The sequence below is a fragment of the Cytobacillus firmus genome (genome assembly GCF_023657595.1).
Lineage (GTDB): Bacteria > Bacillota > Bacilli > Bacillales > Cytobacillaceae > Cytobacillus > Cytobacillus firmus_B.
This window is the reverse complement of record NZ_CP098323.1, coordinates 2587374-2702716: the sequence shown is the minus strand read 5'-3', so window position 1 is coordinate 2702716 and position 115343 is coordinate 2587374. Positions and strand designations below refer to the sequence as shown.

The 115343-nt window shown below is 42.1% G+C and carries 120 protein-coding genes (2 of these 120 cut by a window edge); 90 read left to right on the top strand and 30 right to left on the bottom strand.

Annotated elements, in window-relative coordinates:
• On the bottom strand, window positions 1-965 hold the 5' portion of the coding sequence (locus NAF01_RS13705) for an amidase (RefSeq protein WP_250800480.1). 592 nt of this gene lie to the left of the window's left edge; only the first 965 of its 1557 coding nucleotides appear in the window; the start codon lies at window positions 963-965; its stop codon lies off the left edge, out of view.
• A gap of 274 nt (window positions 966-1239) precedes the next feature.
• Here NAF01_RS13705 and rpsN point away from each other — a divergent pair, with 274 nt between their 5' ends.
• Genes rpsN through rpmG form a run of 5 tightly spaced genes read left to right on the top strand, consistent with a single transcriptional unit; the run spans window position 1240 to window position 3574 of the window.
• On the top strand, window positions 1240-1509 hold the full coding sequence (gene rpsN / locus NAF01_RS13700; RefSeq protein WP_197215892.1) for a 30S ribosomal protein S14: 270 nt from the start codon (window positions 1240-1242) through the stop codon (window positions 1507-1509).
• Between the two features lie 20 nt (window positions 1510-1529).
• The gene (locus NAF01_RS13695) at window positions 1530-1781 is read left to right on the top strand and encodes a type B 50S ribosomal protein L31 (protein WP_197249709.1); all 252 of its coding nucleotides are present in this window, start codon (window positions 1530-1532) and stop codon (window positions 1779-1781) included.
• A 30-nt stretch (window positions 1782-1811) separates the two neighbouring features.
• Entirely contained in the window at window positions 1812-2177 is a 366-nt protein-coding gene (locus NAF01_RS13690) for a hypothetical protein (RefSeq protein ID WP_250800479.1), read from the top strand.
• A 56-nt stretch (window positions 2178-2233) separates the two neighbouring features.
• Window positions 2234-3400 carry an FAD/NAD(P)-binding protein gene (locus NAF01_RS13685; RefSeq protein ID WP_250800477.1) on the top strand — a complete coding sequence of 389 codons (1167 nt, stop codon included), beginning with the start codon at window positions 2234-2236 and terminating at the stop codon, window positions 3398-3400.
• 24 nt (window positions 3401-3424) lie between these two features.
• Window positions 3425-3574, top strand: coding sequence for a 50S ribosomal protein L33 (gene rpmG / locus NAF01_RS13680; protein WP_048011555.1), 150 nt, complete (start codon window positions 3425-3427; stop codon window positions 3572-3574).
• Between the two features lie 144 nt (window positions 3575-3718).
• Here the strand turns inward: rpmG and NAF01_RS13675 are convergent, their stop codons facing one another.
• Entirely contained in the window at window positions 3719-5722 is a 2004-nt protein-coding gene (locus NAF01_RS13675; protein ID WP_197249710.1) for a sigma 54-interacting transcriptional regulator, read from the bottom strand.
• Between the two features lie 157 nt (window positions 5723-5879).
• Between NAF01_RS13675 and yfcC the strand changes: the two genes are divergently transcribed.
• From yfcC to NAF01_RS13625, 10 genes are all read left to right on the top strand, one after another.
• Window positions 5880-7382, top strand: coding sequence for a putative basic amino acid antiporter YfcC (gene yfcC / locus NAF01_RS13670; protein ID WP_197215870.1), 1503 nt, complete (start codon window positions 5880-5882; stop codon window positions 7380-7382).
• A gap of 36 nt (window positions 7383-7418) precedes the next feature.
• The gene (gene iadA / locus NAF01_RS13665; RefSeq protein WP_250800476.1) at window positions 7419-8594 is read left to right on the top strand and encodes a beta-aspartyl-peptidase; all 1176 of its coding nucleotides are present in this window, start codon (window positions 7419-7421) and stop codon (window positions 8592-8594) included.
• A 149-nt stretch (window positions 8595-8743) separates the two neighbouring features.
• A complete protein-coding gene (locus NAF01_RS13660; protein ID WP_250800474.1) occupies window positions 8744-10270 on the top strand; it encodes a spore germination protein in 1527 nt (508 codons plus the stop codon).
• 36 nt (window positions 10271-10306) lie between these two features.
• Complete coding sequence (locus tag NAF01_RS13655) at window positions 10307-11395, top strand: GerAB/ArcD/ProY family transporter (protein WP_250800473.1); 1089 nt, start codon at window positions 10307-10309, stop codon at window positions 11393-11395.
• On the top strand, window positions 11392-12471 hold the full coding sequence (locus NAF01_RS13650; RefSeq protein ID WP_250800471.1) for a Ger(x)C family spore germination protein: 1080 nt from the start codon (window positions 11392-11394) through the stop codon (window positions 12469-12471). Before NAF01_RS13655 ends, NAF01_RS13650 begins: the two co-directional genes overlap by 4 nt.
• Window positions 12472-12645: 174 nt before the next feature.
• Window positions 12646-13509 (top strand): MurR/RpiR family transcriptional regulator, encoded by an 864-nt coding sequence (locus tag NAF01_RS13645; RefSeq protein ID WP_250800469.1) that lies wholly within the window; start codon window positions 12646-12648, stop codon window positions 13507-13509.
• A complete protein-coding gene (locus NAF01_RS13640; protein WP_250800468.1) occupies window positions 13506-14633 on the top strand; it encodes a M20 peptidase aminoacylase family protein in 1128 nt (375 codons plus the stop codon). Before NAF01_RS13645 ends, NAF01_RS13640 begins: the two co-directional genes overlap by 4 nt.
• A gap of 2 nt (window positions 14634-14635) precedes the next feature.
• Window positions 14636-15454 (top strand): GNAT family N-acetyltransferase, encoded by an 819-nt coding sequence (locus tag NAF01_RS13635; RefSeq protein ID WP_222501318.1) that lies wholly within the window; start codon window positions 14636-14638, stop codon window positions 15452-15454.
• Window positions 15455-15475: 21 nt separating this feature from the next.
• A complete protein-coding gene (gene menC / locus NAF01_RS13630) occupies window positions 15476-16642 on the top strand; it encodes an o-succinylbenzoate synthase (protein ID WP_250800467.1) in 1167 nt (388 codons plus the stop codon).
• Between the two features lie 92 nt (window positions 16643-16734).
• The gene (locus NAF01_RS13625) at window positions 16735-17820 is read left to right on the top strand and encodes a YkvI family membrane protein (protein ID WP_222501316.1); all 1086 of its coding nucleotides are present in this window, start codon (window positions 16735-16737) and stop codon (window positions 17818-17820) included.
• Window positions 17821-17902: 82 nt separating this feature from the next.
• On the opposite strand, the gene NAF01_RS13620 is transcribed toward NAF01_RS13625, so the two are convergent.
• Window positions 17903-18403 carry a hypothetical protein gene (locus tag NAF01_RS13620; RefSeq protein ID WP_222501314.1) on the bottom strand — a complete coding sequence of 167 codons (501 nt, stop codon included), beginning with the start codon at window positions 18401-18403 and terminating at the stop codon, window positions 17903-17905.
• A gap of 104 nt (window positions 18404-18507) precedes the next feature.
• On the bottom strand, window positions 18508-19848 hold the full coding sequence (locus NAF01_RS13615; protein ID WP_222501312.1) for an aminotransferase-like domain-containing protein: 1341 nt from the start codon (window positions 19846-19848) through the stop codon (window positions 18508-18510).
• A gap of 144 nt (window positions 19849-19992) precedes the next feature.
• Here NAF01_RS13615 and blaOXA point away from each other — a divergent pair, with 144 nt between their 5' ends.
• Complete coding sequence (gene blaOXA / locus NAF01_RS13610; RefSeq protein WP_250800466.1) at window positions 19993-20787, top strand: class D beta-lactamase; 795 nt, start codon at window positions 19993-19995, stop codon at window positions 20785-20787.
• A 45-nt stretch (window positions 20788-20832) separates the two neighbouring features.
• Here blaOXA and NAF01_RS13605 read toward each other — a convergent pair whose 3' ends face one another.
• Complete coding sequence (locus tag NAF01_RS13605) at window positions 20833-21294, bottom strand: hypothetical protein (RefSeq protein WP_250800465.1); 462 nt, start codon at window positions 21292-21294, stop codon at window positions 20833-20835.
• Between the two features lie 107 nt (window positions 21295-21401).
• Here NAF01_RS13605 and NAF01_RS13600 point away from each other — a divergent pair, with 107 nt between their 5' ends.
• A complete protein-coding gene (locus NAF01_RS13600; protein ID WP_222501305.1) occupies window positions 21402-21812 on the top strand; it encodes a RidA family protein in 411 nt (136 codons plus the stop codon).
• 57 nt (window positions 21813-21869) lie between these two features.
• Here the strand turns inward: NAF01_RS13600 and NAF01_RS13595 are convergent, their stop codons facing one another.
• Both NAF01_RS13595 and NAF01_RS25075 read right to left on the bottom strand, forming a co-directional pair.
• The gene (locus NAF01_RS13595; RefSeq protein ID WP_250800464.1) at window positions 21870-23336 is read right to left on the bottom strand and encodes an Msr family ABC-F type ribosomal protection protein; all 1467 of its coding nucleotides are present in this window, start codon (window positions 23334-23336) and stop codon (window positions 21870-21872) included.
• Between the two features lie 587 nt (window positions 23337-23923).
• Entirely contained in the window at window positions 23924-23968 is a 45-nt protein-coding gene (locus NAF01_RS25075) for an erythromycin resistance leader peptide (RefSeq protein WP_142301762.1), read from the bottom strand.
• A gap of 132 nt (window positions 23969-24100) precedes the next feature.
• Here NAF01_RS25075 and NAF01_RS13590 point away from each other — a divergent pair, with 132 nt between their 5' ends.
• The gene (locus NAF01_RS13590) at window positions 24101-24595 is read left to right on the top strand and encodes a YoqH family protein (protein WP_222501301.1); all 495 of its coding nucleotides are present in this window, start codon (window positions 24101-24103) and stop codon (window positions 24593-24595) included.
• 70 nt (window positions 24596-24665) lie between these two features.
• Window positions 24666-25517 carry a GNAT family N-acetyltransferase gene (locus tag NAF01_RS13585; protein WP_250800463.1) on the top strand — a complete coding sequence of 284 codons (852 nt, stop codon included), beginning with the start codon at window positions 24666-24668 and terminating at the stop codon, window positions 25515-25517.
• A gap of 232 nt (window positions 25518-25749) precedes the next feature.
• Here the strand turns inward: NAF01_RS13585 and NAF01_RS13580 are convergent, their stop codons facing one another.
• Complete coding sequence (locus tag NAF01_RS13580) at window positions 25750-26619, bottom strand: EamA family transporter (protein WP_222501297.1); 870 nt, start codon at window positions 26617-26619, stop codon at window positions 25750-25752.
• Between the two features lie 131 nt (window positions 26620-26750).
• On the opposite strand from NAF01_RS13580, the gene NAF01_RS13575 reads away from it, so the two are divergent.
• Window positions 26751-26978 (top strand): hypothetical protein, encoded by a 228-nt coding sequence (locus tag NAF01_RS13575; protein WP_048011572.1) that lies wholly within the window; start codon window positions 26751-26753, stop codon window positions 26976-26978.
• Window positions 26979-27043: 65 nt separating this feature from the next.
• On the opposite strand, the gene NAF01_RS13570 is transcribed toward NAF01_RS13575, so the two are convergent.
• Both NAF01_RS13570 and NAF01_RS13565 read right to left on the bottom strand, forming a co-directional pair.
• Window positions 27044-27415, bottom strand: a complete 372-nt coding sequence (locus tag NAF01_RS13570; RefSeq protein WP_222501296.1) for a VOC family protein — start codon at window positions 27413-27415, stop codon at window positions 27044-27046.
• 109 nt (window positions 27416-27524) lie between these two features.
• Window positions 27525-27818, bottom strand: coding sequence for a phospholipase A2 family protein (locus NAF01_RS13565; RefSeq protein ID WP_222501295.1), 294 nt, complete (start codon window positions 27816-27818; stop codon window positions 27525-27527).
• A gap of 233 nt (window positions 27819-28051) precedes the next feature.
• On the opposite strand from NAF01_RS13565, the gene NAF01_RS13560 reads away from it, so the two are divergent.
• The 3 genes from NAF01_RS13560 (at window position 28052) to NAF01_RS13550 (ending at window position 30213) form a co-directional block, all read left to right on the top strand.
• The gene (locus NAF01_RS13560; RefSeq protein ID WP_197087772.1) at window positions 28052-28276 is read left to right on the top strand and encodes a hypothetical protein; all 225 of its coding nucleotides are present in this window, start codon (window positions 28052-28054) and stop codon (window positions 28274-28276) included.
• A gap of 95 nt (window positions 28277-28371) precedes the next feature.
• The gene (locus NAF01_RS13555; protein ID WP_222501293.1) at window positions 28372-28752 is read left to right on the top strand and encodes a VOC family protein; all 381 of its coding nucleotides are present in this window, start codon (window positions 28372-28374) and stop codon (window positions 28750-28752) included.
• Window positions 28753-29097: 345 nt separating this feature from the next.
• Window positions 29098-30213, top strand: coding sequence for a cysteine desulfurase family protein (locus NAF01_RS13550; protein ID WP_222501291.1), 1116 nt, complete (start codon window positions 29098-29100; stop codon window positions 30211-30213).
• 13 nt (window positions 30214-30226) lie between these two features.
• Here the strand turns inward: NAF01_RS13550 and NAF01_RS13545 are convergent, their stop codons facing one another.
• Complete coding sequence (locus tag NAF01_RS13545; RefSeq protein WP_250800462.1) at window positions 30227-30754, bottom strand: hypothetical protein; 528 nt, start codon at window positions 30752-30754, stop codon at window positions 30227-30229.
• A 143-nt stretch (window positions 30755-30897) separates the two neighbouring features.
• Between NAF01_RS13545 and NAF01_RS13540 the strand changes: the two genes are divergently transcribed.
• From NAF01_RS13540 to NAF01_RS13430, 23 genes are all read left to right on the top strand, one after another.
• Window positions 30898-31905, top strand: a complete 1008-nt coding sequence (locus NAF01_RS13540; protein ID WP_250800461.1) for a DUF3231 family protein — start codon at window positions 30898-30900, stop codon at window positions 31903-31905.
• A gap of 1081 nt (window positions 31906-32986) precedes the next feature.
• Complete coding sequence (locus tag NAF01_RS13535) at window positions 32987-33640, top strand: DsbA family oxidoreductase (protein WP_284709511.1); 654 nt, start codon at window positions 32987-32989, stop codon at window positions 33638-33640.
• A gap of 138 nt (window positions 33641-33778) precedes the next feature.
• Window positions 33779-34687 carry a cupin domain-containing protein gene (locus NAF01_RS13530; protein ID WP_048011581.1) on the top strand — a complete coding sequence of 303 codons (909 nt, stop codon included), beginning with the start codon at window positions 33779-33781 and terminating at the stop codon, window positions 34685-34687.
• A 118-nt stretch (window positions 34688-34805) separates the two neighbouring features.
• Window positions 34806-35939, top strand: a complete 1134-nt coding sequence (locus NAF01_RS13525; RefSeq protein ID WP_222501285.1) for a GerAB/ArcD/ProY family transporter — start codon at window positions 34806-34808, stop codon at window positions 35937-35939.
• Window positions 35899-37359 (top strand): spore germination protein, encoded by a 1461-nt coding sequence (locus NAF01_RS13520; RefSeq protein ID WP_222501283.1) that lies wholly within the window; start codon window positions 35899-35901, stop codon window positions 37357-37359. Before NAF01_RS13525 ends, NAF01_RS13520 begins: the two co-directional genes overlap by 41 nt.
• Entirely contained in the window at window positions 37359-38501 is a 1143-nt protein-coding gene (locus NAF01_RS13515) for a Ger(x)C family spore germination protein (RefSeq protein WP_250800459.1), read from the top strand. The genes NAF01_RS13520 and NAF01_RS13515 overlap by 1 nt, the downstream gene beginning before the upstream one ends.
• 116 nt (window positions 38502-38617) lie before the next feature.
• The gene (locus NAF01_RS13510) at window positions 38618-39061 is read left to right on the top strand and encodes a DUF2243 domain-containing protein (RefSeq protein ID WP_222501280.1); all 444 of its coding nucleotides are present in this window, start codon (window positions 38618-38620) and stop codon (window positions 39059-39061) included.
• On the top strand, window positions 39058-39513 hold the full coding sequence (locus NAF01_RS13505; protein WP_248347628.1) for a hypothetical protein: 456 nt from the start codon (window positions 39058-39060) through the stop codon (window positions 39511-39513). The genes NAF01_RS13510 and NAF01_RS13505 overlap by 4 nt, the downstream gene beginning before the upstream one ends.
• A gap of 149 nt (window positions 39514-39662) precedes the next feature.
• Complete coding sequence (locus tag NAF01_RS13500; protein ID WP_250800457.1) at window positions 39663-41576, top strand: PTS mannitol transporter subunit IICBA; 1914 nt, start codon at window positions 39663-39665, stop codon at window positions 41574-41576.
• Window positions 41577-41666: 90 nt separating this feature from the next.
• The gene (locus NAF01_RS13495; RefSeq protein WP_250800456.1) at window positions 41667-43748 is read left to right on the top strand and encodes a BglG family transcription antiterminator; all 2082 of its coding nucleotides are present in this window, start codon (window positions 41667-41669) and stop codon (window positions 43746-43748) included.
• A gap of 12 nt (window positions 43749-43760) precedes the next feature.
• The gene (locus NAF01_RS13490) at window positions 43761-44897 is read left to right on the top strand and encodes a mannitol-1-phosphate 5-dehydrogenase (protein ID WP_248347624.1); all 1137 of its coding nucleotides are present in this window, start codon (window positions 43761-43763) and stop codon (window positions 44895-44897) included.
• Between the two features lie 183 nt (window positions 44898-45080).
• Entirely contained in the window at window positions 45081-45839 is a 759-nt protein-coding gene (locus tag NAF01_RS13485; RefSeq protein WP_250800454.1) for an alpha/beta hydrolase, read from the top strand.
• 475 nt (window positions 45840-46314) lie between these two features.
• Entirely contained in the window at window positions 46315-47034 is a 720-nt protein-coding gene (locus NAF01_RS13480; protein ID WP_250800452.1) for a GntR family transcriptional regulator, read from the top strand.
• Between the two features lie 197 nt (window positions 47035-47231).
• Complete coding sequence (locus tag NAF01_RS13475) at window positions 47232-48323, top strand: ABC transporter substrate-binding protein (RefSeq protein ID WP_250800451.1); 1092 nt, start codon at window positions 47232-47234, stop codon at window positions 48321-48323.
• 16 nt (window positions 48324-48339) lie between these two features.
• Window positions 48340-49416 (top strand): ABC transporter ATP-binding protein, encoded by a 1077-nt coding sequence (locus NAF01_RS13470; protein WP_250800449.1) that lies wholly within the window; start codon window positions 48340-48342, stop codon window positions 49414-49416.
• A gap of 5 nt (window positions 49417-49421) precedes the next feature.
• A complete protein-coding gene (locus NAF01_RS13465) occupies window positions 49422-50339 on the top strand; it encodes an ABC transporter permease (protein ID WP_250800448.1) in 918 nt (305 codons plus the stop codon).
• Window positions 50336-51136, top strand: coding sequence for an ABC transporter permease (locus tag NAF01_RS13460; protein WP_135147720.1), 801 nt, complete (start codon window positions 50336-50338; stop codon window positions 51134-51136). The genes NAF01_RS13465 and NAF01_RS13460 overlap by 4 nt, the downstream gene beginning before the upstream one ends.
• Window positions 51137-51151: 15 nt before the next feature.
• Window positions 51152-51475, top strand: coding sequence for a (2Fe-2S)-binding protein (locus NAF01_RS13455; RefSeq protein WP_250800446.1), 324 nt, complete (start codon window positions 51152-51154; stop codon window positions 51473-51475).
• Window positions 51465-52544 carry an NAD(P)/FAD-dependent oxidoreductase gene (locus tag NAF01_RS13450; protein WP_250800444.1) on the top strand — a complete coding sequence of 360 codons (1080 nt, stop codon included), beginning with the start codon at window positions 51465-51467 and terminating at the stop codon, window positions 52542-52544. The genes NAF01_RS13455 and NAF01_RS13450 overlap by 11 nt, the downstream gene beginning before the upstream one ends.
• A gap of 29 nt (window positions 52545-52573) precedes the next feature.
• Window positions 52574-52903 (top strand): (2Fe-2S)-binding protein, encoded by a 330-nt coding sequence (locus NAF01_RS13445; protein ID WP_048009195.1) that lies wholly within the window; start codon window positions 52574-52576, stop codon window positions 52901-52903.
• On the top strand, window positions 52904-53992 hold the full coding sequence (locus tag NAF01_RS13440) for an NAD(P)/FAD-dependent oxidoreductase (protein WP_250800443.1): 1089 nt from the start codon (window positions 52904-52906) through the stop codon (window positions 53990-53992).
• A 71-nt stretch (window positions 53993-54063) separates the two neighbouring features.
• A complete protein-coding gene (locus NAF01_RS13435; RefSeq protein ID WP_250800441.1) occupies window positions 54064-54396 on the top strand; it encodes a DUF1904 family protein in 333 nt (110 codons plus the stop codon).
• A 17-nt stretch (window positions 54397-54413) separates the two neighbouring features.
• Window positions 54414-55541, top strand: coding sequence for an NAD(P)/FAD-dependent oxidoreductase (locus tag NAF01_RS13430; protein WP_250800440.1), 1128 nt, complete (start codon window positions 54414-54416; stop codon window positions 55539-55541).
• A 58-nt stretch (window positions 55542-55599) separates the two neighbouring features.
• Here NAF01_RS13430 and NAF01_RS13425 read toward each other — a convergent pair whose 3' ends face one another.
• From NAF01_RS13425 to NAF01_RS13405, 5 genes are all read right to left on the bottom strand, one after another.
• Window positions 55600-55737, bottom strand: a complete 138-nt coding sequence (locus tag NAF01_RS13425; RefSeq protein WP_113884848.1) for a YvrJ family protein — start codon at window positions 55735-55737, stop codon at window positions 55600-55602.
• 67 nt (window positions 55738-55804) lie between these two features.
• Complete coding sequence (locus tag NAF01_RS13420; RefSeq protein WP_250800438.1) at window positions 55805-56023, bottom strand: DUF2922 domain-containing protein; 219 nt, start codon at window positions 56021-56023, stop codon at window positions 55805-55807.
• A gap of 42 nt (window positions 56024-56065) precedes the next feature.
• A complete protein-coding gene (locus NAF01_RS13415) occupies window positions 56066-56284 on the bottom strand; it encodes a DUF1659 domain-containing protein (RefSeq protein ID WP_048009201.1) in 219 nt (72 codons plus the stop codon).
• Between the two features lie 62 nt (window positions 56285-56346).
• Window positions 56347-56835 (bottom strand): sigma-70 family RNA polymerase sigma factor, encoded by a 489-nt coding sequence (locus NAF01_RS13410; RefSeq protein WP_197215766.1) that lies wholly within the window; start codon window positions 56833-56835, stop codon window positions 56347-56349.
• A 185-nt stretch (window positions 56836-57020) separates the two neighbouring features.
• The gene (locus NAF01_RS13405; RefSeq protein ID WP_250800437.1) at window positions 57021-57827 is read right to left on the bottom strand and encodes a hypothetical protein; all 807 of its coding nucleotides are present in this window, start codon (window positions 57825-57827) and stop codon (window positions 57021-57023) included.
• A gap of 503 nt (window positions 57828-58330) precedes the next feature.
• Between NAF01_RS13405 and NAF01_RS13400 the strand changes: the two genes are divergently transcribed.
• The 5 genes from NAF01_RS13400 to NAF01_RS13380 all read left to right on the top strand — a co-directional run bounded on the left by NAF01_RS13400 (window position 58331) and on the right by NAF01_RS13380 (window position 63278).
• Window positions 58331-58726, top strand: coding sequence for a hypothetical protein (locus tag NAF01_RS13400; protein WP_250800435.1), 396 nt, complete (start codon window positions 58331-58333; stop codon window positions 58724-58726).
• 700 nt (window positions 58727-59426) lie between these two features.
• Window positions 59427-61667 (top strand): ATP-binding cassette domain-containing protein, encoded by a 2241-nt coding sequence (locus NAF01_RS13395; RefSeq protein WP_250800433.1) that lies wholly within the window; start codon window positions 59427-59429, stop codon window positions 61665-61667.
• 74 nt (window positions 61668-61741) lie between these two features.
• Window positions 61742-62500 carry a GNAT family N-acetyltransferase gene (locus tag NAF01_RS13390; protein WP_250800431.1) on the top strand — a complete coding sequence of 253 codons (759 nt, stop codon included), beginning with the start codon at window positions 61742-61744 and terminating at the stop codon, window positions 62498-62500.
• Window positions 62497-62844, top strand: coding sequence for a DUF3221 domain-containing protein (locus tag NAF01_RS13385; RefSeq protein WP_248347599.1), 348 nt, complete (start codon window positions 62497-62499; stop codon window positions 62842-62844). Before NAF01_RS13390 ends, NAF01_RS13385 begins: the two co-directional genes overlap by 4 nt.
• Window positions 62845-62876: 32 nt before the next feature.
• On the top strand, window positions 62877-63278 hold the full coding sequence (locus NAF01_RS13380; RefSeq protein ID WP_250800430.1) for a hypothetical protein: 402 nt from the start codon (window positions 62877-62879) through the stop codon (window positions 63276-63278).
• 89 nt (window positions 63279-63367) lie between these two features.
• Here the strand turns inward: NAF01_RS13380 and NAF01_RS13375 are convergent, their stop codons facing one another.
• Window positions 63368-64549 (bottom strand): ROK family transcriptional regulator, encoded by a 1182-nt coding sequence (locus NAF01_RS13375; protein ID WP_250800428.1) that lies wholly within the window; start codon window positions 64547-64549, stop codon window positions 63368-63370.
• Between the two features lie 188 nt (window positions 64550-64737).
• Here NAF01_RS13375 and xylA point away from each other — a divergent pair, with 188 nt between their 5' ends.
• From xylA to xylE, 4 genes are all read left to right on the top strand, one after another.
• Window positions 64738-66069, top strand: coding sequence for a xylose isomerase (gene xylA / locus NAF01_RS13370; RefSeq protein ID WP_250800426.1), 1332 nt, complete (start codon window positions 64738-64740; stop codon window positions 66067-66069).
• 100 nt (window positions 66070-66169) lie between these two features.
• Window positions 66170-67672 (top strand): xylulokinase, encoded by a 1503-nt coding sequence (gene xylB / locus NAF01_RS13365; RefSeq protein WP_222501896.1) that lies wholly within the window; start codon window positions 66170-66172, stop codon window positions 67670-67672.
• Window positions 67673-67693: 21 nt separating this feature from the next.
• Window positions 67694-68728 (top strand): aldose epimerase family protein, encoded by a 1035-nt coding sequence (locus NAF01_RS13360; RefSeq protein WP_222501898.1) that lies wholly within the window; start codon window positions 67694-67696, stop codon window positions 68726-68728.
• An 87-nt stretch (window positions 68729-68815) separates the two neighbouring features.
• The gene (gene xylE / locus NAF01_RS13355; RefSeq protein WP_163139852.1) at window positions 68816-70216 is read left to right on the top strand and encodes a D-xylose transporter XylE; all 1401 of its coding nucleotides are present in this window, start codon (window positions 68816-68818) and stop codon (window positions 70214-70216) included.
• Between the two features lie 114 nt (window positions 70217-70330).
• Here xylE and NAF01_RS13350 read toward each other — a convergent pair whose 3' ends face one another.
• Entirely contained in the window at window positions 70331-70705 is a 375-nt protein-coding gene (locus NAF01_RS13350) for a metal-dependent transcriptional regulator (RefSeq protein ID WP_250800424.1), read from the bottom strand.
• A 131-nt stretch (window positions 70706-70836) separates the two neighbouring features.
• Between NAF01_RS13350 and NAF01_RS13345 the strand changes: the two genes are divergently transcribed.
• Window positions 70837-71562 (top strand): ZIP family metal transporter, encoded by a 726-nt coding sequence (locus tag NAF01_RS13345; protein ID WP_250800423.1) that lies wholly within the window; start codon window positions 70837-70839, stop codon window positions 71560-71562.
• Window positions 71563-71664: 102 nt separating this feature from the next.
• On the opposite strand, the gene NAF01_RS13340 is transcribed toward NAF01_RS13345, so the two are convergent.
• From NAF01_RS13340 to NAF01_RS13330, 3 genes are read right to left on the bottom strand one after another with little or no spacing between them, the layout of a single operon-like run.
• Window positions 71665-72603 carry a metal ABC transporter substrate-binding protein gene (locus tag NAF01_RS13340; RefSeq protein WP_250800421.1) on the bottom strand — a complete coding sequence of 313 codons (939 nt, stop codon included), beginning with the start codon at window positions 72601-72603 and terminating at the stop codon, window positions 71665-71667.
• Window positions 72604-72637: 34 nt separating this feature from the next.
• Window positions 72638-73495 carry a metal ABC transporter permease gene (locus tag NAF01_RS13335; protein WP_163139850.1) on the bottom strand — a complete coding sequence of 286 codons (858 nt, stop codon included), beginning with the start codon at window positions 73493-73495 and terminating at the stop codon, window positions 72638-72640.
• On the bottom strand, window positions 73495-74241 hold the full coding sequence (locus NAF01_RS13330) for a metal ABC transporter ATP-binding protein (protein WP_135148215.1): 747 nt from the start codon (window positions 74239-74241) through the stop codon (window positions 73495-73497). Before NAF01_RS13330 ends, NAF01_RS13335 begins: the two co-directional genes overlap by 1 nt.
• Window positions 74242-74582: 341 nt before the next feature.
• On the opposite strand from NAF01_RS13330, the gene NAF01_RS13325 reads away from it, so the two are divergent.
• The 4 genes from NAF01_RS13325 (at window position 74583) to NAF01_RS13310 (ending at window position 79169) form a co-directional block, all read left to right on the top strand.
• Complete coding sequence (locus NAF01_RS13325) at window positions 74583-75161, top strand: glycerol-3-phosphate acyltransferase (protein ID WP_250800419.1); 579 nt, start codon at window positions 74583-74585, stop codon at window positions 75159-75161.
• 3 nt (window positions 75162-75164) lie between these two features.
• Window positions 75165-76775 carry an aminotransferase class V-fold PLP-dependent enzyme gene (locus NAF01_RS13320; RefSeq protein ID WP_250800418.1) on the top strand — a complete coding sequence of 537 codons (1611 nt, stop codon included), beginning with the start codon at window positions 75165-75167 and terminating at the stop codon, window positions 76773-76775.
• Window positions 76762-78591 (top strand): LTA synthase family protein, encoded by a 1830-nt coding sequence (locus NAF01_RS13315; RefSeq protein ID WP_250800417.1) that lies wholly within the window; start codon window positions 76762-76764, stop codon window positions 78589-78591. The genes NAF01_RS13320 and NAF01_RS13315 overlap by 14 nt, the downstream gene beginning before the upstream one ends.
• Window positions 78592-78980: 389 nt before the next feature.
• Window positions 78981-79169: a hypothetical protein gene (locus tag NAF01_RS13310; protein ID WP_048009257.1), complete on the top strand. Its 189-nt coding sequence runs from the start codon at window positions 78981-78983 to the stop codon at window positions 79167-79169.
• A gap of 261 nt (window positions 79170-79430) precedes the next feature.
• On the opposite strand, the gene NAF01_RS13305 is transcribed toward NAF01_RS13310, so the two are convergent.
• The gene (locus NAF01_RS13305) at window positions 79431-79904 is read right to left on the bottom strand and encodes a DinB family protein (protein ID WP_197249767.1); all 474 of its coding nucleotides are present in this window, start codon (window positions 79902-79904) and stop codon (window positions 79431-79433) included.
• A gap of 204 nt (window positions 79905-80108) precedes the next feature.
• Here NAF01_RS13305 and NAF01_RS13300 point away from each other — a divergent pair, with 204 nt between their 5' ends.
• Window positions 80109-80717 carry a hypothetical protein gene (locus NAF01_RS13300; protein WP_250800415.1) on the top strand — a complete coding sequence of 203 codons (609 nt, stop codon included), beginning with the start codon at window positions 80109-80111 and terminating at the stop codon, window positions 80715-80717.
• Here NAF01_RS13300 and NAF01_RS13295 read toward each other — a convergent pair.
• Window positions 80700-81605 (bottom strand): AraC family transcriptional regulator, encoded by a 906-nt coding sequence (locus tag NAF01_RS13295; protein WP_250800413.1) that lies wholly within the window; start codon window positions 81603-81605, stop codon window positions 80700-80702. The genes NAF01_RS13300 and NAF01_RS13295 overlap by 18 nt on opposite strands.
• Before the next feature lie 104 nt (window positions 81606-81709).
• Here NAF01_RS13295 and NAF01_RS13290 point away from each other — a divergent pair, with 104 nt between their 5' ends.
• Window positions 81710-82663 (top strand): DMT family transporter, encoded by a 954-nt coding sequence (locus NAF01_RS13290; protein WP_226618091.1) that lies wholly within the window; start codon window positions 81710-81712, stop codon window positions 82661-82663.
• A gap of 320 nt (window positions 82664-82983) precedes the next feature.
• On the top strand, window positions 82984-83985 hold the full coding sequence (locus NAF01_RS13285; RefSeq protein WP_197215686.1) for an LLM class flavin-dependent oxidoreductase: 1002 nt from the start codon (window positions 82984-82986) through the stop codon (window positions 83983-83985).
• Window positions 83986-84098: 113 nt separating this feature from the next.
• Here the strand turns inward: NAF01_RS13285 and NAF01_RS13280 are convergent, their stop codons facing one another.
• Complete coding sequence (locus NAF01_RS13280) at window positions 84099-84824, bottom strand: hypothetical protein (protein WP_226618092.1); 726 nt, start codon at window positions 84822-84824, stop codon at window positions 84099-84101.
• A 258-nt stretch (window positions 84825-85082) separates the two neighbouring features.
• Between NAF01_RS13280 and NAF01_RS13275 the strand changes: the two genes are divergently transcribed.
• Window positions 85083-85964: a LysM peptidoglycan-binding domain-containing protein gene (locus NAF01_RS13275; protein ID WP_413227228.1), complete on the top strand. Its 882-nt coding sequence runs from the start codon at window positions 85083-85085 to the stop codon at window positions 85962-85964.
• A gap of 34 nt (window positions 85965-85998) precedes the next feature.
• Here NAF01_RS13275 and NAF01_RS13270 read toward each other — a convergent pair whose 3' ends face one another.
• On the bottom strand, window positions 85999-86223 hold the full coding sequence (locus NAF01_RS13270; protein ID WP_197215677.1) for a hypothetical protein: 225 nt from the start codon (window positions 86221-86223) through the stop codon (window positions 85999-86001).
• A 183-nt stretch (window positions 86224-86406) separates the two neighbouring features.
• Here NAF01_RS13270 and NAF01_RS13265 point away from each other — a divergent pair, with 183 nt between their 5' ends.
• From NAF01_RS13265 to NAF01_RS13245, 5 genes are all read left to right on the top strand, one after another.
• Entirely contained in the window at window positions 86407-86832 is a 426-nt protein-coding gene (locus NAF01_RS13265) for a VOC family protein (RefSeq protein WP_226618094.1), read from the top strand.
• A 45-nt stretch (window positions 86833-86877) separates the two neighbouring features.
• The gene (locus NAF01_RS13260; RefSeq protein WP_197206730.1) at window positions 86878-87297 is read left to right on the top strand and encodes a hypothetical protein; all 420 of its coding nucleotides are present in this window, start codon (window positions 86878-86880) and stop codon (window positions 87295-87297) included.
• A gap of 111 nt (window positions 87298-87408) precedes the next feature.
• Window positions 87409-87954, top strand: coding sequence for a GNAT family N-acetyltransferase (locus NAF01_RS13255; protein ID WP_226618095.1), 546 nt, complete (start codon window positions 87409-87411; stop codon window positions 87952-87954).
• Between the two features lie 202 nt (window positions 87955-88156).
• Window positions 88157-88798 carry a DUF6944 family repetitive protein gene (locus NAF01_RS13250; protein ID WP_250800411.1) on the top strand — a complete coding sequence of 214 codons (642 nt, stop codon included), beginning with the start codon at window positions 88157-88159 and terminating at the stop codon, window positions 88796-88798.
• A 12-nt stretch (window positions 88799-88810) separates the two neighbouring features.
• Entirely contained in the window at window positions 88811-89386 is a 576-nt protein-coding gene (locus NAF01_RS13245; protein WP_250800410.1) for a DUF6944 family repetitive protein, read from the top strand.
• 177 nt (window positions 89387-89563) lie between these two features.
• On the opposite strand, the gene NAF01_RS13240 is transcribed toward NAF01_RS13245, so the two are convergent.
• Genes NAF01_RS13240 through NAF01_RS13230 form a run of 3 tightly spaced genes read right to left on the bottom strand, consistent with a single transcriptional unit; the run spans window position 89564 to window position 92704 of the window.
• Complete coding sequence (locus NAF01_RS13240) at window positions 89564-90658, bottom strand: acetyl-CoA C-acyltransferase (protein WP_250802455.1); 1095 nt, start codon at window positions 90656-90658, stop codon at window positions 89564-89566.
• Entirely contained in the window at window positions 90654-92102 is a 1449-nt protein-coding gene (locus NAF01_RS13235) for an AMP-binding protein (RefSeq protein ID WP_434964684.1), read from the bottom strand. Before NAF01_RS13235 ends, NAF01_RS13240 begins: the two co-directional genes overlap by 5 nt.
• Before the next feature lie 38 nt (window positions 92103-92140).
• Window positions 92141-92704, bottom strand: a complete 564-nt coding sequence (locus NAF01_RS13230) for a biotin transporter BioY (RefSeq protein WP_197215664.1) — start codon at window positions 92702-92704, stop codon at window positions 92141-92143.
• A 235-nt stretch (window positions 92705-92939) separates the two neighbouring features.
• Between NAF01_RS13230 and NAF01_RS13225 the strand changes: the two genes are divergently transcribed.
• The 19 genes from NAF01_RS13225 to NAF01_RS13135 all read left to right on the top strand — a co-directional run bounded on the left by NAF01_RS13225 (window position 92940) and on the right by NAF01_RS13135 (window position 111517).
• Window positions 92940-93080 carry a hypothetical protein gene (locus NAF01_RS13225; RefSeq protein ID WP_197087628.1) on the top strand — a complete coding sequence of 47 codons (141 nt, stop codon included), beginning with the start codon at window positions 92940-92942 and terminating at the stop codon, window positions 93078-93080.
• Between the two features lie 217 nt (window positions 93081-93297).
• A complete protein-coding gene (locus NAF01_RS13220; protein ID WP_048009272.1) occupies window positions 93298-94116 on the top strand; it encodes an alpha/beta fold hydrolase in 819 nt (272 codons plus the stop codon).
• A gap of 76 nt (window positions 94117-94192) precedes the next feature.
• Complete coding sequence (locus tag NAF01_RS13215; RefSeq protein ID WP_197249776.1) at window positions 94193-94975, top strand: IclR family transcriptional regulator; 783 nt, start codon at window positions 94193-94195, stop codon at window positions 94973-94975.
• 291 nt (window positions 94976-95266) lie between these two features.
• The gene (locus NAF01_RS13210) at window positions 95267-96544 is read left to right on the top strand and encodes an MFS transporter (RefSeq protein WP_197215660.1); all 1278 of its coding nucleotides are present in this window, start codon (window positions 95267-95269) and stop codon (window positions 96542-96544) included.
• 146 nt (window positions 96545-96690) lie between these two features.
• Window positions 96691-97227 carry a cupin domain-containing protein gene (locus tag NAF01_RS13205; protein ID WP_035329812.1) on the top strand — a complete coding sequence of 179 codons (537 nt, stop codon included), beginning with the start codon at window positions 96691-96693 and terminating at the stop codon, window positions 97225-97227.
• 148 nt (window positions 97228-97375) lie between these two features.
• Complete coding sequence (locus tag NAF01_RS13200; protein ID WP_197249777.1) at window positions 97376-98290, top strand: VOC family protein; 915 nt, start codon at window positions 97376-97378, stop codon at window positions 98288-98290.
• Window positions 98291-98313: 23 nt separating this feature from the next.
• Entirely contained in the window at window positions 98314-99105 is a 792-nt protein-coding gene (locus NAF01_RS13195; RefSeq protein WP_197249778.1) for an SDR family oxidoreductase, read from the top strand.
• 26 nt (window positions 99106-99131) lie between these two features.
• A complete protein-coding gene (locus NAF01_RS13190; RefSeq protein ID WP_250800406.1) occupies window positions 99132-100853 on the top strand; it encodes a thiamine pyrophosphate-binding protein in 1722 nt (573 codons plus the stop codon).
• 14 nt (window positions 100854-100867) lie between these two features.
• Window positions 100868-102313 (top strand): aldehyde dehydrogenase family protein, encoded by a 1446-nt coding sequence (locus NAF01_RS13185; RefSeq protein ID WP_250800405.1) that lies wholly within the window; start codon window positions 100868-100870, stop codon window positions 102311-102313.
• Between the two features lie 12 nt (window positions 102314-102325).
• Window positions 102326-103108 carry an aspartate dehydrogenase gene (gene nadX / locus NAF01_RS13180; protein ID WP_248347568.1) on the top strand — a complete coding sequence of 261 codons (783 nt, stop codon included), beginning with the start codon at window positions 102326-102328 and terminating at the stop codon, window positions 103106-103108.
• A gap of 86 nt (window positions 103109-103194) precedes the next feature.
• A complete protein-coding gene (locus NAF01_RS13175; protein WP_197249782.1) occupies window positions 103195-104502 on the top strand; it encodes an aromatic ring-hydroxylating dioxygenase subunit alpha in 1308 nt (435 codons plus the stop codon).
• 38 nt (window positions 104503-104540) lie between these two features.
• The gene (locus NAF01_RS13170) at window positions 104541-105050 is read left to right on the top strand and encodes an aromatic-ring-hydroxylating dioxygenase subunit beta (protein WP_048009279.1); all 510 of its coding nucleotides are present in this window, start codon (window positions 104541-104543) and stop codon (window positions 105048-105050) included.
• Between the two features lie 15 nt (window positions 105051-105065).
• Window positions 105066-105851, top strand: coding sequence for an SDR family NAD(P)-dependent oxidoreductase (locus NAF01_RS13165; protein WP_250800404.1), 786 nt, complete (start codon window positions 105066-105068; stop codon window positions 105849-105851).
• Window positions 105852-105881: 30 nt separating this feature from the next.
• Window positions 105882-106844: a VOC family protein gene (locus tag NAF01_RS13160; protein ID WP_250800403.1), complete on the top strand. Its 963-nt coding sequence runs from the start codon at window positions 105882-105884 to the stop codon at window positions 106842-106844.
• Window positions 106845-106950: 106 nt separating this feature from the next.
• The gene (locus NAF01_RS13155; RefSeq protein WP_197249784.1) at window positions 106951-107277 is read left to right on the top strand and encodes a hypothetical protein; all 327 of its coding nucleotides are present in this window, start codon (window positions 106951-106953) and stop codon (window positions 107275-107277) included.
• Window positions 107274-107834 carry a hypothetical protein gene (locus NAF01_RS13150; RefSeq protein ID WP_197249785.1) on the top strand — a complete coding sequence of 187 codons (561 nt, stop codon included), beginning with the start codon at window positions 107274-107276 and terminating at the stop codon, window positions 107832-107834. The genes NAF01_RS13155 and NAF01_RS13150 overlap by 4 nt, the downstream gene beginning before the upstream one ends.
• A 108-nt stretch (window positions 107835-107942) precedes the next feature.
• Window positions 107943-108707, top strand: a complete 765-nt coding sequence (locus NAF01_RS13145; RefSeq protein ID WP_250800402.1) for an alpha/beta hydrolase — start codon at window positions 107943-107945, stop codon at window positions 108705-108707.
• Between the two features lie 122 nt (window positions 108708-108829).
• Complete coding sequence (locus NAF01_RS13140; protein ID WP_250800401.1) at window positions 108830-110446, top strand: ABC1 kinase family protein; 1617 nt, start codon at window positions 108830-108832, stop codon at window positions 110444-110446.
• A 108-nt stretch (window positions 110447-110554) separates the two neighbouring features.
• Entirely contained in the window at window positions 110555-111517 is a 963-nt protein-coding gene (locus tag NAF01_RS13135; RefSeq protein ID WP_222500611.1) for a bile acid:sodium symporter family protein, read from the top strand.
• Between the two features lie 250 nt (window positions 111518-111767).
• On the opposite strand, the gene NAF01_RS13130 is transcribed toward NAF01_RS13135, so the two are convergent.
• A complete protein-coding gene (locus NAF01_RS13130) occupies window positions 111768-112109 on the bottom strand; it encodes a hypothetical protein (protein WP_222500610.1) in 342 nt (113 codons plus the stop codon).
• 297 nt (window positions 112110-112406) lie between these two features.
• Between NAF01_RS13130 and NAF01_RS13125 the strand changes: the two genes are divergently transcribed.
• On the top strand, window positions 112407-112862 hold the full coding sequence (locus NAF01_RS13125) for a S1 domain-containing RNA-binding protein (RefSeq protein ID WP_035329831.1): 456 nt from the start codon (window positions 112407-112409) through the stop codon (window positions 112860-112862).
• A 106-nt stretch (window positions 112863-112968) separates the two neighbouring features.
• On the opposite strand, the gene NAF01_RS13120 is transcribed toward NAF01_RS13125, so the two are convergent.
• Window positions 112969-114642 (bottom strand): ribonuclease J, encoded by a 1674-nt coding sequence (locus NAF01_RS13120; protein ID WP_250800399.1) that lies wholly within the window; start codon window positions 114640-114642, stop codon window positions 112969-112971.
• 620 nt (window positions 114643-115262) lie between these two features.
• Here NAF01_RS13120 and proB point away from each other — a divergent pair.
• Window positions 115263-115343 carry the beginning of a glutamate 5-kinase gene (proB, locus tag NAF01_RS13115; protein ID WP_222500607.1) on the top strand. The gene runs 1050 nt beyond the window's last position, so the window shows 81 of its 1131 coding nt (coding positions 1-81); its start codon is at window positions 115263-115265; the stop codon falls past the right edge of the window.

Sequence of the window (115343 nt, the reverse complement as noted above, 5' to 3'; positions counted from 1 at the left end):
ACTTTATTGACTTCAGGATCATTCCCAAACAGGTCGCGAATAACGCCTATCCGAGCTTTCTTTAATCCATTTTTCTTAAGATAATGAGTATAGGTTTTTGGAACTTTTCCGATACTGGCTTCAGTAACTGGATCTGCCGGGTCATAGCCTGCAATTGCATCGAGCACGACAGCCACATCTTCAACCGTACGTCCTAGCGGTCCGCCGACATCCTGTGATAGTGCAAGTGGAATGATTCCATCGCGGCTGGCAAGTCCCATAGTAGGGCGAAGTCCAACCAGGTTATTAAAGGACGAAGGTATTCGGATGGACCCGCCAGTGTCTGTCCCTAATCCGACAGTTGCAAAGTTGGAAGCAACCGCAGCTGCTGTACCACCGCTTGAACCACCTGGGTATCTTGTTAAATCATATGGATTATAGGTTTGTCCGCCAAGAGAACTAATTGTTTGGAATCCGAAAGCAAATTCATGCAGGTTCGCTTTCCCTAAGATGATTGCACCTTGATCTCTTAATCTTTTTGTTTGATATGCATCCTTTAGAGGGATGGAACCTTCAAGTGACAGGGATCCTGCAGTAGTTTGCATATCGTATGTATCATAGTTGTCTTTTAATATAACCGGAATTCCATGCAAGGGACCTCGAACTTTGCCCGCTTTGCGCTCTTTATCAAGTTTTTTCGCTTCTTCTAATACATTTTCGTCAACTGTAATGATTGAGTTAATGCTGTCATCGTACTCCTCAATTTGATTGAGATAGAACTGAACCAATTCCTCAGAGGTTAATCCCTCCTTCTGCATCGCATGCTGTAATTCAAATATCGTCGCTTCCTCTATCTCAACAGATAAAACTCTTTCAGCGACGGGACTCGCTGAATTAGAAACAGCACCTGCTGGAGCTGCGTACAGACCCAAAGCCATTACTAGAGCAGTGAAGAAAACTATAAACTTGTTATGCGACTTTTCCATATGAAACTCCTTTCATTTTTCGGAATAATTAGAATATACCAATCTATAAATATACTGTATATAAGAGGAAGGTCATAGAATATTAGGTTATATAGGGAGTTTTAACTAATTAGAAGGATTCGTTTTATTCCATTTGAACACGCTGTATAAATTCAGGTGCCAGTCTTTTTTTGTCCAGACACGGGTGTTGCATAAATAAATTATTTATGATTTAATAACGTTATCAAGAATAAATCGTAATTATTACGGTTTACACAATAAAGGGGTGAATGCATTGGCAAAAAAATCAAAAGTGGCGAAGGAGATTAAAAGGCAGAAGCTAGTCTTAAAATATGCTGAATTACGAAGGGAACTCAAGGAGAAGGGTGACTATGATGCGTTAAGGAAGCTTCCAAGGGACTCATCACCGACACGCCTGAAAAATCGCTGCCAGGTAACTGGAAGACCTCGGGGATATCTCCGCAAATTTAAAATGTCCCGAATCGCATTCAGGGAATTTGCTCATAAAGGACAGGTTCCGGGAGTTAAGAAATCAAGCTGGTAAAAAAATTGGAGGTAATGAGAATGAAGGAAAGTATTCATCCGGATTATCATAAAGTGGTATTCATGGATAGTAACAGCGGCTTTAAATTTTTGACAGGATCAACAAAAACAGCAAGTGAAACAATACAGTGGGAAGATGGAAACACCTACCCATTGATCAAGGTGGAAGTAAGCTCAGATACTCACCCGTTTTACACCGGAGTTCAGAAATTTACTGATCGCGGCGGGCGTACAGAACGATTTATGAAGAGATACAACATGAAAGAAAAGTAAGGTAGCCATGAGTCAAGTGAGGTGAAAGAGATGAATTCGCATTTGATGGAAATTATTTCAAGAGAAATCGTAAAATCACTTCCTCCAAAGCAAAAGGAGATTTATGAATTTGTCGTTGGGCTTGAAGATGAATTGGCTCAGGAGGCTTCGACATCTGAAGAATTTATGGCTCTTCTCGTGAAGCATTCACCTCATAGGCAGGCCGCAACTCATTTTAACCTTTCATTTGGCAAGCTCATGATGACCATGCACGAAATTGAAGACATGATAACCAGTCAGCTTGAGGAGAAATTAAGAAATGTAACATGGGTCGAATTAACTGACAGTGTCCGAGCAAAAAAGAAGAGGAATAAAGTCAAATACTTTTATTTTTCGCTAAACGGAAGTCAATTGTAAAAAAATTTTACTCGTTAAATCGTAATGATTTCGTATTAATGAAGCGGGAGGCTCATATGGTCTATGATTGGATCGTAGTAGGAGGCGGCATTCAAGGGACTGCCATTGCAGCCTTCTTAGTTAAGAATAATAAGGTATCACCAGGTAAGCTGCGTATTATAGACCCGCATAAAATGCCATTAGTTCAGTGGACTAAAAATACAGAAAAGATTGGCATGAAATTTCTTCGCTCTCCATTTGTCCATCATCTCGATGTCGATCCGTTTAGCTTAAGGAATTTTGCAGCGAATCACCAATGGAAAAAAAGTGAGTTCTATGGGATGTATAAAAGGCCTTCGCTTGAGATTTTTAATGAGCATAGTCAATCACTTTTCCAGGATCTCGGGCTGGGGGAGAGCTGGCATCAGGGATTTGTAACCGGCATCGACAGGGAAAACGAGGATTGGATTATAAGCGTAGACGAAGGAGATCGTCTAAAATCCAAAAATGTCGTTCTGGCGTTAAGCATAAACGATCAGCTATATTTCCCCGAATGGGCAGATTCTATTATGAATGAGCAGAATCTGCTGTTTCACATTTTTGATGAAGCTGCCGATTTTTCTGCATTGCAGCCTCCAATTTCCGTTGTTGGAGGAGGCATTACAGCCGCGCATACTGCCATTAAGCTTTCAGCGCTTTATCCTGGTCAAGTCACTTTAATAAAAAGACATCCGTTTAGAGTGTGTGATTTTGACAGTGATCCGGGCTGGCTGGGACCCAAGTATCAAAAAAACTATCAGCGAATCCAGGATTACTCAGAGCGAAGGGAAGTCATCAAGAAGGCAAGAAACCGGGGATCACTGCCGTCTGAATTATTTCATAAGCTTCGAAAGCTTGAAAATGACAAAAAGCTGAAGATTACAGATGGGGAAATCACCACCGTGAAGGAGAGCGAAAACAAGGAGCTGATCCTTTCAGTGGACACGAAGGAAGTCAAAGCGCATTCGATTGTTTTGGCGACCGGGTTCAGACCATCCAGACCTGGCGGAAGCTGGCTGGAGAGTGCCATTGAAAAGTTTGCTCTGCCGTGTGCGAAGTGCGGATACCCGATCGTCAGCCAATCACTGGAATGGTGTCCGCACTTATATGTCATGGGTCCGTTAGCAGAACTGGAGATTGGGCCAATTGCCCGAAATATCTCCGGTGCGCGCCAGGCGGCAGAAAGAATCGTCAGAAGTGTTTAAAAAAATTACAGGAGGCGTTTAAAAATGAGAGTTAACATCACACTTGCTTGTACAGAAACCGGGGACAGAAATTATATTACCACCAAAAACAAACGGAACAACCCTGATAGGATTGAATTAATGAAGTATTCACCACGTTTAAAAAAACGTACTTTGCACCGTGAGACTAAGTAAAATAATTTGATCATTCTTCAGCAGAGCTGGTGCGGAAATAAGGCTGGTTTGGAGTGAAATGACAAAGCAGCCATCCTTATTTACAGAGATTGAGCACAATCATACCGGATTGTGCTCAATCTTTTTTATATATCCTATTTATCTTTAAACCAGAGTTTCCAGTCCCTTCTCTGTAATATGTGTACCGGATCTCCCCTTGCGGATCATGACATAGCCCAGCTGCTCTAACTCCTTGAGTCTGAGTCTTACCTGCTGTTCAGTGAGGGGCGAATTTGTTTTCCGGGTTAGAGATGACAGTTTTTTTCTGCTTGCTGGCATTCCGCTTTTATTTAGTTCGTCAATGCATTTCAGTAAGAAATGATGCTCGTTTTTTAAGTTTGAGAGGGTCCCCGGAATCAAAGGAGCATTTGCCGGAGATAGGTCTGCAGGCAAATCTGAAGCTGTCAGCTCATTGTGCTCCGAAACCGCCAGCATGTACTGAACGACATTCTTTAATTCTCTTATATTTCCTTTCCAGTCCATCTTTGATAGCAGCAATAAGGTTTCCTCTGTTATGGAAGCAGAAGGTTTGTGGCTCTGCCTTATAAACGCCCGAATTAAGATCGGAATATCTATTTTTCGCTGCCTTAGAGAAGGGAGGGAAAGTGACAGGACCTTTAAACGGTGGTACAAGTCTTCCCGAAACTTTCCAGCTTCTATCATTTCCTTCAGATTCCGATTGGTTGCGGCAATAATCCTAACATTAATTGGAATAATTTTATTGCCGCCAATTCTGCGGATTTCCCATTCTTCGAGAACTCGCAATAGCCTGGCCTGCAGTTTCATGCTGATATCCCCAATCTCATCCAAAAATAAAGTCCCTTGGTCAGCCTGCTCAAACAGTCCTTTTTTTCCGCCTTTTCGTGCCCCGGTGAACGCGCCATCCTCATATCCGAATAATTCACTTTCAAGCAATTCTTCAGGAAGAGCGTTGCAGTTAATCCCTAAAAAAGGTGCATTTCTCCTGCTCGATTCCGAATGGATGGCTCCGGCGAACAATTCTTTTCCTGTGCCGCTTTCTCCCTGAATTAAGATAGGCAGGTCGGATAATGAAAGTTTCTTGGCAATCCGAATGGTTTCCTGAAGGATCTGGCTCTCACCCAAAATGCTCTGGAATGTATATTTAGATACAAAACCCTTTTTCTGAAGCTCCAGGTTTACTCTTCTTTCCATTTCGATCGTTTCATCCATATTTTTGAATGTGGCAACAATCGTGTTATCATTTTTCATTGGAAAGCGGTGCACCAGCAAGTTTGTTTGTCTGACCGTAAAAGCTTCCTGATCACCAGATTCATCATTTAATAGAAATTCCAGCAGTTCGCTGTTTCTGAATACCTGGCCGATTCTTTTCTTAAACGCATATTCAGGTGAAATTCCTATCATTCTCTCAAGCTCTTTGTTGAAAACTGAAATCGAACCGGATCTGTCAAATGCCAAGATCCCATCATTTACTCCATCCACGACCCTTTTTAAATATTGATTGAGTTTATCGGCTTCCTGTTTCAAGGATGATAGTTTCTTGCTCAGTTCAATTATTTTTCCGGTGTACTTATCTGTGATATTTATTCTGAGGGCTTCCGGCAGTTCAAAATAATCTATAATAGCCATAATCGTGTGGATATCAATAAGCCGTACACCGAGATTGATTTTCGTCGGGATAGAAGAAGGGATTAGATCCATTTCTCCAGGAGTAACGGCAATCTCAATTGAATCTGGAACTTCTCCGCCTGGTGAATAGGGAATATATCGGAGATGGCTGATTCCAAGTCTGTCAAGTGTTTCGATAGAATCCATGGTGCTCTGTGGAAAGTCATTTACAAAAAGGACATTTGTGTCCTTGGGTATTTCAAAAAGGTAATCGATATATTGATAATTTACGGTTCTGTGTGCTGTAATCACTTCACAGGAAGGAGCAATAACATGCTTTACTTCATCATGAATTAGGTAAGAAGAATACACGATTAAGGCATCTTCGATTAATGGGGGCAGATATTCTTCCGACGCAAAGCTTTTTATCCGGATATACTTTCCGAGCATTCCTTTTAGCTGTTCTGTGAGCGCTTTACATGTCTCCCTTGTTCCGGCAAGCAGCACTAATTCATTTTTCATGGTAAGCTCCTTTAATGGTTGATTAATGGTTCTTATTATACCAATTAAATCACCCATTAATAAACCAGTTTCTATTTTTTATCCTTTTATTCAGAATTTTCAACTTGGCACACAAATTGCATTAAGTATTACATCTAGAAATGAAGGGGGAAATAGAATGAAAGAAAAAAACAGAGCCTGGAAGGTGCCGCACACGTTTGTCATTGTTTTCTTTGTGGTCCTTCTGGCAGCCTTGGTTACGTATTTGGTTCCCGTTGGCCAATTCCAGACGGAAGAAGTAACTTATACGCAAAACGGGGAAGAGTCCACCAAGACAGTATTGGTTCCCGACAGCTTTGAAATCGTGAAAGATGAAGAAGGTAATCCTGTCCGACAGGGGACAAGCCTATTTGAGTCTGGGGGAGAAGCCGGGTTTTTAAATTATGTTTTTGAAGGACTCGTATCAGGAGATAAATGGGGATCCGCAGTTGGAGTTGTAGCATTTATATTGATCATTGGCGGAGCATTCGGAATTATAATGAAGACCCGTGCGATTGAAGAAGGCATTTTAAGTGTAATTGACAAGACAAAAGGCAGAGAAATCTTAATCATTCCGATTATGTTTTTCCTATTCTCGCTTGGAGGAGCCGTTTTTGGGATGGGAGAGGAAGCCATTGCGTTTGCGATGATCCTTGTGCCTCTTATGGTTGCACTTGGCTATGATGCGATCACAGGTGTGATGATCACCTATGTGGCAACGCAAATTGGGTTTGCAACTTCCTGGATGAACCCTTTCAGTGTGGCTATTGCACAGGGAGTTTCGGGAGTTCCTGTTCTGTCAGGCGCTCCGTTCCGCATAGGCATGTGGGCTGTTTTCACATTAATTGGAATTATTTATACATGGAAATACGCTTCGGGAATTAAGAAAGATCCGTTGAAATCAGTGAGCTATGAATCAGACAGCTATTTCAGGAAAGAAATGAAAACAGGGGAGCTGAAGGTCCGATTTACTCTTGGACACGGTCTTGTTCTGTTAACCATAGCAGCCGGAATTGCCTGGATTGTATGGGGTGTTGTAGAGCATGCTTACTATATCCCGGAAATTGCCTCGCAATTTTTTACGATCGGATTGGCAGCGGGACTTATTGCTGTTTTCTTTAAGCTTAATAATATGAAGGTAGACGATATTGCTGAAGGATTCATTGAAGGGGCTAAAGATCTTTTGCCGGCAGCATTGGTTGTAGGCATGGCAAAAGGAATTGTGATCATATTAGGCGGAGACAGCCCGGATGCGCCATCTGTATTAAATACAATGCTATTTGGAGCTGGCCAGGTAATAGGAGATTTCCCTGCAGCCCTGTCAGCGTGGTTTATGTATCTTTTCCAATCTGTCTTTAATTTCTTTGTTGTATCTGGATCAGGACAGGCAGCCCTTACAATGCCGCTGATGGCCCCGCTGGCTGATATTGCCGGTGTATCCAGGCAGGTTGCCGTGCTTGCTTTCCAGCTTGGAGATGGTTTAACAAATATTTTTGTTCCAACATCTGCAGCCCTTATGGGTGCTCTTGGAGCAGCAAGGCTCGACTGGGGAACATGGGCAAAATTCATCATCAAATTTTTGCTGCTCCTCATGGGAGTTTCATCACTATTCGTGATTGGCGCAGTATTAATCGGTTTTTAACCAGACATTATATGTTAGACAGAAAGGGGTTTATCCTTGTTAACTCTTATAAAAAACGCAGATATTTATTCTCCGCATTTACTTGGGAAAAAGGATATCTTACTCGTTCATAATAAAATAGGCTATATCCGCGATTCCATTGAACTGCCGGAGCTTTCATTTGCGGATATTGAAGTCATTAATGCCGAAGGAAAAATGGCCGTTCCGGGATTTATCGATTCACATGTTCATATCATCGGAGGCGGCGGTGAGGGGAGCTATAAAACCCGGACACCGGAAATACAGCTGACAGATGCTACACTGTCTGGCATCACTACGCTGGTGGGTGTCATTGGTACAGACGGAACAACACGGACGATGGCTAGTCTTATTGCTAAAGCGCGGGCACTTGAGGAAGAAGGAATCACCTGTTATGTCCAGACGGGTTCTTATCAGGTGCCGGTAAAAACGCTGACTGGAAAAATTGAAGATGATCTCATTCTGATTGACAAGATTATCGGTGTCGGAGAGATTGCGATTGCAGACCACCGTTCTTCCCAGCCGACAGTTGAAGAAATGGCCAAAATTGCTTCAGCTGCACGTGTGGGTGGAATGCTTTCCGGTAAAGCGGGAATCGTAAATGTCCATGTAGGTGATAGTTATGATCATTTAAGGCTCTTGGAGGATATTGCGGAGAATACCGATATACCAATCAAACAATTCTACCCGACACATATTAACCGAAATCCGCATTTATTTGAAGCTGGCATACGTTATGCCAAAAATGGCGGCTATGTCGACTTCACGACAAGCTCGATTCCAAAGTTTTTCGAAGAGGGGGAAGTAAAGTGCAGCAAGGCCCTCAGAATCATGCTGGACGAAGGGGTTCCTGCAGGCCAAATTACGTTTACTTCAGACGGACAGGCCAGCCTGCCTGATTTCAATGAGCAGGGAGAACTAATTGGACTGCAAATTGGCAAGGTTTCCACACTTTTTTCCGAAGTGCGGGATGCGATCCTTCAAGAAGGGGTCTCCATGGAAAATGCACTGTCTGTCATTACCAAAAATCCAGCTTCTATCCTTAAGCTTCACCAAAAAGGAAGGATAGAGGAAGGGAAAGATGCAGACTTAGTGCTTTTGAATAAAGAAACATTGGCAATTGAAACGGTTTTTTCCCTGGGAAAAAAAATGGTTGAAGACGGTAAGGCTGTTGTGAAAGGAACTTTTGAATAACGCCCATAAATAATTAAAATATATAAGATGATAGTATTGTTTTTCGCAGCATCAAAAGCAGATAATTATCTAACATATTGCAAAAGAATAAATAAAACCCCCCGGCACATACTAAAACTACGATTTGTTAAGTTTTGGAGGAGTGTCCGGTGGGTTTTTTTAAATCTAAATTAAAAAGGTTTAATAGGGACAACAAACAAAAGAAGAATGGAAATACTGAGCATGAATTAAGGATTGATGAACTCCTTCATCGCTGTAAAGAATCTGCGGATTTTGTTTCCTACAGATATTCAGAATCCAGCCCATTTTATATACATTATTACCAGACTATTGTAGACATTAACATCCTGCATCAATATGTATTGCCTTATATCAAAGAAAATGAGAGCAAATCCCTGTTTGATCTTCAGCAGGCTATTCCCATTGATAATACTGAAATTATAGATAATGTTCATGAAATAAGGGATAAACTGCTGACAGGCTGTGTTGTCATAGAAGTAAAAGGTTCACTGCAAGAGGCTCTGGTCATTTCTGCCGTTTCGCTTGAGAAGAGGCCCGTCAGCATGCCGGAAGTCGAGTACAGTGTTGTGGGGCCAAAGGAAGCTTTCGTCGAATCGATTGATGCTAACATCAATCTGGTCAGGAAAAGGCTGCCTATTCCAGATCTTATCGTGGAAGAAGTAAAAATAGGCAGTCTGACGAAAACAAGAGTGGCTGTTCTTTATATTGAAGGAATTACGGACAAAGAAAACGTAAATACCATTCTGCAGCGGCTGAATGAGATTCAATTTGATCAAATCGTGGACAGCTCTTTTATTAACCAGATCATTTCCGATAACCACAATTCTCCCTTTCCTCATTTAATTGACACGGAAAGGCCTGATAGGGTAGCGAGTGTGCTCTCGGAAGGGAAAATAACGATCATTGTAGATGGCTCACCTCATGCCCTTACCGGTCCTACAACTCTCGTAGAGTTTTTTTCAGCTTTTGAGGATTACTTTTTATCATGGCATATTGCCTCCATTTTTCGGCTTGTCCGCTTGTTCGCCGTATTCTTTTCCGTGTTGTCGACTTCACTTTATGTAGCCGTGCTCACATATCATTACGAAATGATTCCGGAAAACCTGCTTAACCCGCTTATTGCTTCAAGGAGCGGGATCCCGTTCCCGCCGATACTGGAAGCGATTATTTTGGAACTGACCATTGAGCTATTGCGTGAGGCTGGAGCAAGGCTGCCAACCAAAATCGGTCAGACGATAGGTATCGTAGGCGGTATTGTTATCGGGACTGCGGCAGTACAGGCCGGGCTGACCAGTAATGTGCTGCTGATCATCGTAGCGCTTGCGGCCCTGGCATCTTTTACAACACCTGTCTATCAAATGGGCAATACGATCCGTTTAATCCGTTTTCCTTTTTTAATCACTGCACAGTTGTGGGGACTTCTGGGAGTTACCTTTTGTTTTTCATACATTTTGAGTCATTTGCTTAAAATGACTTCTCTGGGACGCCCATATTTGGCACCCGTCTATCCTTTACGGCTGGATGACTTAAGAGATTCCCTCTTCCGCCTCCCGTTTTTCATGCAAACAAAGCGGCCTTTGCAGGTTAGATCACCTGTACGAACTCGTTTTCGGCCCAAAAAGCACGAGAAATCGAAAAGAGACATAGAAGATTAATTGGAGTGAATATGTTCCGATAAAGGAGGCTAGCTGATGTTTCCATTGCCTAAAGAGGATAAAAAGGTATCTCCCTATTTTGTATTTTATTTAATACATGCGATGCAAATAGGTGTAGGGATTCTGGGATTTGAAAGAATTATTGTCCAGTCGGCCGGCTATAGCGCCTGGATTGCAATCTTAACATCCGGCGCCTCCATTATCGGATTGGTATGGGTTTCCTATCGAATTTTGAATAAGGGAAATAACGACATCGTGGCCATCCACGCTGAAATTATGGGGAAATGGATTGGCGGTTTTTTCAGCTTTATATTCTTGTTATACTTCTTTGCTTTTGCGCTGGTTGTACTTAGATCCTATGTGGAAGTGCTCCAGGTTTGGGTATTTCCCGAAGTCTCAGAATGGATATTCATACTGATTATCATATTTTTAGCCTATTCCTATGTCACAGGAGGTTTTCGGGTTGTAACAGGGGTAAGCTATTTAGGGGTTTTATACGGCTTGCCGCTATTGCTGGTTAAATTTTATCCTTTACAGTATGCTGATTATGGTAATCTGCTGCCAATCTTGAATGCTTCTCCCGCAGAATTATTTAAGGCTTCCAAAGAGATGACTCTTAATTTTCTCGGGTTCGAGACGCTTTTTATGTTTTATCCTTTTATAAAAGATGGGCCGAAATCCGAAAAGTGGGCTTATTTCGGGGTGCTTTTCAGCATATTTATATATCTGCTCACTGCTTTTGTTACCTTTGTCTACTTTAACCAGGAACAGTTGAAAGGCACCATTTGGGCTACACTCACACTTTGGAAAATCGTGGACTTAATCATTGTGGAAAGGTTCGAGTACATAGGAATTTCCGTATGGTTTTTTGCCATTCTTCCGAATATTTGCATCGGCCTCTGGTGTGCAAGCAGGGGAATGAATCGTCTGTTTCCCGTCTCTCAGAGAAGTGCCTTGAGGATTTTTTGCCTATTGCTGTTTTTCATCAGCATTCTATTAACAGATAGACAGCAAATTGATTTGCTTCAGAAAGCTGTCTCCCAAATCGGGTTATATACCATCTATTTCTACTTACCATGCTTGCTGGTCTTACAATATATCATCATGAAGGTGAAAAAAGCATGAATGTTAAAAACTATTTATGCTGTTCCTTGATTCCAATCCTTCTGGCAGGCTGTACTCCAAGTCCAAAGGTATTGGAGGATATCCAATTGGTGCAGACCTTTGGCTATGATTATGTCAATGGTGAGGAATTTGAAGGAACAGCAGGCTCCTCCAATATACCTCCAGGTGAACAATCATTGCCTGTAAATGAGGTTTTTTCTGCAACAGGGAAGACCAGTAAACGGATCAGGCAAAAGATTCAGGCTGAAGCTGCAAGGCCCATAGTTGTTGGCAGGGTGGGTCTGGTCATCTTCAATCAGGAACTTGCAGAGCATGGCATTGAAAATCAAATAGACAGTCTGCAGAGAAACCCCAGCATTGGCCGGAAATTGCTGCTGGTTGTATCAAAAGAGAAGGCGAAAGACATCATTGATGCTAATTACTCGCAAAGTGATTCTGTATCGCAGTATTTAATTGATGTGGTTGAACAGAATCTTGAGCAGACTATTCCTGATGTAAATTTACACCGTTTTCTTGTTCACTATTACAGCAAAGATGCCGACCCTTTTTTACCTTTAATTGAGAAACAGGGAAAGCATTTGAAAGTAAGCGGACTGGGAATTTTTAAAGATGATAAGCTTGTTGATACAATCAGCTTTGGTGACGCCTATATCTTTAAAATACTTTATGAAAAATTTCGGCGGGGACAATTTGAAGTGGAGCTTAGCGGCGGAGAAGATGTAAGTCTCGAAAACCTTTCATCAAAACCTAAAATACAGGTGGACAAGAGAAATGGGAAATATACAGCTGCATTTAAGGTGAAAGTAAACGGCAGAGCGATGGAAGGGGTTGATTTAGATCTTACAGACAAGAAAACGATTGAGAGAATTGAAAGTGCAGTGGAAAAAGAAATAATTGAGAGAGCAGAGAAAATGGTCAAGAGGTTCCAGGAATTGAACACAGATCCCCTTCGGATCGGAGAAAAGGCCAGGCAGCGCTCCGATTTTAATCGTAAGGAATGGAAAGAGCAGTATAGTCAAATGGAAATTAAGATTGAAGCAGATGTGAATGCTGTTCAATCAGGGATAATAGAGTAATCCTGTAAAGGATAGGTAAAAGTGGCATCCGATATGGGTGTCATTTTTACTTATAAAATTTTCAGAATTATTGTTGTTTTCCGAAGAAATATATGATAGTTTAATTAAAACGAAGCACAGACTTCAAAAAACAAAAGAATACAGCATAAACTTCATATTTTAAGGTGATCCTAAATGATATTAAAAGAAACCATAGAAAAAGAGTTTAATAACCTCTCCAAAGGCCAGCAGAAGGCAGCGAAGTATTTGCTCGACCATCCGAAGGATTTTGCCGTAAAGTCTGCGGGTGAGATCGGCAAAAGAATCGGGGTCAGTGAAACGACCGTCATCCGTTTCTGTTATTCGATTCAGCTTTCCGGCTATTCTGAGCTTCAGAAGATGGTAAGGGAACAGCTTTTGAAAGCGAATAGCACACTGGGGCAGTATTTTACGAGTAAGGTGGAACTGGCCGAAAAGCCGGAGTTCCTGGCAACTGTGATGGAGAAGGATTGTCTGCATATACGGGAAACGATGCAGAATATCAGTCAGGATGATTTCGATGCTTTGGTTGACCGGCTGATCGAATCGAAAAATATATATATTACAGGACTTCGGTCTTCTTTCTCCGCAGCAAGCTGGCTTTCTTTTACCCTTGGAGTAGTAAGGGGAAATGCGAAGCTGATCCGGCCGGATACGGATGATCTGCTTTTGACGGTCACAGAAATGGATAAAGATGCGACGTTCATTGCCATTTCATTCGACCGTTATATGAAGGATACGATCAAATTGGCGGAATTGGCGAAAAAGCAGGGAGCATTTGTGATTGGCATAACTGATTCAGCGATCGCGCCTATTAAAGAGCATGCCGATTTGCTTTTTCAAATCCATTCATCGGAAAAATCGACGATTGATGCAGCACCCGCATTATTTTCCTTTCTGAATGCGGTGATTGCAGGGGTGTCCATTCAAGATCGTGACCGATTTGAAGCAAGGAAAGAACAATATGAAAAGCTGGAAAGTGAGCATTTTTTTATACAGCCGGGAGGGAAGTTAGATTGAAGGAAATGATTGAAGAGCTTAAACCCGCGTTAGAGATGGTATTTACGCATTTGCACGAACATCCGGAAGTGAGCTGGAGGGAATATAAAACCACCGAGTACCTGCAGAAATTTCTTGAATGCCGGGGATTCCGGGTTCAGCTGTTTGGGGATTGCACCGGTTTAGTTGTTGAAGTGGGGGAAGGGAGTCCGTGTGTCGCTCTGAGAGCCGATATGGACGCTCTTTGGCAGGAAGTGGACGGCAAGTTTCAGGCGAATCATTCCTGCGGCCATGATGCCCATATGACAATGGGAGTAGGTGCGATTTTGCTGCTGCAAAAGGCGGGATTCCCCAAGAAAGGCAAGCTGAAATTCATCCTCCAGCCTGCTGAAGAAAAGGGCACCGGCGCTCTCAAAATGATTGAGCATGGCGTGCTGGATGACGTTGATTACCTGTACGGTGTACACCTTAGGCCCATCCAGGAAATAATAGACGGGGAAGCATCGGCAGCGATTTACCATGGTGCTGCAAGATTTTTGACCGGGGAAATTATCGGGGAAGACGCCCATGGCGCCCGCCCGCATCTTGGTCAGAATGCCATCGAGATTGGCGCTTCTTTCATTCATGAAATCAAAAATATTCATTTGGATCCCATGGTCCCCCATACGGCTAAGATGACCAAGTTTCATGCCGGCAGTGACTCAGGCAATATCATACCGGGAAAAGCTTCCTTCAGTTTAGACCTGCGAGCTCAAACAAATGAAGTGATAAACGCACTGTCTGAAAAAATGGAAACGATCACGGAGTATTTATCCAAGCTCTACGGAGTCAAAATTACACTCGAGACGAAAGCGAATGTGGCAGCAGCCCAGGTAGATGAAGAAGCGCAGCATTTTCTGGAGAAGGCCATAATTGATGTACTGGGAGCCGGCCAATTACGGGAGCCAATTGTGACTTCAGGCGGGGAAGACTTTCATTTTTATACCCTCAAAAAGCCGAATATTAAGGCCGCAATGCTAGGATTGGGCTGTGATTTACAGCCTGGGCTTCATCATCCGGACATGACGTTTAATCGGGAAGCCATTTACTCAGGAGTGGAAATATTGGCCAGGGCGGTAATGGCCACTTTGGAGAAGGAGGAGTGAAGATGGCTGCTGTGACAATTGATTTGCGGGTATTAAAGACAGCATCCGATATGAGGCTCATTCAAAAACTGGAGGAGACAATCTGGAACATGGCTCCCCTGCCGGTTCATCAAACCATCACGGCTGCCCAGAATGGCGGGCTTCTCCTCGGGGCATTTATAGAAGAAGACCTGGTGGGATTCAGCTACGGATTTCCCGGTTTCAGCAAGGGAAAAGGGTATATGTGCTCCCATATGCTCGGCATTCACCCCGACCACCAGGATAAGGGGCTTGGCGCATTATTAAAGCAGAAGCAAAAGGAACTGGCAGCTGAGATGGGATATGATCTGATCACCTGGACGTTTGATCCGCTTGAAAGCCGGAATGCCTATTTAAATCTTAATAAACTGAATGCGGTTTGCTCCACATATGTGGAAAATTGCTATGGAGATATGGATGATAATTTGAATCATGGACTGCCGACAGACCGGCTAAAGGTGGAATGGTGGATTACCAGTCCACATGCCGGTGATCCGCTCAGGATTGAAACAGCGTCTGCCAAGAATCCGTTTGACTGGGGAATATCAGAGGACAACTTTCCTGTTTTATTAAATACGGAATGGGATGCTTCTGGAGGACCTGTACTTGTTCCGATTCCGGCAAACTTTCAAGCTATTAAAAATCAAAATTTCGAGCTTGCGATGGACTGGCGCTTCAAAACCAGAGGGATTTTTCAGGCGTTATTTTCAAAAGGATATGCCATGGCAGGTTTTGTAAAAGGTACAGAAGGCCCGGTACATTACTATGCATTAGTTCAAAGAAACGAGCTTAAGCTCAACTAACATGAAAAGGCGGGAATGAATATGAAAGTGACAGAAGTTGTATTGCGGCATATGAAAATGAGAATGAAAGCACCATTTACAACAAGCTTTGGCACGTTTCAGGATAAAGAATTTCTTTTATTGGAAGCAAAGGATGAGAACGGTGTTAGCGGCTGGGGAGAATCAGTTGCCTTTCATTCACCATGGTATAACGAAGAAACACTGAAAACGAACTGGCATATGCTTGAAGATTTCATCATTCCGAATCTATTAAACAAAGAAATGGAACACCCTGATGATGTGTCAGAAACCCTCTCCTACATACGGAAAAACAATATGGCGAAATCGGCATTTGAAGGGGCTGTTTGGGACTTATATGCCAAGCAGAAGGGAATTTCGCTTGCGAAGGCGCTTGGCGGGTCAGCGAATGAAATTGAGGTTGGAATCAGCATCGGGATTCAGGACCGTGTTGAGGATTTGCTGAACCTCATTGATGAATATGTAGAGGATGGCTACAAACGAATTAAAGTGAAAATCAAGCCGGGCTGGGATGTTGAGGTCATGAGAGAAGTGAGAAAGCATTTCCCGGATATAGCGCTTATGGCGGATGCAAACTCAGCCTACACACTTGATGATATTGAACTGTTAAAACAGCTGGATGAATTTGATTTAATGATGATCGAGCAGCCGCTGGCCTCTGATGATATTATTGACCATGCTGTTCTTCAGAGGGAACTTAAAACACCGGTCTGTCTCGATGAAAGCATCCATTCCTATGAGGATGCGCGCAAGGCGATTGAACTAGGAAGCTGCAAAATTATTAATATCAAAATCGGCCGTGTCGGGGGCTTGACAGAATCCAAAAAAATTCATGACCTCTGCCAGGAACGCAGCATCCCGGTATGGTGCGGGGGCATGCTGGAATCCGGCATCGGCAGGGCGCACAATATTGCCTTAACCACACTATCAAACTTCATTATGCCTGGAGACACAGCTGCATCATCCCGCTATTGGGAGAAGGATCTGATTGAACCTGAAGTAACCGTAGAAGATGGGATGATCAAGGTTCCAGAAAGATCCGGTATTGGCTATGAACCGAATTATGAAACTATTAGAGAATTTACTGTTTTTGAAAAGAAATTTGCGTTGGGGGAGCAGAATGAACAAGCAGCCCTCATTGGCGGGAATAGTGCCACTCAAATCAAATAAAAAGCGTAAATGACACTCGGAGAGAGAGGATACTCTCTTTCTCTTTTAAACAAAGTTGTCGAAAAATTCAAATATTAAAAGGGGGAATAGGTTTGAAAAAGAGTATTCAGATTGCCGGGGCCTTTATTGGGGTCATTGTCGGAGCAGGTTTTGCTTCTGGGCAGGAGATTTTGCAGTTTTTTACGGGCTTTGGCTGGATGGGGATTGCCGGAGGCGTGCTCGCGACTTTTTTCTTTGCTTTTCTTGGCATGAATTTAACGCAGCTGGGAAGCCGTCTGCAAACAGATTCCCATAAAGATGTGATTTACCATATTTGCGGAAAGTATCTTGGGATGGCTGTTGATTTCATCATTACATTCTTCCTTTTTGGGGTGGCCGTCGTCATGCTTGCCGGATCGGGATCGATTTTCGAAGAGCAATTCGGCATCCCGAGTATGGCCGGGAATATTATTATGGCTGTGGTAACGATCCTGACAGTATGTCTAAATATCCAAAAAGTGATTTCAATTATCAGCCTGGTTACGCCATTTCTGCTGCTTATGGTGGTTATCATTAGCGTCTATGCCCTAAGCACGATGGGGCTGGATTTCCCGGAAGTTCAGAAATTGGCAGAAAGCCAAACGCCTGCTGCTTCCAACTGGTTTATGGGTGGATTATTATATGTTTCTTACAATATTGCGGCTGGTGCAGCGATGCTTGCTGTCATGGGCGGCACCACGAAGAATGAAAAGCAGGCTGGCTTGGGCGGAATCTTGGGCGGTGTTGGCCTGGGTGTCCTGATTTTACTGATCAATGTAGCCATGCTGGTCAAAATGGACGTGGTGGAGGGATCTCCAATGCCGATCCTTGCCCTTGCAAATGAAATTTCACCGGCATTTGGACTGTTAATGTTTGCTGTCCTGCTGGGTATGATCTACAACACTGCTGTTGGTATGCTGTATGCCTTCACAGCCAGGGTAGTAAAAAGGGAAAATCCTAAGTTTAACGTCTTTGTTGTATTATTTGGAGCTGCCGCTTTTGGCGCCAGTTTCATAGGCTTCATCACATTGGTCGGAACGGTTTATCCATTAATGGGGTACTTAGGATTTACATTGATTACGGCTATTGTCTTTGCTTGGGTTAGAGGGAAGAGGAAGGCTGTTGGGAGTATTGGTAATGGAGTTGCTTTGAAACAGTAGAAACCTAGAAAGCTCAGTTCTGCTGAGCTTTCTATAACCTCTTAAAATTTCGTCATACTTGCCTTGACTGGTATTCAATTCCTTAATAAAGATTGTAACCGCCATTCTCCGGTCCGATTCCAGCTGAAGGAAAAGATACACCCATCGTACGCAAAGCTTCTTTAGCTTGAGATAGGTAATTTTCTGCCTGGTCCTGCCATCTGATGATCAAACTTATAAACGCCTTATACTCTGGACCTGCATTTTCCTCCATCGTTTTTAGTCCTTCCCGCACCTTTTTATCCTGATTTTCCGCATTCACGATGCAAGCCGCCATAGTGTCGATAATTGATTGCCGCTGTTCTCCATTTACTAGTCTATGTGCACATCCGACAGCGGTCACGCGGTGATAAGAAGCCGGAACCAGGTGGTTGTGCATCTCTGCATTACCTTTTAAATCTTTAGTCTCGGGAATATGAAAAAGTTCAGAACTCATGGAACAAACCATTTCTTCAGCATATAAACTTTGCTGCAGCAGTGTTAAAATATCTCCCCAGCTAGTTGCCCGATAATATGGATAATAATAAGGATTCAATCGAACCATCTCCTTTTATGGATATTGGAACCCCATCATTATAGATATGATTGTTAATCGGGGGTCATGTCATTTTGGGAAGTGGCGTTAGTCCATATTTGGATCTTTCAGGTTTAAAAATTGACTAACATACGAATCCCTTCCCCGATTTTTTTCACCCCAACCGCAATTTTCCTGTCATCCACCTGTGACACGCTTAACCGGATACGGTTTTCCTGCCTGTATTCAGGGAGGTACATACCTGTTGCATCCTGAACCAAAACATTTTTCTTTTGGAGATATTCCACAAGATGCTTTGCTTTTAATCTGCCTGGAAGCTCAATTGTTGAATAGAATCCCGAATCCCCGCCAGTAAAAGCAGCACCTGGAGGCAGATGCTCCAGGTACGCCTTTTTGAGAATGGTGCCTTTCTTTTTGTATTGCCGCCTGAGTTTTTCAATATGGGCTTTGAACATTCCGCTGCTTAAGTAAATCTCAAGTGCCCCTTGTGTGAGAACTGGTGTATGGACGTCCGCTGCAAATTTGGCTTGAGTAAAGCTTTTCATTAGTGCTTCCGGAAGAACGGCCAATCCCAATCGCAGCCCAGGCAGCAAAACTTTTGAAAAGCTTTTTGTGTAAATGACTCTTCCGCACGGATCAAAGGCAAACATGGGGTCTGCCTTTTTTCTGGTATCAAGGTCTCCCATATAGTCATCCTCGATAATGTAGACATCATATTTCTGAGCGAGCTCGACAATGTGCTTTTTTTCCTGGTTGGAGTAGCTGCAGCCTGTCGGGTTCTGGAATCGGGAAACTGTGTAGAAAAACTTGACGCTCCGTTCTCTGAATATCTTTTCTAAATAATTAAGATCTATGCCTTTCTGACTCACCTCAATCCCGATCGGCTTCAAGCCGCGCGAAATAATGGAATCTATGAAACTGAAGTGTGTTGGCTGTTCAGCGCAAATCTCATTTTTATTATTGGGAAAAGGCAGTGAGATTAATAGATCCAGAGCCTGCTGGGATCCTGATACAACGGCAATTCTTTCAGGCGGGGCGAAAACCTGCAAATCCTGAAGCTGAGCTGACAGCTGCTGCCGCAGACTCTCCAGGCCAAGGGGATGGGAATACTGAAACATTTCCTCTTTATAAAGCTCGATTGCCTGATTCATGCAATGCTGATAATCCCGGTATGGCATCTTGCTTTTATCCGGTCCTGCTGAGACAAAGTCTATTTTAATTTGAGTTTGTTTTTTGGGCATATCCGAGCCTACTGCAAAATAGCCGCTTTTGGGCACTGAATAAATCAGATGTGCCTTCTCCAATTCACTGTAGGCTTTCAGTACAGTGTTGATGCTGCAGTTGAATTCTTTGGCCAATCTGCGGATGGAAGGGAGCTTTTCTCCGGATTTCAGCCGTTCATCATCCAATCTGGATTGGATTTCTTCTATGACTTCATCATATTTATTGCCCATTATTATGCTCCTCTCAGGAATCTGTATGGGTACAGATAGCCGAAATATTACTTTTCTGTGTTCATTATGCTGTTTATAGTATAAGGGACAAATATGGAGCACACATCATGACGGAAATCCTATTTTATGAAGGAGGAAGAAAAGATGAAGTGGATGAGGAGAGCGGGGATGGCTGTTCTTGCGGTATTAGTGCTGCTGGCAGGTACAGGTGCTGAGGCATTAGGCGGAAGAGAAAACACGAAGGAGCTGCACATTGAAGAGGCTTTTGCAGGTAAAGAGGGAACTATGGTTCTCAAAAATCTTAAGAATGACAAGGTGTATGTCTATAACAAGGAGAGGAGTATAGAGAGATTGACGCCGGAGTCAACCTTCAAAGTCGCTAATGCCCTAATCGGGCTCGAGACTGCAGCAGTCCGAGATGAGTACGAGGTGAAAAGGTGGGATGGAGTCGAACGGGAATTCGAAAGCTGGAACCGGGATCATTCGCTTGCTTCTGCCATGAGGGAATCGGCTATCTGGTTTTATCAGGACCTGGCGAGAACCATTGGGGAGAAAAATATGCAGGAATACGTTACAAAAATTTCCTACGGTAACCAGGACATATCCGGCGGTATTGATTCGTTCTGGCTGAACAGCAGCCTGAGAATATCTGCAGCAGAACAAGCTGGTTTTATCGAAAAGCTCGTGAAGGAGAAGCTGCCTTTTACTGAAAAAAATCAAAAAATAGTCAAACGAATGATGATTCAGGATGAACAGGATCACTTCATTTTACATGGCAAAACTGGGACAAGGCTCTCTGACTTGGGACTTGGCTGGTATGTTGGTTTTATAGAAACAGATAAGGGCACATGGGTGTTTGCGGTGAATTTCGATGGAACAGGCACTGAAGCCAAAAATATTGCTTTGGAAGTATTGAAGGAGAAAAAAATTCTTAAATAGAATGCAGCTGATTCAGCGAGGGAAACCATGTCTATGGTTTCCCTTTTACTGAACTTCCGCCACGAAGGTATAAGATATTTCACCATTTTTCCATTCCGCTAAGACTTCATAAATATATTTACCCTTATCTGCAGGCACAGTTATTTGATCATCCTCCAGCTTGATTTCTTTTTCTTTACCTGTTTCATTCCATAAAAATACTTTCATTACTGGATCATCTTCAATTTTAACTTTGACTTTCTGCTCCGGTTTCACACGAATTGGTTTAAGAAGTTCTGCCATCTGATTTGGTGATGCATGATCTGTTGTCACTGTTTCCGTTTCAAGCCCTTTTTTTCTAACCCACCGATAGCCTCCTTTTTCAATTGAATAGTCTGATCCGTTCACTTCAACAGCTGCCGTCTTCTCTGGCGGAAATTCAGCTTGATCTACCGATTTATCTGAACATCCAAACAGTAAGCTGACAGAAAGAATTACTATCATTCTAACTAACTTAATGCCCCGCATCTTGCCACCCGCCTTTTGAGATATAAAAACAGTTTAACTGAAAAAGGAATTCATAAATATAGGTGGAATTAAAATAGTAAATGCCAAGGAAAGGAATAATTTAAGAAATGAAGAAAATCTCATTAATACATTCGCAGGTTTTACCTGCAGTTGACTATGCTTACGCATCCCATGTCCCTGCTGGAATGGATCTTTATTTTATGGCAGGAGCCTGCCCGCTCGACCAAGAAGGAAGAGTGCCTGAGGGAATCAGATATGAAGAACAGGCCAAGCTGTGTGTAGAAAACCTGAAAGCAGCCTTACAGGAATGTGGTGCTGAATTAACGGATGTGGCCTATACAAGAGTCCTCGTTGCATCCTCTGACCAGTCAGATTTGGTGGCCGTATGGCATGCTGTTAGAGAAGAATTCGGTTCTCATGATGCTCCAAGTACATTGTCTGGTGTCACCGTTTTAGGTTATAGGGGCCAATTAGTTGAGATAGAAGCGGTTGCTGCCTTGCCCCAAAACGCAAAATAAGCTGGCTAACTACAGAAATGGACCCTCCTGCAAAAGCAGTCGGGTCCATTTTTTCTATTAGCTCTTCTTTAGAACCAGCATCTTTTCTTCTATCGCATACACACAATCAGCCACCCGTTCAACAAACACTCTATCATGTGAAACCAGCAGGACAGTTCCATTATAGGCTTCTAAAAACCGTTCCAGTGCCTCAATGCAAAAAACGTCCAAAAAATTCGTCGGCTCATCTAATATCAGCACATTATATCTGCCCAGGAAAAGCTGGCACAGCACGAGACGGATAGCTTCGCCGCCGCTCAAACTGCGCACATCCTTTTTCAGGTCATTTCCTGTAAAACTCATGGAGTGAAGAATAGAACGAATTTTACTATCTTCATAATCGCTATTTTCTTTCATATATTCCAGCACCGTTTTGCTTTTATCGAACTGATAATCCATCTGTTCATAAGCGCCTATAACCGCTTTAGGAGAGAGGGTTATGCCCTCGCCGCGATTCAGGATGTGGTTGAGCAGAGTTGTTTTTCCTGATCCGTTTTTTCCTGTAATGGCAATGGTATGGCCAAGAGGGAATTGGAAGCTTGCTTCTTTCAGGAGTGTTCTATCTCCGCCTTTTAACGTTATCCGGTCGCCCATGATGGGAAATTTATTGTGCATTTCCAGTGCCGGATGCTGGTGAAAGTGAATCGTCATTTCTTCCTTTGGCGCATCCACACTCTCCAGCATCTGTACCCGCTGTTCAATAGCTTTGGCAGCGCGCTGGACAGCTTTTTGGCTAGTATCCTTGGATTTTGTCATAAACATTTTATTGGCTTTGGCCTTTGTTTCCTTTTTGGAGATATGCCCATTCGCCTGAGTAATCTTATCAGCCTTTTTCATTTTTTCCTCCGCCGCTTTTAATAGGCGGGACTTCTCTTTCACAAATTTTTCATGCTGATCGAGCTGCTGTTTTCGCTGCTGGCCTTTTTGTTCCGTGTAATCAGAATAGTTCCCGGTATATTCTGTCACAGAACCATCTTCAATTTCCCAAATTTTCGTGACGAGTTTGTCAAGCACATACCTGTCATGGCTGACCAGCACAAGGGCTCCATAATAATAGGTCAGCTCTTCAATAAAGAATTGTGTGCCTTCCTTATCGAGGTGGGTGGTGGGTTCATCAATTAATAAGCCTTCGTAATAGCTTGAGAATAGCTGGGCCAATTTCCTCCTGGTTCTTTCCCCGCCGCTTAAATTTTCTATTTCGGTTTGAGGAATCGATAATTGACCAGCCAGTTTATAATCTATTTCGCTTGCCTCAGGAGCTGAAAGCTGATCGAAATAGGCAAAATCAGCAAATCTTTTAACCATTCCTTTTTCAGGCTTTAAATGTCCAGCCATCAGCTTCAGCAGTGTGCTCTTACCAGCCCCATTTTTTCCGACAATGCCAATCTGGTCAAACTGGTGCACGGCCAGCCGGGGAATGTTTAATACTAATCTATCTAAATAGGACACTTCAATATTTTTTAATTCGAAAATTACATTTTCCATTCTTAAAACCTCGTTTCTTTTTTGTTTAATCCGATTAAAATATCGGCGTCAATTGTGATTAGGCTTTTCGTGGTAATAAATTCATCCAAAGCTGTCTCACTTGAATCCCAGGCAAGTGGAGACATCTGCACTAAATGTGTCCGTTCACTTTTATCCGGCAAATCAGGCTTTTCGATTGAACAACCTGAAGGGATTCCTCACAGAGCGGGCATCGGAGTGCATTTCCGAAATTTATATATTTTGCATGATTCTCCATTTTTCTACTTCCTTTCAATAAAAAAATCACAGGCATCTGCCTGTGATTCAGAGTAAAGGGAAGAGAACCCATCCTAATTCGGTTAGGGGCTGATCAGGAGCCTTCAGCAAATAAACCTTCCTTTTGCTTGTCTATGGGAAGGCGTATAGACATAAAAAAAGAAAGGCAGAAAAATCCGCCTTTCCATTCATATCAAAATTGCCATAGATTACTGGCAACTTAAGAAATAACACCATATGGGCTATTTCAATATGAACTGAAGATTATTAAAAAAGGACAGACTAATCCCGTTTACTCTGTTAACACAAACAGAGCCTTTGAACGTATTAAATTACTGGTTCAAAGTTGGGAATCGAAGTCTCATCGCGTGTGTCATTTTTTAATAATCCTCCTAAAATAATTTGATACATTGGTCATTATAAATTCATCTATTAAAAAAGTCAAAGGTTGATCCGAATTTTAAAGCGGGTGAAGGGGGAAATTAGTCTTTGAAACGGAGGAAATTCTGATGAATAAATTCTTGTTAGTAACAGTATTTTTTGTATTATTTGAACTTCAAATAAATGCAGCACATGCAGAATCCCTTTCCTATCCCTGCAGCATTGTGCTGGAGCCTGTAAAAGATATTCCCAATATCCAGGGGACAGCTCTTATAACTAAAGTGAAGAAACCATATTCAGAGGAGCCGGAGAGTCCTGTCAGAGAACGGACAGCTATTGGAATCTACGCTGACTGGATGCCCTTGCCTTCAACATTTGGCGAGTATGATCAATATGAGGGGTTTGCACAAATACCTGGTGTGATCAGCTGGAGATTTAATATGTATCCTGTTAAAGAAGATCAGCCAAGCTTGTTTGGCGGTTTCCCATTGGCCGGAAAGTTTGACGAAATATCCGCACAACTTTCTGCTGATGCAATCGTGCAATTGCGTCTCTCCAATTCCCGTTCCGGTAATCTTGGACCTGCAATTTTACAAAGTAGATTGAAGGGATGTGTAAAGTAAGAAGGATTTTGTATGAAGGGTATTTAATACTTATTGAGGTGATAAAACAAAGACTAAGAGGGAGAAGCAAATGATAGCAGAATTAGCAGAATTAAATCAATATGATATTCCAGGCCTAATAGATTTATCGGCATCGGTTGGATGGGATTATGATGAATATGAAGTAAGAACACTTTTGGAATCCGGGAGAGTTTTCGGTCATAAGAATGCTGCAGGGAGAATTGTATCCAGTTCCGCTATAATTCCCTATGACACTAAACTGGCGTCGATTGGCATGGTTATTGTCCATGAAGAATTCAGGGGATTTGGCCTGGCAATGGAAGCAGTCCTAAAGTGTGCTGAAAGTATTAATGGGGATATGTCGCTAATGCTCATTGCAACGAAGGAAGGAAAGCCCCTTTATGAAAAAATGGGCTTCAAAACAGTGGATTTTATAAGCAAATTTCTTTGTGATGATTTCATCCCTGTACATTTACAGGATCATGATGGAGTTTTTATAGAAGACTTTAATCAGTCTGATTTTGCTAAGCTTGTTAATTTGGACGGGGCTGCCTTTGGGGATAAGCGTAGCGTTTTCCTGCGCAATCGAATCAGCCAGTCTAAACAATGCCTTGTTGTTAAAAATAATAATGGAGAGATCATTGGATATGGATTATCCATACAGGGGCCAGTCAATTTAATACTTGGACCCATTGCATCAGCTGATTCAGATACAGCTGCCTTAATCGTAGAAAAATTGGCTTTACATCATAAAGGGAAGCTGCGAATTGATGTTCCAGAAGGAAGAACGGATTTTATGCCCTATCTGGAGCGAAGCGGTTTTGTTAAAACAAACACTCCTCCAGTCATGATGAAAAATTCAGCAGCTATGCCGCAGAGGAACAATACCTTATATGCTATTGCTTCGCAGGCTTTTGGGTAGGTGAATCATGATATTGGCTAAACGCAAATAAATAGCTTTATACGCTAGTAGAATTGGGCTATGCGCAAATAAAATATTTTATCCGAAAGTAATTGGGTCTATCTGCAAGTAAATAATACTGGCACATAAATATAGGTTCTGAAAAGGGCTTCTGGAAGCCAAATTTTCATTGAAACGGCTCACATTGAGGATTTAAGCCGTTTTTTCTTATGTAATTATCTATAATTAACGCCTAGATTATCAGCAAAGCCGTCCCAATCGTAATCAAAATGGCGCCGGCAATGGTATTCATTGCCGGCTTCTCTTTTAAAATAATGAAACTTAAAATCATAGTCAGCACCACACTGAATTTATCAATGGGGTTCACGACACTAACCTTGCCGATGGCGAGAGCGCCGAAATAGCACAGCCAGGATAATCCGGTAGCGGCTCCAGAGAGGAAAAGAAATAAATAGGACTTTTTCGAAATGCTTTTAAGCTCCTTAACAGTCCCCTGGAAAAATACGATGCCCCAGGCGAAAAGAATGATGACCACAGTCCGGATAAAGGTAGCCACATTGGAGTCGACGTCTTCAATTCCGATCTTCGCTAAAATATTGGTGGCTGCAGCAAATACAGCGGACAGGACGGCTAGGAAAATATATGATTTTGTATTAAATACTTTCTTTTTGCGGGTCTTTTTCCTGTCTCGGCCAATTAAGACAAAGGTTCCAATGGAAATAATGATTCCGCCTGAAACAACCAGAGCTGTGGCGGGTTCCCTGAGAATAATAAAGGATAAGAGGATCGTTAAGACGACACTCGACTTATCGATGGGAACTACTTTAGATACATCTCCAATCTGAATCGCTTTAAAAAAGCAGATCCATGATAGGCCGGTTGTCAGGCCGGACAGGATTAGAAATACGCAGGATTTCACCGAAATAGTAAAGATGCTATCTGTTTCGCCAGTAATAAGGACCATTAAAAAAGCCATGATGACCACCACAATCGTCCGTACGGCGGTAGCAAGGTTGGAATCAACCTTTTCAATGCCAATTTTAGCGAGAATAGCGGTGAAAGATGCAAATAATGCGGCCAGCAGGGCTAAAATTATGCTCATAAGCAGGATCTCCACTTCTGCAATGGGATAATTAAATGTGTATAGGATATTATTTGATTCATTTAGTTAAAAAATTCTGTTTTCTTGTTGAGTATTTTATATTATAGTTTGGTTAAGCAAGGAGGAAGAAAATGGATCATATTGATAAAAGGAATCGCCTGGATGAAGAACCATTTAGCTTTCGGGTAAATAAAAATAGCACAGTGTTTCTTGATTTTAATGGAAAACAAGTGAAAATCCTAAAAGGTAAAGAGTCAGAGAAGTTTCTAAAAAGAATGAGTGAAGCTGAAGATGAAAAGAGCAGGCAATTAATCATGGCAAAGATAACGGGGAACTTTAAACGGGGAAATGAACGTTGATTGTTATGGGCTAAAACAGCAGTGCAATCCGGCACTGCTGTTTCTATTTTTATGTAAGCAGAATTCTACCTATGCTGGTCGAAAAGAATAGCGTTGCCATCCGGATCTTCGAGGGTGAAACTTGCAGGGCCGGAACCTGACTCATCTGCTTCGTTTATGATAGGAATCCCTTGTTCCTTTAGTTGCTTTTGAAGGTCCAGAATGTCAGTGAATTCCTCTAGGTTTTCTGCATTCTGATTCCAGCCAGGATTAAATGTAAGGATGTTTTTCTCGAACATGCCTTGGAATAGACCTATGACACAGTTTTCATTCTTCAGTATCAGCCAATTTTGCTCAATATTCCCGCCTAATGCTTCAAAACCAAGTTTTTCGTAAAATTCTTTTGACTTCTTAATGTCTTTTACGGTTAAGCTTACTGAAAACGCTCCTAGTTTCATGGTTCCTCCTTTGGTTTTCTTATTATTCAGATAACTAATTTTGAGTTTAATCGAAGTAATTTAATAAAGCAATATTACTGTGAATAAAAAAAGCGACTAGCGCCGCTTTTTAATAATGTCTTCTCCTCCGAAACCGGCTGCAGGTAAAATCGGTTTGAATCTTCATATAAATATAAATGATCGTCGCAATGGTTCCTTCTTCGCCATGCAGGTTTGTTTTTGGCTTCAGGCATCTGAGAAATTCCTGGTCACAGCTGCATTTGGATCTTCCGCTTGACCAGCATTTATCATGAGCTTTGCAGCAGGCATCCACTCCATTAATAGGGGCGCCTGGTCCGCTGCATCCGGGACCGCACCATCGGTATCCGGGGAAAAGGCAAGGAATTTGTTTTTTTCTACTCACTAGTATCCCTCTTTTTAATTATCAATTTAATTTATAGATATGGAGAAATCATAATAGAGGTGTGGTTACTTATCTATTAAACGAAGATTGTTTTTGAATTAAGGGCAGGGGCCCATACCCCATAGGCAACTGACGCATATCCTTTACTGTAGACATATACAGAGGAGGAGTTCCGTTTGGATTATCAATACCAGCACATGCCTGTGTCACAGGAGTTTGTTCCGCACAATGGCATGTATTTCACTGACCATCGAGTTCGTCCCGGATTTGGAATTGGAAGACCCGGATTTGGTTTTGGCCGGCCGGGATTCGGGTTTGGAGGACCAGGCTTTGGTCTGGGGCTTGGCTTTTTAGGAGGGCTTGCGACAGGAGCCTTGCTGGCACCGGGACCAGGATTTGGTTATCCTTATTATCCTTACCCGCCTTACCCGTACGCGCCATATCCTTACTATTACTAAGAAGGCAGAGCTTTGTCCCTGGGGCAGGGCTCTTTTTTAATTGAATTAATTTTCAGATTTAATTAATATAAAAATTACGAAAGGAGTGTAAGAACATGATTAAGCAAGTCGGACAAATTATGCTATACGTTAACAATCAGGATGAAGCAGTAAATTTTTGGACTGAAAAAGCTGGATTTCAGATATTGGCCGAAGAAGATAATGGCCAGGGGATGAGATGGATCGAAGTATCTCCATCAAAGGAGTCGGAGACGAGTATTGTTCTGCACAATAAGGAATGGGTAGCGAAGATGTCGCCGGGATTAAACCTGGGCACCCCTTCGTTGATGTTTATTACAGAAGATCTTGAAAGACTTCATAGCGACTTTTCAAACAAGGGCATTACGGTTGGAGAAATTGTAGAAATGCCTTCAGGCCGGGTTTTTAACTTTGCGGATGGAGAAGAAAATTACTTTGCTGTGATGGAGAGAAAGTGAAAAATTTGAGTGAAAGCCGATATCGCGGCAGTTGAACGAGCATTACATAGACTTGTCAGCTCACATTTTGATGCCGTGCTTCCATTGGGAGATAAAAGAATTACGGGAAAAGAGTACAAAAAATAGTCAGGACCGCTAATCTAAAAAGTTTCTCAAGCATAGCGCCAGCTCCTTTCGATTAGTTGGTATATCTTTATTTTAAGCCTGCATTATTAAAGAAGGATAAAAGGTCTGTAAATTTATTGTTAATTGTTTTTTTAGGGATGTGAGGGCATCCCTATTAAATTAGTCTAAAACTCCATTTCCTCTATTATTTTGATATTCTTATAGAAAGGGGGAGGGGAAATGAACAAAGTTTATCTCGATTACAACGCAAGCACGCCTTTGGCCCCAGAGGTTGCTGATCACATGTATCCTTTTCTGACAGACTTTTACGGAAATCCTTCCGCAGTGCACTGGGCAGGGCAGCCAGTAAAAGAAAAAATGAATCGTGCAAGGGAACAGGTATCTGACTTGCTGTCATGCTCACCTGAAGAGATTATTTTTACCAGCGGTGGAAGTGAAGCAAACAACCTCGCATTAAAGGGCTATTATTTCAAGCATCTTTCAAAAGGCAAGCACATCATTACATCAAAAATAGAGCATCCTGCCATAATCGAGCCTTTAAAATTTCTGGAGCGTTTAGGTGCTGAACTCACGATGTTGGATGTGGATAAATATGGATTGGTTTCTGCTGGGGATATTGAAAAGGCTATCCGGGAAGACACAATCCTGATCACCATTATGCATTCAAACAATGAAGTGGGGACTCTTCAGCCAATAGAAGAAATAGGGGAAATCGCAAGGAGGCACAAGATTGCATTTCATACCGATGCTTCCCAATCCGCCGGAAAAGTGCCTGTTGATGTTAATGAGCTGAATGTGGATATGCTCACCATTGCCGGTCATAAATTGTACGCGCCTAAAGGGATTGGCGTCTTATATATCAGGAAAGGCACAGAGCTTGAACCGCTTATTCACGGGGCAGGACATGAGTTTGGAATGCGTGCAGGAACAGAGAACACATTGCTTGCAGCCGGGCTCGGAAAAGCCTGTGAGCTGGCACAGGAGCAGGTCTGGGACCGGAAGCTTGCTGACTTAACAAATTATTTTTGGGGTCAATTGAAGGAGGCATTTGGTGAAGAGGTTGTTCTTAATGGCCATGAAGAAAAACGGCTACCGAATACCCTGAATGTGAGTTTTATCAATAGGGTTGGACAGGACATCTTATCCGCCATACCTCAGCTTGCTGCCTCCACAGGATCAGCCTGCCATTCAGGCAAAGTGGAATTGTCCCCCGTTTTACGGGAAATGAAGGTTCCTGAGCATGTTGGAATGGGTGCTATCAGATTTAGTCTTGGGAGATATACGGAAAAAGAGGAACTTGATCAGGTGGTTTCATGGCTTAAAGAAAAGATCTAGGCAGCCGTTTATTCTACTGAAAAGACATCGGCAATCTGCAGAAGTTCATCCGAAAAAATGCAATACATATCGGAATCGCCCGTTTCAATGGGCATTTTCGTACGGTAATACCATGGTAGCCTTGCTTCGCAAGACTTTTCCGAAATTCCGCATTGGCTTCGTCTTTATTCAATAAGATCGCCTTATCATTCCAGGTAAGGTGTCTTTTTTTTGTGCTTGCATAGTCACAATAGGGATCCCGTTCATTCATGAAATGTTCAAAGGATTCGTAGTCCTTTAAAAATGGTTCATCTATATACACTTTATAAACAAATCCGCGGACTGGCTTGTCATACTGAATTACTTTTGGTACTCCATCTTCCCAAAGCTCCGTTTCTGATTTTTCGATGACTGTTTCTGTCCCGACAGCAAATGTCTTAGCAGAATCTATGTCAGATGAAAACCATATGCCGAGCGTATCTAACTCTTTCATTGCTTTTTGCATAGCCTGCTCTTTATGAAAGTGGTCAAATTTCCTTAGCGAACCGTGATAAACGATCAAAAGAAACACCTCCCATTAATAGGATGTCCCATATTTGGGTCCGATATGAATGATGTAACAAGAACACCTGTTTTTAAAAAAATGTATTTTTTATTTCAGCACTTTGGAAATAATAAAATTAAAAAGAGGGACGTGAAGCCAAAATGAGTGAAAATCAAAACACGGAATTAACCGCAGCTGAAATAGCGCAATTATGGTCGGCTTATATGAACAGCAGCATGTGTAATTGTATTTTCACATACTTTTTAAATGTTATTGAAGATCGGGAACTGCAGTCTATGCTTCAGGATAGTATTCAACTGGCTGAAACACATTTAAAGAAACTGACGGGCTTTTTTGAAAATGAAGGGCTATCAGTGCCCCATGGATTTACAGTTGAAGATGATGTAAGAGAAAATGCTCCACAACTGTTTTCGGAGAATTTTTCCCTGCACTTCTTCTACAATATTGCCATGTTTGCTGTCAATTTTTATACACTGTCCAAAACACTTTCTGTCCGGTCTGATATCCAGGAATACTTTAACAATTGTTTGATGGAAATTAATGAATATGAAACAAAGCTAAAAAAAATGCTGGTGAACAAAGGCTTGTATATGAGATCCCCTCATGTCATTCCAGTGAAAGAAACCAGCTTTGTTGAAAGCAAAAAATTCATGGGTGGCTTGTTTGGAGATAAAAGGCCTCCGACTGTTATTGAAATTACAAATATCTATATGAATTTGAAAAGTAATGCCATGGGAAAAACGATTATGGTGGGATTTAGCCAAGTCGCCGAATCAAAGGAAGTTGGCCAATTCATGGTAAGGGGCAGGGATATAGCTGCGAAGCATACAAAAGTATTTGCCGGAATGCTCGAAGAAAGTTATTTGCCTGTTAATATGTCTTGGGATATGGAAGTAACAGATTCCACTGAACCGCCCTTTTCAGATAAGCTAATGATGTTTATGACCACATCCCTCATTGCTCTGAGTACAGGGCTTTATGCAACAAGTGCAGCTTCGTGTGCACGAAAAGATATATCAATTAATTTCATTCGCTTGTCTGCTGAAATCGCTAATTTTGCTGAAGATGGTGCAAACATACTGATCAAAAATGGCTGGTTCGAGGAGCCGCCACATCCGGCAGACCATGATGAATTGGCGAATAGATGAAGTTCAGCGATAGAATGTCTAAGGTGACGGTAGCTGCCTGGAATGGTAGTTAATCGAGAGGAATAAGGCCGAAAAAGCCGGGGATCCGAGGGAAATGGTAGTTAATCGAGAGGAATAACGCCGAAAATGCGGGGTCCCCAAGAGAAATGGTAGTTAATCGAGAGGAATAACGCCGAAAATGCGGGGTTCCCTTGAGAAATGGTAGATAATCGAGGGGAATAACGCCGAAAATGCCGGGTTCCCTTGAGAACTGGTAGTTAATCGAGAGGAATAACGCCGAAAATGCGGGGTTCCCTTGAGAAATGGTAATTAATCGGGAGGAATAACGCCGAAAATGCGGGGTTCCCTTGAGAAATGGTAATTAATCGAGAGGAATAACGCCGAAAATGCGGGGTTCCCAAGAGAACTGGTAGTTAATCGAGAGGAATAACACCGAAAATGCCGGGTTTCCATGAGAAATGGTAATTAATAGAGAGGATTAACGCCGAAAATGCCGGGTTCCCTTGAGAAATGGTAATTAATCGAGAGGAAAAACGCCGCAAATGTCAGGTTCCTTTTTAGAAATGGTAGTTAATCGAGAGGAATAACGCCGAAAATGCCGGGTTCCCTTGAGAAATGGTAGTTAATCGAGAGGAATAACGTCGAAAATGCGGGGTTCCCTTGAGAAATGGTAGTTAATCAGGAGGAATAACGCCAAAAATGCCGGGTTCCCAAGAGTAATGGTAGTTAATCGGGAGGAATAACGCCGAAAATGCGGGGTTCCCAAGGGAAATGGTAATTAATCGAGAGGAATAACGCCCAAAATGTCGGGTTCCCTTAAGAAATGGTAGTTAATCGGAAGGAATAACGCCGAAAAACGCGGTTACCCAAGAGAAATGGTCTATATTCTCGCTCAAGAACGCTCAAACCTTCCATCACCAGAACGGTAAGCGTCACAAACCTACATCAGCAAACCCTGGCTCTGAGCTTTTTCCGTGTAAAATAAAATCCCCCCAACTATACTAAAGAAGAAAATACTGTATGGGAGGAATCAGGTATGCATATTGAAATGTGGACTGACTTCGCTTGACCGTTTTGCTATATTGGCAAAAGGCATCTGGAGGATGCCATTAAACAGATTAATCATCCAATCGAAGTGACTTACAGGTGCTTCGAGCTGGACCCGACGGCAGAGCGGGATATTCAGGATAACATGTATGAGAAATTGGCGAAGAAATATGGGATGACGATTGAGCAGGCGAAAGCCAACACGCAAAACATGGTGCAGATGGCGAGAAACGCCGGACTGGAATTCAACATTGATACCATCGTTCTCACTAATACGTTTAACGCACACCGTCTGACGATGTTTGCCAAAACAAAAGGGTTAATGAAAGAAATGACAGAACGGCTGCTGCGTGCTTACTTTACAGATTCCAGGCATATCGGAGATCCTGCGGCGTTAGCCCAGTTAGCAGAAGAAGTTGGCCTGAACCGTGAAGAAGCTGAACAAATGCTTGCCGGCGATGCGTTTGCGGATGAAGTCCGTGCAGATGAGCAATTGGCGCAGCAGTACCGCATTACAGGAGTACCGTTCTTTCTTATTAATAAGAAGTACGCACTGAGCGGAGCACAGCCAACAGAGATGATCATTAAAGCGCTGCAAAAGATTATTGCAGAGGACGAGATAACTGTTCTAAATGACAATGACGGTATGATCTGTGATGACGACGGCTGTGAAATTCCAAAAAAATAATTCATTCATGAAAAGAGAACCAGTCAGGGACATGACTGGTTCTTTTTGCGTACATAAGCCCAACTTAATAAAACAATGTACCTTCTTTTTTCATAGGCATATGATGTGGTGATAATTCTGTGAAGGGAATGACAAGTATTGTATCATCCTAATGCGTATTCCTATCCTTACTACCCACAGCCTCATTCACCTGTATATCATACTGACGAGATGTTAAGAAGCAATCAGGATCATTTTCAGCAGCTTTGTGAAACGGTTCTTGAAGGAGTCAAAAGGGAGGCATCTGTACTTGAGTTATACACTCAGCTGGCAGAGCATGCTCCAAATGAAGAGCACAAGCAGAACATTATTCAGGCAATCGAAGGAAAGAAAATCTATTTAAACCATTTTTGCAACCTTTATTACAATTTAACAGGGAAACAGCCTGAGTATCAGGTCGGCCATGTTGCCATTGATCATTACCGTGATGGATTGCGCATGGCATATCAAATCGAAATGGAAGGTTTCGAGGAGAACCAAAGGGGTTCCGTGCTTACTCAGCTTCCACAGGTTCAAAATGTATTCTTATGGGCAATGAGCGGCGAACAGGAAAATGCAGCGCGATTAGTCTCACTTAATAACCGGGTGACCGATTTCGGTCCGCAGCCATTTGTCGTGGATATTGAGGAAGCAACGAAGAAAAATAACAACTTCCGGACAGCCCTATGGACTGGAAAGCATTTGCAGCTGACATTAATGAGCATCAATGTTGGCGAGGATATTGGCCTTGAGGTTCATCCGGAGCTCGATCAATTCCTGAGACTTGAAGATGGTGAAGGAATGGTTTATATGGGGGATAGTCCTGACCGGCTGGATTTTCAGCGGAAAGTAGCGGATGATTTTGCGATTATCATTCCTGCAGGCAAATATCATAATCTGATTAATACAGGCAATAAGCCACTTAAGCTTTATTCCATTTATGCGCCGCCGCAGCATCCGTTTGGAACCGTGCATAAAACAAAGGCAGATGCCATGGCTGCCGAGGAAGAACATCATCAAGGAAATTAAAAGGAGAGGGATGAAATGAAAGCAATCAGCTTTCGTTTCATCCCTCTTTACTATCTCATTACATAAATTTCACTTGTCTGGTAAGTATATTAATTAAAATAAATAGCTGGAGATATATATGCAAAATTTAGTTAAAGTACTTATACCCAGACAACTAATGTTATTAATGATCCTGTCCACAGGCTTGCTTAACCATGTAATATTGATCCCTAATTTATTGACAGCTGCCGGCAGAGACAGCTGGCTTAGTGTGATTGCAGCTTATCCGATCTCGGTAATATTAATATGTCTTATCTATTACATACTTAAAAATTCTACAGATGATGGTTTCTTCCCAATGCTGAGAAAGCGACTTGGAAAAATGATGTCCATTCTGCTGTCTATCCCTGTTATCGTCTTTTTGATTACGAGCACTTATATAACGTTCAGGGACTTAGTGATCTGGTTAAATGCATTTTTCCTAGCAGATTCCTCTGTTTTATTGATTAACATCATGCTAATAATCGTTTGCTTCATTATGACACAGGCCGGTGTGAAATATATGGCGATCTCAAGCGGGGTGCTCCTGCCGTTTGTCATGCTATTTGGTGTATTTATTTCCATTACCAACACAAGATTGAAGGAACCCGGCCTGCTGTTTCCAGTCCTTGCAGATGGTTTTGAACCCATCATGATCGGGATTGTCTATACTCTTTCAGGATTACTTGAGGTTTATATTATTCTTTTACTGCAGCCTTATTCACAGAAATCCTTTAAGTTGAAGCATTTAATTTTTCTTCTGACTCTTTTAACAGGTCTGACTTTGGGGCCGCTCACAGCGGCAATCATGGAATTTGGACCTGAGGAAGCAACAAGATTCCTTTACCCTGCCCATGAGCAATGGAGAGTTTTAAGCATTGGTGAGTATATCTCTCATCTGGACTTTCTCGCCTTATTTCAGTGGCTGAGCGGGGCACTTATCAGAATCGGATTATTTATGTATTTAGCAGGCACATTTTTTTCCGCTAAAAAGAAACATTATCGATTAAACCCCAAATTAGTCATTATTTTATACCTCATCCTGGTTGGTTTAATCAGCATAAAGATAGAAACTTACACTTTTTATCAGTTTATTTATAAGTATTATCTGCCCGTCAGCATGGTGTTTTTCCTATCTTATATCCTTTTGTCAGCGTTGATTGTATTAGTTTTGAAGAAAAGGGATGAAAAACATGGCAAAAACAAAACTTCTAAAGTCCAATCCTCACCATAACGAGAATGGCTGCCAAAAGACAGAAGAGTTAAAGCAGCAGTTTAGCAAAAGCGGCGATTTTGTGAGCAAATCACATGTTACCGAGAATGAAGAGTTTGAAATATTATTTTTTGATACACTGGTCGATACCCAATATTTGGATCAATACATTTTACCTATGATTGCAGCCGCGAAGAGCGGTTCGGCAAAAGAAAAGCTCAGGATATTATTTCAAGCTGACCTGGTAACAGGAAAATCAATTAATGATTTATCGCAATTGCTTTTTGAGGGCAATTATCTTTTCGTGGCTGATAAGGACCTGCTTAGTATTAAGGCAGCGAATATTCCGAAGCGCCAACCGGAAGAATCTGCACTTGAGACTTCCATTAGAGGTCCAAAGGACGGATTTGTTGAAGATTTACAGACCAATATATCTTTAATCCGCAGAAGGCTCAATACCAGTACGTTATGTGTCGAGAAATATACCTTTGGAAAACGGAGCAAAACCAAAGTGGCACTTATGTATATAGAAGACATTATTGATAATCGTGTTTTGGAAGAAATTCATAAAAGGCTAGAAAAGGTTGAACTCGATATCTTGACGAGCATCCATGAACTCGACTCTCTAATTAGAGATCGCCCTTTTTCGATTTTCCCCAGTCTTGATTATACCGGCCGCCCGGATTTTATTGTGCAGGCACTGAATCAGGGCCGATTTGCCATTTTGGTGGATGGGAATCCCACTGTTACATATGCACCAATCAGCTTATTATTGCAGACGAAATCGCCTGAAGACTATTACATGAATTATGCATTTGTCAGTATGGAAAGAATGATCAGGATGATCGGGATAACGGTATCGGGTTTTCTTCCGGGGGTATGGATCGCTTTTTCCGCATTTAATATAGAACAGATTCCTTACCTGCTCGTTGCCACCATTTCTGTATCCAGATTTGGACTGCCTTTGAGTGCACCAATTGAAATGTTCATCATTCTCCTTTTGTTTGAACTATTTAATGAAGCAGGAGTCCGACTGCCGAGAGCCATTGGCCAGACAGTTGCAGTACTGGGGGGCTTAATTGTCGGTGATGCGGCTATAAGGGCGGGATTAACCTCTCCAACGATGCTGGTAGTCGCGGCGATTACGTATATTTCGTCTTTTACTCTTGTGAGTCAGTCACTTAGTTCTGCCATTACTATTGTAAGGTTTTTCGTTATCATCATGAGTACTTTTTTAGGCTTATTTGGCGTCATCTTATGTTATATTCTTACTGTCTTATATTTATCCACAATCTCTTCATTTGGAGTTCCTTATCTTTCTTCTCTGGCTCCGATCAGCTGGAGAGAAAGCATAAAGTCTTTTCTGATGCTTCCTGTTCAATTTTATAAATCACGTACAACATCCACCAGTCCTGACGATCCGACCAGGAGGGATAAGTAATGGCCAGAAGTATCATACTGATTATTTCGGCATGCTGTATCATGCTTTCAGGCTGTTCCGGCATCAAAAACATTCAGGATTTGACTTATATTGTATCGATTGGTATGGACTATGATGATGATAATAAAGAATATACAGTCTATCTCCAAGGACTAAATTTTATAAATGTCGCGAAGCAGGAAGGCGGAAAATCTGCAGACCCAGTCCCTATTTTTGTGGCTTCAGCAAAAGGAGAAACGTTAAATTTAGCAGTAAGGAATCTCTATAAAATGTCCGAACCTCCTCTATATTTCGGCCATATAAAAACCCTTGTCATTACCAATCGGATCGTTCAGCACAAGTTCAAGGAAGTTGTGGAGGAAGTCGGGAAGAATCGTTCCATACGTCCTACATTTCATGTCGTCACAACTGATGAAGAAATTGAAGAGGTTTTTAATATAAATGCCTTGTTTAACTATCCTGCCGTCTATACCGTTTTATTTAAAAAGGATACTTACGAGATTGCCCAAAATGAAATTAGGCCGGTAACAATAATGAAATTCCTGCGGGATTATTATGAACCCATGAATTCATCGAGGCTGCCCTTTGTAAAAATAAATAAAACAAGCTGGAAAGCAGAAAAGGATTATCCGGTTTTATATTTTGACGGGTATTCCGTCTTTCAAAACAGGGAGTATAAGAAGGAGCTTGAATTTGAAGATTCTATATTCCTTGATTGGCTGCTGGAAAAATATATTGCTATTGATGAAAGAGTCGAAGAAGAGGGTAAATTGGCTGCTGCAGTAAAGCTGGAAAGTCCAAAACTGAAAATAAAGTATGATGAAGGTTCCTCCACCCCCAAATTTTCAATCGATTTATCCATTCGCGCAGATTTATTGGAAAAAGTACAGGACATTCCAATAAGCAGGTTAACCAGCCTCGCTGAAGAGGAAATAAAAACAAAGCTAAAAACTTTTTATCAGGATGGAGTCGAAAATAAAATTGATTACCTGAATGCCGGCGAAAAATGGTTTCGCATGCATCCTGAGCAATTCGCAGAGTTAAAAAGGACAGGCAAATTTTTTTTGGAGGAAGACTCTCTGACTGACATTAGGGTTAACGTTCAAATTTATAATTTCAACAGCTATAAATATATTGAATAAGACTGGGAAGAGGAGATGCCTCTTCCTTTTATTGCGGGTAAATTTGATCTATAAGAATAATTCCTCTCCATTTTGGGCACTAATCGATGTATGAATGTTTTTCGGAGGGTGCTTTTATGAAAAAAGAAAACAAAAATTTATTCATAGCCGGGTTAATACTCGGGCTTGGTCTGGTAGGGGCGATTGATGGCATCGTATTTCATCAGCTGCTGCAATGGCATCATATGATACTGAGTCCAAATATCAAACTCGAAATTTTTACAGATGGTTTGTTTACGGCATTATTTTCGGCGAAGCTGCTTTGGGGCGGCATGAAGATTTTTCAGGATGCCCGCAAAGATGAATTGGGCACCAGCTGGAAGATCTTCACTGGAGGTATATTTATTGGGGGAGGCGCCTTTAATATTGTCGAAGGGATTGTAGACCATCACATCCTCCAGGTTCACCGTGTCAGGCCATTGGCAGAAAACCCTTTGTTCTATGATCTGGCCTTTCTGGCAATCGGATTATTGCTTGTCATAATTGGGTTTATGATTAAGAGGATGGAGAAGGAAGCATGATGAAAAAAGCAAGAAGCTTAATCAGTTTTATCGTTATTTTCTTAGGCTTTTTTTATTTTTACACCAGTCAAAATCCTCATAATCAGACCGGTGCTGCGGATCACATGGCACATGGATATGTGGAAATTCCGAAAGGAAATGAGATTCCGGCTGTAAACTTATCCGTATCCTCTGATGGTCCGGATACATGGCTTTTAAAGCTGAATCTGTTTCATTTTGCTTTTGCCCCTGAGAAGGTTGGCGAGAATAAGCCAAGCTATAATGAGGGACATGCCCACTTATACATAAACGGCAAAAAAATCAGCCGCCTATACGGAGAGTACTATCATTTAGGCAAACTGAAGGAAGGCAGGAATGAGATAACCATAACCCTTAATTCGAACAATCACGGAGCATTAATGGCTGGAGGAAAACCCGTGCAGGCAACAGAGGTCATTGAAGTGAATAAGTAGGGAAATAGCGGAGAACTCAACCTGATATAGGAGAAACTATAGTTTTGTCATCAGTCCTGCGACAAAGTTAGGTTTCTCCTTTGTTGAGTCCGGCGGTTATGTACTTTACCATTAGTAATAAAGTACTTATTTTGAAAGGATGAGTGTAAATGGCTCAATCTAATCTAAAAGTTGCTGTACAAAAGTTCGGTAACTTCCTGAGCTCCATGGTGATGCCAAATATCTCAGCTTTTATAGCATGGGGTCTTATTACAGCTTTATTTATACCTACTGGTTTCATTCCAAATGAAAGCCTTGCCAAAATGGTGGGGCCAATGGTGACATACTTGCTTCCGCTGTTAATCGGATACACCGGAGGTAAGCTTGTTCATGATCAGCGCGGTGCCGTTGTTGGTGCCATCGCGACAATGGGGGTAATTGCCGGGGCAGAAATTCCAATGTTCCTTGGCGCCATGGTAATTGGTCCTCTCGGGGGCTATGTGATTAAGAAATTTGATCAATTGGTTGAAGGCCGAGTGCGTGCAGGCTTTGAAATGCTCGTGAACAACTTCTCAGCAGGAATTCTTGGTGCCATTCTGGCCATCCTTGCGTTCCTTGGTATTGGGCCTGCAGTTGATGAATTCACAGGCTGGCTTGTAGCAGGTGTGGACTGGCTGATTGGCACAGGGCTGCTTCCGCTGACAAGCATCCTGATTGAACCGGCAAAGGTATTATTCCTGAACAATGCCATCAACCACGGTGTTCTGTCGCCAATCGGCGTTGAGCAGGTAAAAGAAACAGGACAATCCATCCTGTTCCTGCTTGAAGCGAATCCTGGACCTGGTCTTGGTGTTTTGCTTGCTTACATGTTCTTTGGAAAAGGCAATGCAAAGAAATCTGCTCCAGGTGCCGGAATCATTCACTTCTTCGGCGGAATTCATGAAATTTACTTCCCGTACATTTTAATGCGCCCTATGCTCATTGTTGCGGTTATCCTTGGCGGAATGAGCGGTGTGTTCACACTGGTTCTTTTAGGCGGCGGATTGTTCGCTCCTTCATCACCGGGAAGCATCCTTGCCATTACCGCTGTAACACCTCATCATGCAAGTGCGTATATTGCAAACTTTGCAGGTGTGATTGTGGCTGCAGCCGTTTCATTCATAGTCTCTGCATTCATCATGAAAACAGGCAAGCAGGGTGAAGAAGATATTGAAGAAGCTGCGAAAAAAATGCAGGAAATGAAAGGCAAGAAAAGCTCTGTTTCTAACGTATTAGAAGGTGAAAAGGCTGCAATGCCTGATAACGTATCTAAAATTTATTTTGCCTGTGATGCGGGTATGGGCTCAAGTGCCATGGGTGCCTCACTGCTTCGCAAAAAGGTGAAGGAAGCAGGCATGGACATTGCAGTTACGAATACAGCAATCTCGAATCTTCCTGCAGATGCCGGGATCGTCATTACACAGGAAGAACTGACACCAAGGGCACGCCAGAAAGTGCCGAACGCATTCCATGTATCGGTTGATAATTTCCTATCAAGTCCGGAGTATGACAAGCTGATTGACGCACTGCAGTTCCCGGCTAACTCGGAGCTGTACGAAATCGTTGAAGGAGCAGAAGAGAATGTTCCTGATATGACGGATGAGGAAATGGCACATGAAGACGACTTATTGCGTCCGGAAAATATTTTCCTGAACAAAGAGTTTGCGGATAAGGATAAAGCAATCCGCTTTGCCGGAAGAGTGCTTGTGGATGCAGGCTATGTGGAAGAGAGCTATATTGAAGCGATGATTGAACGTGATAACATCACATCGACTTATATGGGGAATGATGTAGCAATCCCTCATGGAACGGAAGAGGCGAAAAAGGCTGTCATCAAATCCGGCTTTACTGTTATCCAGGTGCCAAATGGCGTAGATTTTGATGGCCAAAAGGTCCGTCTGATCTTCGGAATTGCAGGGAAAGACGGCACACATCTTGAAATCTTATCAGGCATCGCGGTAACATGTTCTGACATGGATAATATCGAGAAACTGGCTTCTGCTGAATCTGTAGAGACCATCATGGATATTATCGGCAAGAAATAACTTTACGAATAGAAAAGCGTTCTAATGCGCTTTTCTATTCAGTGTTTTTGTAACCTTTTATGTCATTAATTGTAGAAATGAGCTGATCTCATGTATATTACATCGAGGGAAAAAGCCATTATTGAATTCATTATAAAAACATCGGGCAAACACACGGCATTGTCGATTGCTTCTTCATTAAATGTCAGTGCAAGAACGATTCAGAGGGACTTAAAGGCAGTTGAGAAAATTGTCAGTGAGTTCGGACTGACCTTAACCCGAAATGTAAATCAGGGACTTGCCATTGAAGGGAAAAATGAGCAGATTTTCCGGTTGATCCAGCATTTGACCAGCAGTGAACCGATCGATGAGCTTCCTCAGGAAAAGAAGCTGCGCCTTCTTTTGGCTATTCTTGAAGAAGACGTATATAAGACTCAGGTGCTTGCCGGGTACCTCGGCATCAGCACGGCAACTTTGACAGCCTACCTGGACGAACTTGCTGAATGGCTATCCCGTTTCCAGGTGAGCTTGACGAGAAAGCGTGGGGTCGGCGTAGAACTTCACGGAACGGAAGCAAATAAAAGAATAGCGCTTGCCCATTTTCTCCTTCAATACTTTAATGAAGAATTAATTGAGAAATTATTTTTGCTGGACAAAGGGAAGCTCGGTGAAGACAGGATACTGCATTACTTTGAAGCAGATGATCTCCGCCATGTTAACATCATCATTCAGACTGTATTTAAGGGCGCACCTGCCCGGTTTGCCGATAGCGGATATCTGGAGATTGTGCTGCATACGTGCATAACACTAAAAAGGGCACTCAGCGGGTTTCCTGTGGAACGGATGGATCTTACGGAGACAGAGGTTACCGTTGAATACGGATTGATCCAGGAGGTCACAAGCAGGCTCGGACAGACATTTGACTGTGATTTTTCAGAGGGGGATATCCACTACCTGGCTCGTATACTTAAAGGCACCAAATGGAGCGGGACGGAGGCTTTTCCGTACGACAGCATAGTACTCGCCCAAATGATCAGGAACGTGATTAAATCAGTTTCGGAACAGCTCCATGTGGATTTGAACAAGGATTTTTCCTTATTTCAGGGACTGCTCGCCCATATGGAGCCATCTCTATACCGGATCAAGCAGAATATGGAGTCCTATAACCCGCTTCGAGAGGAAATCAAGCGTAAATATCCGGTTCTGTTCATGGCTGTGAAAAATAGTCTTGAAGATGAGTTTACGGATATTGAACAATTTTCCGATGATGAGATTGCGTTTATCGTCCTTCATTTCGGTTCGGCCCTTGTGATGCAGGAAGAGAATCTTTCCATAAAGGCGCTTCTCATTTGTCCGACAGGCATCGGCACCTCCAAAATGCTGAGAAGCAGGCTGAAAAAAGAGGTGGCTGAAATTGATGTCATCGAAATCAAATCGATTAAGGAAATGTCAGAGGGTGCCGATCTGAAGGAATATGATTTAATTCTTTCTACTGTCAGACTGCCTTTTATCCATGCAGAGTATATTTTGGTGAACCCGCTCTTAAGTGAAGAAAACATACTCACGATAAAAAATTACCTGAAGAAAAACATTGAAAGCTTTACAAAAGGGAAGCAGTACCAGGAATTGATGGAGGGCGGTCACCAGCATCCAGTCTCATTAGGCTCCATGCTTGAGGAAATTAGCGATATTCAAGAGAGCATCCAGTCTCTGATTCATAACTTCCGGTTTTACCGGATGAGTGGTGAAGCAGGCCAGGAGCAGATTCTCGCAAGAATGCTGTCGAATGCAGAAGGAGATCAGCTGCTGACAAATCCTGAAGATGTGCTTCAATCATTAAAGGAGCGGGAACAAAAAGGAGGCCTGGGCATTCCTGAAACGAATATGGCTCTCTTTCACGCGCGTAGTCAAAACGTCCGTAAGCTTATTTTTCAAATTGCCCATCTGCCAAACCCTTGCCTGGTAAAGGGAATGGACGGAAAAGAAGTGGCAATGAAAAACCTCCTGCTTATGCTGGCGCCAGATGAGCTAAGCAGAAGAGGGCAGGAAATAGTAAGCTTAATCAGCACGAATATCATTGAGACAGAGGAATCGATTTTACTATTTTCTTCCGCAAACGAAGACATGATCTTCAAGAAGCTGGAATCGATTTTTACAGAATACCTCCAATCTCATTTTAAAATAAACCGGTAAAGGAATGATTCGATGAAACAGGCAGTGCATTTTGGAGCAGGGAACATAGGAAGAGGATTTATCGGAGCTCTATTTTCACAGTCAGGCTATCATGTGACGTTTGTGGATATTGCTGAAGGGATTATCAATCAATTAAACGAAGAAAAACAATATAAAGTGATACTGGCAGCAGATAAACCGGAAAGCTTGACCATTGAAAATGTGTCAGGATTGAATAATTTGACTCAGGAGGCTGAAGTGATTGAGGCCATTAAACAGGCTGATTTCTTAACCACAGCCATTGGGCCAAACATCCTTCCGCGGATTGCGCCTTTAATGGCGAAAGGCCTGGCTGCCAGAGCAGAAGCAGGGATCACAGAAGAGCTTTATGTCATCGCATGTGAAAATCAAATCTCAGCAACTGACTTATTAAAGGGTTATATTTTGGAGAATCTGGAGAGCGGTATTAATCTTCAAAATGTATCTTTCTTAAACTCCGCTGTAGACCGGATTGTTCCAATTCAGAACAATCAGGGATCACTCGATGTATTGGTTGAACCGTACCATGAATGGGTTGTCGAAACGACTGAAGATATTCCGCATATTGAGGGAATGAAGATTGTTCCGGAGCTTGCGCCGTTTATCGAAAGAAAGCTGTTCACGGTTAACACAGGACATGCGGTTATTGCGTACTTTGGTTACCTGGCAGGGAAAGAAACCATCGACCAGACACTTGCTGACGGGGACATATATAAGCAGGTGCAGGCAACACTGGGCGAAACAGGTGCTTATTTAATAGATCGCTATGATCTGAATCCGGACGAGCATCAGAAATATATCGATAAAATTATCGGCCGTTTTGAGAATGCACGCCTGAATGACGGTGTCACGCGAGTCGGCCGTTCACCAATAAGGAAGCTTGGACCTGAAGACAGATTGGTCCGCCCGGCACTGCAGGCTCAGAAGGCAGGCCTATCCTTCACAAACCTGGCAAAAGCTATTGCTGCAGCGCTATTGTTTGATAACAGGGAAGATGATGAAGCGGTTAAGCTGCAGGACATGATTCAGGAAAGCGGAGTGGCATATGTACTGAAAGAAGTATGCGGACTTGAAGAATCAAGCGAACTCGCACGTGAAATACTGAAGCAATATGAAGCGCTAAAAAATTAATGGAAAGAAGACTGCTGAGAATGATCAGCAGTCTTATTTTTTTTGGAGCTTTTTTCGGCGGACCGCTGTAAAATAATTTACAAGTGAGGGGCAGATATGAAATTCACTGGAGTGTTTGAAGAAGAGGATCTGAAGTTTTGTTTTTGACCGCACTATTAGAACAATGAGAATGAGGTGGCAGCCATGCTTGAAGTGTTAACTGTGTCGATTTTTAATCAGGAAAGAAAGGTCCGGATTTATCTGCCGGAGCATTATTACAGCAGCCATAAACGCTACCCGGTACTATACATGCATGACGGGCAAAATATTTTTGGTGCTGAAGAAGCAATTGGCGGAGTGTCCCTGGATTTGCATAACCATCTCGATCGATCCAAATCAGATTTAATCGTGGCAGCTATTGACCAAAATACAGAAGGCGAAGAACGGATTAATGAATATTGCCCATGGAAACATGGCGATTTCAGTGAGCAGCTGTTAGGGTACAAAAGCAGTTCAGGCGGCAAGGGGAGTGATTATGCTGACTTTATCGTGAATGAGCTGAAGCCATTAATAGATAGAAAATATAGAACAATGAGTGGCGAAAATTATATGGCAGGCATCTCTTTGGGCGGACTCCTCTCTGTTTATGCCGGCTGCAAATATCCTGATGTTTCTAAAAGAATCGCAGGGATGTCATCTGCTTTTTACCGGAATCAGGAGGAAATAGAAAAACTGGCAGGCAGCACACCTTCATCAGAGAAAATATATCTGGATTGCGGCACTGCAGAGGCGGGGGAAAATAGTAAGATAAGTGAATTATTTTTGGAGTCTAACAAAGCTGTTTATGAAAAATTAAAAAGCAGCGGATCTGAGGTTGAGCTTCGGATCGTTGAAGGGGCGGGGCATAATTATACGGCGTTTAAGGAGAGAATAGCTGATGTGATGGAGTTTTTCTTGAATTAGAAGTGTGGTTGGTTAATCGGGAAGAGGACTAACCAGGAAAAGTAGCAGGGGACGAGAGATGGGAAGTTAATCCGGGGGATTAGCGACCAAAAAGAGTGGAGACCGAGGGAGATGGTGGTTAATCAGGAAGAATAACGACCAAAAGGAGAGGAGACCGAGGGAAATGGTAGTTAATCAGGAAGAATAACGACCAAAAGGAGAGGAGACTGAGGGAAATGGTAGTTAATCAGGAAGAATAACGACCAAAAGGAGAGGAGACTGAGGGAAATGGTAGTTAATCAGGAAGAATAACGACCAAAAAGAGCAGAGACCGAGGGAAATGGTAGTTAATCCGGGTGAATAACGGCCAAGAAAGCAGAGCATTAATTTAATATTGATCAAATTTTCAAAAAATATTGACAACTAGCCCAAAAACAGATAAATTATTAAATAATATAAAGTTATAACATTATATTCTTTCAAGGGAGATACATAAATGCAGATAGATAAAAGTTTACATATACCCCTATATAGACAAGTAGAGCAGATTCTGGAAGAAAAAATCATTACAGGCCAGTGGGAGGTAGGGAGCCAGCTGCCGACTGAGCAGGAACTATCCGACCGATTTGATGTCAGCACCATTACGGTTAAAAGAGCCGTGATTGAGCTTGTGAACAAAGGTTATCTATTCAGACAGCGAGGAAAGGGAACCTTTGTATCCGGAGCTGCAAAAGAGCAGGATCTTAATTCCATCATTTCGCTTTCCACCGGTTCGGAACAAGAACATCCGCATGAAATGATCAGCTTTATATATGAAACAGCAGGTTCTGAAATTGCCCAGAAGTTAAGGCTTGATCCTGAGGATGAGGTGATCAGAATTGAGAGATTAAAAGTCGAAAACAATGATCCTCTCGCACTGGAATATACCTATCTTCCAGCTGATAAATGTCAGGGGCTTACACCTGAAATGATTAATAACGACCTAATCTTTAACATCTTAAAAAACAGATTCCATATAGCATTAAACCGGGCTAAGGTATTTATCCGGCCTTATATTCTTCCCAGTCATCAGGCAAAGCTGCTTCATGTGGAACCGGGGACACCAGTGTTTGAGTGGGAGCGTACGACATACACAAAGCAGGAAGACATTATTGAGTTCTCAAAATTCTATATCCGCAGTGATAAAGAGGTTTATTATACAGAGGTTCAATTGTAAAAAACTTGATGAGATCACATAGGACAATTTATAAATATAAAAGATATAAAGTTATAATATTATATCTTTATATTTTATATAAATATCAATCTTTTTAAATAGATTGATCTAAATTAAAAAGGGGGTATCGCATTTATCAAGTCTTCATCTTAGAACTGCTCCTTAAGTTCACGAAAGCAAAAATAAACGAGGGGGAAATGAGTTTGAAAAAGAAAGCTTATTTAATTGTATTGCTTTGTTTATTGCTTGTAACGGCTGCAGGGTGCAGCGGCAAAACAGGAAGTTCTGCAGATGAAGGATCAGGAAAAAGTGATGGAAAGACACTTGTGTTAGCAGCATACGGTGGAAGCTATGAGCAAAAAATGAAGGAAGTTCTGATTCCGAAGTTTGAGAAAGAACATGGTGTTAAGGTGAAATATATTACTGGAAGCTCCGTTGATACCTTATCAAAGCTTCAGGCTCAAAAGGATAATCCTCAAATTGATGTAGCTTTCCTCGATGACGGTCCTCAGGCTCAGGCAAAGGCGTTTGGATTGCTGGCTCCATTGGATGAGAGTGTTGTGACGAATCTGGCAAATATCTATGATATTGCAAAAGACAAGGATAATATCGGTGTTGGATTCGGGATTATTTCAACCGGCTTGGCTTATAACAAGGATGTCTTTGAACAGAATGGCTGGGAACCGCCTACATCCTGGAATGATTTGGCCGATCCAAAGTTTAAAGGAAAACTTGTACTGCCATCCATTGCCAATACGTACGGAGTTCATCTTCTTCTTATGACAGCAATTGCCAATGGAGGAAGTGAAGAGAATATCGAACCTGGTTTTGAAAAGATGAAGGAAATCGCCCAAAACGCCATTACTTTTGATAAAACAGCTGACGTTTCCAACTACTTTCTACAGGGACAGACAGTTGCCAGTGCATGGGGAAGCAGCCGGGTATTTACACTTCAGGACAGCGGATTCCCAATTGAGTATGTGATTCCGGAAGAAGGGGTTCCTGCTTTGATGCCAACCGTCAGTGTGATAAAAGATGCTCCAAATGCGGATCTTGCACAGGAATTTGTCAATTTTGTTCTGGATGAAGAAGCTCAGCTGCTATTTGCCAACTCCTTGTTTGACGGTCCGGTTAATAAGAATGTGAAGCTTGAAGGAGATATCGTCGATAAGGTGGCTTATGGGGAAGAGGAGATTGCCAAATTGATCAAAGTCGACTGGGAAACTGTTAATGCAAAACGGGCAGAGTGGACAGAACGGGCCAATAAAGAAATTGAAGTAGCCCATTAAAAGAGAGGGGAAAAGAATGAGTTACTTAAGCCTGGAAAACATGGTCAAGACCTTTAATAAAACAGAAGTGGTTAAAAAGCTCAGCCTTGAAATCCAAAAAGGGGAACTGGTCTCCTTTTTGGGGCCTTCTGGCTGCGGAAAAACGACAACACTGAATATGATTGCCGGATTTTTGGAAGTGGATGGCGGGAAGATTGAGGTGGACGGCAAACCCGTTCACCTGCTTCCTCCCAATAAAAGAGAAATGGGCATGGTGTTCCAAAACTATGCTTTGTTTCCGCACATGACAGTTTTTGATAATGTCGCCTATGGGCTTAAGCTCCGTAAAGTCCCAAAAAGTGAAATCAGCAAAAGGGTGCTTGAAGCATTGGAGATGGTTCGTCTGGCAGGCTATGAAAAACGATATCCAAAGGAACTTTCAGGAGGACAGCAGCAGCGTGTTTCATTGGCGAGGGCCCTGGTCATTAAGCCGAAGGTGCTTCTTCTGGATGAGCCATTGAGCAATCTTGATGCCAAGCTGCGCCAGGAAATGCGTGAAGAAATTGTTGATATCCAAAAGCAGGTGGGGATTACTACCATATTTGTCACACATGATCAGGAAGAAGCATTGGCCATTTCAGACCGGATTGCGGTCATGTATGAGGGGCGGATTGAACAGGTAGATGATCCGGCATCCATATATAACCATCCAAAGACTGACTTCGTGTCCCAGTTTATAGGGGAAGTGAACCACATTCAGGGAAAGGTTCTGGAAACCTATGAAAATAAGAAGTGTAAAATGCACTTTTTTGGAAATGAACAGATCGTTTCCGTTCCATCGGTGAAGAATTCCGAAGTTCACTTTTTCATCCGCCCTGAAAAAATCCAAATCGCTTTAGCCGGATCAAATGAAAGAAATGAGTCTTTTCAAACCAAGGTGGAACGGAAAATGTTTCTTGGAGCCAAGACAAGATACATTTTGAAGGTGCATGACCGGCATCTTATTGCGGATATTTCCAATACTGTTTTGAATCCCACCGAAATAAAAGAAGGAAACAGTGTCTACACCTATTGGAACCCGGAAGACCTGCTGCCTTCAAGAATGGCGAGGTGACTCACATGCAAGCCGGAATCGGAACGGAACATGACTTATTGATTCAGCAAAAGAAAAAGAATGTGAATAAAAAACGGCTTGATACGTGGCTGCTTTTACTTCCAACGCTGGGAATCTTCATTTTCTTCTTTTTGCTGCCATTGTTTTTCTTATTTATCACTAGCTTTAAAAGTTTTGATGCCAGCACAGGAGTGGGAAATGAGTGGACGCTCCAGAACTACATCAAGTTCATGTCAGATCCTTTTTATCTTGGAGTGGTCTGGCGTACGGTGAAAATCGCTCTTTTAACAACATTGATTACGATCGCTATCTCTTACCCGGTTGCTTTTCAGATTTCCAGATCAAAGGGAAGAGCCAGAAATTATTTAACCCTTCTGGTGCTTTCTCCGCTTCTGATCAGCATGGTTATACGCTGCTACGGCTGGGTGATTCTGTTATCCAACAACGGTGTTGTCAACAATACACTATTAAAGCTGGGCTGGATTGATCAGCCTTTAACCCTCTTATACACCGAATTGAGTGTCGTCATCGGAATGGTGCATGTTCTTTTCCCGTACATGGTGCTCAGCATCATGGGCTCACTCGAAAAAATAGACCCTTCTGTCATCAGAGCCTCGCAGAATCTTGGGGCCAGCTCCTTCAGAACTTTCTTTTCCATTTTGCTTCCGTTAACCTTGCCAGGTGTTTTCGCCGGATCGGTTATGGTGTTCAGCTTAAGCGTCAGCTCATTCGTTACACCGGCCATTCTTGGCGGTCCCCAAGTGAAGGTTATGTCCTATTTAACGTATGAACAAGTAGCTGTGATGCTGAACTGGCCGTATGGAGGCGCAATCGGCTTCCTGCTAATCCTGATTGCCACCATTACCATCATCGCATACAGCAAAATCCTTGCCAGGTCTGAGAAAGGAGTGGCCATACAATGAGCAGGAGGCTTCCCAAGTATTTCTTTAACTTTGTTTGTTTAATGGTTTATATTTTCCTGCTGGCACCAATCGTGGTTGTTTTGCTTTCCTCCTTAACAACTACCGAATACATTGTATTCCCGCCAGAAGGCCTGACTCTCAGATGGTACACAGAATTAATTGAACATCCGGAATTTATGCAGTCCTTTACACTGAGCATTATTGTGGCTTTCGGAACCGCCATTATTGCGACTGCCATTGGCACCCTTGCATCGCTTGCAGTAGTCAGGCGCCAATTTAAAGGAAAGACAGCGATTGTTCAATTAGTGGGATCGCCGCTTTTAATACCATCGGTCGTGTTTGGTGTGGCTCTCTTGCAGTTTTACTCATGGATAGGTTTAGCTGCCAGTCCGATTGCTTTAATTTTAGGGCATATCATTTTAACGGTTCCATTTGTGATGCGTCTGGTTGTTGCAAGCTTAGTAGGTTTCGACCGTTCTATCGAACAAGCGGCCTTGAACCTTGGTGCAGGACCGATGAAAGTTTTCTTTCAAATAACTCTGCCGATCATTAAATCAGGCGTTATAGCCGGCGCCATTTTTGCCTTTATTACTTCATTCGATGATTTAACAGTTGCCTTATTCATTGTCAGCACCGATGTCGTGACACTGCCAGTGCGGATCTACACATACATGCAATATCAATATGATCCGATTATCACATCCGTATCAAGCATCATGATTCTATTCACTGTTGTATTAATGCTCGTAATTGAAAGAGTGCTTGGTGTAGGGAAAGTGTTTTCCTCGAAAAATTAGATAGGAGAGGTCTTTATGCACATTGAGAAACATCCTGTTCTTGGCAGGCAGCTTCATAAGCCTGTAACCATTTATTTCAATGACCAGCCATATCAGGCCTATACGCAGCAATCAGTTGCTGCTGCCTTAATGGCAAATGGAATTAAGAAATTGGGTGTCACCCGTAAGCTGGTCCAATCCAGAGGATTATTCTGCTCGCGCGGGAGATGCTGCAGCTGTTATATGACCATTGAAGGTGAGGATCATGTGCGGAGCTGCATGACAGAAGTTGAAGACGGCATGCGAATATACCCGAATATGGATGACCCCGAGGTAAGGAGGGACATTGATGAAGACTGATGTACTGATCATTGGAGGCGGTCCTGCAGGCCTGTCGACAGCAATTGAGACGGCATCAAGGGGACTGGATGTAACCATTGTTGACGAAGCTTCCAAGCTTGGCGGGCAGCTTAACCAGCAGACTCAAGCGCTGCGTCCGCTTCCCTCCCTATATGAATCCATGCGCGGCTTTGAATTGGCAAATAAACTAATCGAGCAGATTAAGGATTATAATGTGAGACAGCTCCTGAATCACCGTGTTGTCGGATTTTACGCTGATGGAAGTGCCGGAATTACAGATGAAGAAAATGTATTTCCTGTAAATGCAAAAAAGATTATAGTGGCTTCCGGAGCAGCTGAAAAGGCTGTTGCTTTTCCAAAATGGACATTGCCGGGGATTATGACAATCGGTGCTGCACAGACACTGATCAATCGTGATTTTGTGATGCCTGGGAGAGAAGCTGTGATTGTGGGCTCCAGTGATTTTGCCATGGAAACGGCTATACAGCTGATGGATGTGGGTATCCGGGTCAAAGCAATTATAGAAAAACAAAGTGGAGCTTTGGCAAAAGAGCAGGAAAAAGTGAGAGAACTGTCACGGAGCGGAATTCCATTTTACTTTAATAGTTTTATAAAAGAGGCAAGAGGAAATGGGCAGGTGGAACAGATTGATGTTGCGCTGCCGGATGACGTCATTACCCTGAATGTGGACCTCGTTTGTATGGATGGAGGCAGGGCACCCATACTGGATGTTTTATATCAGCTGGGCTGTTCCTTTGGATTTCAAGAGGAGCTGGGCGGATGGATTCCGCAATATAATAATAGATTCCAAACCGATAGGGAAGATGTATTCATAGCCGGGAATGCAGCTGGCATCAGCACTCATGGTCCGTTGCTTTTAACAGGAATGATTGCCGGCATCAGTGCAAGTGAAGAACTGCAGGCAATCAGTGCGCTTGAGGCACATGAGATAAGAGAGGCACTTTGGAAGGAACTCGAATTATTGGAGGACAAAGAAATGCACAGCGGAAGAGTCAAGCATCTCGAGAAATTCGCAAACCCGGTACTGAAAGATCAATTTATCTACTAGATAGGAAAAGAGAGAAGAAGGTGAATAAGTTGGATAAATCGACAATCATCTGCAGATGTGAAGAAATCAGCTGTGAAGAAGTGGAAGAAGTTATCAGCAATGGTGGAAGGACCTTTGATGATGTGAAGAGGATTACCCGCTGCGGGATGGGTCCCTGTCAGGCAAAAATCTGCACCAGCATGGTGGCAGAAATTATTCACCAGCAGACTGGGTTATCACCTTCAGAGATTCCGCTGCCAAGAATGAGAATGCCTCTATCCCCCATTAAGCTTGAAACGCTGGCAACGAACAGTACCTCCTTTAGTGCGGTCAAGTCTGTTCTGGATGAGGTGGAATTGGAAGAAGGGAAGGTGAGGTAATTGGAAACCAATTATGAAACAATTGTCATCGGAGGGGGTGTAGTGGGCAGCGGAATTGCTTACCACCTTTCTGAACGGTACAAAGAAGGCGTGCTTGTGCTTGATAAAAAATACCCCATGTCAGGCACCTCCGGATCCACACAGGCCTGGGTATGGGTACATAATAAAACACCTTCCTGGTATGCAGAATTTAGTATGTACAGTGCTGAACTATACCCTTATCTGTCTAAAAAGATAGGGGATGTAGAATACAAGCGGACAGGGGGACTTTCGCCATTTTTCAATGAAAGTGATCGTGAAAAGGCACAGAAGCTTGCGGAATCTTACCGAAAAATCGGCATCAAAATCAAAGTGTTATCCAGGGAAGAAGTTCTCGAAAAAGAGCCCTATATGAATCCGGAAGTAGCAGGGGCTACCTACAGCTCCATTGATGGCAATGTCAATCCATTCCGCTTGATTGATATGTACATGCGAGCAGCTAAAAGAAATGGCGTCCGGTATTCTACTTATAATAAGGTAACGGAGATTAAAAAGCAGGATGGAAAATATTCAGTTGTATCAGATAAGGGTGCGTTTGAATGCAAAAATCTGATTCTTGCTGGCGGAACGTGGTCAAGAGAAATCGGTGACATGCTTGGAGTTAAGATTCCTGTTAATCAATTAAGAGGGCAGATCCTGGTGTCTGAACCATTGAAGCCTTTCTTAAATTTTACAATCAGCGGATTAAGGCAGGCAAACAATGGGGAAGTTCTGATGGGCTATTCAATGGAAGAAGCAGGCTTTAATCGGGCAACAACGCTTGATGTCATTCAGGAAACAGCCAATATGGCAGTCCAATATGTACCCGGATTAAGAAAAGCTAAAATTGTCCGCGCCTTTTCCGGAATCCGGGCTATGCCTGAGGACGGCTTTCCGATTCTTGGTAAAGTGCCAGGCCAAGAAAACCTTTATGTAGCAGCCACCCATAGCGGAGTTACACTTTCTCCTTTAATAGGAACGTTATTAACAGAATTAATCATGGATGGAGAAACGTCCATTCCGATCGACAGGTATTCTTTAAGCAGGTTTGGTGAGAGTGAATTTTATTAAGTTATAATATTATAACTTTTTAAATCAGGTGTCAGGAAAAATATTATGTAAACAAGATTGGAGGAATTTAGATGCCGCATTTGTTTATAAGAGGAATTTCAGTGGATCAGACGAAGGAAATCAGCACGCACCTGGTGAAAGACCTGGCACGGCTTTGTGACTGCGGAGAAGATAACTTTACATTAGAGGTTTTGAACTCAACTTTTGTGTTTGATAAAAATGAAGTTCCAGCCTATCCATTTATAGAAGTAAAGTGGTTTGACAGGGGCAAAGCGGTCCAAAACCAATTTGCCGGAATTGTTTCGAATCATGTTCAGTCGCTTGGAGTGCCGGAGGTTGAGGTGGCATTTACTGCATTTTTAGAGGCTGATTATTATTTGAATGGGAAGAGTTTTGCGGATTAAAAGGAGGGAGTTCAGCCATGAAAATAGCCGTCATAGGCGCCGGAATCGTCGGTACAAGTGCAGCCTATCAACTCTCCAGAGAAGGTGCAGAGGTTGTCATTATTGATAAGGCACACCAGGGACAGGCAACTGCTGCAGGGGCAGGAATCATTTGCCCGTGGATTTCCAGAATACATGATAAAGACTGGTACACCATTGCAAAACGAGGAGCTCTTTACTATCCATCTTTAATAGCAAATCTTAAACAAGATGGTGAAGAGAATTTTGGTTATGGAATGGTAGGAGCTATGGCAGTCAGCAGCAGTTCTGATGAGCTGGATGAGATCGAACAAAGTGTTCGTCAAAAAAAAGCTGAAACCCCTGAGGTAGGGAAGATTACGAGATTAACAGCAGCGGAAGCCAGGGAACTTTATCCGCCGCTCAGGGAGGATCTGCAGGCTGTCCATGTTACGGGTGCAGCGAGATTGGATGGCAGGCTGTTAAGAGACGCTATGCTAAATGGCGCAAAAAAACATGGTGCTGCCATGATTGAAGGTGAAGGTGACCTTGTATTTCATAGTAATAAGGTTACAGGAGTAAAAGTGAACGGGGATGTCATTGCTGCCGATGCAGTTATCGTTACTGCAGGTGCATGGGCTAAGGACTTACTTGCACCATTGGGCATTGATCTTAAAATCGAACCCCAGCGCGGGCAAATTGCCCATCTGGAAATGAACAGTGTGGACACTTCCAGGTGGCCGGTTGTCCTTCCGCAAAGCACTCATTACTTAGTAGCTTTCGACCATTCAAAAGTGGTGGCTGGAGCTACCAGGGAAACGGGATCCGGGTTTGATTATAGACTGACGGCGGCAGGTGTGAAAGAAGTTCTGGATGAAGCATTAACAGTTGCACCAGGATTAGCTGGAAGCACTCTAAAAGAAGTAAGGATTGGCTTCCGTCCAGCTGGACCTGATATCTTGCCGCTGCTGGGTACGATTCCTGCTGCAGAGGGGCTGGTTATCGCAACAGGATTAGGGGCATCAGGGCTTACAATGGGACCTTACGTGGGCACCATGGCTGCAGATCTTGCATTGAAAAGGGAGTTGGAACTAGATCTGTCACCCTATGATCCATTAAGAAAAGGCTTGGAAGCAGGAATAAAGTGAGTCTAGTTAGATAAACAGGAGCTGCCATATTGTTTTTATGGCAGCATATTTGTTTTTCCTATTCCTTCAACCGATCCGGCAATCCCTGAATGGAAGACACCACAACATCAAGCTTCGCTTCGATCCGGTTCAGCAGGAAAAAGGTGACAACGATCGGGAAGCCGAGTTCGCTGATCAATGTGACCATCTGTTCCACGGCAGCTGCTCCTTTCTGGTGAGTATTGTAAAAATGGCCGGGTTCCAAGGAATCCGGCCACTGATGATTATACTAATTCATATTCAGTTACATTCCGTTCAACTAATCTAGCACTTTCCGCTAAAACCAAATCTCCGCCATTGCCTTCAAATGCATTGGCAGCAATGATTTGCTCCATGGCTGCTTTTACCGCATCAGGATCAATGGGTTCAATCGGGTTATCAACAGAAAGTTTTGTTGGCTTGCCCAGTTCAGAGATGAAAGTCATTTCTAATGATTTAGCCATTTAATATTCCCTCCTTATGTTTTTGGTTTTTTAATAGTTTGTTTAGCCTAAAATATCGAAGCTGTCATTTCTGTTGATTTCAGCTAATGGATAGCTGCTAAGTCCGGCGATCGCCTGTCCCACCGTGAAAAGCTGATCTGCTGTGGCCGATTGCTTTACGCCGCTGTAGGTTTTTGATTTGTGAACCGGCTTGCCCTGCCCATTAAGGCCTGTTTCAAATACCAGGCGAAGTTTGGAATCAGTGATAATTGCTTGTGCCATCTTGGATCACCTCCTTTCACCATTTATATATATTTTTGAGGGGGAAAAGGACAGGGTGAATTTTAATTAAACTGCATTATTTTCTTCAGCTTCTCACGGGCACCTTGCCGCCAGTTTTTGACTGCAGACAGGGAGACCCGTTCTTTTTCAGCAATTTCCCTGACAGACAGCCCATCGCATAAAGTATAGTGGAGCCATTTCATTTGGTTTTCAGATAACATTCCGCATTTTTTGTAAAGTTCCTGTGTGAGCTCTGGGCTTGGGACTGGTGAGGTGTCTTCGATGAATTCCCAGAAGTCTGCTTCCGGATAGATATATCGATCAATCTGCTTTGTTTGTCTCGTTAATTCCATCATCATATGTCCTTTTACCATACTGTAAGCGTAGGAAAGGAAGGTCCCTTTTTCATCGTCATGATTTTTCCACGCCTGCCAAAGTGTGATTAAACCCAGCTGGTGGAATTCCTCAGTATTTTTATAGATGTTCAATTTATGCATGATATCATGAATCATAGGTTCATATTGTGCTGATATCTGTTCAAAACTCTCCATGAAAATGTCCCTTCAAGGAAAGCGCGCTCTCTGTGTATTCCCGGGTAGCTCAAACATATCCTGACAGCTAATTTTTTACGAATCCAGCAAAAGTCGTAAATCGGCCTTTTACTCCCCCTAAGTCCGGAGTTAAGGGGTCTAAGTCTGAAGTTAGGGGGTCTAACTCCCAGCAAAGGGGCAGTTAGCTACTTTTTGTAAAAAAAATTTAGCGAAAAGGCATTGTCTTCAGCCGGAAACCCCATTTCATGCAATTCTTCAAAGTATTTTTCTTCAAATTTCTTATTCAGGATTCCATAGAAATAAGCAGCGGGCTTAGCAATGGCGCTGGTTTTCATTTTCCTGATCAGCTGCTTAAAGGAATGGATGGCTGTTTCTAAAATAGTGTTCAACTCACAATTATTTTTATAGGCTGCAAGTGATGCCATTCTCCAAAACTCCTCTATCTGCTTGGCTTCAGAAAAAAAGCACTTTACGGTGCTGCTAAATGATTGTGGTACACGGTCACTCGTAAAAGTGTGATCAAGGACGGTTTCGTTACGTTTAGTAATCTTTTGATTTTTATTAGTTTTAGAAAGATTGATAGTTTTATTAGGGCGGTCCAATTTATCCTTCTTAGGTGGTTCACTCTTTGGAAAACGATTAAAAACATATAAATTGCTGGACTGTGAGCCGTTTTTTCTCTCAGTTTCATGAACAGTAAAAATACCGATCTCTGCTGCCTTGGCAATCATTCTTTTAAAAGTTGAGCGGGAAATACCATTGCCGTTATATTCTTCGTGAATCGCTTTTAATACAGTGCCAATCTTGGCATTAGATACCCCCGGGATTTTCGCAGCAAAACGAACCAGCCTCTTTAAACCAGCCAGCTCACCCTTAGAAAACTTGTCCTTATGCACCGATAGCCACATTTCCAAATGGGCATTAAACTCCTGAAGATCTTTAAACTGAGAAAACTGTTCAAACTGGTCCACACTGCCTGATTTCAAATTCATAAAAATGCACCACCCTTTCACCTTCTATATATAAATCAAGGGGGGACTTGGGCAGGGTGGTTTTGGAAACGGTGTGACAGATTTGTGAACGGGGGTTTTGTTAAGTGTGATGGAAAATTTATAGAGGCGAAAATGAGGAAAACATAGAAAAAATATATCGCCGTGAGAGGCTCATGATTCTGAAAAAGAGAAGGCAGAAGTAAAAACGAGGCATAGGAGGTCCATGCCTTTAATTGGCCCCATATTACATATCCTATTTCCTTGACAATGATAATCATTTTCATTTAAAATAGATTTTATCAATGATAATCATTATCACTAGAGTTAAATTACATACTACATTCAAGATGAAGGAGGGAGCTAAGTCGATTGAACAATATATTTGCGGCTGGTGCGGTTATCTAGCGGATATGGAAGCTGATGAATGTAACGATGGCAGCTGCCCTTGCTGCGGTTTGGCTCTTATCGGAGCAGCTGAATTTGACATGTGGGAGAGTTGAATAATGAGTGAACTTTATATCGCAATAGAGCAATTTGACCATCAAGTCGATTGCTTTTGTCCTGATGCTGATCATGTGAATATATTGCACTTTCAAAAGGGTGATTTAATTGAGGTTACTCCTGACCGAAAATACACATTTTTGGGATGGTATGCGCTTGTGGTGATTAATGGACAGCAGGCTTTTTACATGGCAATTGAGGATATAGAGAGATATTTTAGAAATGAATACATATCATCTCAGTTAGATATAGATTTGAAAATCAATTATCTGCAATATAAAATAGATCAGGATTTAGAAGCGGGGGACAGGGACTCATTTGCTGAGAATAGCAGAAAGCTTAGCGAAACCTGGAGCCTGAAAGAGGAATTGGAATATTACATAGCAAAGGCCATTTAATCTGAATAAAAACATAAAGCTGGCGTGAGAGCGTTAGCTTTTTTTAAGTCTCCAGTTACTCGTTTGCAGCCAAGTAATGGAAAAATTGCTTTACTATTATATGATTGTTTGCCATATTGACACCATTCATCAGTTTTTATATTCGCAATACCTCCTATCCTGAATTTTGCTGCGCTCTTGAACAGCTTCAGAGACTTATAGAAGAACAGGGAGGAACATTTGTCGGGAATTTCCCGAGAATAAAATTCAATTCGGAACAGGAAGTGAAGCCCTTTGTTCTCCATTGGGAAAACTGCTGCTCAGTATTTCAAAAAAAATTCCCCCATGGGGAATGAAAGAGCAACTCATTATTTTGATTTTTTCTCATTCGACTTTTCCTTTTGAAGCTTTTCTTTTTCAAGACGCTCCGCATCCTTCTTGAACGCCTCCATCGCTTTGTAAAAAAGGAGAGTCATCGTTTTTCACCTCCTTGTCCTTTTACTTCGTTAATTTCTTACATTTTCCTTTGGAATTTCAATAATTGTTAACATTTGGCAGGTATTCATGGGTTTTAAGAGAATTCATTTTTAAAGGTAATGCGCTTACGTTTTTTTAAAAATAATTAAAGAATATTATTGCAATTTGTTTCCCACTATTGGTATGATAATTCTCCGCGCCAAATACATACATACAAAAAATGAAATCAAAAGGAGCTGATTGTGTGAAGCAGGAATTCATCGAAATTTTCAATGCCAGAGTAAACAACCTAAAGAATATTAATCTGCATATTCCAAAAGGAAAGATTACAATCTTTACAGGTGTCTCCGGTTCCGGCAAATCATCCATTGTTTTTGATACGATTGCCCAGGAGGCAGGCCGCCAGTTAAATGAGACGTACAGCAGTTTTCAGCGGATTTTTCTTCCAAAATATAGCCGTCCGGAAGCAGATGAAATTAACAATCTTTCTACTGCCGTTGTAGTCGATCAAAAACGGCTCGGCGGAAATGCACGATCCACACTTGGAACCGCTACAGATATTAATCCTCTTCTTCGCCTGTTATTCTCCCGATTTGCAGATCCTCATATAGGGTACAGCAACGCCTATTCCTTTAACGATCCCAGCGGCATGTGTCCGACATGTGAAGGGATTGGGAGAATTATTACACTCAATCTTGATGCTGCTCTTGATAAGGAAAAAAGCTTATATGAAGGTGCTATTCTGCTTCCGGGTTTTGGACCTGGAACATGGCAATGGAAAGCGTATGCGGAATCCGGATTCTTCGATATTGATAAGAAAATTAAGGATTATACAGAAGAAGAATTTAATAAGCTTATCCATACGGAGCCGCAAAAAGTAACAGTCAGTTATATGAATAATGATATGAATGCAACCTATGAGGGCCTTGCAGTCAAATTCATGCGTCAGCATGTCAAGAGGGACAAAGAGACTTCAAAGGCTGGCGAGAAGCTCCTGAAGAATTTCAGCACCATGACTGATTGCCCGTCATGCGGAGGAAAACGCTACAATGAAAAGGTGCTTTCATCCACAATCAAAGGCTATACCATCCATGACCTGACATTCATGCAATTAGATCAGCTAATCCAAACGCTTCCACAGATTACTTCACCTGAAGCAAAGCCAATTCTTGACGGGATCATGGAGCGATTGCAAAACCTTTGTGAGATTGGACTTGGCTATATGGATCTGACAAGGGAAACGCCAACACTATCGGGCGGTGAATCCCAAAGGGTGAAAATGGTAAAATATTTATCCAGTAACTTAACCGGCTTAATGTACATATTTGATGAACCCAGCACCGGCCTGCATCCGCGGGATGTCTACCGGTTAAATGAATTGCTGATTCGGCTGAGGGACAGAGGCAATACCGTTTTAGTTGTCGAGCATGATCCGGACGTCATCCAAATAGCCGACCATATCGTTGATGTGGGGCCGCATGCGGGAACACACGGGGGAGAGATCATGTATACCGGAAGTTATCAGGATTTCTTTTCTTCTGATACATTAACTGCCAATTACTTAAACCGCAGTGCAGAGATCAACACGAATCCGCGACCGGTTTCCGAGTTTATGGAAAGCAGGAAAAGCAGCCTGCATAATTTAAAGAATGTGAGTCTTTCTGTTCCTAAAGGGGTTTTTACGGTTATAACAGGGGTAGCAGGATCCGGGAAAAGCACTCTTGTGAATGAAGTGTTTGCAAAAGATTTTCCGGAGGCCATCCGGATTGACCAAAGCCCGGTCCATGCCAACATCCGGTCCAATCCGGCAACTTTCACCGGCATTATGAATTCGATTCGAAAATCTTTCTCTGATGCCAATGGAGTGGAAAGCGGATTATTCAGCTACAACTCGACCGGGGGATGTCCAACATGCGGGGGGACCGGTACGGTTGAAATCAATTTATCTTTTATGGATGCAATGGAAGTCGAATGCAGTGACTGTCATGGAAGCCGTTTTAGGCAGGACGTGCTCCAGTACCTATATAAGGGCAAAAATATTGTTGAAATCATGGAGATGTCTATAGCGGACGCTGTGGAGTTCTTTGAAGCAAAAGACATTCAGAGAAAACTCAAAGCCCTGGAAACAGTCGGTCTTGGCTACTTGTCACTGGGACAGCCGCTGAACACCCTGTCAGGTGGCGAATGTCAAAGACTAAAGCTTGCAAAGGAACTGAATACGAAAGGAAACATTTATATACTTGATGAACCAACGACGGGATTGCATATGTCCGATGTCGCCAATATTCTGGAAATCATTAATAAATTGGTGGAAAAGGGCAATACCGTAATCGTCATCGAACATAATCTCGACGTTATCCGGAAAAGTGATTGGATCGTGGATCTAGGTCCTGATGGAGGTGCAGGGGGCGGTGAAATTCTGTACGAAGGTCCGCCGGCAGGAATTTTGGAATGTGAGCGTTCGGTTACTGCACAGCATCTATAATGGAAAGAGTTTCAAATGGCCATGGGATTTTCTCAATGGCCATTTTCTTTTTCGGTTTAATGGAGGTGATTACAATGGATGAACTATTAAAAGACCTGAAAGAAGCAGGGGTACACAGTATTAAAGGTGATTCAGAAATTATTCTGGAAATCTTTCAGGATGAACGAATAAGTCCCAATAAAGTAGATTACTTAATAAATAGGCTTCTTACCATGGATGAAAGCAGAATTAAAAAAGTAAAGCTTGAGTGCACACAAGGAATCCTGGATAAATTAGTGCTCACTCGAGGAAAAATGAGTGTGATTGGTGAAAGAGTTATTTTTAAAAAGTCTTTTGCAGAATGTGAGATAGAAACTGTCCCTCATTATGAAGTTTGGCCGCTCCTTAACAAAAGTTCCGTTATTTTTTTATCTGAAGTTATGAATTTTACTAATGAGCAAACTGCAAACTTTTTAAAGAGCATGGAGACAGAGCTCCCAGAACAGGCTGATAAAATGTTTACCGTTTATACTGTTAATTCAGAACCGGCTGGAGCCGTTTTTCCTCATTTGGAACCTGACCGGGACCGGGAAGGAAGGATGTTTTGGATCGGCATCCACCCTGATTTCAAGGGTAAAGGGTATGGTAAGAACCTGCATTTAATAGGGCTTCATAGATTGCAGTATGAATTTAAAGCTGAAAAATATCTCGGGGCAACCCAGGCTGAAAATGCCGCAATGAGAAAAATAATGGAAGCGAATGGATGTACACAGGATAGCAATTCTGTTATTTCCTTAGTGTATTCATTTTCGGGATGCTGTAAGAAAACACAATTGGAGAGAATAGAACAATGAAAAGAGCATTAGCTATTTTTATCTTAATTATTGTATTGCTGCTGCTTTGGTTTATAGGGATATTAAGTCAGCAGGCTCAGGTGAATGAGGGAACGGCAGCAATGGAAGGAACAATCGTCATGAAAGAGAATGTAATACTGCTTATTGAAGATAAGGGGTTTACGGAGACAGATGCAAAAGCACGATCCGTTGATGAATTAATAGGAAAATATAAATCTGTCTATAAGTTGAATAATGCTGTTTTAACAGGTTTAAAGGGTGGAGATAAAGTGAAAATCTGGTACTCAGAAATACTGGAATCCTTCCCGGCACAAGTCAAGGTGTTAAAAATAGAGAAGTTGTAATAGAAAGAACGTTTTTGAAGGGGTTTTTCAAAATGGAACAATACACAGGCTTTTTCGTTACACTGATGCTTATTTTTATAATTGTCGTTTTCAGCAAGTATATTGTCTGGTGGGTAAAAAGTGTCATTGTGGCTTACTATATTGTGGTTTCCTATTATTTTATTACCGTTAAAAACAGGATTGATAAGGAATTCGAAGGAATATCCCCAGTGCCTGATACTTATTGGGACCAGAACTCAGGTTGGGTTGACACAATCACAAATTATCTATTCCTTCCGCTTGCAGCGATTCTGGTTTTCATTTATGTTAAGTGGTTTACCAAAACGCAGAGCAGGAAGGCTAAAATTCTTATTCTTATTAGTTTGATTCCATCTTCTTTTCTGTTTATGTTTTTCCTTTTTTTATTTTCGTTTGCATACGGCTACAGGCCCTGAGGAGGGGAAATACAAAAAAAGAATGTTCCGAACGCATCCGGGACATTCTTTTTATTTTTAGCGAGTCAGTTTAAGGCCAATCAGGCAGTCTATTTATTCAAATTTTCCTGCAGGTCCGAGTTCAGAAAGTTTTCTGTGGCATAAGCTGATGCCCCAAGTGCGGTGGAGTAGATCGATAAATCTGCAAATGTAATGTTTAAGTTTTCCTGGTTAAATCTTAAGGAACGATTCTCGACAACTTCCATTATCGATTCCAGTAAAAATTCTTTGGCAATGGCTAAGCGATTTCCAATGATAATTTGTTCGGGGTTGAATGTATTGATGATATTATTTATGCCAATGCCGAGGCTTCGGCCAATTTGACGGAACAGATCCTTTACTTCCTCATCTTCTTCCGCCATTTCAACTAATGACTCCAGGTTCAGATCATCCCGCTTTAAATTGGATTGAATATTCATTGCCTGGTTTAGCAATGCCTGTTCAGAAGCATACAATTCCCAGCAGCCTTTGCTGCCGCATCTGCATTCTTTTCCATCTAAATCAATTACCATATGGCCCATTTCACCGGAGAATCCTTCAGCACCACGATAGAGGCTGTTTTGTAAAATAAAGCCGACGCCTATGCCAATTCCTGCGCTTACATAAATGAGGTTTTCAAAATTTTTCCCGGCTCCAAAACGTTTTTCGCCGTACGCTCCGGCGTTTGCTTCGTTGTCGATGATAACGGGAAGGTGAAATTCTGCCACAATTTCTGCTTTTAAATTGATATCTGTCCAGCCCAGGTTAGGGGCAAGCAGGATATTGCTGCCTTCCTTATTTACGATTCCTGGTACACCAATACCGATTCCGATCACACCATATGGGCTCTCAGGGGTAAAGTCCAAAAGGGATTGGATGATTTCTTTTATAACAAGAACGGTTTCTTCATACCTCATGCTATTCATATGCTTCAAATTTTCGCTCACAATATTACCGGATAAATCAGTCATGACACCTAAAATATAGTTAACCCCTAAATCAATACCAATTGCATATCCAGCTTGTTCATTAAAGAGCAGCATCACCGGGCGGCGTCCGCCGCTCGATTTGCCCGGCCCTGTTTCGGAACAGATTTTTTCTTCTATCAGCTCGTTGACTAATGAGGAAACTGTCCCTTTTGTCAGTCCCAAATGCTGTGCGATATCCGCCCGGGAGATAGGGGATTGGTCGATGATCGTCTGCAGAACGCGTGATTTATTTTTCATTTTTACCAGCTGCTGATTCCAAGTCATTATTTTTCTCCTCAAATTCTCAATTTCTTTGTCTATTACAATCATATTCCATTTATACCATAATTAAAAATAAAAATAAAACTTAGTTCATTCGATAGACAAACTAAGTTTATGGTGTTAAAATCAACATGTAAACAAATGAAAGCGATAACACACAGAAAAATCAGTATAAATTGGAGGAATGAAAAATGAACTATTTCAAAAATGTGAGTGGAGTAAAATACGAAGGTCCAGATTCAAATAATCCATTAGCGTTTAAATATTATGATCCTGAAGAAATGATTAACGGCAAAAAAATGGAAGATTTTCTCCGTTTTGCAGTATCGTACTGGCATACGTTCACTGCGGAAGGCACAGATCCTTTCGGAGATGGAACAATGATCCGTTCATATGACAGATTTTCCGGAATGGATTTAGCCAAGGCACGTGTAGAAGCTTCCTTTGAATTCTATGAAAAACTGAACGTTCCATTTTTCTGTTTCCATGATGCTGATATTGCGCCTGAAGGGGATTCATTAAGGGAAACTTTTAAGAACTTAGATGAGATTACGGCCATGATTAAGGAATACATGAAATCCAGCAGTACAAAGCTATTATGGAATACCGCTAATATGTTTTCACATCCGCGCTGGCTGCACGGTGCGGCGACAGCGCCTAACGCTGATGTTTTTGCCTATGCTGCAGCAAAGGTGAAAAAGGGACTTGAAATCGGCAAGGAGCTGGGTGCTGAGAACTATGTATTCTGGGGCGGCCGCGAAGGCTACGAAACACTGCTGAATACGAACATGAAGCTTGAACTTGATAATCTTGCGCGTTTCTTCCATATGGCAATCGATTATGCAAACGAAATTGGATTTGACGCACAATTTCTAATCGAGCCAAAGCCGAAGGAGCCTACCAAACATCAATATGATTTTGATGTGGCAACCAGTTTATCATTCTTGCAATCTTACGGCTTAAAAGACTACTTCAAATTCAATATTGAAGCTAACCACGCGACCCTTGCCGGCCATACATTTGAGCATGAGCTGCAGACAGCACGCATAAATGGAATGCTTGGTTCAGTGGATGCCAACCAGGGAGATACCCTGCTGGGATGGGATACGGACGAATTCCCGACAGACATCTATTCCACATCACTCGCCATGGTTGAAATTCTTAAAAATGACGGTCTTGGAACAGGCGGCCTAAATTTTGATGCGAAGGTTCGAAGAGGATCATTTGATCCTGAGGATCTGTTCTATGCTCATATTGCAGGAATGGACACATTTGCGGTTGGTGCAAAAGTTGCACAGCGTTTAATCGAAGATAAAGTATTAGATAACTTTATTGCTGACAGATACAGCAGCTATACAGAAGGCATCGGTCTTGACATCGTTGAAGGAAAAGCAGACTTCCATAAGCTTGAGAAGCATGCCCTTCAGCTTGAAAGAATTGAAAACAAATCCGGAAGACAGGAACAGCTAAAAGCTATCTTAAATAAATACATTCTTGAAGCTTATGCGAGTGTAAAAGCATAAGAGATTAATAGAAAAGATTAAATGTACTGGGAACACGAAAGTGTCCCAGTACATTTTTAAAAAATAGCATACATTTCATTTATCAAAAGGATGATCAGCCATGAAATATGTAATCGGGATTGACCTTGGCACGAGCTCGGTAAAAGTTTTATTAATGAATCAAAAGGGAGAAGTATGCAGCGAAGTTTCCAGGTCTTATCCGCTCATTCATGGAAAGTCGGGTTATAGTGAACAGGATCCTGCTGAATGGGCTGATAAAACAGTCGATGCTCTTAAAGAACTTACAGAACAATTCGATGGAGATGCGGAAGACATACAGGGAATCAGTTTTTCAGGACAAATGCACGGTCTTGTTCTTCTTGATGAAGAGTATCATGTTTTGCGAAATGCGATCCTTTGGAATGATACACGTACAACAGAGCAGTGTAAGCAGATCTATGACTTGGCTGGTGAGAAGCGACTGCTGGAAATCACAAAGAATCCTGCACTGGAAGGTTTTACATTACCAAAATTACTTTGGGTGAAGCAATATGAGCCTGAAGTATTTGAAAAAGCGGCTGTATTTTTACTCCCTAAAGATTATCTGCGTTTTAAACTGACTGGAAAGATTCATAGTGAATATAGCGATGCCGCGGGCACTTTGCTCTTGGACGCCGGCCGGAAAATGTGGAGTGAAGAGATGTGCAAGCTGACAGGGATTGATATAAACATCTGTCCGCCACTTGTTGAATCTCATGAAAGTGTAGGGACTTTAAAGCCTGAGATTGCTGAGAAGACGGGATTATCTCCTTTAACGAAGGTATTTGCAGGAGGAGCTGACAATGCCTGCGGTGCGATCGGTTCAGGAATTCTGTCAAAAGGCAAAACATTATGCAGCATTGGCACATCAGGGGTCGTTTTATCCTATGAAGAACAAAATGACAAGGATTTTCAGGGGAAGGTCCATTATTTTAATCATGGTGAAGAAAATGCCTACTACACAATGGGTGTAACCCTGGCAGCGGGACATAGTTTGAGCTGGTTTAAAAATACGTTTGCAGAAAAGGATTCATTTGACTCCCTGCTGGCTGAAATAAGCGAGGTTCCGATTGGATCGAATGGTCTATTGTTTACCCCATATCTGGCCGGCGAGCGAACGCCATATGCAGATTCACAAATTAGGGGAAGCTTTATCGGCATGGACTCTTCACATAATCGAAACGACTTTGTACGATCGGTCATTGAAGGAATTACCTTTTCATTAAATGAATCAATTGAAATATTCAGGGAAAGCGGCAAGCTGATCGATACCGTCATTTCAATCGGCGGCGGAGCCAAAAGTGATGCCTGGCTGCAAATACAGGCAGATATCTTCAATAGCACCATTGTAAAGCTTTCAAGTGAGCAAGGCCCTGCTGTAGGTGCGGCAATGCTCGCGGCATACGGATGCAAGTGGTATGAATCTCTGGAAGCCTGTGCTGATGACTTCATTTCATACGAAAAAACGTATGTGCCGATACCTGAAAACGTTAAGAAATATCAGGAGCTTTTCCAGTTATACAAAGAGGTTTATGTACAAACCAGAAAACTGAATGAGGGATTGGCCGGTTTCAGGAAAAAGTAAGCTGTCTTGAGGGAGAAGGACATGAACATAACTGAAAGTATCTTTGGCGAGTTGAATGGACACATAATTAAATCTTATACAATCAGCAATGATCATGGAATGAGCGTATCGTGTATCGACTACGGGGGAATCATTACGGGAATATCTGTCCCTGATCGTGAAGGAAATATAGAGAATGTGATCCTGGGTTTTGACACACTTGAAGAATATATAAATCATTCACCATTCTTCGGCGCAATTATCGGAAGGGTTGCCGGAAGGATAGCAGGGTCGGACTTCACACTTGATGGAACTGCGTATAGTCTGCCGAAAAATGATGGGGAACACCACCTTCATGGAGGTGCAGGTTTTCACCAAGTGATTTGGGACTCGGCCGCCGAAAAGGGCTTGAATGAGGCAAACATCAAGTTCTCCTATATAAGTCCGGATGGAGAAGAAGGGTATCCCGGGACACTTGAGGTAACGGTAAACTATACACTGAACAATGATAATGAACTGGTCATTAGTTATGAAGCGATATCTGATATAAAAACGATCATCAATCTGACAAACCATACTTATTTTAACCTGAGCGGAGACTTAAAGCGGGACATTCTTGAACACGAGGTGACAATAAAAAGTGATCACTTTCTGGAGCTTGATGAAACATTGATTCCTACCGGGGAATTCATACATGTTGAAAATACCCCGTTTGATTTTAGGGCTGGTAAGAAAATCAAAGAAGGCGTAAAATCCGGACATCCGCAGAACATGCTTGCGGGCGGAGGCTATGATCATCCATTTCTATTGAATTCAGGTGAAATGACTGTAGTGGATTCTGCAAGCGGACGAAAATTGGCTGTGGAAACGGACAGGCCTAGTGTTGTTTTATATACAGCGAACATGCTTGGAAGCGATTTTAAAATCAGGGGTGTTCAGTCAAAAAGCCATTTAGGCCTATGTCTCGAAACACAATGTCCGCCTGATTCTGTTCATCATGAACATTTTCCTTCTATTGTCCTGGAGAAAAATGAAGTCTATAAAACAAAAACAAGTTTCAAGTTTCACGTTGTTTAATCATTTCGAATAGAAAGGAGTAAAGATAGATTTGAAAATAGGGAATTGTAAGCGCTCTATCCTGGTTCAAATCTGTCTTTAAAAACTATGAAACAGAATCGGAACTCTCTTTATATTGGTTCACTTACATTGGTTGCTGCGATAGGCGGTTTGCTTTTCGGATATGATACAGCAGTTATTTCAGGAGCTGAAAAGTCACTGGAAATTTATTTGATCGAGAGTTTGGGATTAGGGTCGCTGGCTCATGGGGCGACAACCTCCAGTGCCTTAATTGGCTGTATAATTGGCGGTTTAATATCCGGTTATTTTGCGTCGAAGTTTGGGCGCAAAAACTCGCTTATTGCTGCAGCTGTTCTTTTCTTCTTATCTGCTTTAGGCTCGGCTTTTCCTGAATTTTTATTTTTCACTAAAGGGGAACCGACCATCTCTTTATTGCTGACTTTTAATCTTTATCGCATTATTGGCGGTATTGGGGTAGGCTTGGCGTCAGCCATTGTTCCGATGTATATCGGTGAAATTGCACCTGCCGATATCCGCGGACGCCTGGTTTCATTCAATCAATTTATGATCATTTTCGGGATGCTTGTCGTGTACTTTGTCAACTGGGGCATTGCCAGCGGCCGTCCATTGGAATGGATCAATGATGTTGGCTGGAGGTACATGTTTGCATCAGAAGCTATTCCGGCACTTGCTTTTGGTCTGCTGCTGCTCCTGGTTCCGGAGACACCCCGTTACCTGGCCATTAAAAATCATGATGATAAGGCTCTAGCAGTCCTTACAAAAATTAATGGTGCAAGCGAGGCAAAAACGATCCTGGGTGAAATCAAAAAGTCGGTGGCAGCCTCAGCTAATGTTCCGGCAGAAAAGCTGTTTGCATATGGAAAATTAGTGATTGTAATAGGAATTCTGCTGTCTGTATTCCAGCAATTCGTCGGAATTAATGTGGCTCTCTACTATGCACCGCGTATCTTTGAAAGCATGGGAGCAGCAAAGGATGCCTCGATGCTGCAAACGATTGTCATGGGTATCATAAATGTCATCTTTACAGTTGTGGCCATTTTAACTGTAGATAAATGGGGGCGCAAGCCATTATTAATTACAGGATCCATTGGAATGGCAATCGGGATGTTTGGTGTTGCAGGAATGGCTTTTTCCAATATAATCGGCATGGGCACGTTAATTTTTATCATTGTTTACACAGCGTCTTTCATGCTTTCATGGGGGCCGATCTGCTGGGTATTGATCTCGGAAATTTTCCCTAACAAAATCCGCGGACAGGCAGTTGCGGTAGCTGTAGCAGCGCAATGGGCCGCAAACTATTTCATTTCATCGACTTATCCGATGATGATGGAATTCAGCGGCGGCTTAACTTACGGCTTCTATGGACTGATGAGTGTTCTTTCAGCCATTTTTGTATGGAAGTTTATACCTGAAACGAAAGGGAAGACTCTTGAGAATATGGAGAATTTCTGGAGAAAGACTGCTTGAGATGAATTAGCCTATTCCAATCGGGAATAGGCTGTTTTTCATTTTTAACATTTTTGCATTGATAGAAACTGTGTTGATTTGGATGAATAAATGAAAGCTTAGATAACTAATTCCTCAAACGTCCTTTATTCTGGACTCTAAAAAGCTCTTAATCTTTGTGGTCACTTCTGGACTAATATAGACTCCTATTTCTTTTACTTCCTCCATAATCTTTTCTTCTTTAACTCCAATATATTGATAAAACTCAATCAATGTCTTATGGGTATGCTCCAGCTGGCTTCCAATTTCTAATCCTTTTTCCGTTAATGTGACTGTTCTGTACGGCTGGAAATGTACGAAACCGCATTTTTTTAGTTTTGCAGCCATTTTTGAAGCAGACGAAACGGTCACATTAAGCAAGCCCGCAATATCTGATATAGTCGCATGTCCATATTTTCTTTCTAATTTATATATCTCTATTACATATCTTTTTATGCTTTTTAGCTCCAAGACATTTCACCTTCAATTCTTAAATTAAAGAATGGGAACCTGTTTATGCTTTACAGAGAAGTTTAAGTAAAGGGAAGCATGTTCAATAAAATTAAACATATGATGAAATAATAAGGTTGCGGAGGATTACCATGTCATTGATGCCTATTCTTTTTTCTTCGCTTTGTACAGGCTTAGGAGCACTGCCAATTTTTTTAATAAAAGATATTTCCCACAAAGGCAAGGATGTACTGCTTGCCTATACGGCTGGAATTATGGTGGCAGCTTCCGCTTATGGTCTAATTCCATCAGCTATTAAGCTTTCTAATCTTGCTGTCTTGGTCATTGGAATATTAGTTGGAACTTTTGTACTGACCTTGCTGGAAAGTGTTATCCCGCATGTTGATTTGGACAATTCCCGTCATTCATCGAAGCATGCACGTGTTGTATTATTGTTTTTAATAGCGATGTCACTTCATAATTTGCCTGAAGGTCTGTCAGTCGGAATAAGCAATGTAAGCAGCAGCCAGGATCTGGGGCCGCTTGTAGCTTTTGCAATTGGACTTCAAAATGTCCCTGACGGATTCCTGGTGGCCTTATTCCTGGTTACACAGAATATCAGCAGGTTCAAAGCCATTTTATTTGCGGCCCTGACAGGAATGATAGAATTATGTGCCGGATTAATAGGGATGTTTTTGGGCGGATCCTTTGAATATATCATTCCTTATGGACTTGCTTTCGCAGCAGGCTCTATGCTCTATGTGGTCTATAAAGAATTGATACCTGAAAGCCATGGAGATGGGAATGAGAGGGCATCTACACTGGCTTTTATTATGGGTTTTCTCTCCATGGTGGTTTTAACAGAATGGTTCAGATAATTTGGGTGCAGTGCTTTTGTCATGTCATTTATTATGAAAATGGACACCTCTCCAAACGGAAGAGGTGTCTTTGGTTTTTTTACAGTACTAATCTTTTATTTGTTACTTCGTCAAGCCTTCTCTAATGGTTTTAATATTCCATTCCATCATCGAGATGTACGTATCGCCATCTTCACCCGGCTTTGCCAGAGAGTCTGTAAACACTTTTCCCATGATCGGAACATTGGTTTCATCGGATACAGCTTCCATGCTTCTTGCATCTATGCTGGTTTCCAGGAATAGTCCTGTAATTCCTTTTTCATTAATAATATCTACAATTCTTGTAATTTGTTCTGGTGTTCCCTGGTTTTCCTGGTTGATTTCCCAGATGTATTCTGCCTGGAATCCGTAGGCTTCGCTGAAATATTTAAAAGCGCCTTCACTTGTTACGAGAACACGTTCGTTTTCTGGAATTTCATTAAATTGTTCGACCGCTTCATCATGCAGCTCCTGAAGCTTTGCAATATATTTTTCTGCGTTTTTTTCGTAAACCTCTTTGTTGTCTGGATCAGCTTTAATAAGTCCATCTCTGGCATTTTCCGCGTATTTGATCCCGTTCCGGATGTCGAGCCATGCATGGGGATCTTCTTCACTTTCCTTGCCTTTCGTGGTTAAGTGCATGGCCTCAACTCCTTTGCTCATCAGGAAGACCGGCGCATCTTCACCGTCTTTTCCGGCCGTTTCCATCAGCTTGTTGAACCATGAGTTGCCGGCCTCGAGATTCAGGCCGTTATAAAATACAGCATCTGCATCGGTTGTTTTTTGTACATCTTCAGGAAGCGGGTCATATTCGTGGGGATTGGAGCCGATTGGTGCCAGGCTATGAATCTCAACCAAATCTCCGCCTACACTTTTCACAATGTCATACACAATCGAATAGGTGGTGACAACGTGGATTTTTCCATCATCATTGGCAGTTGTGCTCTTACCGCTGCTACAGGCTGACAGGAATAACACAGAAAGAAGGGATGCAGCTAATAATAGAAAGCCTTTTTTAATCATAGTCTTACCTCCTGAAATTTTGATATTATGATAATTAAACTAATGAAGCTCTCTTTTTCTTTACTTTCAGCGTTTTCCATATCAGCCCGTGCTTAGGGGAGAATAAGAAAACGAGAATGAAAATAGCGGTGGATGAGATGACTATCGTTGCTCCTGAAGCTAAGTTGTAGGTGAAGCTGAAGTAAAGTCCAACGATGGATGAAATCACCCCAATGCCAGATGCAATGAAAATCATCACCCACAGCCGCTCGGTTAAAAGATATGCTGACGCTGCAGGGGTGATAAGCATGGCAACTACCAGGACAATGCCTACTGTCTGGAGGGATGCAACGGTTACCATCGTTAAGAGAGTCATTAGGAAATAATGAATGAATCGAACGGGCAGTCCGTAAGCTGCGCCCATTGTCGGGTCAAACGATGTGACCAATAATTCCTTGTAAAAGAGGTAAACAGCCCCCAACACAATCAGGCTGATGCCCAATGTGATCCACATATCGGATGATCTTACCGCCAAAACATTCCCAAATAAAATATGGTACAAATCTGTACTGCTTTTTAGCATTGTAATAATAATGATTCCTGAAGCAAATGCGGCCGTAAACATAATGCCAATTGAGGTATCATGCTTAATCCGGCTGTTTTGCGAAACGAAGCCGATAGCGATCGCCGTGATTACACCGCTGATCACTGCCCCGAAGAAGAAGTTGACACCAAGCATATACGAAATGGCGACGCCGGGAAGTACGGCATGTGATATGGCGTCTCCCATAAGAGCCATTCCCCTCAGGATGATAAAACAGCCAATGACTCCGCAGATAATTCCTACCATAACCGACGTTAATAGCGCTTTTTGCAGAAAACCATATTGCATCACCGCTTCAATGAAAGCCATTATAATGACACCCCAATCTCATTCATAAATGCAAATTGCCCCTGGTATGCTTTTGCAATTACATCAGGTTTAAACACTTCTTCAACAGTTCCGAAACTGATCAATTCCTTATTTAGCAGGATTAACTGATTGAAATAATCGTTAGCCTTACTTAAGTCATGATGTACGACAATCACTGTTTTTCCCTGTCTGCACAGCTCCTTCAAAATATTCACAATCGTTTCCTCGCTCGATACATCAACCCCGACAAACGGCTCATCCAGAAAAAAAAGATCGGCTTTCTGGGCAAGAGCTCTCGCCAGAAAAACTCTCTGCTGCTGGCCGCCTGACAGTTCACCAATCTGTCTTTTGCTGAATTCCTGCATGCCGACTCGCTGAAGACATTCCATGGCCCATTCTTTATCCTTCTTCTTTGGACGCCGGAACAGTTTTAAATGGGGGTAGGTTCCAATAAGAACGGCATCAAGCACTGTGATGGGGAAATCCCAGTCTATGTCATTGCGCTGCGGGACATAGGCGATGCTTTTGCGAACTTCAGTAATGGGTTTTCCCAGCACCGTTACTGCACCTTTATCCTTTGGTATGAGATTCAGCATAGCTTTTAGGAAGGTTGATTTGCCTGCGCCATTCGGTCCGATAATGCCCACCAGATTCCCGGTATTCACCGATAGGCTGACACCAGTTACCGCTTCATTTCCAAAATAGGAGACGTGCAAATCCTGTATGGAGATAGCTGGATCGTTCATTTTTTTATCCTCCTTCATTTTCCAAACTTAAATGAATTCAAATTAATTGTTTTTATACAATTTAACTTCATATGGACAAGATTTATGTGTTTATTAAAAAGTTTTGCCTTAATGCAAATTATATGCGATTGATAAACAATGTCAACACAAAAATATAATTATTTTACTGAAAATTTAATGTTGGCATTAAAATAGCTGAATTATGATTTAAGGCTCTGGCAATCAACTTGTTTAATGGTAAAATTAGGTGAGTAACTGAAAAGTTAGATTGTAAAATTGTAAGTATATGAAACTTTTTACCCTTTTTGATCGTTTAATTAGTAGAAGGCGGGATTGGTTTTATGATCGAAGATGTTTGGGCCGCTCTGATCGTTATGGCCTTTTCTTACGCATTGGGCAGCATAACTGGAGCTTATTATGTGGTTAAATATTTGGCTAAAGAGGATATAAGGTATATAGGGAGCGGGAATGCAGGGGCTACCAATGCCGGAAGAGCATTCGGGAAGACTGGGTTTTTGCTGACCATAGCAGTTGATGCGGGAAAGACATGGGGAGCTTTATATGCAGCTGGACTCTTGTTTGAAGGTGATGGTGTATACATTCTTAGCGCTGTTTGCGTGCTCCTGGGCCATCTTTTTCCAATTCAGCTGGGGTTACATGGCGGAAAAGGAGTGGTTGTCTATCTGGCTTCTGCCTTGTATCTGGAGCCTCTGACGATAGCAATCATGGTCATCACAATGGGAATTATGTTTGCATCTCTTCGAAAGTATACATTATCGGGTTTTATCTCGATGGCTTCAATTCCAATAACAGCCTGGGTGATTGGGGATTCATTCATTATTGCGGCAGGACTGCTGCTGATGTTTATCATTGTCCTAATTTCCCATACAAATTTCATCATGCCTAAGCATAGGAGGTAAACTATGAATATTATCTGCAAAATCGCAGCCGATCATGATGAATTTGAACAAATTCATCAGCTGAACTATCAGACATTTGTGGAAGAAATTCCACAGCATAAGCAAAATGAAAATCAGCTCCTAATCGATAAATTTCATGAAGAAAATACATATGTGATTGCCAAGGCTGGCGAGGAAGTGGCAGGAATGATCGCCATTCGAGCGAAAAGGCCATTTTCGCTTGATTACAAACTTCCTAATCTCGAAGACTACTTGCCTGTTAAGGGGGAATATTGCGAGGTACGCCTGCTGTCAGTCAAAAAAGAATACCGCAGCACCCGTGTTTTTTATCAGCTTTGTGAAAAGCTTGTGGAGCTTTGCCTTGAAAAAAATTATTCGATGGCCCTGATCTCGGGGACGGTCAGACAGCTGAAATTGTATAAGCGGATTGGCTTTTTGCCTTTCGGTCCTCTGACAGGAGAGGAGGGCGCCCAATTTCAGCCCATGTACTTAACAAAAGAGAATTTCGAACGTTCAACAAAAGTTTTCAAACGCTTAATGGCCAGAAACTCAGATCAGTCCGGGCAGCACTCTTTTTTGCCGGGACCAGTCTTTATTCATGAGAAGGTGAAAAACGCTTTTGCCAAAGAAGCCGTATCACATCGCCATCATGACTTCATTGAGGACTTGAAGGACCTGCGTTCTCACTTATGCAGGATGACAGGTGCCTCTTATGCACAAGTTATTGTCGGGACGGGAACACTTTCGAACGACCTTGTCGCTGCCCAGCTGAAAAACATGGAGGGGAATGGGCTGATACTCGCCAATGGTGAATTTGGCTATCGTCTCATTGATCATGCCAGAAGATTTCAACTATCTTTTCAGACGATTGAAAAAGACTGGAATGAACCGATCCTGCATGAGGAAATTGCATATATGCTGACAGAAAATCCTTCTATAAACTGGGTCTGGACGGTCCATTGTGAAACCTCAACAGGGTATTTATTCGATATAAGCAGAATTCAGGAGCTATGTGCGAAGCATGGTGCCGAGCTTTGCGTGGATGCATGCAGTACAGCCGGAATCGTCCCGCTTAATCTAAAAGATATTTATATGGCATCCTCCGTCAGCGGAAAAGGATTTGGCTCGTACCCTGGGCTTGCGATTGTATTCCATAGAGACAGAATTAAAGGGAACAGCAGTGTTCCCAGATACCTGGATTTAAAGATGTATGAGGACAATGAAAGCATTCCTTATACCCATTCTTCCAATCTGGTCTACGCATTAAAAGAGAGTATAAAGCTGATAGATTATGACAAGATAAACAGATTGTCTTTCAAAGTAAGGGAGAGGCTTGCAGACAAGGGTTTTTCCGTTCTGGGCGGGGACGATTATTCGCCAGGCATCCTTACTGTCCATTTGCCGGAGGGCGTTTCCAGCAGGGAATTTGGCGACATATGCAAACAGAATGGAACTCTTCTAAGCTATGAAAGCGGGTACCTGCTTGAAAGAAATTGGGTTCAGGTGGCTCTGATGGGGGCGCAGGAAGAAGAGAAGGTCATGGCTTCTATTGAAATGATGGCAGGTATTTTCGAAAAACACTATGAAAAGCGGTATGATTATGAAGTTATTTAAAAAGCTTCCTTCCATTTGGGCTGCCGTTATCTTAATCTGGATCAAGACGGCTGCTGTATCCTTTATCGGATTCAATTTGCACCCGGAGAACTGGACAGATATTTTATTTATGCTATTAAGCCCTATTGGGGCCATTATGGTCATTCTCGGAATTCCTTATTACTTTAAGCGAAAGGCCAAACCGGGAGCTATTTTTGCAGCGATGGCAGTTTTGACCGGCATTCTTTTTGGGGACCTACTATATTATCGCTTTTATACTGATTTTGTAACCGTTCCTATCCTTTTTCAGTTTAAAAATGTAGGAGGGATAGGACCGAGTACTTTTGAATTAATCAGCCCATGGGATCTTCTGTTATTGGCTGATCTGGTTGTTTTTTGGCTTTACTATTTAAAAAGGAAATCAACAGGTGAGCAGGTTACATATAAATCAAAAAGGCTTTATGGTGCTGTCAGTCTGATGTTTGTTCTAATAACCATCACTCTTGGCTTGGTGAAAGTGCCTCATTTATTTTCGGAATCCTATAATCGCCAGCAGCTTGTTAAGCATATAGGCTTGTATCAGTATCATCTATATGATATTGGAATCGCTGCAGCAAACCCGCTCAACCGCGCTTTTGCCAGTGCAACAGATGCTGAGGCTTCTGCTGAGTATGTGCAATCACATGAAGATAAGCCATCAGATTACTTTGGTGCCGCAAAAGGTATGAATGTCGTTCTGATCAGCATGGAGTCCACACAGAATTTTGTGATCAACCAGAAGGTGAATGGGCAGGAAATAACGCCTTTCCTTAATTCACTGATTGAAGACAGCTTTTATTTCAGCCGGGTCTATGATCAGACAGCACAGGGCAAAACATCGGACTCGGAATTCATGGTTGATACGGGCCTTTATCCTTTGTCCAGCGGCTCGGCATTTGTCCGGAAAACGGAAAACGCTTATCGGAGCCTGCCGCATATATTAGCTGAAAAGGATTATTACTCAGCCATTTTCCACGGGAATGACGCTTCGTTCTGGAATCGGGAGGCCATGTATGATTCCTTAGGATACAACCGTTATTTTTCAAAAGCCGATTATATGGTGAGTGATGAGAACTCAGTGAACTACGGGATTAAAGATATTCCATTTTTTCAGCAATCCATTCAGCATCTGGATAACCTGCAAAAGCCTTTCTACGCAAGGTTTATCACATTAACAAACCATTTTCCGTTTTTGCTGGAGGAGGAAGATCAGTTTATTCCTGAGGCCAGCACCAGTGAAATGGTGGTCAATCGCTATGTCACAACCGTCAGGTACCAGGATGAAGCCATTAAAACCTTCTTCCAGGACTTAAAAAAGAAGGGACTCTATGAAAATACGATGTTTGTATTGTATGGCGATCATTATGGCATCTCTGACAAGTATGAGCATGGTGTGCTTGAACTGCTGGGGCAGGAAGATACGATTGTGAACCGCATGCAGCTCCAGAGTGTGCCGCTGATTATCCATGTGCCGGGTGTGGAGGGCAAAACGTTCTCGAACCTTGGCGGGGAAATCGATATCAGGGCAACGATTCTTCATCTGCTCGGCATAAGTGCTGATGAAAATTTCAGCTTCGGGCAAAACCTGTTTACAAGGGATCCCTATCATCCCGTTACCTTCCGGGATGGAAGTTTCATAGCGAAAGACTATTTGTACAAATCCGGTAAATGCTTCGATAGTAAATCGGAAGAAGAAGCGGATATTACAGGCTGTGAACCTTTAATGGATATCTCCAGGAAAGAGCTCGGCTTTTCTGATGATATTGTGCATGGGGATTTAATGAGGTTTATGGAATAAAATAGTAAATAAAGAGAGGATTGCAAGTAATCCGTTTTTGACCGCTAAGAGAAGTGATTAGTATTACGGTATTTTAGGAATGCTGCCAATAGGCAATAAGGTTTATATAAAGAAAATTTGCGTAAATATTATTAAGGTGGTTCCAGCTATTTGCTGGAGCCATTTTCTTTGCAGATTCGTGAAAAAACTTCATATGCTTTGATCTACTTAATCGATTCTAAAGTATGAATATTTTGGGAGTTTTTTATAAAAAAACTGAACCAGAAGAGGGAATGCGAAAAAATGAATTTTTCCCAATTAAAAAATAGATTTCTTATTCAGGGTGATTATCCATGCAATCTTTCAAACAATGCATATTTTAAAGTAAATGGGACAAGGAGGTGATTTAGATGTCATGTGGAAGAAGAAGATTTGATGATGTAGCAGGTGCATTTGATCGTGATGACAGAAGAAGAAGAGATATTGATGTGGATAATGTGTTTATCCGTGCGAATAGGGTTATTGTTGTCGAGGATGATAGAAGAGATCGCAGAAGAGATGATGATGATAGAAGACGGAGAAATAGGTGTCCTTGGTAAACTGAATTTAAGGGTATGGTCAAAGCTGTTGAGAATTTGCTTTCTCAACAGTTTTTACATATTTATTAATTCCAGCTTCGTTTTCTTATAGTATGTCAGATACTCAGAGGTGCAAGTCCAGGCAGAATTTATGGCTGTTCGATGTAAAATCTTGGCTGCAGCAAAACGGAGAAATATAATATTATAAAAAAGAAGGATCCAGCTTGCATGTTGTTATGTTGGCTGAATCCCCATGCATTTTAAATTAGTCTTATGCTTGCCTTATTTAGAAGAAATGGATCGATAGATGCGTTTGATTGTTTCCATATGCATCGCTTCATGATAAAAGCCAAATAGAAATGCCTCTCCAGTTGTGTGAAAAGTTATTCCACCGCGATTTGTATATGGGCTGGGCAGTTTTTGGTGAAAACGATCATGAAGAAATGTCTTTATTCTGGGTTTTTGTTCGGATAAGACAGATGCAATTTCCTTGAATGAAGGCGGTGTATCGGTCCAATCGGCAGGCTTTGTTCCAGCGCCAAATAACCGTTCATAGTTCATCGGGACGTTCATTTCTTCACCTGATATTCCAAAGACCAGCTTTTCCTGTACAAATGCAATGTGACCGAAATTCCAGCGGATACTATTATTAAACCCTTCTGGAATGATATCAGCCATTTCTTCAGGAAATCGTTCAATCGATTTTTCAGTAATGCCCCGCACTGTTTCCATATGGTTAAAAATAGTCTGTTCCAAGAAACTCACCCTCCATTTCATGCTCACTGCATAAAGTTCTAGGCATACACTTCATTTTCCTACATCTAAATTTATTTTTATCTTTGAAAATTAATAACCTTAAGTCTCAAGTCCTATATCCATATACAGCGCAGGCTTCTTAACCAAAAAGACGTGTCTCTTTATTATTAAAATATAATCATATTTTTGATAAGGAGATACGTTATGTCTAATCAAAAAATCTATATACTCCTTACGGATACCGGAACGTTATTTACGCGGCTTATTAAGATTTATACAAAAAAACCTTATAATCATGCTTCTATCTCAATTGATCCTGAATTAAAAGAAGTGTACAGTTTTGGCAGAAAAACGGCGAAAAATCCATTCATAGGCGGTTTTGTTAAAGAAAATTTCCGAGGAGAATTTTTTAGTAACTCAAGGTGCACAGTCATTAGCTGTTCTGTTACAGATGCACAGCAGAATAAGCTTAAAGCATTCATAAACAAGATAGAATCAGAAAAAGACGATTACGGCTATAATCTGCTGGGGCTATTTGCGATCATATTTAATAAGCAACTCTCAAGAAATAATGCTTTTTTCTGCTCTCAATTTGTAGCAACTGTCTTACAGAGGAGTGAGATTGTCCATTTTACTAAACCGCCCTCACTTGTTATACCGCATGAGTTTTTGGAAATGGAAGATTTTCATATTGTTTTTCAGGGAAACCTGAAAGAGTATTTTCTGAATATAGACAGCCGGACTATAGATATAAACACATACTTTTCATCCCATGGCCAGGAACAGTTCGGACAATCAATGGCCATTTCCTAATGTGCTGCAATAATTTCGATTCTTTTTATACGCTAAAGGTGTCATATTCATAGACTTGCGGAATTTTTCAATAAAGTAACTGCTGCTGTTGAATCCTGCTTTAAAGGCAACTTCTGTGACATTCGAGTCTCTTTCTTGCAGCAGGGGGAGACTTTTTTGTATGCGATAATGAATCAAGTAGTTAATGGGTGTCGTCTTTAAGATTTTTTTAAAGTATCTGCAGCATTCAGAATTACTCAGCCTGCCGGCTTTGGCAATATCAGCAAGAGTAACTTTTTCAGCGAAATGCTGATGAATCCAATTCAGCATTGCCTTCATCCGCATATGCTTTTCAACTTCAGTCTGGCTGTATTCCAAATGAAATCCGTTCCTGATTAACTGCTGCCAAATGAATGTGAGCAAACTGGTTATGTTAATCTCGTAAAATGGAGGATTGTCATTAATTAATTTCTTGATTTCTATGATGCTTTCTAATATGCTTTTTCCCCAATCCTCGCTGCGGTTCAGGATGATGTATGGAAGATTTGTTGCTGATATATATGGATAAATATAACTGCTGTATAATTCCTGGGGAAGCAGGAAATGAGGGGAGACATTTAAACAAATATAAACGCAATCTCCGTTTAAGTCCTCGGCCGAATGGAGACAGCCGCTATTAATGAAAATGCCTTCACCTTCTTTAACTGCCAGTTTTTCCTCATTGATTTGGACAATAGCTTCGCCTTTTACTGACAGGATAAATTGAATCTCCTCATGCCAGTGCAAAGGGATTTTGCCTTGGATATTATCTGCAATCTTCGTTTCGTAGCAGGCGACAGGCATCACCACCGTCCTGTGGCTCGTTAATTCTTTCAGGCGTTCATCCACTTTAAAGTCTTTAATCTGCAAAAAAGCCACCTCAATATTGTTATACTTTTTTATGATATCCAGCTATTTTTATCACAGAATTTGGTTTATTATAACACTATTATTATATTTAAGGTGGAATCAACATGAAAGGACGTTCAAGGAGTACGGGTTTATTGCTTGTTATTTTTGGGGCTTCATTCTGGGGAGTTGGAGGAACAGTTGCCCAAAAGCTTTTTCAGGAATTTGGAATCTCTGTTGATTGGCTTGTCACAGCCCGGCTTCTGGTCGCAGGTGTTCTTCTTTTGGCCGTTCAATTTTTACTGAAAGATCGCTCACAGGTATTTGGAGTGTGGAAAAATAAAAAAGCAGCTGCCATGCTTTTGATCTTTGGCCTGGCGGGAATGCTGGCCGTACAGTACACCTATATGGCTTCCATTCATCATGGCAATGCGGCTGTTGCCACGCTGCTTCAATATCTGGCACCAGCTATGATTATCATTTACCTGGTCCTGCGTAAGCAAACGGTGTTTACAAGACAGGATTTGGTGACCGTGTCCCTTGCTATAGCGGGGTGCTTTCTTCTATTGACAAATGGTTCTGTTTCTCAGCTGTCCGTACCGTCACCTGCGATTGTATGGGGAGTTCTATCTGGTGTGGCACTGGCGTTTTATACGTTGTATGCCGTCCCGCTGCTCAAGGAGTATGATTCCCTTGTCGTGGTTGGCTGGGCGATGGTGATTGGCGGATTTGCATTGAGTTTCATCCACCCCCCATGGCAAATGGATTTTAGGAGCTTAACGGCTGAGGGTTACCTTTATTTGGTCTTCGTTATTATTTTTGGAACGATGCTTGCCTTCTGGTTCTATATTGAAAGTCTCCAAACGCTGTCTCCAACGGAAACCAGTCTTTTAAGCAGCCTCGAGCCGCTTGCCGCAGTATTTACTACGGTTATCTGGCTGAACGAACCATTCGGACTATATCAATGGGCTGGTACTGCCTGTATCTTTGGCATGATTCTGCTGCTGGCTTTGAGTAAGAAAAAACCGGCAAAAACCAGTGTTTCTGCTGAAAATGAAGAACCATTAAGAGTGAGCTGAGAGCCAGTCCCTTTCACAGGGGCTGGTTTTTTCTTGCTTAGGCTTGGGTGCGGCAGGACATGATTTCTTTGAGGAAATTTGGTATTCGCTCATAAACCGAAGGAAATCGCTCATAAAATAAGTTTTTCGCTCATAATCCAAAGAAAATCGCTCATAAAATAAAATTTTCGCTCATAAAAAGCAAAAATCGCTCATAACCACTGCCATTTCAAATTTTAATAAATTCTCCGCAGTAATTTTGCCCACACTAAGCATTATATTTTCCTAAATTTATTTCGGTTGTTAAAATAAAGTCAATTCTTCATGAAGGAGATTATAAAATGACCAATATACAAATACCTGTTTCTGTTTTAAACCTTGCCCCGATACGAGAGGGGAAGGACAGCAGGCAGGCCATCGAAGATCTTGTTGATCTGGCCCAGGCAACAGAGGAAATGGGCTACAAACGCTATTGGATAGCGGAGCACCATAATACCCCGACACTGGTTAGTTCTGCCACGGCAATTTTAATAAAACATGCATTGGAGCATACTAAAACGATTCGCATAGGCTCCGGCGGAATAATGCTGCCGAACCATGCGCCATTAGTGGTTGCCGAGCAATTCGGCACGATGGCAACCATTTATCCGGATCGGGTCGATTTGGGCCTCGGAAGGGCACCTGGCACGGATATGATGACGGCTAATGCGCTTCGCCGTTCAAAAAATGATTCTGTTTATACATTTCCTGAGGATGTGAAGCAGCTGCTGACATACTTTGGTCCTTTAGAGGAGCAGAGTTATGTAAAAGCACACCCGGGGGTTGAGACGAACATTCCTATTTATATCCTTGGTTCTTCGACAGATTCAGCGTATTTGGCTGCTGAGCTGGGGCTTCCATATGTGTTTGCTTCACACTTTGCTCCAAGGTGGATGGAGGACGCCATCCGGATCTACCGTGCCAACTTTAAGCCTTCACAATATCTGGATAAGCCATATATGATGATCTGCTTAAATGTCATTGCTGCAGAAACGGATGAGGAAGCTGAATTCCTGTCAACCACTATGAAACAGTTTTTCCTGAATGTTGTCAGAGGAACTTCCATGAAATTAAGCCCTCCGGTCGAGGATCTGGACTCTATCTGGAACCCAATGGAGAAGGAAGCGGCAGAGGGGATGTCGAGCGTCACCCTGATGGGCAGCAAAGAAACAGTCAAAGGGCAGCTGGAGCAGTTCCAGAGTATGTATAATGTGGACGAAATCATGGCGGTTTCTTATATTTATGATGAAGAAAAACAAAAACGTTCTTATGAAATATTGAAAGAAATAACAGACGGCAATTGAGCGGGGAAATATTCCCCGCTTTTCATATTTCTCGGGAAAGCGCAGGATTAGACTATTCTTGCGCGCAGCGGTCGTATCATGGCTTTTATTGCCGAAAAATGAAAATCCCTGTTTTAATCTATGGCTTGCTGTTTGTAGAGTGCGGGATTGGCTGCTGTATTCAAACTCTGTGCAGACGCCCATAAATTCGCCAGGAACCGAGGCATCATTTGCTGTGAAGGAAGAGTGCCATATCTGGAAAAGTAAACAAACAGCTTCAAATAAGTTCTTGCATTATTCGGCAGGTGAATTTCCCTTGCGTAGTATTCATTTTCTGTATAGGTTGCAAAAGAACGGGTTTCAAAGCCGGAAATAAACCGGGTGATCTCTCCTTTGTATTCATTTTGAATGTAATGGATCCTTTTTATTATTGTGGGGTCATCTGAGCCATCATAATTAGCAAGGCTTGCCTGCCTAGATGCTGGGACAGATGACAGGTTATCTGTAAGAGCAAGTGCATGTCCGTACGCTTTGTCATGACCTTCATAAAGAGCCCGGATATCTGCATTTTCCATTAAATCCACTAAACGCAATTCCACATTTTTTAAATAGGGCGGCCTGAAAATCTGCCTGGAAAGCTTAAGCTCATCAAATGAATCACATACAAATGAAGTGAAAAAATACCACTGGCCATTGTCATCCAGGCTGATATCATAATCCTGCCCATCAATTTCTACCCTGTAATCATTAAAACGGTCTTTACGGTCGAACGTAAAATCAAATTGTTCTCTTTCTGCTGGTTTAAACCCATATGGAGTTTGAATCGGTACGCAAATTTCTGAGAAGTATTGGTTTTTCATGCTGACTCTCACCTTGCATTTCTTTTATTCTGCTATAGAAAATACCCTGCAGATTCTTTTATCATGCCAAAAAAAGAGGATAATTTTCTTTAGTTATACAAAAATAATAAAAATCGAATGGAAAGGACATTGAGTATGAAAAAATGCATTTTTCTTTTCCTCAGTCTCGCAGTGTTCTGGCAATTGAATTGGAGCGCTGCACATGCCGAAAACAATCCCCGCAATATTTATGATGTAAAACAAGGGGATACCTTGACATTGATTGCAAAAAAATACGGATCAACTGCAGGGGACTTAAAACTATTTAACGGCCTGCAGTCAGACAGGCTTTTAATCGGGCAAAAGCTTCGTGTCCCGATCATGTACAAAGTGGCACCCGGAGATACACTCTGGAAGCTGGCGGAAAAATATGATTCAAGTGTGGCAATTATTAAGGCAGCAAATGGACTATCCTCCAACGCTATAAATACCGGGCAAAAACTAAAAATTATCCCAAAAAAGTTAGCCATGGATGGAAAGTTCGTCCTCATGACAAGAGAGGAATTCCGGGATTGGATTTTCAATCAGAAATTTACGAGAAAAGTGGCGAAGGTTCAGCAGCATCACACCTATCAGCCATCATACAAACAGTTCAATGGCACAAATCATTTTGCGATCATGAAGGGGATGGAGGAATATCACGTAAGCGGAATGAAGTGGAGCATGATCAGCCAGCAGCTGACCACTTTCCCCGATGGAAAAGTGGCTGTGGGAAGGCCGTTCGACGTGGCTCCTGAAGGATCATTCGGCCTGCAGAATAAAGAAGCGATGCACAAAATCGAAGCAGATGCGATAGCGATCGAAAATCTCGGCGATTTTGATTCCAATCAAATGACGGGTGAACAAAAAGAAACGATCGTGACTGTCACGGCGCTCCTGATGCTGAAATATGGCCTGGCGCCATCCATTGACAGCATCACCTATCACCATTGGTGGGATATAAACTCGGGTGAGAGGGTGCTGGATAACAGCCATGGGCATACCGTAAAAACCTGCCCCGGCACTGAATTTTTTGGCGGGAATTCGACTGCCAGCGCTAAGAAAAACTTTTATCCTCTGGTCAGAAAAAAAATGCAGGAGATCAGAGCAACCCTGCATTAACATGGAAAACCCGCAGACAAGGTGCGGGTTTTTCTCATCGCTTCTTCCTTTTCTTTTTATCATCCTCTGCTGCCAGCTTCGCTTTGTTAACACTTTCAAGCTCTACCTGTACATGAATTTTACTTTCATCTACTGACGTGACACTGGTTACTTTGCCTTTCCGTCCTTTGATTTTGACCTCTTCTCCTTCATTTGGAACACTTTTGCGGAGCTGATTTAATAAAACATTTTTCCCATCAAGATAATACACTGTAAACATTCTCATCTCACCTTTGTCTATGGAATGTGGTACAAGTTCCTGCACCATTTCTATAAAATATAGACTTAGTGATAAAAATAGACCCGTTTTTTTAAAAAATAGTTGCGAACATTTGTTCCTCGTAGTAAAATCAAACTTGCAATAAATGTTAAGAAAAATGAAAATATTAGGGAGCTGATGAAAATGACAGTAAGAGTGATTCCTTATTTGGTGATGGACGGAAATGCGAATGAAGCAATTGAATTTTACAAAGAAGCGCTGGAAGCGGAGGTTATGTATAAGCAAACATTTGGAGAAGGTCCCGATAACCCTGAATATCCGCTGCCTGAAGAAGCAAAGAACCGAATTATGCATGCAACTGTAAAGGTTGGGGAGAACGAACTAATGTTTAGCGATACATTCCCGGGCCAGAATCATCAAACAGGAAATCAGGTGACCATTTGTCTTTCAACGTCAGATCCTGTAAAATCGAAGAAATTTTATGATGCACTTAAGCAGGACGGGGAAGTGACCATGCCTCTTCAGGAAACATTCTTCAGTCCTGCATATGGAAGTGTCATCGACAAATTCGGAGTGCATTTTCAAATCTATACAGAGGGCGAGCATTGATTCGGGCAGAAAAATAGCAACCTTCTATAAAATAGGAGTTAATTGATGAGCATCGTTAATTATCTTGGCTGTAATTCTATATTGCCAGCTAGTGATCCTGAGAGTGATAATGAAATCATTGTAGGTGACTTCTTCTCTGATGAAGAAATGAGAGCAGAGGTACATAAACATTTATCAGCAAAATATATCTACGAAGTAACTTCCAGGCAGCACGGCAGTATTTGGTTTAATAAATACTACAAACAGTCTTATCCAAAAGGTCACGAAGAAGGACAAAAAGGTTTTAAATCACTATGTGCTTTTTTAGATCAGCACCTTGCATCAGGAGATTATTGTGAATTATATACCTGCTGGGTTGGCGACGAATCGGAGGGACCTGAATACAAAGACTGTATTAACCTTCATGACTTTGATATCGAAAAAATTGAAGTGGATGAAAAATCTTTGCTTGTCATTAACAAATAAATGTTTGGATGAGCCATTCCTCTATGGATGAGGAATTGGCTTATTTTTAATGAACCACATAGTTCAGTTCATTGTCATAGATAACTATTTGAGAAAAGAGGGCGGATTTTAATGATTATAAAACCAAAACAATACATAGTTAAAAATTTGAACTATATGATAAGATCTGCTGTCGAGGAAGATGCAAAGGAACTGTCTAAAATAAGGGTGCAGATTGATGGTGAAACGGAGAACATGGACCGGGAAGCAGGTGAAGCATATATAGATGAAATAGGCTTTATAGAGTTAGTTAATAAAGATTCGATTAGTGACCGGAATATTTTCCTGGTTGCTGAGGTGAATGGAAGAATTGCAGGCTTCTCCAGGTGTGAAGGCAGTGAACTGAAACGAAGCAGACACAAAGTGGAATTTGGTGTATGTGTGCTCAAGGAATTCTGGGGCTTTGCAATTGGAAAAAACCTTTTAGCTCAGTCTATTCAATGGGCGGACTCTAATCAAATTAAGAAAATTACCTTAAATGTCCTTGAGACAAATGAGAAAGCGATTAAGCTATACGAGCAAAATGGCTTTGAAATTGAAGGGGTATTAAAAATGGATAAGCAGCTGTCTGATGGCAACTATTACAGCACCATGGTAATGGGAAGAATTAGTGAATAACTATAAGGTGAATATTTTACTCAAACAAATGAAGATTTAATCCATAAAACACTGCGTGGACGCCAAAACTTTAGATGCTGCCCTGATACAAATCTCAGTTTCTATACTTATACACCGGAACTCCCTCTCGTCAATCCTAAACTTCGTACCCATTATTTATTTATTGAATATAATTTAACATACGTCAGCTAAGGAGTATGTTATGGACAATCAACTAAAAGAGATAATCGGGGCCGCTTTAGCTGCCATTGGTACAATCATTTCAGCTGTCTCAACCATACCCGCAAAGTCAAAAAAAATGGAAAAACTATTTGATGGCCTCGATATTGTGGGGAATAGCCTCCAGGCAACAGGAAATGCTCTCGAAGCAGAAGGACAGAGTGAACCATCTCTTGAAAAGGCCGGCAATGAGATACAGGCTATTGGAAACATTACAGTCATTGCAGGATTAATTTTAGATTTAGAGGAAGAAAATGAAGATAAATTAGTGATTGCAGGGAACTGGATTCAGGCACTTGGCGGGGCAACTGCACTTGGAGACGAATTTGAAGATCCCACTGCAGCAGGACAGCTTTTTAATATATACGGCAACCTGCTTCAGGCGATTGGCAATTCCCTGCAGGCAATAGGGGGGACTATAAATCTCAGGGAAAAAGAGAGGGGAGAATCTGGAGATAGCGCAAATAATATTATTGCCGCAGGAAGCTGGATACAGGCAGTTGGTTCTGTTTTATCACTGATTGGCCAGCTTCAAGAGGAGAATCAGGAGATTTCTTCTGGAAGCAGTGATGAAAGCAATGATCCGAACTCAAAATCTTTTGTTGCTAAAGAAAAAGTTAATTAGAGAGGGGTAATCATGTATCTGGAAGGAGATGATCTATTAACTGTCGGTGCTTATTTTCTGGTTGCAGGCACATTTATTTCTGCGATTGGCGAAACCATGAAGCCGGATGTAAACAATGTGAACAAAAAATTAATACGGGACGGAAATGGTGTTCAGGCGGTTGGCAATAGCCTCCAGGGATTTGGAAGGATAAGCCTAGCTGAGGGAAATGAAACAGCTAATTTATATGGAATTATTGGGAGCTTTACGCAGGCAGGCGGGAATTCCATCAACACGGCTGCAAATAATATTGAAATTCAAAATCCATCAATTTCTGTGTCAGGCTTTAATTCACTGGGCAGTACCATTCAATCCATGGGTGCAGCATTGGAAGCTGCGGGAGTTGAAAACGATGAAAACAATCTGCTCAGCAATCTAGAAACTCTGAGTTACTCATTGATTTCGGTATCTGCTATCCTCGACGCTATAGGAATTCTTATAGAAGATGAAAAGAGCATTCAAAAAAGAGTCCTGCTGGCTGCAGGAGGATGGCTTGAATTCATTGGTGCAGTTCTTGGCGCATATGTGATCATTCAGGCAGGTGAATAAGCTGCATATTTTGCAAAAAAAGAGAAAAAGCATGGTTATCATTGTGATATCAGATGATATTTGTCGACTATCAATCTGCTAGCAGTTGATAAAATTGTGCTAATACGTCGGATTCTGCCAGATTTCAAGCCGAAAAATAACCTGGAATCACACTTTTCCAGGCCATCCTTCAAGCTTTCAACAAACTGCTTCAAACAAAATAGCAGCACCAACTCCGCCTCCGCTTCCAATGGCAGCTAATACATATTTGCAAGAACGTCTTCGCTGCACATCATAAAATAATTTTGTAACCAACACAGCACCTGACGCTCCATAGGGGTGGCCAACTGTTAAAGCCCCTCCATTAACGTTCAGTTTTTCATATGGAATGGAAAGCTCATTGGCACATGCTGTAATTTTTGAGGCGAATGCTTCATTAATTTCTATTAAATCAATATCGTCAATGGTTAAATAATTTCTTTCCAGGATCGACTGTATGGCTGGAACAGGCGCAAATCCCGGATAGTTGGGGTGTACACCAGCAACGGCACTATCAGCAAAACGCAGAATGGGTTTGTAGCCATTTTTAATTGCTGTTTCTTCCTCCATCACCAAAACAGCAGCTGCCCCGTCATGGATGCCGCAGCTGTTGGCTGCTGTTACAGTGCCATCCTTTTTAAATATCGGTTTGGCTCGTTTTAATAGAGTATCCATTTTTCTTTTTTTAAAAAACTCTTCATCATGTGAATGGCTTCCAAAGGGAATCAGCTCGTCTCCCATTAGTCCACTTTCAAAAGCTTTCCAGCTCCGTTCATAGCTTAATAGTGCATATGTATCCTGAGCTTCCTTTGATATGCTGCACTTTTCGGCTACATTTTCCGCTGCGGCACCCATATCAGGGTCTCCGATTTTGTCGGGGGAGAAGCGGGCTCTTTTGGTAAATGGGGAGGTGCTGGCACTTTCCGTACCACCTGCTATATAACAAGTACCTGCACCTCCCTGGATAAGATAGCTTGCCAGCCTAATGGCTTCAAGACCCGCACTGCATTGCCTGTCCAGCGTTAAACCCGGGACGGAAAGAGGGAGTCCTGCTTCCAATGCAGACAAGCGGGCAATATTGCCGCCAGGTCCCACGACATTGCCTAAAATGACATCATCAATTTTTTCTTCCAGGCCTTCCGCCAGATATTTTAGCAGCGGGGCAGCAAGTTCATGCGGCTCATAGTCTTTAAGCATCCCATTTGCTTTTCCGATAGGTGTTCTTTTTGCCTGTACAATTACTGCTTTTTTAATGGCTGATCACCTTCCGTTCGATGGATTCCCTTAGCTCCGCGCGGGCAATTTTTCCGCCGGCTGTGTAAGGCATTTCTTCAGTGAAGATCCAATTGCGCGGGATTTTGTAGGATGCCAGATGATTTTTGCATAGGCGCTTTAACTCAAGAGCATCTGTTTTGCCTTTGATGACTGCCACAGCAATTTCGCCCCAGTATGGATCCTTTACACCCATTACAGCAACCTCCTCGACTGCAGGATGAAGGCTGATTACCTTTTCGATTTCTTCAGGGAAGATATTAATGGCTCCATATAAAATCATGTTCTTTTCCCGCCCGCTGATGTATAAATATCCTTCTTCATCAACATAGCCCATATCATCAACAGTTGCCCAGCCATCTTGATCCTGTATCGTATGTATTGCGCCATTTAATAGGTAACCATCGAAAATAAGATCGCTCCTGACATATATTTTCCCAATTTCATAGGGAGCGAGCTTATCACCCTTTGTACCTCTGATTTCGATTTCAACTCCATGGCAAGGCTTCCCGACTGATTCCGCCTTTCGGACTTCTGCATGAAAGGTCACATAACTTAATTCGCTTGCCCCATAAAACTCAGTCATGGAAAGCTTAGGAAACATTTTGCTGATTTCTTGTTTTGATTCTTCGTCCCATTTTGCTCCCGAAGAAATAATTTTGACCGGCTTCTCTATGATTCTTTTTTCTTTTAAAATAGCTGACACCATTGTCGGAACTGTATAAAGTGCGGTGATTGGCTGCTTCTCAATACACAATAGGGCCTGGGCTGCATTGAATTTATCCAGCAGGTAAACTGTTCCGCCTGTACACAGGGTACTAACCGCGCCATACAAAAAATGAGAGTGGATGAGTGACCCTGGAATCAGGACATGTTCCTTTTCATCCATTTTAAAATCATGCTCATTAACCCTGAAGCTGGCAGCCCAGGATCTTTGGGAGCGGATAAATGCCTTTGGACTGCCGGTCGTACCTGAAGTAAAACCCATATAAAATGGTTTGTTGCTTTTATAATCGATGTTAAACGAATTATTTTGTCCGCCAATCTTCATAAATGCATCATCCCAGACAAGGACGAAAGGGTGCATGCTGGATACCTGGTCATAGTATTCTTTAACTGTGATTATAATAGAAGGGCTGGAAATCCTGATCCGCTCATTAAGTTCCTCGGCCTTCCATTTAAGGTCGTAAGGAACAGCTGTCCATCCAGCCATGGAGGCACCTGTGAATAATTGCAAAAATGGAATCCCATTTGGCAGAAGAAATCCCGCTGTCTTATTTTCAAATGAAAAAGACTTTAGCCAATTGGCGGTTTTGCATACGAGAGTGTTCCAGTCTTTATAGTTTAAAGACTCGTCTTTCGTAATAATCGCTGCTTTATTCGGCGAACCTTCGGCGAACTTCTCTATATTTGCTGTAATATTCATCATGGATTTGGACATCTCCTTATGGAAAAGGAGACACTTTAAAGTGTCTCCAGAGATTTAGAAAATTGCTTATTGATAATCGGATGCTTAAGCAGTCTGAATACCAGGAATGAGGCAAGAGTGGCTTTCAATACATCTCCCGGGATATAAACCAGGCTTAATTTAATAGCTTCTGACAGAGGAATATTCATCATAAAGGCCTGTACAGGAATGCCAAACAGATAGATTAGGAATATTCCGACAGTCAGATTTATAAGAAGGATATTCATTAATTTTAAAGTTTTGAAGTGTGAAAGTAAATAGCCGATAAAAAAAGCTGTTACCGGGTAGGAAATTAAATAGCCGGCGCTGGGACCGAAGAAAACACCAATGCCGCCGCGTCCGCCCGATAATAATGGAGCTCCGGCAGCAACCAGCAGCAAAAACACGGCCATGCTGATTCCGCCAAGTCTGGCACCTAAAATACCGCCTGCCAAAAGGACACCGAGTGTCTGTAACGTAATCGGAACGGGTGTAAAAGATAGCATGATTGGTGGAACAAGCCCGAGTGCTCCCATTACTGCTGCAAATAAAGCCACGTATGTCATCTCTTTAACTTTCATAATACCTCTCCAATTCAGATTAATAGGTTAACTGTTTTTATTTTATGGTTAACAAAAATGTTTGTCAACCTGAAAAAAATGAAGTTTACAATTAGCATAACAGTTGGTTTATTGGTTGAAATACTATCAGTTAATGTGTACTTAATAGCTGCGTCTATGAATATTCATGTTTATTTTTTTCTAAAATCATTCAAACTAAGCGGGTACCAAAATTTTTTACAGGGGGTTATTTAACGTGTCCAAGAAAAACAATACGCCATCTGATCAAGTTGACCAAAAGGAATTATTGGACGATAAAGTGAAAGAGGCCAGAAAAAACAACTTCGAAGAAGATCACGTACGCAGAGTTACATCAAATGGTGCACAAGGGCAATAAGTAACACTTAGAAACACAGCTGCAAAATTAGGAACCCGTTCTTAAAATGATCGGGTTTTTATTGTTGGTACAGAATGTGATAACCATGGACTGGTGTAATTTACTAATGGTAAGATATTTTTTGACTATTCTGTTGACTATTCCAAAATATGATTTATGATAAGGGTAACCGAAACGATGTTTTACTTACAAAACAAACATGTGTGGAGGTTATAAAATGCCATTTATTGATGTGAATGACTTAACGATTCATTATGAAGTAGAAGGAAATGGTGAACCGCTCGTTATTCTTCATGGGCTGGGAAACAATTCACAATCCTGGAAAAAGCAGCTGGAAGGGCTTAGCACGGAATTTACTGTTATAGCCTGGGATGCTCCCGGCTATGGCAAGAGTTCTGATCCTGGGGAGGAATTTACACAGTTCAGCCAATTTGCTGATGTGTTAAAGGGCTTTATTGACGGTTTGCATTATAAAACTGTTAATCTTTTAGGACATTCAATGGGTTCAGCCATTGCTCTTGATTTCTGCAGCCGTTATCCTGATATGGTGACAAGGCTAATTATTGCCGATGCCACCCGCGGTGCCGCGGGGCAGAGTCATGAGGAAAACGAAAGAAAGCTGAAAAACCGCTTACATAATATTAACACATTAGATCCAAAGGAGTTGGCTCAATTGAGGGTAAAAGAACTCCTTGCGCCAAACCCGGATCCAGAAGTAAAGAAGGAAGCAGAACGAATCATGTCCCAGGTAAGGCCGATTGGCTATCGCTCTGTGGCCTTCTCACTTTCAAATTTAAATCAAATGGATATTTTGCCTTCCATTTCTGTTCCTGTCCTTGTAATTTGCGGGGTATTGGATAGGGTGACCCCTGTAAGCGAATCAGAAATTTTCCATCAGTATATCCCTAATTCTATTCTGAAAACCATTCCGAAAACAGGACATTTATGCTATCAGGAGGATCCGGACTACTTTAATGCCCTTATTTTGAATTTCCTTCAGGGTGCATACAAAAAAGAAGAATTAGCAGAAAGGTAACCATAGTGAAATATTTCCTATTTCAATCCTGGTTTTGTTATTATTTTGGTAAAAATGTAAACAGGGGGTGAGTTGCATGGCAAAAGAGGAGAAAGAGCGGTATAATGCCAATGCTCTGGTACGGGGGCTGGAAATCTTAAAACTATTTAATGAAGAGCGTCCAACTCTGTCACTGGTTGAAATTGCAAAAGAATTGAATGTAAGCCGAACTGTCCCGTATCGATTATTGTATACTCTCCAATCGCTTGGTTATCTTGACCAGGACGAAAACTCAAAGAGATATAGTTTAACACCCCAGGTATTGGAATTGGGCTTTTCCTATTTAAGTACGTTAAAACTTCCGGAAATTGCCCAGCCTTACTTGGAGACATTAAGAGATGAAACAGGGGCTTCCTGCCATTTATCCATTCTTGATGGGAATGAAGTGGTGTACGTTGGCAGTGCTCCTGTAAGAGGAGTATCCGCTATTAATGTCAATATCGGACTGAGGCTTCCGGCTCATGCAACAGCAAATGGAAAATTGCTGCTTGCCTATCAGCCGCAGGAAAAGCTGAAACAGCTTTTTTATGGATCCGAATTGAAGCCGTATACGGATCGGACAAAAACATCCCTGGCTGATTTTCAAAATGAAATTGAAATTATCAGGGGAAATGGATACTCCATTACAAGAGGAGAACTTCACCATGGTATTCAATCAGTAGCGGCACCTATATTTGATAAAACCGGCAGCATTATGGCGGCTATTAATGTGGTAGCAACAGAGACAACATTCCATGATGAGTTTATTGAACAAGTAGCGCTGCCAAAAGTGCTTGAGATTTCAAAAAAGTTATCAGGCTATATGGGATATCATCTTTAAAAATAAAAATAATGGGTAAAAGCTTGCAGCAACTGCAAGCTTTTTTGTTTTGTATATAAAACGTAATTTTGTAAACGAAACAAATTGAATTTTTTTATTGACTCAATTTTCGAAAAACTTTACACTATTATTAAGTGGTAAACATTGTTTTGTATATAAAACATAAAACGGCTGAAAGGAGGGCAAAAAATACCACCCAAAATAATTTTTTTTATGAAGTATAATATTTGAGAATCGAATGTATTTGAAAGCGGTTGCAAAATGAATATGTTTCTTGAAAGGGGATCACAAATGCTGAAAGGGAACAAAAGATGGCTCTATATTGCAGTGCCAATATTCTTTTTCTGGTTTTTTGGACAAATTGATAAACTGGGAATTTCGGTTATTCAAACGGATCCTGGCTTCCTTAGTGATCTGGGGCTAACAGGGGCAGACAAAAATGCCAAAATTGGCTTAATAACTTTTATCTTTACAATTTCTTACGCCGTTTCAAATATTTTCTGGGGCTTTGTTATTGATAAGGCAGGTCCGCGGAAAACGGCTATATTCGGACTGGTAATTTGGACTGCGACTATGATTGCTGGCGGTTTGGCAACTTCCTATGAAATGTTTTTAATCAGCAGGGTAATACTTGGATTCGGTGAAGGGATGATGATTCCGGTTTGCGGAAAATTCATATCGAATTGGTTTAACCAGCGGGAACTTGGCCGGGCACAATCTACCTGGCTCGCGGGCAATTATTTCGGTCCTGCCTGTGGAGCTGTTATATTGACTTTAGTGCTTGCGACTTTCCATTGGGAAGCTGCGTTTTTCTTCCTGGCTGCTTTTAATCTATTTATTGTTATTCCAATGTTTTGGTTCCTTACCCGGGATACTCCAGAAGAACATTATGCAATTGATAAGGAAGAGCTTGCGTATATCCGCAAGACTGATGGCACTGAAAAACCAAAGAAAAGCTTTGCACAGGACTACCGCTATTGGATCGTTTGGTTTGGCATGTTAATGTCTTCGTTTTTGTTTTTCGGAATCAGCATTTGGCTGCCTACTTATCTCGTTGAGGCCAAAGGTTTCTCAAGAGAAGCAATGACAGGGATTACCTCATTATCCTGGCTGTTTGCTCTTGGATTTGTGTTATCCTGCGGTTTTTTGGCAGACAAAACAAGACGTCCAAGCTTACTGGCCACGATTCTGTTCAGTTTAACGGCAGTATTCTTAACAGCAGCTATTTTTGCACCGCATCCGGTTCTGGCGGGTATTTGTATGGGACTTGCAATGGGAACTCAAGGCGGTGTCTTCCATTTAAGCAATTTGTTTATCGTAAAATTTTCTACCCCGGAAACAGCCGGGCGTGCTGCCGGTCTTATGGGATTTACAAATATTCTAGGAGGTTTTTCAAGTTATATCATGGGATGGATGAGAGACCTTGCAGGCGGAGATTTTGGCCCATCTATCGTTATGCTTATTATTGCAGCGAGCTTAGGCTTCATCGCTTATATATTCACAATCAAAAAAGAGGCAGCGGAACTTCGGATTGAGCAAATTCCTCCAAATAGAAAGGTCATTGTATAAGGTTTTATATTTAAAACGAGGTTTTAATAATTTAATTTTTCTCAATATTTTTAATTGACATATTAAATATTGGGATTTATTATTAACCTGTAAGTAAAACATTGTTTTGTATATAAAACATTATAAGGGTTTAGGAGTGATAATTAATGTCAGCAGAAAAATTTGATGTGCAGGCTTTCGAAAAAAAATATGTAGCAAGGCTGGAAGACCGATCACTGGACTGGAATGTTCTTAAATTTCAAGAAGAAATTGATCCAAAGTATAAAAGGGCGCAAATGAGATATATTGGCCGCGGAGCTACAGCGAATAATGATTCAAATGTGATTGCCGCAGAACATTTCACACTCAGCACGATGGTCCTTCCAGCTGGTTGTGTTGGACCTCTTCATCTTCACGATGATGTGGAAGAAGTATTCTTTATTCTTAAAGGGAGTGTAAAGGCTCTTATCCAGGAAGTAGGCAAGGAAGAAGTTCATGAAATTCGTCTGAATGAGCGCGATTGCATCAGTTCTCCTCCGGGAGTGTACCGCGGCATTCATAATGATGGCGATGAAGAAGCGTTAATGCTGGTTATGCTTGGGGCAGTAAAACCAAATCTTCCTACATATCCGAAAGGGAGTGCTCTTGAAGAGCTGCGCATTCAGCGTGCGAAAGAGAGAGAAGCTATCATCAACGGAAAATAATCGTTTCTGTCAATCTGGCATTCTAATAAATATAACCGGGATGGTCCGCACAATTTAAACCGGGTCATCCCGGTTCCTTTAACAATAAATGTTTCTTCGGCAGTCAATGATCACAGAATTTTAAACATAGTATTTGGAGGTGCATGGGATGTTAGGCATTACTCACTTGAGGCATATTAGTCTCGTTACTCCAGTTCTTGAGGAGCAGGCTGAGTTTTACGAGAAGATTTGGGGTCTTGATAAGGTATCCGAAGACGGGGATTCTGTCTATTTCAGGGGTGCAGGTTCAGAGAATCATATTTTACATTTGAAACGGGGAGAAAAAGCGGGACTTCACCATATTGCATTTGGAATGGTTGATAAGAACGCTGTTGACAGGGCTGCGGAGATTCTGGCTTCAAAAGGTATCCCTGTTATTACACCGCCGGGCTATTTAGATGAAGAAGGCAAAGGATACGGACTTCGCTTTGCTGATCCGGAAAACCGCTGCATTGAACTTTCAGCATGGGTGGAAATGCACACGACAATCTGGAATAAGAAGAATGTTGATCCGGTGAAGCTGAATCATGTTGTCATGAATACGGCAGACCTGGATATGATTACAGACTTTTATACCAATATTTTAGGATTTAAGGTTACTGATTGGAGCGAACACCAGATGTCTTTCCTCCGCTGCAACAGGAAGCATCACTCACTTGCCTTCAACCAGGACCAGCATGCATCTGTCAATCATATTGCCTATGAGGTAGACACAGTGGATGAAGTCATGCGGGGGATTTCAAATGTCAGAAAAGCAGGTTATCAGGAGCTGTGGGGGCCTGGACGCCACGGACCGGGAAATAACATCTTCTGTTACTTTCAGGATCCTGCCAAGTTTGTCATGGAATACACTTGTTATCTGGAAACCATTGAAGATGAGGAAGAATGGGTGGCTCGAGTATGGAAAAGGGTTCCACACCTGATGGATCAATGGGGAATAGCCGGACCGCCAAAACCTGAAGCACGTGCTGCGATGGGAGGAAAGCCTGATCCAGGCTGGGTTAACGTGAATGCATTAACCTAAAGATATTTGAAAGGGGTATGGTGATGGACTTTGGTTTAAAAGGAAAGACAGCAATCATAATGGGCGGGACTTCAGGAGTAGGCCTCAAAACAGCAGAAATGTTCCTTCAGGAAGGTGCAAAAGTTGCGGTTTGCGGCAGAAATGCAGAGAGGAAGGATAAAGCAATTGACCATTTATTGCATTTCGGATCCCAGGATTCAATCTTTGCAGCTACTTGTGATGTAACAAATAAAGAGGATGTAAATCGTTTTGTCGATTCGGCAGCATCCCGGCTTGAAGGAATTGATATTTTAGTTAATGCAGCCGGGCAAAGTGTTATGGGCCATTTCTTCGATATTTCAGATGAGCAATGGCAGGAACAGATCCAGTTAAAATATTTTGCCATTATCCATGCGGTACGTGCTGTTCATCCATATTTAGTGAAGCGCGGAGGCGGAAGGATCATCAATATTAATGCGACGCTTGCAAAGGAACCTGAAAGACATATGGTTGCTACAGCTGCTACAAGAGCAGGTCTTCTGAACTTAAGTAAAACGCTTTCCCAAGAGCTTGCATCAGATAATATCCTGGTCAACTCAGTAAGTCTTGGTTTAATCCGTACCGACCAGTGGGAACGCAGACGATTGAAAAATGCACCTGATATGGATCCAGAGGAATATTACAAAGATCTTGCAGCGAAGCGGGAAATTCCGCTGGGCAGAGTTGGAGAAGCAGAAGAAGTGGCCAGTGTTATTCTCTTTTTAGCCTCAAAGCAGGCAAGTTATGTATCAGGATCAACCATTGAAACAGCTGGAGCGCTGGGGAAAGCGCTTTAATATTAAGCAAAGGCGGAATGATTAGGATGAGCCAACAAGAACAATTGGTAGTTGCACCGGTAAAAGCAAGTAAGCAAATGGAATTTACTGCAGCTGATGCAGTTGTGAAGGAGCTTGTCCGTGCTGGAGTAGAGGTGGCATTTGGGATTGTAAGCATTCATAATATGCCGATCTATGATGCCATCCTTCGTGATGGAAGCATTCATCTGGTTTGCTCGCGCGGGGAGAGCGGTGCGGCAAATATGGCAGATGGGTATGCCCGTGCGACAGGAAAATTGGGAGTGGTCATCACGAGTACCGGAACTGGAGCAGGAAACGCAGCTGGTTCACTGATTGAGTCATGGGCAGCGGGTGTTCCCGTCCTTCATTTGACAGGTGAGGTCGCATCACCCTATCTGGCAACGGGCAGAGGCTATATTCACGAGTGTAAAGACCAGCTGTCTATAATGGAGGGTTCTTGCAAAAAAGCAATGCGGCTAAGAAGACCTGAACAGGCAGCAGCGGTTATCAGGCAAGCGATTAAGGAAGCCGCTGCTGCACCTTCTGGCCCTGTTTCGGTAGAAATCCCAATCGATTTCCAATCTGCGATCATACCGGATTATTCATTGGAAGAAGTGAATGTTTCAGTACAGGAAAACAGTTCCATATCGTATCTTCCAAAAGAGGCGATAACCAAAGTCAGCCAGGCCCGCCGCCCGGTCATTTGGGCAGGAGGGGGCGTCATTAGCTCCGGGGCTTCAAAAGAAGTGCAGGAGCTTGCGGAAAGAATCGGGGCAGCCGTTATTACGAGCCAATCAGGCAAGGGCAGCATTCCGGAGGATCATCCTCAATGTATTGGCCACTTTGCATCATTTGAATTAACAAAGGATTTAGTGAAGAAATCGGATCTCCTTATTAGCATTGGAGTCAGATTTAGAGGGAATGAGACCTCCAACTGGAAAATCGAAGTTCCTGAAAATCATATCAGCATTGATGCCGACCTTCTGGCAATGAACCGAAATTATGCTGCCGCCATAGGGCTGGCAGGTGATGCTAAGCTAATTTTGAAAAAATTAAATGAAGAGTTGACCAAGGAATCAATGGCACCTTCTGATGAATATCTGGAAGAAGTGCTTTCAGTAAGGAAGGAACTTAGACTTCAGCTGAGAGCCACTCTTGGGCCATATGAAAAAATAGCAGATGCTATGCGTAAATTGCTCCCGCGGGATACTGTATTGGTGCGTGACGTTACGGTACAGGCAAATGTCTGGGGCAGCCGATTATTTGAGATATATGAGCCGCGGACGTCCATTCATGCTTCAGGAGGAGGGATTGGACAAGGTTTGCCGACTGCAATCGGAGCACAAATGGGATGTAAGGACAAGCAAGTTGTTTTACTAGCTGGAGATGGCGGCTTCATGGTCAATGTGGGTGAAATGGCAACTGCAGTACAGGAAAGCCTTCCGCTAATTGTCGTCCTGTTTGATGATGCGGGATATGGTGTTCTCCGAAATATTCAGGATGCCGCCTATGGAAGGCAGGTGGCGGTCGATTTAGTTAGCCCAGATTTTGTTTTGCTGGCTCAGTCCATGGGATTTGCTTCTGCGAAAATCGGTTCTCCGGAAGAATTCGCATCAGAACTGGAGAAGGCAATGGAGAGGAGAAAACCATCCATGATCGTAGTGGATATGGAAGCGGTCGGGCCAATGGCCAAACCATTTGGAGGGCCTCCAGGAGCGGCGGAAGCATTCAAACCTAAAAAGATGTAAGGGAGTGATTTGTGGTGATTTCGACGTACCCATTTGTCTCAGGAAAATATTTAATAGCTGGAGAGTGGATCCAGGGAGAAAATACAGCAAATGTTTTAAATCCAGCTGATCATCAGGAAGTCGTTGGAGAAGTAGCTTTATGTACAGAAGAACAAGTTGAATTGGCCATTTCTGCTGCTGCAAAGGCTTTTGAAACCTGGTCGGAAAGTGAGATTGGGGACCGGGCAAACCGGATGAAGCTGGCTGCGGACGAGATTAAAGCAAGTGTCGAGGAGAACGTAACCTTGCTGATCCGCGAAAATGGGAAGGTATTGGTTGAAGCGAAAAAAGACCTTCTGCGCTGTGTCGATATTATGAAGGAAGCTGCCGATGAGCTGCTGGAATGGTGGAAGCCTGAATCCATTCCCGGTTCCCAGGAGGTCCAAATCCGCAAGCGTCCACGTGGGGTAACGGCGGTGATCTCTCCATGGAACTCACCAATGATCCTTACGTTTAAGCGGGTAATCCCGGCTGTTCTTGCCGGAAACTCAGTCGTTGTAAAACCAGCGACGAGCTGTCCGCTAACGATCATGTCATTCCTCCAGACTGTAGCTTCTTATTTCCCTGAAGGAGTCATTAATGTTGTAACTGGTTCAGGGGGGATTATTGGCAGCAAACTTTGCTCAGATCCGCGAATCCGAACCATTGCATTTGTCGGCAGTACCGAGACAGGGAAAGAAATCATGCGAGCTGCTTCTGGCACAGTGAAAAATGTCTACATGGAGCTTGGCGGGAATGATGCAGCTATTATCCTCGAGGATGCAAATATGGATGAGAGCGCTATCAAACGCCTGCGTTTCGGTGTCCTTCGGGCAGCAGGCCAGGTGTGCTCAGCCATTAAAAGGATCTATGTTCATGAATCACGATATGGGGAGCTGGTCGAAAAGCTTAGAAAAGAATTTCAGCATATTAAGGTTGGAAACGGCATTCAACCTGATGCCGAGATGGGACCTTTGAACAATAAGGCTCAGTACGAATATGTGAATGGCCTGATCGAACGCGCCAAAAAATCCGGTGCCACAGTCATCACAGGAGGAATTCAGCTTGATCCAGAGTCCTGGGATAAAGGCTATTACATTCTGCCTGCAATCATCACCGATGTAGATCAGAAAAGTGAAATTGTCCGTGCTGAACAGTTTGGACCTGTCATTCCGATCCTGCCATTTAAAGAGGATGAGGAAGTCATCAGCCTTGCAAATGACAGTGAATATGGCCTAAGGGCTTCTGTTTGGACTGAAGATGAATCCAAAGCAATTGAATTTGCAGACCGGTTAGAGGCCGGAGCTGTTTTCCATAATAATCATACCGTTTTTCAGGATCTCCATCTGGACTTCCCGGGCCTAAAGGAAAGCGGACTTTCACGTGAAACGCGGCATTGCGGCCTGGAGTTTTTTGCAGATTCCTATGGTTTTGCCAATTAGGGGGATACCGATATGAAATTAGCCTTAATAGGAGGCGGGAATATAGGCAGGTTCCTGCTTCAAAGCATCAATAAAGACTGCTTAATACCTCATTCGAAAATTATCGGCCTTCATACTCGCTGCCAGGAACAGGCAAAGGAACTATCACGTGAGTTTAATGCTGAAATCTTTGCTGACGTGGAATCCCTGTTAAAATCCGATGCCGACATGGTTATTGAAGCAGCAACTGTTGAAGCTGTAGAGGAGTACGCTGCTTCCATTTTGCTTTCAGGCAAAGATCTGGTTGTCAGCAGTGTTGGCGCATTGGCAGACCGGGAATTTTATACGTGCCTTGAAGAAATTTGCATCATAAATAATACGAAAATTCACTTGCCATCAGGGGCAATCGGCGGCCTGGATGTTCTAAAAGCTGCCAAATCGATTGGTGAACTGGATTCTGTCTCCATTATCACCAGGAAGCCTCCTCAGGCACTTCCCGGTGCCCCTCTTAATGGAGAAAAGGTGCTTTTTGAGGGATCTGCTGCTGAAGCCATTAGATTATTCCCAAAGAATATCAATGTTTCCATTATCTTGTCTCTCGCGGGATTAGGTGCAGACAATACCGGAGTTAAAATCATATCCGATCCGGCAGTAAGTAAAAATAGCCATACGATTGAGGCAGCAGGTTCATTCGGCAAGCTATCGCTTCAAGTCGAAAATGACCCGATGCCTAATAATCCAAAGACAAGCTACCTCGCAGCCCTAAGCATCCTGGCTTCATTGAAGAATAGGGATGAAATAATCCGAGTTGGATGAGATATGTGCTAGGTGTATAGCAGGAGGAAGAGAATATTTTCTTCTTTTCCTCGCTCCTTATTTTAAGACGAAGGGGGAATTTACATATGATTAAAACGACAACTAAGAACTTAGAAGAAATGACCCAAAAAGAAACAATCGGCTACTTAAACGAGACAGTCCAGCCTGAGGCTGGGTCCATTCCTGCTTTTATCCTCGCGGATCCTAAGATTTACGATATTGAGCATAAAAAGGTGTTTATGAAAACCTGGCTTTTTATTGGCCATGAATCAGAAATCCCAAATAAAAATGATTATATGTTAAGAGATTTAGCAGGCTACTCGATTATCATTACAAGAGATTCAGAGAATGAAATCCGCGGCTTTTACAATATGTGCACACACCGGGGGATGAAATTATGCCGTGCTGACAAAGGAAATAAATCCTCTTTTGTATGTCCTTATCATGGATTCAATTTTAAAAACAATGGTGATCTGACTGGAGTGCCTCTGCAGAAGGATATTTATGGAACTGACCTGGATAAGTCCAAGCTGGGACTCCACAAAATAAGGATTGAATCGTATAAAGGCCTTATTTTTGGAACCTGGAATGAAGAAGCAGAGTCTCTTTCAGATTTTTTGGGCGATTTCAAATGGTATTTGGACATTTTAGCCGGACGTGCTGAAATGGAAGTCGTCGGCCCTCCGCAAAGATTCATCATTCATTCAAACTGGAAGGTAGGAGCAGATAACTTTGTCGGCGATTCCTACCACACGATGGTCACTCATGGATCCATTGCAAAATTGGGTATGGTGCCCAGTGCCACATATTCCAAAAAGGGATACCAGATTCACACAATGAACGGGCATGGTTTAAATCTGGGCACACCTAATCCTGACTTCGCATTCCCTGAAGAGCTGAAATCAGAATATCAATCCAATTTAACAGATGAACAATATGATGTGCTGGCCAATTTGAAAAATATGATCGGAAACATCTTTCCCAATCTTAGCTTCCTCATTTCGCATACAAAAGTGAAAGGGCAGCTGATATCGAATACAACCGTTCGCATGTGGAGGCCAATTGGGCCAGATAAAATGGAAGTGATCGCCTGGTTCCTCGTAGAGAAAAATGCGGAAGAGGACTGGAAGAAACGTTCAAGGGATTCATTCATTTTAACGTTCAGCCCTTCAGGCATTTTCGAACAGGATGATACAGAAGTATTTACTGACATAACCGCTGCCGCATCAGGTCCAATGCCTGTTATGAAAGAACTTGTCTACAATTATACGATGGGGATGCACCGTGAACCGGTCAGTGATTTCACCGGTCCTGGTGTTGTCTACGATGATAAGTTTTCTGAAGCGAATCAAAGAAACTTCTATCGCTATTGGCTTGATCTCATGAACGTTTAAGTAAACTGGAACGATGCCTGGAAATGGGGGAATACAGAATGAGTTTAGAGAAAATGCTCGCAACCTATGAATTTGAACAATGGCTCTACAGAGAAGCTGAGCTGCTTGATCATATTGATTTTGATGGCTGGTTCAGCCTTATGCATTCATCCCTGATTTATCAAATGCCTGTACGCGTCAATAAAGAAGGCACTGAAAGGCCGGATTATGCGGCAGATATGTTTTCTTTTAATGATGATATAGAGTTGCTGAGCCTGAGAGTCGAACGGTTAAAAACAGATTATGCCTGGGCGGAAATTCCGCCTTCCCGCACCCGCCGCTATGTAAGCAATGTCAAACTGACAGACTATGTGCCGAATGAAAAAGCATCTGTAAATAGTTATCTTCTAATCTATCGCAGCCGCAGTACAGACATCCATCATGACCTGATTTCAGGAGAACGGCGTGATGAATTTATATATGAAGATGGCGTCTGGAAATTATCCAAGAGGGTTTTCATTGTTGATCAGACAACACTCAATACCAGAAATCTTGCTATTTTTGTATAAGGAGGAGCATCCAGTATGGCACTGCTTAGCGGAAAATCAGTTTATTTGACCGGGGGCGCCTCTGGCATCGGCAGGGCTGTTACAGAAAGTTTTATACAAGAAGGAGCCTTTGTAACGGTCCTGGATAAGTCAGCAGCTGGCCTCGAGCAATTGAAAAAGGAATTCGGGGATCGTGTTTTGTGCATAGAAGGAGACGTCACTGAATACGAGGATCACATTCACGCCGTTGAAGCTGCTGTGGAAGCGGCGGGGAAACTGGATGTGTTCGTTGCCAACGCCGGCGTATTCGACGGGTTTGCCAAATTTAGTGAAGTAACACCAGAGGCCATGTCAGATGCCTATGACCTGTTATTCAATATTAATGTCAAAGGGTATTTTAATGGTGCAAAAGCTTCAGCGGATGAATTGAAAAAAACAAATGGAAATATGATTTTCACGGTTTCGGGAGCCGGCTTTTACCCGGACGGGGGCGGAGTCTGGTATACAGCAAGCAAGCATGCGCAAATCGGCTTAATGCGCCAGCTTGCCTTTGAATTAGCCCCGGATATAAGGATAAATGCAGTCGCCCCCGGCGGCACATTGACGGCACTCAATGTCATTCACCCGCTTAAGCCGTTTGTGAAAACAGTCGATCAGGATACGAAAGCGAAGAGCATTAAATCCCGGAATCCTCTTCGCATAGCCATGACCAGTGAAGACCATGTTGGAGCGTATCTATTGCTTGCTTCTGATCAATCCCGTGCCATTACAGGAGAAGTGATTTCAAGTGATGGAGGACTTGCTGTACGGGGTTTATCCTGAGGAGAAGCGTTATTTAGGAGGAGTGTTTTTATGGCAGAAAGCAAAACCGCTAAAGCGCCATTAGCAGGAAATCAGGTCATTAACCAGCTGGCATTTGTTGTACGGGATATTGAAGAGGCCTGTGAGGCGTTTTCAAGTTTACTGGGTGTTCCAAAACCTGGGTGGTTTTTAACAGGTGCTCAGGAAGTATCGAAGGTCATTTACCGTGGAATGCCTACTGCATCAAGAAGCAAATTAGCATTTCTAAATACGCCCACTGTTCAATTTGAACTGATTGAACCAAATGAAGAACCAGGCACGATGCGGGAGTTTTTGGATAGAGCAGGGGAAGGCATACACCATATTGCCTTTGATGTGAAATCCATAAAAGAGCGGATGCCTTTTTTTGAGGAAAGCGGATATTCATCACTGCAAAGCGGGGAGTTTACAGCAAGTGAAGGCAGATATGTTTATGCAGATACCTTGAAAGACTGCAAGATATTGGTTGAACTCCTGGAAAGCTCTGAGGCAAGAACCACTGCAACTGCCCAAGAAGCACATAGCCCTTTGCTTGGAACAAATATAGTCGAGCAGCTGGCAATCGTGGTAAAAGATCTGGAATTAGCTGCAGAAGCTTATTGTAAGCTTCTTGGTGCAGATATGCCGCCCATTATACAATCAGGCCCAAGTGAAACCACACAGGTTATGTTCAGAGGTCAGCCAACTGAAGGTAAATCAAGATATATGTTCATCAATACGCCTTTCATACAAATTGAATTAATCGAACCAGGTGATTCACCAAGCACTTGGCAGGAACATCTGGAGAAATATGGGGAAGGTGTCCATCATATTTCGTTCGTTGTCGATAACCTGGATGAAAAAATCAGATTGCTCCAAGGAATGGGATATCCTGTCATACAAACTGGCAATTTTTTTAATGGGAAAGGCAAATACGCCTATATGGATACAACCTCCACATTTAAAGTGATTATTGAATTACTTGAGAGATATTAAAGAATGGCCGAACGGCTGCACATAATAGTGCAGCCGTTTTTTAAGGTGGCATCAATACCTTTTTAATTGTAAAATAATACTAATATAGAAATAATTAGGGGGATTTATGTACACTTACGAATCTTTTGTAACAGATGGAACGTTTACATTATTAAGGCCGGTTATTTCCAGTTTCCTTTTAATTGCTGTGATTCTATTCGTTCTTGTTTGGCTTCCTAAAGCCTTACAGGGTTTCTTGAACGGGTTTACGGTTATGGCGGTGGCCCTCATTTCAATCATTATATCTGGCCAGGTTCTATTTTTTGAAGCCATACTTGCCGATGAGTTAGGGATGGGAGGAGGAAGCGGTTTTTGGATGTTCCTTGTGATTGTCTTCCTGGGAACCGTGAGCCCCATTATTTATTTCATTAGACACAGGGAGGCGGGATCGTGACCAGTTATGAAATTAAGAAACTGAGAGTCAGGCAGCTTCTGTTCTTAAATGGCAGCATCCTTTTTTTCTTAGCAGCTTCGTACATCTTACAAATATTAATAGAAATTACTTATTCACAAATGTTTATTTTCCTCGGCATTGTAACTCTGATTCAATCGATTCTGGGATGGGTAAAGCGTAATTCCACCAAATCTATTTTTCCTTATATCAAACAAGTGGCCATCTATGAAAAAGAAAAAATGGGCAATGAATGGAGTAAGCAGCGGACAGTGGGGAGTATTTGGACTTTGCTTGTCAGCAGCATCCTATTTTTCAATGCTTACTTCCATTCTGATTCCGGGGAAATTCTGAAAATAGAGCCGATGTTTTTATTTTTTCAGACTATCGCGATTCTGGCCTTGATCAATATTAGCATGATTATTCACAGCAGGAAGGTGGATGGTGCTCAATCACCTGCAGACTTCACAGGGTATACGCGAAACTCTAATGTAAGGGCAATTATCTTTGGTGCATGTTACGCCCTCCTTATCTGTGTGTTAATACTTTCTTTAGTCTAACCGCTCCATATATGTTTTGGACGGTCTTTTTTTGTTTAAATACAAGTTGACAGGTCGGAATAGTTGGTTATATAATGTGAATAATTAATTCTGAGGGAGGAACAGATTATGAATGAACGTTATCCTGTTTTGGACGGTGCAGAATCATTTTACTATGAAGGCAATGAGATTGGGATCCTGATCACTCATGGTTTTCTTGGAACTCCCCAGAGTGTCCGGTTTTTGGGGGAATCATTTGCCAGGCTTGGCTATACTGTCTTTGCACCAAGGCTTAAAGGCCACGGCACACATTATAAAGATATTGAAAATACCGCTCATGAGGATTGGTTTGCTGATGCAGAAAAGGGTTATCAACTTCTAAAAGACAGATGCACATTTGTCTATGCTGCAGGTCAATCGATGGGTGGTGCCTTGACACTTTGGCTTGCTAATAAATATCCGGAAATTGCAGGTATAGTGTTAATAAATGCCGCTCTCCGGGTTCCATGTTATGAAAATTTAATCGGGAAATCAAACCCCAGGTACATTGATGAAGGTGCACCGGATATTAAAAAAGAGGATGTAGAGGAAATTACGTACGGGAAAGTTCCGGTCCCCTCCATCTTTGAATTGCAGAAGGTCATGGAAAGAACACCAGACCTATTGCCTTCCATTAAAACACCTGTATTAGGTTTCAAGTCGGTAGAAGATCATGTTGTGCCTGCAGAGTGTACAGATTTTATTTTTCAAAAGATTGGCTCCGAGAAAAAGAAAGCTATATCGCTCTATAACTCCTATCATGTGGCATCGATGGACCATGATAAAGAAGAGATTGTTAACATAACTCATCAGTATATCCAGGAGAATCAGGCAAACAGCTTGTCCTTTGTGTAAGGACGGGCTGTTTTTTTACTTTAAGAAACTTTTTAAACATGCTGTCGTATAAAAGAAAAGGGTATTTAGCCTGTATTACAGAATAATACAGTACATCTTACATAGGGAAGAAGATGATGGAAATGAAGGCGAGAAGTAAATGGCTCCGCATGTATAAAGTGTTTTCTTTGGCACTTCTCATTATATTACAGATTTACTGGTATAAATGGACCCGCAAATCAGAAGCTCAGTGGGAAAAATTATGGTCTGGCATCGGGAAAAGATTCCGGACAACACTTTTTGAATTAGAAGGGCTGCTGATAAAGATTGGTCAGTTCATCAGCATTCGTTCTGATTTGCTTCCAAAAGCTTTCATCCAGGAACTTCAAGACCTGACCGATAAGGTGCCTCCGTCCGAATGGGGTGAAATCCAAAGAATTTTAAACGAAGAGTGGGGAAGCGAGCTCTCTAAAAAGGTGGTGGCGATTGAAAAAGAAGCCATAGCATCTGCTTCGATTGGAGAGGTATATAAAGGCGCTCTGCAGGACGGCTCAATTGTCGCCATTAAAGTGCAGCGTCCAAATATTCAATCTATCGTACATACCGACTTCCGGACCCTGAGTATTCTTGTATGGTTCACAAATCGGTTTGTCCCTATTCCTAAGGGATTCATTAATTTAAAAGTCCTTTTTCAGGAGCTTAAGCAGGTTATTGAGCGGGAGCTTGACTTTATAAAGGAAAAGGATACCCTTCTTTATTTTAAGGAGCGCTTTAAAGACAGTGAGATGGTGAAAATTCCTGATGTGCATCAGGAGCTTTGCACCTCGAAAGTGCTTGTGATGGAATGGGTGGAGGGAAAAAGGCTCAATGATTCAGAAGCGGTTGAAAAACTAGAGATGTCCCGTCAGGAATTGGCCCGCCAATTGATGAAGCTCTTCATGCCGCAATGGCTGGAACCTGGGATGTTTCATGCCGATCCTCATCCGGGAAATGTGCAGTTTACGAGGGAAGGGAAGATCATTCTTCTCGATTTTGGCATGGCCGGTGAAATTTCAAAAAAAGATGCAGTCTCTTTTAGAAATTTAATTGAATCCATTCTCGCTAAAAACCACAGTAAAGCAGTCGAATGTCTGTCACAGCTGGGATTTCTTCTGCCGGAAGCTAATGCGGGAACCTTGGAGAAGCTACTGTCAGAATGGATGGCATTTGACCTTTCTCAGGTAAAGGATATGGACTTAGTGGCTCTTAAGCTTGAACTAAATGATTTGATTGCAGCTCTTCCGATTCAGGTGCCAACACGCTTTGTTTTTCTGGGCAGATCCTTTATGACAATCGAAGGGATTGTTCGCCATCTGGCACCAGATGAAGATCTTCTTGAGCTAGGGAAACCAGTTTTTACAGAATGGTTAAGGTCACAGGGAAATAAATGGTCATTTATTTGGAACATTATCCAATCCCAGCCGTTCTTTAAAATTTTTCATTCAGCAGCGGAGTTCCTGGAAACACCTCGTAAATTGGAAAAAATGAAAGAGGCCGGTCAAAGAAGAGAGTTCCAATTTATGATCTATGAAAATCGGAAAAAGCTGCTTTTTCAGTTATTCATGTTAGGTTTAACCGGGTCGGGATTTGGAATTTATGCTGATGAAATGCTGATCATGCAGTTATCCGCAGGCATCGCAGCCATTGCGCTTTTAGTGTATGGGGTGAACAGCTGGAGACTGGGAAAATGGCTGAAATATATGCCGGAAAAACGGAAATAATCAAAAGAGCCGATTTTGGCTCTTTTTCATTTTTGAACTAAAACCAGCCGGATTATGATAAGATATTTAGTCAGGTATACAATTATTCGGAAAAGGAGAGTACTCAGTGTGCTGATTCAAATCAATAAACAGCTGGAGAAAATGATGCCATTGATTACTCCAATAAGCGTTGTTCTTGGTGTTATGCTCGCAGAATTTATAAAGGATTTTGCCTTTATCATTCCTTGGGTTTTTGCATTTATGACGTTTTCAGGCAGTCTGAACTCGAGCTTTAGCAGTTTAAAGGAAATTATGCATCATCCAAAGCCGCTTTTTCTCATTTTGTTTTTGCTTCATATTTTGATGCCTCTCTTTGCATGGAGCACCGGTACACTTGCGTTCGGGGCTGATTCTTTAACTATTACCGGGCTGGTATTGGCTATGGCCATTCCGACTGGCATATCAAGCTTTATATGGGTTTCGATATATCGCGGAAATATCCCGCTGACCTTGTCTATTATTCTAGTAGATACCTTTCTGTCACCCTTTATTGTTCCGCTGACCTTGTCTGTATTTTTCCAGAAATCTGTACAGATCGATGCCGTGCCGATGATGACCGGGTTATTTGGCATGATTGTTCTGCCTTCTTTTCTTGGCATGCTTTTCAATCAATTTGCAGGAAAAAGCGCTGCAGCCTTAAGCAGCCGTCTATCTCCTTTTTCAAAGCTTGGCATGGCCATTGTGGTAATGCTGAATGGAGCAGTTGTTGCACCATTTCTGAAGGAGGTCAATCTAAAATTGATCCTCATCGGGATCACTGTATTTTGTGTGGCATTTATGGGCTATCTGATCTCTTTCATCATCGCAAATGTACTGAAATACGATCAGGGCACGACGGTGGCTGTTACCTTTAATGGAGGCATGAGGAATATAAGCGTTGGCTCTGTCCTGGCAGTCACTTATTTCCCCGCTCCAGTTGCCGTTCCTGTAGTCATTGGCATGCTCTTTCAGCAGGTTTTGGCATCCCTGTATGGACTCATTATGAAGCGTCATTTCAGCAGGAAGGTTCTGCAGGGTGGTCATAGTGTGTAAGACTCCTGATTCAGGAGTTTTTTTAGTTTGTAAATTAGTAATATGATCAAGCTATATCAGCCTTCCGCACATAAAAAAGCACAATGAGCATATAAAAAAATTTTATCACGCACACAAAAAAGGGGTATCCGCACATAAAAATTTTTTTAAATATGGCTCTGTTAAACTTTAATGTTGATTTTTAGTTAAAGTTAAAGGAAACCCGCGTTTTCAAGGTTTTACCGTTCATATTGAAGTTGAAAAGATTTTATTAGCTATTGGTGAAACCTTTTCCAACAACCGTTTTCTTATCTAAATCAAAGAAAACAGTAAGTTTCCCCGAAGAATCTGTCTCTGTATTATTAAAGGTGACTGAATAAACTTCGCCTTTGTCATAGTCCTTATCAATCAAAGATTTGTTCTCGCTATTAACAGTTACTTTCTCAACAACTGAATCTTTTGGACTTACTGGAATTAAATCTTTTTCTTCGTTCGTAAGACTATTAAACGCTGCCATTTCGATTGGTAATTCATTTTTAGAATCAAATAAATTACATCCAGTCAAAGTTATTGTTAATAAAAGCAGTATTGATATAGAAACCAACCTATTCAAATTATCCCTCCTCATTATTTAGTAGACGTTTTTATTGGATAGAAGTTTCGGTGTTAAAGTGTTTAATTTGATGGAAAACAAAATTAAACATTAAACTTCGACAAACGTAAGCTGACATTTCAAATAAAAAATGAACTTAACGGCCCAAAATGGGTTCAAATACATAAATTTCGCCCGAAAACAGGTTTTAACCCCCTTAATTCCGGGTAGAATATCGGGGGATATCACCGGCATTGAAATTATCTTTAAAAAAAGTTATAATAAGACGTTGTTAACACTACCGAGGGGGAAGTTTTTTTGTCAATCGAAATTGGAAGCAAGGTACAAGGAAAAGTAACAGGGATTACAAATTTCGGAGCTTTTGTCGAGCTGCCAGGCGGCACGACTGGTCTAGTTCACATCAGTGAGGTAGCTGACAGCTATGTTAAAGATGTCAATGATCATTTAAAAGTTGGCGATGAAGTAACTGTTAAAGTGCTTAGTGAGAAGGAAGGCAAAATTGCCTTGTCCATCAAAAAAGCAGTGGACAGACCAGAAGGCCAATCTTCTTATTCACAGCGCCCACCGCGCCAGGGAAGAGATGATCGCCGCGGCGGTGGTTCAAGAGATTTCCGTTCAAAAGGAAACTTTAAGCCGAAGGAAAGCTTTGAAGACAAAATGGCAAAATTCTTAAAATCGAGTGAAGAAAATATTTCTTCATTGAAGCGCAATACTGAAGGAAAGCGGGGCGGCCGAGGCGGACGCCGCGGATAAGCAGCCCTTTAGATAATGGGAAACTCCAATCAGGAGGAAAGTTTCCTGACTGATTGTGCGTTATCCTGTGATAAAGGCAAGCCTTTTAAGGCTTGCCTCTTTTCGTTTAGATTTCAATAATGATCGGCAGGATCATTGGTTTACGCTTTGTTTTTTCAAATAAAAACTGTCCAAGTGATTTTTTGATGCTCTGCTTGATGACATTCCACTGGCTTTTATCCTGTTCAGGAAGCTCGTTGACGGTCTTTTCGGCAATCCGGTTTATGTCTCTCAGCAGGTCTTCGGATTCCCGTGCATAAATAAAGCCCCGGGAGATTGTATCCGGCCTTGATATCATTTTTCGTTCACTCTTGCTCATGGTCAGCACGATCACAAGCATGCCATCTTCGGAAAGCTGCTTCCTGTCGCGGAGCACAATGCTGCCAATATCACCGACACCCACTCCATCCACATAAGTATCACCTGCAGGGACCCGCCTTGTCTGACGTGCTTCCCCGTTTTCAATATCAACGACATCCCCATTTTTAATGATAAAAGTGTTCCCCTTTTCAACACCGATCGATTCAGCAAGCAATTTATGATGATGAAGCATTCTGTATTCACCGTGAATAGGGATAAAATATATCGGCTTCATCAATGTGAGCATGAGCTTTAAATCCTCCTGGTAGCCGTGCCCGGACACATGCATTCCTGTGGAGCTTCCTGAACCGTAAATCACTCTTGCTCCCAGTTTAAACAGGTTGTCAATGATTTTAGAAACATCCCGTTCGTTCCCTGGGATTGGGGAGGCAGCCAGAATCACCGTATCTTCAGGATGAATTTCAGCGTCACGATAATTTCCGGAAGAAAGGCGTGAGAGGGCAGCCATCGGCTCACCCTGGCTGCCGGTACAAAGTATGCAAACCTTTTCAGGAGCGAGATTCATGGCCTCTTTTGGGTTGATGATCATTCCCTCTGGTACGGTCAGATACCCTCGTTCAATGGCTACATCCACCACATTCACCATGCTTCGGCCAAGCAGGACAAGCTTCCGGTTTGCTTTAATGGCCGCAGTGACCACCTGCTGGACACGGCTAACATTGGAAGCGAATGTGGAGATGATGATTTTGCGGGGTGCTTTCATAAATGCTTCCTCAATGTTCTCCCCTACAATATGCTCGGTAGGCGAAAAGCCGGACCGCTCTGCGTTTGTGCTTTCTGAGAGAAGTGCGAGGACTCCTTCCCGCCCGATCTCAGCCATCCTGTGGATATCAGCATGCTCCTGATTTACAGGTGTCAAATCAAATTTAAAATCACCGGTATGGACGACATTTCCTTCTGGTGTTTTAAACACAATTCCCAAACAGTCCGGTATGCTGTGATTCACTTTGAAGAAGCTGACGGCTATCTCACCAAAATCAAGTTTAGTATCAGAATCAATGGTGATCAGCTCGGAGTCACCAAGCAGGCGATGCTCCGTTAGCTTTAATTCAATGAGGCCCAGTGTAAATCGCGTGGCATACACAGGCATATTAATTTTTTTCAGAAGATAGGCAACTCCGCCGATATGATCCTCGTGTCCATGAGTGACAATCAGGCCTCGTATTTTTTCCCTGTTTTCCTCAAGGTAAGTGATATCCGGGATGATCAGATCAATCCCCAGTAATGTCTCATCAGGAAATTTCCCCCCGGCGTCTATCACGATAATATCGTCATCATATTGAATCACATACATGTTTTTGCCAATTTCATTGATGCCGCCAAGAGAAAAGAGGGATAACTGCTTTCCGATTGACTCCATATGTACATCCTCCCGTTAGTCTTTTTTCTTAGCATTCCCGAATGGGCGTGCATTATCATGGGATTGCACCTTAACGGCAAAATAAGAATTTTACCCCTTTAAATCAGCAAATTAATCATTGACATAAAATACTGAAGCATGCATAATAATTCTAATCTTATGAAAATACCAACAGCATTGACAGGGAATCAGTAAATAGAACTCAGGCAAGAAGAGAGCGGGATTCACCGGCTGAAAGGTCCTGCAGCCTGCAAAGCTATTGAACCTAGCCCTTGAGCTGCCAGGCAAACCTGGCCGAATTTCCGGCGTTATAGGATTTTTAAAGCGGGCACTTGCAGTGTGGAGTGCCAATGAAGGTGGTACCGCGAAAGACAAAGCTCTTCCGTCCTTTTTTTAGGGATGGGAGGGCTTTTTTTATCGCAGTCTAACGGGCAGTAAGACCCCCACTTCAAGACTCAGAGGAATCAAAGGAGGATAAGTAGGGGTCAAACTGCCCGTAAAGGCCCGATTGGTTCAACTAACAATCAGTGGGGGATAGGAAAACCCCCACTGATTGAAGTTTCACTTTATTCCGCTTCATGAAGCGGGCGAACGTTTTTTAACTTAAGGGTGGTGTCTGAGTGAAGAAGGAACGGATTGTTGTGAAAATTGGAAGCAGTTCGCTGACTAATAACAATGGCGGATTGTGCATGGAAAAGCTG

What these genes read in the sequence shown, in the direction of transcription:
- NAF01_RS13695 (WP_197249709.1), top strand. Translation starts at nt 1,530, where the DNA reads ATGAAGGAAAGTATTCATCCGGATTATCATAAAGTGGTATTCATGGAT.
- NAF01_RS13690 (WP_250800479.1), top strand. Translation starts at nt 1,812, where the DNA reads ATGAATTCGCATTTGATGGAAATTATTTCAAGAGAAATCGTAAAATCA.
- NAF01_RS13685 (WP_250800477.1), top strand. Translation starts at nt 2,234, where the DNA reads ATGGTCTATGATTGGATCGTAGTAGGAGGCGGCATTCAAGGGACTGCC.
- rpmG (WP_048011555.1), top strand. Translation starts at nt 3,425, where the DNA reads ATGAGAGTTAACATCACACTTGCTTGTACAGAAACCGGGGACAGAAAT.
- NAF01_RS13675 (WP_197249710.1), bottom strand. Translation starts at nt 5,722, where the DNA reads ATGAAAAATGAATTAGTGCTGCTTGCCGGAACAAGGGAGACATGTAAA.
- yfcC (WP_197215870.1), top strand. Translation starts at nt 5,880, where the DNA reads ATGAAAGAAAAAAACAGAGCCTGGAAGGTGCCGCACACGTTTGTCATT.
- NAF01_RS13655 (WP_250800473.1), top strand. Translation starts at nt 10,307, where the DNA reads ATGTTTCCATTGCCTAAAGAGGATAAAAAGGTATCTCCCTATTTTGTA.
- NAF01_RS13650 (WP_250800471.1), top strand. Translation starts at nt 11,392, where the DNA reads ATGAATGTTAAAAACTATTTATGCTGTTCCTTGATTCCAATCCTTCTG.
- NAF01_RS13645 (WP_250800469.1), top strand. Translation starts at nt 12,646, where the DNA reads ATGATATTAAAAGAAACCATAGAAAAAGAGTTTAATAACCTCTCCAAA.
- NAF01_RS13635 (WP_222501318.1), top strand. Translation starts at nt 14,636, where the DNA reads ATGGCTGCTGTGACAATTGATTTGCGGGTATTAAAGACAGCATCCGAT.
- menC (WP_250800467.1), top strand. Translation starts at nt 15,476, where the DNA reads ATGAAAGTGACAGAAGTTGTATTGCGGCATATGAAAATGAGAATGAAA.
- NAF01_RS13620 (WP_222501314.1), bottom strand. Translation starts at nt 18,403, where the DNA reads ATGGTTCGATTGAATCCTTATTATTATCCATATTATCGGGCAACTAGC.
- NAF01_RS13615 (WP_222501312.1), bottom strand. Translation starts at nt 19,848, where the DNA reads ATGGGCAATAAATATGATGAAGTCATAGAAGAAATCCAATCCAGATTG.
- blaOXA (WP_250800466.1), top strand. Translation starts at nt 19,993, where the DNA reads ATGAAGTGGATGAGGAGAGCGGGGATGGCTGTTCTTGCGGTATTAGTG.
- NAF01_RS13605 (WP_250800465.1), bottom strand. Translation starts at nt 21,294, where the DNA reads ATGCGGGGCATTAAGTTAGTTAGAATGATAGTAATTCTTTCTGTCAGC.
- NAF01_RS13600 (WP_222501305.1), top strand. Translation starts at nt 21,402, where the DNA reads ATGAAGAAAATCTCATTAATACATTCGCAGGTTTTACCTGCAGTTGAC.
- NAF01_RS13595 (WP_250800464.1), bottom strand. Translation starts at nt 23,336, where the DNA reads ATGGAAAATGTAATTTTCGAATTAAAAAATATTGAAGTGTCCTATTTA.
- NAF01_RS13590 (WP_222501301.1), top strand. Translation starts at nt 24,101, where the DNA reads ATGAATAAATTCTTGTTAGTAACAGTATTTTTTGTATTATTTGAACTT.
- NAF01_RS13585 (WP_250800463.1), top strand. Translation starts at nt 24,666, where the DNA reads ATGATAGCAGAATTAGCAGAATTAAATCAATATGATATTCCAGGCCTA.
- NAF01_RS13580 (WP_222501297.1), bottom strand. Translation starts at nt 26,619, where the DNA reads ATGAGCATAATTTTAGCCCTGCTGGCCGCATTATTTGCATCTTTCACC.
- NAF01_RS13575 (WP_048011572.1), top strand. Translation starts at nt 26,751, where the DNA reads ATGGATCATATTGATAAAAGGAATCGCCTGGATGAAGAACCATTTAGC.
- NAF01_RS13570 (WP_222501296.1), bottom strand. Translation starts at nt 27,415, where the DNA reads ATGAAACTAGGAGCGTTTTCAGTAAGCTTAACCGTAAAAGACATTAAG.
- NAF01_RS13560 (WP_197087772.1), top strand. Translation starts at nt 28,052, where the DNA reads ATGTATTTCACTGACCATCGAGTTCGTCCCGGATTTGGAATTGGAAGA.
- NAF01_RS13555 (WP_222501293.1), top strand. Translation starts at nt 28,372, where the DNA reads ATGATTAAGCAAGTCGGACAAATTATGCTATACGTTAACAATCAGGAT.
- NAF01_RS13550 (WP_222501291.1), top strand. Translation starts at nt 29,098, where the DNA reads ATGAACAAAGTTTATCTCGATTACAACGCAAGCACGCCTTTGGCCCCA.
- NAF01_RS13540 (WP_250800461.1), top strand. Translation starts at nt 30,898, where the DNA reads ATGAGTGAAAATCAAAACACGGAATTAACCGCAGCTGAAATAGCGCAA.
- NAF01_RS13525 (WP_222501285.1), top strand. Translation starts at nt 34,806, where the DNA reads ATGCAAAATTTAGTTAAAGTACTTATACCCAGACAACTAATGTTATTA.
- NAF01_RS13520 (WP_222501283.1), top strand. Translation starts at nt 35,899, where the DNA reads ATGGCAAAAACAAAACTTCTAAAGTCCAATCCTCACCATAACGAGAAT.
- NAF01_RS13515 (WP_250800459.1), top strand. Translation starts at nt 37,359, where the DNA reads ATGGCCAGAAGTATCATACTGATTATTTCGGCATGCTGTATCATGCTT.
- NAF01_RS13510 (WP_222501280.1), top strand. Translation starts at nt 38,618, where the DNA reads ATGAAAAAAGAAAACAAAAATTTATTCATAGCCGGGTTAATACTCGGG.
- NAF01_RS13505 (WP_248347628.1), top strand. Translation starts at nt 39,058, where the DNA reads ATGATGAAAAAAGCAAGAAGCTTAATCAGTTTTATCGTTATTTTCTTA.
- NAF01_RS13500 (WP_250800457.1), top strand. Translation starts at nt 39,663, where the DNA reads ATGGCTCAATCTAATCTAAAAGTTGCTGTACAAAAGTTCGGTAACTTC.
- NAF01_RS13495 (WP_250800456.1), top strand. Translation starts at nt 41,667, where the DNA reads ATGTATATTACATCGAGGGAAAAAGCCATTATTGAATTCATTATAAAA.
- NAF01_RS13490 (WP_248347624.1), top strand. Translation starts at nt 43,761, where the DNA reads ATGAAACAGGCAGTGCATTTTGGAGCAGGGAACATAGGAAGAGGATTT.
- NAF01_RS13485 (WP_250800454.1), top strand. Translation starts at nt 45,081, where the DNA reads ATGCTTGAAGTGTTAACTGTGTCGATTTTTAATCAGGAAAGAAAGGTC.
- NAF01_RS13480 (WP_250800452.1), top strand. Translation starts at nt 46,315, where the DNA reads ATGCAGATAGATAAAAGTTTACATATACCCCTATATAGACAAGTAGAG.
- NAF01_RS13475 (WP_250800451.1), top strand. Translation starts at nt 47,232, where the DNA reads ATGAGTTTGAAAAAGAAAGCTTATTTAATTGTATTGCTTTGTTTATTG.
- NAF01_RS13470 (WP_250800449.1), top strand. Translation starts at nt 48,340, where the DNA reads ATGAGTTACTTAAGCCTGGAAAACATGGTCAAGACCTTTAATAAAACA.
- NAF01_RS13465 (WP_250800448.1), top strand. Translation starts at nt 49,422, where the DNA reads ATGCAAGCCGGAATCGGAACGGAACATGACTTATTGATTCAGCAAAAG.
- NAF01_RS13460 (WP_135147720.1), top strand. Translation starts at nt 50,336, where the DNA reads ATGAGCAGGAGGCTTCCCAAGTATTTCTTTAACTTTGTTTGTTTAATG.
- NAF01_RS13455 (WP_250800446.1), top strand. Translation starts at nt 51,152, where the DNA reads ATGCACATTGAGAAACATCCTGTTCTTGGCAGGCAGCTTCATAAGCCT.
- NAF01_RS13450 (WP_250800444.1), top strand. Translation starts at nt 51,465, where the DNA reads ATGAAGACTGATGTACTGATCATTGGAGGCGGTCCTGCAGGCCTGTCG.
- NAF01_RS13435 (WP_250800441.1), top strand. Translation starts at nt 54,064, where the DNA reads ATGCCGCATTTGTTTATAAGAGGAATTTCAGTGGATCAGACGAAGGAA.
- NAF01_RS13430 (WP_250800440.1), top strand. Translation starts at nt 54,414, where the DNA reads ATGAAAATAGCCGTCATAGGCGCCGGAATCGTCGGTACAAGTGCAGCC.
- NAF01_RS13420 (WP_250800438.1), bottom strand. Translation starts at nt 56,023, where the DNA reads ATGGCTAAATCATTAGAAATGACTTTCATCTCTGAACTGGGCAAGCCA.
- NAF01_RS13415 (WP_048009201.1), bottom strand. Translation starts at nt 56,284, where the DNA reads ATGGCACAAGCAATTATCACTGATTCCAAACTTCGCCTGGTATTTGAA.
- NAF01_RS13410 (WP_197215766.1), bottom strand. Translation starts at nt 56,835, where the DNA reads ATGGAGAGTTTTGAACAGATATCAGCACAATATGAACCTATGATTCAT.
- NAF01_RS13405 (WP_250800437.1), bottom strand. Translation starts at nt 57,827, where the DNA reads ATGAATTTGAAATCAGGCAGTGTGGACCAGTTTGAACAGTTTTCTCAG.
- NAF01_RS13400 (WP_250800435.1), top strand. Translation starts at nt 58,331, where the DNA reads ATGAGTGAACTTTATATCGCAATAGAGCAATTTGACCATCAAGTCGAT.
- NAF01_RS13390 (WP_250800431.1), top strand. Translation starts at nt 61,742, where the DNA reads ATGGATGAACTATTAAAAGACCTGAAAGAAGCAGGGGTACACAGTATT.
- NAF01_RS13385 (WP_248347599.1), top strand. Translation starts at nt 62,497, where the DNA reads ATGAAAAGAGCATTAGCTATTTTTATCTTAATTATTGTATTGCTGCTG.
- NAF01_RS13380 (WP_250800430.1), top strand. Translation starts at nt 62,877, where the DNA reads ATGGAACAATACACAGGCTTTTTCGTTACACTGATGCTTATTTTTATA.
- NAF01_RS13375 (WP_250800428.1), bottom strand. Translation starts at nt 64,549, where the DNA reads ATGACTTGGAATCAGCAGCTGGTAAAAATGAAAAATAAATCACGCGTT.
- xylA (WP_250800426.1), top strand. Translation starts at nt 64,738, where the DNA reads ATGAACTATTTCAAAAATGTGAGTGGAGTAAAATACGAAGGTCCAGAT.
- xylB (WP_222501896.1), top strand. Translation starts at nt 66,170, where the DNA reads ATGAAATATGTAATCGGGATTGACCTTGGCACGAGCTCGGTAAAAGTT.
- NAF01_RS13360 (WP_222501898.1), top strand. Translation starts at nt 67,694, where the DNA reads ATGAACATAACTGAAAGTATCTTTGGCGAGTTGAATGGACACATAATT.
- xylE (WP_163139852.1), top strand. Translation starts at nt 68,816, where the DNA reads ATGAAACAGAATCGGAACTCTCTTTATATTGGTTCACTTACATTGGTT.
- NAF01_RS13345 (WP_250800423.1), top strand. Translation starts at nt 70,837, where the DNA reads ATGTCATTGATGCCTATTCTTTTTTCTTCGCTTTGTACAGGCTTAGGA.
- NAF01_RS13340 (WP_250800421.1), bottom strand. Translation starts at nt 72,603, where the DNA reads ATGATTAAAAAAGGCTTTCTATTATTAGCTGCATCCCTTCTTTCTGTG.
- NAF01_RS13335 (WP_163139850.1), bottom strand. Translation starts at nt 73,495, where the DNA reads ATGGCTTTCATTGAAGCGGTGATGCAATATGGTTTTCTGCAAAAAGCG.
- NAF01_RS13330 (WP_135148215.1), bottom strand. Translation starts at nt 74,241, where the DNA reads ATGAACGATCCAGCTATCTCCATACAGGATTTGCACGTCTCCTATTTT.
- NAF01_RS13325 (WP_250800419.1), top strand. Translation starts at nt 74,583, where the DNA reads ATGATCGAAGATGTTTGGGCCGCTCTGATCGTTATGGCCTTTTCTTAC.
- NAF01_RS13320 (WP_250800418.1), top strand. Translation starts at nt 75,165, where the DNA reads ATGAATATTATCTGCAAAATCGCAGCCGATCATGATGAATTTGAACAA.
- NAF01_RS13315 (WP_250800417.1), top strand. Translation starts at nt 76,762, where the DNA reads ATGAAGTTATTTAAAAAGCTTCCTTCCATTTGGGCTGCCGTTATCTTA.
- NAF01_RS13310 (WP_048009257.1), top strand. Translation starts at nt 78,981, where the DNA reads ATGTCATGTGGAAGAAGAAGATTTGATGATGTAGCAGGTGCATTTGAT.
- NAF01_RS13300 (WP_250800415.1), top strand. Translation starts at nt 80,109, where the DNA reads ATGTCTAATCAAAAAATCTATATACTCCTTACGGATACCGGAACGTTA.
- NAF01_RS13290 (WP_226618091.1), top strand. Translation starts at nt 81,710, where the DNA reads ATGAAAGGACGTTCAAGGAGTACGGGTTTATTGCTTGTTATTTTTGGG.
- NAF01_RS13285 (WP_197215686.1), top strand. Translation starts at nt 82,984, where the DNA reads ATGACCAATATACAAATACCTGTTTCTGTTTTAAACCTTGCCCCGATA.
- NAF01_RS13280 (WP_226618092.1), bottom strand. Translation starts at nt 84,824, where the DNA reads ATGAAAAACCAATACTTCTCAGAAATTTGCGTACCGATTCAAACTCCA.
- NAF01_RS13270 (WP_197215677.1), bottom strand. Translation starts at nt 86,223, where the DNA reads ATGTTTACAGTGTATTATCTTGATGGGAAAAATGTTTTATTAAATCAG.
- NAF01_RS13265 (WP_226618094.1), top strand. Translation starts at nt 86,407, where the DNA reads ATGACAGTAAGAGTGATTCCTTATTTGGTGATGGACGGAAATGCGAAT.
- NAF01_RS13260 (WP_197206730.1), top strand. Translation starts at nt 86,878, where the DNA reads ATGAGCATCGTTAATTATCTTGGCTGTAATTCTATATTGCCAGCTAGT.
- NAF01_RS13255 (WP_226618095.1), top strand. Translation starts at nt 87,409, where the DNA reads ATGATTATAAAACCAAAACAATACATAGTTAAAAATTTGAACTATATG.
- NAF01_RS13250 (WP_250800411.1), top strand. Translation starts at nt 88,157, where the DNA reads ATGGACAATCAACTAAAAGAGATAATCGGGGCCGCTTTAGCTGCCATT.
- NAF01_RS13245 (WP_250800410.1), top strand. Translation starts at nt 88,811, where the DNA reads ATGTATCTGGAAGGAGATGATCTATTAACTGTCGGTGCTTATTTTCTG.
- NAF01_RS13235 (WP_434964684.1), bottom strand. Translation starts at nt 92,102, where the DNA reads ATGAATATTACAGCAAATATAGAGAAGTTCGCCGAAGGTTCGCCGAAT.
- NAF01_RS13230 (WP_197215664.1), bottom strand. Translation starts at nt 92,704, where the DNA reads ATGAAAGTTAAAGAGATGACATACGTGGCTTTATTTGCAGCAGTAATG.
- NAF01_RS13220 (WP_048009272.1), top strand. Translation starts at nt 93,298, where the DNA reads ATGCCATTTATTGATGTGAATGACTTAACGATTCATTATGAAGTAGAA.
- NAF01_RS13215 (WP_197249776.1), top strand. Translation starts at nt 94,193, where the DNA reads ATGGCAAAAGAGGAGAAAGAGCGGTATAATGCCAATGCTCTGGTACGG.
- NAF01_RS13210 (WP_197215660.1), top strand. Translation starts at nt 95,267, where the DNA reads ATGCTGAAAGGGAACAAAAGATGGCTCTATATTGCAGTGCCAATATTC.
- NAF01_RS13205 (WP_035329812.1), top strand. Translation starts at nt 96,691, where the DNA reads ATGTCAGCAGAAAAATTTGATGTGCAGGCTTTCGAAAAAAAATATGTA.
- NAF01_RS13200 (WP_197249777.1), top strand. Translation starts at nt 97,376, where the DNA reads ATGTTAGGCATTACTCACTTGAGGCATATTAGTCTCGTTACTCCAGTT.
- NAF01_RS13195 (WP_197249778.1), top strand. Translation starts at nt 98,314, where the DNA reads ATGGACTTTGGTTTAAAAGGAAAGACAGCAATCATAATGGGCGGGACT.
- NAF01_RS13190 (WP_250800406.1), top strand. Translation starts at nt 99,132, where the DNA reads ATGAGCCAACAAGAACAATTGGTAGTTGCACCGGTAAAAGCAAGTAAG.
- nadX (WP_248347568.1), top strand. Translation starts at nt 102,326, where the DNA reads ATGAAATTAGCCTTAATAGGAGGCGGGAATATAGGCAGGTTCCTGCTT.
- NAF01_RS13175 (WP_197249782.1), top strand. Translation starts at nt 103,195, where the DNA reads ATGATTAAAACGACAACTAAGAACTTAGAAGAAATGACCCAAAAAGAA.
- NAF01_RS13170 (WP_048009279.1), top strand. Translation starts at nt 104,541, where the DNA reads ATGAGTTTAGAGAAAATGCTCGCAACCTATGAATTTGAACAATGGCTC.
- NAF01_RS13165 (WP_250800404.1), top strand. Translation starts at nt 105,066, where the DNA reads ATGGCACTGCTTAGCGGAAAATCAGTTTATTTGACCGGGGGCGCCTCT.
- NAF01_RS13160 (WP_250800403.1), top strand. Translation starts at nt 105,882, where the DNA reads ATGGCAGAAAGCAAAACCGCTAAAGCGCCATTAGCAGGAAATCAGGTC.
- NAF01_RS13155 (WP_197249784.1), top strand. Translation starts at nt 106,951, where the DNA reads ATGTACACTTACGAATCTTTTGTAACAGATGGAACGTTTACATTATTA.
- NAF01_RS13145 (WP_250800402.1), top strand. Translation starts at nt 107,943, where the DNA reads ATGAATGAACGTTATCCTGTTTTGGACGGTGCAGAATCATTTTACTAT.
- NAF01_RS13140 (WP_250800401.1), top strand. Translation starts at nt 108,830, where the DNA reads ATGAAGGCGAGAAGTAAATGGCTCCGCATGTATAAAGTGTTTTCTTTG.
- NAF01_RS13120 (WP_250800399.1), bottom strand. Translation starts at nt 114,642, where the DNA reads ATGGAGTCAATCGGAAAGCAGTTATCCCTCTTTTCTCTTGGCGGCATC.